At 59.5% G+C, this 115,003-nt stretch carries 110 protein-coding genes and 1 tRNA gene (2 of these 111 only partly in view); 49 read left to right on the top strand and 62 right to left on the bottom strand.

Annotated features, from left to right (window positions below; all coding sequences use genetic code 11):
* The 6 genes from AABB31_RS14465 to AABB31_RS14490 all read left to right on the top strand — a co-directional run.
* On the top strand, positions 1-177 hold the 3' end of the coding sequence (locus AABB31_RS14465; protein WP_342077469.1) for a CoA pyrophosphatase. Its footprint begins 408 nt before the window's first position; 177 of the gene's 585 nt are visible here — the last part of the coding sequence; its start codon lies beyond the left edge, outside the window; its stop codon occupies positions 175-177.
* Positions 174-1,313 (top strand): CCA tRNA nucleotidyltransferase, encoded by a 1,140-nt coding sequence (locus AABB31_RS14470; RefSeq protein WP_342077468.1) that lies wholly within the window; start codon positions 174-176, stop codon positions 1,311-1,313. The genes AABB31_RS14465 and AABB31_RS14470 overlap by 4 nt, the downstream gene beginning before the upstream one ends.
* A complete protein-coding gene (locus tag AABB31_RS14475) occupies positions 1,306-1,887 on the top strand; it encodes a LysE family translocator (protein ID WP_342077467.1) in 582 nt (193 codons plus the stop codon). Before AABB31_RS14470 ends, AABB31_RS14475 begins: the two co-directional genes overlap by 8 nt.
* A 166-nt stretch (positions 1,888-2,053) precedes the next feature.
* Entirely contained in the window at positions 2,054-3,886 is a 1,833-nt protein-coding gene (locus AABB31_RS14480) for an ABC transporter ATP-binding protein (RefSeq protein WP_342077466.1), read from the top strand.
* A complete protein-coding gene (locus AABB31_RS14485) occupies positions 3,887-5,089 on the top strand; it encodes a class I SAM-dependent RNA methyltransferase (protein WP_373634907.1) in 1,203 nt (400 codons plus the stop codon). It abuts the gene before it with no gap.
* Between the two features lie 86 nt (positions 5,090-5,175).
* Entirely contained in the window at positions 5,176-5,664 is a 489-nt protein-coding gene (locus AABB31_RS14490) for a L,D-transpeptidase family protein (protein WP_342077465.1), read from the top strand.
* Here AABB31_RS14490 and AABB31_RS14495 read toward each other — a convergent pair.
* A complete protein-coding gene (locus AABB31_RS14495; RefSeq protein ID WP_373634908.1) occupies positions 5,661-6,212 on the bottom strand; it encodes a CAP domain-containing protein in 552 nt (183 codons plus the stop codon). The two genes, AABB31_RS14490 and AABB31_RS14495, sit on opposite strands and share 4 nt — an antisense overlap.
* Before the next feature lie 167 nt (positions 6,213-6,379).
* On the opposite strand from AABB31_RS14495, the gene AABB31_RS14500 reads away from it, so the two are divergent.
* Positions 6,380-6,973: a L,D-transpeptidase gene (locus AABB31_RS14500; protein WP_342077463.1), complete on the top strand. Its 594-nt coding sequence runs from the start codon at positions 6,380-6,382 to the stop codon at positions 6,971-6,973.
* A 91-nt stretch (positions 6,974-7,064) separates the two neighbouring features.
* Here AABB31_RS14500 and AABB31_RS14505 read toward each other — a convergent pair whose 3' ends face one another.
* The 4 genes from AABB31_RS14505 to AABB31_RS14520 form a co-directional block, all read right to left on the bottom strand.
* Positions 7,065-8,531, bottom strand: coding sequence for a protein kinase (locus tag AABB31_RS14505; protein WP_342077462.1), 1,467 nt, complete (start codon positions 8,529-8,531; stop codon positions 7,065-7,067).
* A gap of 208 nt (positions 8,532-8,739) precedes the next feature.
* The gene (locus AABB31_RS14510; RefSeq protein WP_342077461.1) at positions 8,740-10,191 is read right to left on the bottom strand and encodes a methyl-accepting chemotaxis protein; all 1,452 of its coding nucleotides are present in this window, start codon (positions 10,189-10,191) and stop codon (positions 8,740-8,742) included.
* A 38-nt stretch (positions 10,192-10,229) separates the two neighbouring features.
* Positions 10,230-11,315, bottom strand: a complete 1,086-nt coding sequence (hemH, locus tag AABB31_RS14515) for a ferrochelatase (RefSeq protein ID WP_342077460.1) — start codon at positions 11,313-11,315, stop codon at positions 10,230-10,232.
* Between the two features lie 52 nt (positions 11,316-11,367).
* Positions 11,368-12,195, bottom strand: a complete 828-nt coding sequence (locus tag AABB31_RS14520; protein ID WP_342077459.1) for an SAM-dependent methyltransferase — start codon at positions 12,193-12,195, stop codon at positions 11,368-11,370.
* Positions 12,196-12,223: 28 nt separating this feature from the next.
* Between AABB31_RS14520 and AABB31_RS14525 the strand changes: the two genes are divergently transcribed.
* From AABB31_RS14525 to AABB31_RS14545, 5 genes are all read left to right on the top strand, one after another.
* The gene (locus tag AABB31_RS14525) at positions 12,224-12,940 is read left to right on the top strand and encodes a double zinc ribbon domain-containing protein (protein ID WP_373634909.1); all 717 of its coding nucleotides are present in this window, start codon (positions 12,224-12,226) and stop codon (positions 12,938-12,940) included.
* Positions 12,941-12,972: 32 nt separating this feature from the next.
* Positions 12,973-13,230, top strand: a complete 258-nt coding sequence (gene grxC, locus AABB31_RS14530; protein ID WP_342077458.1) for a glutaredoxin 3 — start codon at positions 12,973-12,975, stop codon at positions 13,228-13,230.
* Complete coding sequence (locus AABB31_RS14535; protein ID WP_373634910.1) at positions 13,227-14,057, top strand: carbon-nitrogen hydrolase family protein; 831 nt, start codon at positions 13,227-13,229, stop codon at positions 14,055-14,057. Before grxC ends, AABB31_RS14535 begins: the two co-directional genes overlap by 4 nt.
* Positions 14,057-14,500: a MarR family transcriptional regulator gene (locus AABB31_RS14540; protein ID WP_342077457.1), complete on the top strand. Its 444-nt coding sequence runs from the start codon at positions 14,057-14,059 to the stop codon at positions 14,498-14,500. Before AABB31_RS14535 ends, AABB31_RS14540 begins: the two co-directional genes overlap by 1 nt.
* 78 nt (positions 14,501-14,578) lie before the next feature.
* Positions 14,579-14,938, top strand: coding sequence for a hypothetical protein (locus tag AABB31_RS14545; RefSeq protein WP_342077456.1), 360 nt, complete (start codon positions 14,579-14,581; stop codon positions 14,936-14,938).
* Positions 14,939-15,040: 102 nt separating this feature from the next.
* Here the strand turns inward: AABB31_RS14545 and AABB31_RS14550 are convergent, their stop codons facing one another.
* From AABB31_RS14550 to AABB31_RS14565, 4 genes are all read right to left on the bottom strand, one after another.
* Positions 15,041-16,399: an HlyD family type I secretion periplasmic adaptor subunit gene (locus tag AABB31_RS14550; protein ID WP_373634911.1), complete on the bottom strand. Its 1,359-nt coding sequence runs from the start codon at positions 16,397-16,399 to the stop codon at positions 15,041-15,043.
* A complete protein-coding gene (locus AABB31_RS14555; RefSeq protein ID WP_373634912.1) occupies positions 16,399-18,639 on the bottom strand; it encodes a peptidase domain-containing ABC transporter in 2,241 nt (746 codons plus the stop codon). Before AABB31_RS14555 ends, AABB31_RS14550 begins: the two co-directional genes overlap by 1 nt.
* Positions 18,636-20,300: an ABC transporter transmembrane domain-containing protein gene (locus AABB31_RS14560; RefSeq protein WP_342077453.1), complete on the bottom strand. Its 1,665-nt coding sequence runs from the start codon at positions 20,298-20,300 to the stop codon at positions 18,636-18,638. Before AABB31_RS14560 ends, AABB31_RS14555 begins: the two co-directional genes overlap by 4 nt.
* A 138-nt stretch (positions 20,301-20,438) precedes the next feature.
* A complete protein-coding gene (locus AABB31_RS14565) occupies positions 20,439-33,191 on the bottom strand; it encodes a beta strand repeat-containing protein (RefSeq protein WP_373634913.1) in 12,753 nt (4,250 codons plus the stop codon).
* Positions 33,192-33,298: 107 nt separating this feature from the next.
* Here AABB31_RS14565 and AABB31_RS14570 point away from each other — a divergent pair, with 107 nt between their 5' ends.
* Positions 33,299-33,487, top strand: a complete 189-nt coding sequence (locus AABB31_RS14570; RefSeq protein ID WP_342077450.1) for a hypothetical protein — start codon at positions 33,299-33,301, stop codon at positions 33,485-33,487.
* Between the two features lie 29 nt (positions 33,488-33,516).
* On the opposite strand, the gene ubiG is transcribed toward AABB31_RS14570, so the two are convergent.
* Positions 33,517-34,257: a bifunctional 2-polyprenyl-6-hydroxyphenol methylase/3-demethylubiquinol 3-O-methyltransferase UbiG gene (gene ubiG / locus AABB31_RS14575; protein ID WP_342077449.1), complete on the bottom strand. Its 741-nt coding sequence runs from the start codon at positions 34,255-34,257 to the stop codon at positions 33,517-33,519.
* Positions 34,258-34,320: 63 nt separating this feature from the next.
* On the opposite strand from ubiG, the gene pip reads away from it, so the two are divergent.
* From pip to AABB31_RS14610, 7 genes are all read left to right on the top strand, one after another.
* Positions 34,321-35,316 (top strand): prolyl aminopeptidase, encoded by a 996-nt coding sequence (gene pip, locus AABB31_RS14580; RefSeq protein WP_373634914.1) that lies wholly within the window; start codon positions 34,321-34,323, stop codon positions 35,314-35,316.
* 58 nt (positions 35,317-35,374) lie between these two features.
* Positions 35,375-36,367, top strand: a complete 993-nt coding sequence (locus AABB31_RS14585) for an ABC transporter permease (protein WP_342077448.1) — start codon at positions 35,375-35,377, stop codon at positions 36,365-36,367.
* Positions 36,364-37,560 (top strand): ABC transporter permease, encoded by a 1,197-nt coding sequence (locus AABB31_RS14590; protein ID WP_373634915.1) that lies wholly within the window; start codon positions 36,364-36,366, stop codon positions 37,558-37,560. The genes AABB31_RS14585 and AABB31_RS14590 overlap by 4 nt, the downstream gene beginning before the upstream one ends.
* Positions 37,557-39,209, top strand: coding sequence for an ABC transporter ATP-binding protein (locus tag AABB31_RS14595; protein WP_342077446.1), 1,653 nt, complete (start codon positions 37,557-37,559; stop codon positions 39,207-39,209). The genes AABB31_RS14590 and AABB31_RS14595 overlap by 4 nt, the downstream gene beginning before the upstream one ends.
* Before the next feature lie 72 nt (positions 39,210-39,281).
* The gene (locus tag AABB31_RS14600) at positions 39,282-40,823 is read left to right on the top strand and encodes an ABC transporter substrate-binding protein (protein ID WP_373634916.1); all 1,542 of its coding nucleotides are present in this window, start codon (positions 39,282-39,284) and stop codon (positions 40,821-40,823) included.
* 196 nt (positions 40,824-41,019) lie between these two features.
* On the top strand, positions 41,020-41,631 hold the full coding sequence (locus AABB31_RS14605) for a hypothetical protein (RefSeq protein WP_342077445.1): 612 nt from the start codon (positions 41,020-41,022) through the stop codon (positions 41,629-41,631).
* Positions 41,632-41,786: 155 nt separating this feature from the next.
* The gene (locus AABB31_RS14610; RefSeq protein ID WP_342077444.1) at positions 41,787-42,809 is read left to right on the top strand and encodes a LacI family DNA-binding transcriptional regulator; all 1,023 of its coding nucleotides are present in this window, start codon (positions 41,787-41,789) and stop codon (positions 42,807-42,809) included.
* A gap of 16 nt (positions 42,810-42,825) precedes the next feature.
* On the opposite strand, the gene AABB31_RS14615 is transcribed toward AABB31_RS14610, so the two are convergent.
* Positions 42,826-43,533, bottom strand: a complete 708-nt coding sequence (locus AABB31_RS14615) for a hypothetical protein (protein ID WP_342078821.1) — start codon at positions 43,531-43,533, stop codon at positions 42,826-42,828.
* Positions 43,502-43,783, bottom strand: a complete 282-nt coding sequence (locus tag AABB31_RS14620; RefSeq protein WP_342077443.1) for a hypothetical protein — start codon at positions 43,781-43,783, stop codon at positions 43,502-43,504. The genes AABB31_RS14615 and AABB31_RS14620 overlap by 32 nt, the downstream gene beginning before the upstream one ends.
* 158 nt (positions 43,784-43,941) lie before the next feature.
* On the opposite strand from AABB31_RS14620, the gene AABB31_RS14625 reads away from it, so the two are divergent.
* The 3 genes from AABB31_RS14625 (at position 43,942) to AABB31_RS14635 (ending at position 46,448) form a co-directional block, all read left to right on the top strand.
* Positions 43,942-44,418 (top strand): hypothetical protein, encoded by a 477-nt coding sequence (locus tag AABB31_RS14625; RefSeq protein ID WP_342077442.1) that lies wholly within the window; start codon positions 43,942-43,944, stop codon positions 44,416-44,418.
* A 190-nt stretch (positions 44,419-44,608) separates the two neighbouring features.
* Complete coding sequence (locus AABB31_RS14630; RefSeq protein WP_342077441.1) at positions 44,609-45,247, top strand: ribonuclease HII; 639 nt, start codon at positions 44,609-44,611, stop codon at positions 45,245-45,247.
* Positions 45,248-45,338: 91 nt separating this feature from the next.
* Positions 45,339-46,448, top strand: coding sequence for a site-specific DNA-methyltransferase (locus AABB31_RS14635; protein WP_342077440.1), 1,110 nt, complete (start codon positions 45,339-45,341; stop codon positions 46,446-46,448).
* A 202-nt stretch (positions 46,449-46,650) separates the two neighbouring features.
* On the opposite strand, the gene AABB31_RS14640 is transcribed toward AABB31_RS14635, so the two are convergent.
* The 3 genes from AABB31_RS14640 to mutY form a co-directional block, all read right to left on the bottom strand.
* Positions 46,651-46,881, bottom strand: a complete 231-nt coding sequence (locus AABB31_RS14640) for a hypothetical protein (RefSeq protein ID WP_342077439.1) — start codon at positions 46,879-46,881, stop codon at positions 46,651-46,653.
* Between the two features lie 228 nt (positions 46,882-47,109).
* Positions 47,110-48,243, bottom strand: a complete 1,134-nt coding sequence (locus tag AABB31_RS14645; RefSeq protein ID WP_373634918.1) for an alkane 1-monooxygenase — start codon at positions 48,241-48,243, stop codon at positions 47,110-47,112.
* Positions 48,244-48,294: 51 nt separating this feature from the next.
* Complete coding sequence (gene mutY, locus AABB31_RS14650) at positions 48,295-49,347, bottom strand: A/G-specific adenine glycosylase (protein ID WP_342077437.1); 1,053 nt, start codon at positions 49,345-49,347, stop codon at positions 48,295-48,297.
* Positions 49,348-49,415: 68 nt separating this feature from the next.
* On the opposite strand from mutY, the gene AABB31_RS14655 reads away from it, so the two are divergent.
* Positions 49,416-49,925, top strand: a complete 510-nt coding sequence (locus AABB31_RS14655) for a DUF721 domain-containing protein (protein WP_342077436.1) — start codon at positions 49,416-49,418, stop codon at positions 49,923-49,925.
* A gap of 14 nt (positions 49,926-49,939) precedes the next feature.
* Entirely contained in the window at positions 49,940-50,605 is a 666-nt protein-coding gene (locus tag AABB31_RS14660) for a DsbA family protein (RefSeq protein ID WP_342077435.1), read from the top strand.
* Here the strand turns inward: AABB31_RS14660 and lpxK are convergent.
* From lpxK to AABB31_RS14690, 6 genes are all read right to left on the bottom strand, one after another.
* The gene (lpxK, locus tag AABB31_RS14665; protein WP_342077434.1) at positions 50,602-51,585 is read right to left on the bottom strand and encodes a tetraacyldisaccharide 4'-kinase; all 984 of its coding nucleotides are present in this window, start codon (positions 51,583-51,585) and stop codon (positions 50,602-50,604) included. The two genes, AABB31_RS14660 and lpxK, sit on opposite strands and share 4 nt — an antisense overlap.
* On the bottom strand, positions 51,585-52,781 hold the full coding sequence (locus AABB31_RS14670; RefSeq protein ID WP_342077433.1) for a glycosyltransferase N-terminal domain-containing protein: 1,197 nt from the start codon (positions 52,779-52,781) through the stop codon (positions 51,585-51,587). Before AABB31_RS14670 ends, lpxK begins: the two co-directional genes overlap by 1 nt.
* A gap of 9 nt (positions 52,782-52,790) precedes the next feature.
* Entirely contained in the window at positions 52,791-53,036 is a 246-nt protein-coding gene (locus AABB31_RS14675) for a DUF4170 domain-containing protein (protein ID WP_342077432.1), read from the bottom strand.
* A 37-nt stretch (positions 53,037-53,073) separates the two neighbouring features.
* Positions 53,074-53,862, bottom strand: a complete 789-nt coding sequence (locus AABB31_RS14680) for a 3'(2'),5'-bisphosphate nucleotidase CysQ (RefSeq protein WP_342077431.1) — start codon at positions 53,860-53,862, stop codon at positions 53,074-53,076.
* Positions 53,849-55,195, bottom strand: coding sequence for a TldD/PmbA family protein (locus AABB31_RS14685; RefSeq protein ID WP_342077430.1), 1,347 nt, complete (start codon positions 55,193-55,195; stop codon positions 53,849-53,851). The genes AABB31_RS14680 and AABB31_RS14685 overlap by 14 nt, the downstream gene beginning before the upstream one ends.
* Positions 55,196-55,322: 127 nt before the next feature.
* On the bottom strand, positions 55,323-56,825 hold the full coding sequence (locus AABB31_RS14690; protein ID WP_342077429.1) for a DUF2125 domain-containing protein: 1,503 nt from the start codon (positions 56,823-56,825) through the stop codon (positions 55,323-55,325).
* A 127-nt stretch (positions 56,826-56,952) separates the two neighbouring features.
* On the opposite strand from AABB31_RS14690, the gene AABB31_RS14695 reads away from it, so the two are divergent.
* From AABB31_RS14695 to AABB31_RS14705, 3 genes are read left to right on the top strand one after another with little or no spacing between them, the layout of a single operon-like run.
* Positions 56,953-57,702 (top strand): SDR family NAD(P)-dependent oxidoreductase, encoded by a 750-nt coding sequence (locus AABB31_RS14695; protein ID WP_342078820.1) that lies wholly within the window; start codon positions 56,953-56,955, stop codon positions 57,700-57,702.
* Positions 57,699-58,313 carry an enoyl-CoA hydratase/isomerase family protein gene (locus tag AABB31_RS14700; protein WP_342077428.1) on the top strand — a complete coding sequence of 205 codons (615 nt, stop codon included), beginning with the start codon at positions 57,699-57,701 and terminating at the stop codon, positions 58,311-58,313. The genes AABB31_RS14695 and AABB31_RS14700 overlap by 4 nt, the downstream gene beginning before the upstream one ends.
* A complete protein-coding gene (locus tag AABB31_RS14705) occupies positions 58,310-59,476 on the top strand; it encodes a TIGR03862 family flavoprotein (protein WP_342077427.1) in 1,167 nt (388 codons plus the stop codon). Before AABB31_RS14700 ends, AABB31_RS14705 begins: the two co-directional genes overlap by 4 nt.
* A gap of 10 nt (positions 59,477-59,486) precedes the next feature.
* Here AABB31_RS14705 and AABB31_RS14710 read toward each other — a convergent pair whose 3' ends face one another.
* A complete protein-coding gene (locus AABB31_RS14710; RefSeq protein ID WP_342077426.1) occupies positions 59,487-60,149 on the bottom strand; it encodes a hypothetical protein in 663 nt (220 codons plus the stop codon).
* A 160-nt stretch (positions 60,150-60,309) separates the two neighbouring features.
* Here AABB31_RS14710 and AABB31_RS14715 point away from each other — a divergent pair, with 160 nt between their 5' ends.
* From AABB31_RS14715 to AABB31_RS14730, 4 genes are all read left to right on the top strand, one after another.
* Positions 60,310-62,418 (top strand): YjbH domain-containing protein, encoded by a 2,109-nt coding sequence (locus AABB31_RS14715; RefSeq protein WP_342077425.1) that lies wholly within the window; start codon positions 60,310-60,312, stop codon positions 62,416-62,418.
* Between the two features lie 2 nt (positions 62,419-62,420).
* Positions 62,421-63,083, top strand: a complete 663-nt coding sequence (locus tag AABB31_RS14720) for a YjbF family lipoprotein (RefSeq protein ID WP_342077424.1) — start codon at positions 62,421-62,423, stop codon at positions 63,081-63,083.
* 104 nt (positions 63,084-63,187) lie between these two features.
* The gene (locus AABB31_RS14725; protein ID WP_342077423.1) at positions 63,188-63,409 is read left to right on the top strand and encodes a hypothetical protein; all 222 of its coding nucleotides are present in this window, start codon (positions 63,188-63,190) and stop codon (positions 63,407-63,409) included.
* 187 nt (positions 63,410-63,596) lie between these two features.
* Positions 63,597-63,791, top strand: a complete 195-nt coding sequence (locus AABB31_RS14730; RefSeq protein ID WP_342077422.1) for a hypothetical protein — start codon at positions 63,597-63,599, stop codon at positions 63,789-63,791.
* On the opposite strand, the gene holA is transcribed toward AABB31_RS14730, so the two are convergent.
* The 5 genes from holA to AABB31_RS14755 form a co-directional block, all read right to left on the bottom strand.
* On the bottom strand, positions 63,788-64,810 hold the full coding sequence (holA, locus tag AABB31_RS14735; protein ID WP_342077421.1) for a DNA polymerase III subunit delta: 1,023 nt from the start codon (positions 64,808-64,810) through the stop codon (positions 63,788-63,790). The genes AABB31_RS14730 and holA overlap by 4 nt on opposite strands.
* On the bottom strand, positions 64,807-65,289 hold the full coding sequence (lptE, locus tag AABB31_RS14740; RefSeq protein WP_342077420.1) for an LPS assembly lipoprotein LptE: 483 nt from the start codon (positions 65,287-65,289) through the stop codon (positions 64,807-64,809). Before lptE ends, holA begins: the two co-directional genes overlap by 4 nt.
* Complete coding sequence (leuS, locus tag AABB31_RS14745) at positions 65,282-67,816, bottom strand: leucine--tRNA ligase (protein ID WP_342077419.1); 2,535 nt, start codon at positions 67,814-67,816, stop codon at positions 65,282-65,284. The genes lptE and leuS overlap by 8 nt, the downstream gene beginning before the upstream one ends.
* A gap of 76 nt (positions 67,817-67,892) precedes the next feature.
* On the bottom strand, positions 67,893-68,246 hold the full coding sequence (locus AABB31_RS14750) for a DUF3576 domain-containing protein (protein ID WP_342078819.1): 354 nt from the start codon (positions 68,244-68,246) through the stop codon (positions 67,893-67,895).
* A 175-nt stretch (positions 68,247-68,421) separates the two neighbouring features.
* Positions 68,422-69,591, bottom strand: coding sequence for a porin (locus AABB31_RS14755; protein ID WP_342077418.1), 1,170 nt, complete (start codon positions 69,589-69,591; stop codon positions 68,422-68,424).
* Between the two features lie 227 nt (positions 69,592-69,818).
* Here AABB31_RS14755 and AABB31_RS14760 point away from each other — a divergent pair, with 227 nt between their 5' ends.
* Positions 69,819-70,472: a YggS family pyridoxal phosphate-dependent enzyme gene (locus AABB31_RS14760; protein WP_342077417.1), complete on the top strand. Its 654-nt coding sequence runs from the start codon at positions 69,819-69,821 to the stop codon at positions 70,470-70,472.
* On the top strand, positions 70,469-71,116 hold the full coding sequence (locus tag AABB31_RS14765; protein ID WP_342077416.1) for a pseudouridine synthase: 648 nt from the start codon (positions 70,469-70,471) through the stop codon (positions 71,114-71,116). The genes AABB31_RS14760 and AABB31_RS14765 overlap by 4 nt, the downstream gene beginning before the upstream one ends.
* A gap of 90 nt (positions 71,117-71,206) precedes the next feature.
* On the opposite strand, the gene AABB31_RS14770 is transcribed toward AABB31_RS14765, so the two are convergent.
* Together AABB31_RS14770 and AABB31_RS14775 are read right to left on the bottom strand one after the other, a co-directional pair.
* Positions 71,207-71,812: an alpha/beta hydrolase gene (locus AABB31_RS14770; protein WP_342078818.1), complete on the bottom strand. Its 606-nt coding sequence runs from the start codon at positions 71,810-71,812 to the stop codon at positions 71,207-71,209.
* Between the two features lies 1 nt (position 71,813).
* Positions 71,814-72,743, bottom strand: coding sequence for a VOC family protein (locus AABB31_RS14775; RefSeq protein ID WP_342077415.1), 930 nt, complete (start codon positions 72,741-72,743; stop codon positions 71,814-71,816).
* Between the two features lie 195 nt (positions 72,744-72,938).
* On the opposite strand from AABB31_RS14775, the gene AABB31_RS14780 reads away from it, so the two are divergent.
* The gene (locus AABB31_RS14780) at positions 72,939-73,592 is read left to right on the top strand and encodes a peroxiredoxin (protein WP_342077414.1); all 654 of its coding nucleotides are present in this window, start codon (positions 72,939-72,941) and stop codon (positions 73,590-73,592) included.
* Between the two features lie 126 nt (positions 73,593-73,718).
* Here AABB31_RS14780 and AABB31_RS14785 read toward each other — a convergent pair whose 3' ends face one another.
* The 4 genes from AABB31_RS14785 to AABB31_RS14800 form a co-directional block, all read right to left on the bottom strand.
* The gene (locus AABB31_RS14785) at positions 73,719-73,994 is read right to left on the bottom strand and encodes a class I SAM-dependent methyltransferase (protein ID WP_342077413.1); all 276 of its coding nucleotides are present in this window, start codon (positions 73,992-73,994) and stop codon (positions 73,719-73,721) included.
* A gap of 30 nt (positions 73,995-74,024) precedes the next feature.
* Positions 74,025-74,231, bottom strand: a complete 207-nt coding sequence (locus tag AABB31_RS14790; RefSeq protein WP_342077412.1) for a methyltransferase domain-containing protein — start codon at positions 74,229-74,231, stop codon at positions 74,025-74,027.
* Between the two features lie 68 nt (positions 74,232-74,299).
* Positions 74,300-74,803 carry a GNAT family N-acetyltransferase gene (locus AABB31_RS14795; protein WP_342077411.1) on the bottom strand — a complete coding sequence of 168 codons (504 nt, stop codon included), beginning with the start codon at positions 74,801-74,803 and terminating at the stop codon, positions 74,300-74,302.
* Complete coding sequence (locus tag AABB31_RS14800; protein ID WP_342077410.1) at positions 74,800-75,390, bottom strand: HD family hydrolase; 591 nt, start codon at positions 75,388-75,390, stop codon at positions 74,800-74,802. Before AABB31_RS14800 ends, AABB31_RS14795 begins: the two co-directional genes overlap by 4 nt.
* Before the next feature lie 124 nt (positions 75,391-75,514).
* On the opposite strand from AABB31_RS14800, the gene ahcY reads away from it, so the two are divergent.
* The 3 genes from ahcY (at position 75,515) to AABB31_RS14815 (ending at position 78,160) form a co-directional block, all read left to right on the top strand.
* Positions 75,515-76,903, top strand: a complete 1,389-nt coding sequence (ahcY, locus tag AABB31_RS14805; RefSeq protein WP_373634921.1) for an adenosylhomocysteinase — start codon at positions 75,515-75,517, stop codon at positions 76,901-76,903.
* 6 nt (positions 76,904-76,909) lie between these two features.
* Positions 76,910-77,692: an extensin family protein gene (locus AABB31_RS14810; RefSeq protein ID WP_342077409.1), complete on the top strand. Its 783-nt coding sequence runs from the start codon at positions 76,910-76,912 to the stop codon at positions 77,690-77,692.
* 126 nt (positions 77,693-77,818) lie between these two features.
* Positions 77,819-78,160, top strand: coding sequence for a DUF2853 family protein (locus tag AABB31_RS14815; protein ID WP_342077408.1), 342 nt, complete (start codon positions 77,819-77,821; stop codon positions 78,158-78,160).
* A 280-nt stretch (positions 78,161-78,440) separates the two neighbouring features.
* Here the strand turns inward: AABB31_RS14815 and AABB31_RS14820 are convergent, their stop codons facing one another.
* Genes AABB31_RS14820 through tsaD form a run of 5 tightly spaced genes read right to left on the bottom strand, consistent with a single transcriptional unit; the run spans position 78,441 to position 81,627 of the window.
* On the bottom strand, positions 78,441-78,836 hold the full coding sequence (locus tag AABB31_RS14820; RefSeq protein WP_342077407.1) for a DUF1761 domain-containing protein: 396 nt from the start codon (positions 78,834-78,836) through the stop codon (positions 78,441-78,443).
* Positions 78,837-78,893: 57 nt separating this feature from the next.
* Positions 78,894-79,313 carry an EVE domain-containing protein gene (locus AABB31_RS14825; protein ID WP_342077406.1) on the bottom strand — a complete coding sequence of 140 codons (420 nt, stop codon included), beginning with the start codon at positions 79,311-79,313 and terminating at the stop codon, positions 78,894-78,896.
* Entirely contained in the window at positions 79,313-79,585 is a 273-nt protein-coding gene (locus tag AABB31_RS14830; protein WP_342077405.1) for a YciI family protein, read from the bottom strand. Before AABB31_RS14830 ends, AABB31_RS14825 begins: the two co-directional genes overlap by 1 nt.
* Positions 79,586-80,548: an NAD(P)H-dependent glycerol-3-phosphate dehydrogenase gene (locus AABB31_RS14835; RefSeq protein WP_342077404.1), complete on the bottom strand. Its 963-nt coding sequence runs from the start codon at positions 80,546-80,548 to the stop codon at positions 79,586-79,588.
* Entirely contained in the window at positions 80,545-81,627 is a 1,083-nt protein-coding gene (gene tsaD / locus AABB31_RS14840; protein ID WP_342077403.1) for a tRNA (adenosine(37)-N6)-threonylcarbamoyltransferase complex transferase subunit TsaD, read from the bottom strand. Before tsaD ends, AABB31_RS14835 begins: the two co-directional genes overlap by 4 nt.
* Before the next feature lie 68 nt (positions 81,628-81,695).
* Here tsaD and AABB31_RS14845 point away from each other — a divergent pair, with 68 nt between their 5' ends.
* The 4 genes from AABB31_RS14845 (at position 81,696) to AABB31_RS14860 (ending at position 85,351) form a co-directional block, all read left to right on the top strand.
* Positions 81,696-82,397 (top strand): uroporphyrinogen-III synthase, encoded by a 702-nt coding sequence (locus AABB31_RS14845; protein ID WP_373634922.1) that lies wholly within the window; start codon positions 81,696-81,698, stop codon positions 82,395-82,397.
* A gap of 93 nt (positions 82,398-82,490) precedes the next feature.
* Positions 82,491-83,765: a hypothetical protein gene (locus AABB31_RS14850; protein WP_342077401.1), complete on the top strand. Its 1,275-nt coding sequence runs from the start codon at positions 82,491-82,493 to the stop codon at positions 83,763-83,765.
* 11 nt (positions 83,766-83,776) lie between these two features.
* Positions 83,777-85,231 (top strand): heme biosynthesis protein HemY, encoded by a 1,455-nt coding sequence (locus AABB31_RS14855; RefSeq protein WP_373634923.1) that lies wholly within the window; start codon positions 83,777-83,779, stop codon positions 85,229-85,231.
* Between the two features lie 44 nt (positions 85,232-85,275).
* Positions 85,276-85,351: transfer RNA gene (locus AABB31_RS14860), tRNA-Thr, on the top strand.
* Positions 85,352-85,425: 74 nt separating this feature from the next.
* On the opposite strand, the gene AABB31_RS14865 is transcribed toward AABB31_RS14860, so the two are convergent.
* The 11 genes from AABB31_RS14865 to AABB31_RS14915 form a co-directional block, all read right to left on the bottom strand.
* On the bottom strand, positions 85,426-86,187 hold the full coding sequence (locus tag AABB31_RS14865; RefSeq protein ID WP_342077399.1) for a TIM barrel protein: 762 nt from the start codon (positions 86,185-86,187) through the stop codon (positions 85,426-85,428).
* Complete coding sequence (locus tag AABB31_RS14870) at positions 86,187-86,831, bottom strand: aldolase (RefSeq protein ID WP_342077398.1); 645 nt, start codon at positions 86,829-86,831, stop codon at positions 86,187-86,189. The genes AABB31_RS14865 and AABB31_RS14870 overlap by 1 nt, the downstream gene beginning before the upstream one ends.
* Entirely contained in the window at positions 86,828-88,072 is a 1,245-nt protein-coding gene (gene otnK, locus AABB31_RS14875) for a 3-oxo-tetronate kinase (protein WP_342077397.1), read from the bottom strand. The genes AABB31_RS14870 and otnK overlap by 4 nt, the downstream gene beginning before the upstream one ends.
* Positions 88,069-88,971, bottom strand: a complete 903-nt coding sequence (gene ltnD / locus AABB31_RS14880) for an L-threonate dehydrogenase (RefSeq protein WP_373634924.1) — start codon at positions 88,969-88,971, stop codon at positions 88,069-88,071. The genes otnK and ltnD overlap by 4 nt, the downstream gene beginning before the upstream one ends.
* Positions 88,972-89,159: 188 nt before the next feature.
* Positions 89,160-89,450 (bottom strand): HU family DNA-binding protein, encoded by a 291-nt coding sequence (locus tag AABB31_RS14885; protein ID WP_342077396.1) that lies wholly within the window; start codon positions 89,448-89,450, stop codon positions 89,160-89,162.
* Positions 89,451-89,584: 134 nt separating this feature from the next.
* Positions 89,585-91,066, bottom strand: coding sequence for an AMP nucleosidase (locus AABB31_RS14890; RefSeq protein WP_342077395.1), 1,482 nt, complete (start codon positions 91,064-91,066; stop codon positions 89,585-89,587).
* Positions 91,063-92,856 (bottom strand): adenine deaminase, encoded by a 1,794-nt coding sequence (ade, locus tag AABB31_RS14895; RefSeq protein WP_342077394.1) that lies wholly within the window; start codon positions 92,854-92,856, stop codon positions 91,063-91,065. Before ade ends, AABB31_RS14890 begins: the two co-directional genes overlap by 4 nt.
* 260 nt (positions 92,857-93,116) lie before the next feature.
* The gene (locus AABB31_RS14900; protein ID WP_342077393.1) at positions 93,117-93,452 is read right to left on the bottom strand and encodes a hypothetical protein; all 336 of its coding nucleotides are present in this window, start codon (positions 93,450-93,452) and stop codon (positions 93,117-93,119) included.
* Between the two features lie 45 nt (positions 93,453-93,497).
* Positions 93,498-93,977, bottom strand: coding sequence for a TspO/MBR family protein (locus AABB31_RS14905; protein ID WP_342077392.1), 480 nt, complete (start codon positions 93,975-93,977; stop codon positions 93,498-93,500).
* A 30-nt stretch (positions 93,978-94,007) separates the two neighbouring features.
* Positions 94,008-95,030: a 15-cis-phytoene synthase gene (crtB, locus tag AABB31_RS14910; protein ID WP_342077391.1), complete on the bottom strand. Its 1,023-nt coding sequence runs from the start codon at positions 95,028-95,030 to the stop codon at positions 94,008-94,010.
* Positions 95,027-96,565 (bottom strand): phytoene desaturase, encoded by a 1,539-nt coding sequence (locus AABB31_RS14915; RefSeq protein WP_342077390.1) that lies wholly within the window; start codon positions 96,563-96,565, stop codon positions 95,027-95,029. The genes crtB and AABB31_RS14915 overlap by 4 nt, the downstream gene beginning before the upstream one ends.
* Before the next feature lie 111 nt (positions 96,566-96,676).
* Between AABB31_RS14915 and crtA the strand changes: the two genes are divergently transcribed.
* Genes crtA through bchO form a run of 4 tightly spaced genes read left to right on the top strand, consistent with a single transcriptional unit; the run spans position 96,677 to position 100,852 of the window.
* On the top strand, positions 96,677-97,381 hold the full coding sequence (gene crtA / locus AABB31_RS14920) for a spheroidene monooxygenase (RefSeq protein WP_342077389.1): 705 nt from the start codon (positions 96,677-96,679) through the stop codon (positions 97,379-97,381).
* Positions 97,378-98,379 (top strand): magnesium chelatase ATPase subunit I, encoded by a 1,002-nt coding sequence (gene bchI, locus AABB31_RS14925; RefSeq protein WP_342077388.1) that lies wholly within the window; start codon positions 97,378-97,380, stop codon positions 98,377-98,379. The genes crtA and bchI overlap by 4 nt, the downstream gene beginning before the upstream one ends.
* A gap of 13 nt (positions 98,380-98,392) precedes the next feature.
* A complete protein-coding gene (locus AABB31_RS14930) occupies positions 98,393-99,988 on the top strand; it encodes a magnesium chelatase subunit D (protein WP_373635810.1) in 1,596 nt (531 codons plus the stop codon).
* A gap of 3 nt (positions 99,989-99,991) precedes the next feature.
* Positions 99,992-100,852 carry an alpha/beta fold hydrolase BchO gene (bchO, locus tag AABB31_RS14935; RefSeq protein ID WP_342077387.1) on the top strand — a complete coding sequence of 287 codons (861 nt, stop codon included), beginning with the start codon at positions 99,992-99,994 and terminating at the stop codon, positions 100,850-100,852.
* A gap of 24 nt (positions 100,853-100,876) precedes the next feature.
* Here the strand turns inward: bchO and arfB are convergent, their stop codons facing one another.
* From arfB to AABB31_RS14965, 6 genes are all read right to left on the bottom strand, one after another.
* Positions 100,877-101,290: an alternative ribosome rescue aminoacyl-tRNA hydrolase ArfB gene (gene arfB, locus AABB31_RS14940; RefSeq protein WP_373634925.1), complete on the bottom strand. Its 414-nt coding sequence runs from the start codon at positions 101,288-101,290 to the stop codon at positions 100,877-100,879.
* Between the two features lie 384 nt (positions 101,291-101,674).
* A complete protein-coding gene (locus AABB31_RS14945; RefSeq protein WP_342077386.1) occupies positions 101,675-102,310 on the bottom strand; it encodes a queuosine precursor transporter in 636 nt (211 codons plus the stop codon).
* Between the two features lie 87 nt (positions 102,311-102,397).
* A complete protein-coding gene (locus AABB31_RS14950; RefSeq protein ID WP_342077385.1) occupies positions 102,398-103,252 on the bottom strand; it encodes an esterase-like activity of phytase family protein in 855 nt (284 codons plus the stop codon).
* A 129-nt stretch (positions 103,253-103,381) separates the two neighbouring features.
* Positions 103,382-104,284 (bottom strand): penicillin-insensitive murein endopeptidase, encoded by a 903-nt coding sequence (mepA, locus tag AABB31_RS14955; RefSeq protein ID WP_342077384.1) that lies wholly within the window; start codon positions 104,282-104,284, stop codon positions 103,382-103,384.
* Positions 104,269-105,648, bottom strand: a complete 1,380-nt coding sequence (locus AABB31_RS14960) for an MFS transporter (protein WP_342077383.1) — start codon at positions 105,646-105,648, stop codon at positions 104,269-104,271. The genes mepA and AABB31_RS14960 overlap by 16 nt, the downstream gene beginning before the upstream one ends.
* Before the next feature lie 63 nt (positions 105,649-105,711).
* Positions 105,712-106,254 carry an acyl-CoA thioesterase gene (locus AABB31_RS14965; protein ID WP_342077382.1) on the bottom strand — a complete coding sequence of 181 codons (543 nt, stop codon included), beginning with the start codon at positions 106,252-106,254 and terminating at the stop codon, positions 105,712-105,714.
* Positions 106,255-106,393: 139 nt separating this feature from the next.
* Between AABB31_RS14965 and AABB31_RS14970 the strand changes: the two genes are divergently transcribed.
* The 3 genes from AABB31_RS14970 to AABB31_RS14980 all read left to right on the top strand — a co-directional run bounded on the left by AABB31_RS14970 (position 106,394) and on the right by AABB31_RS14980 (position 108,027).
* Positions 106,394-106,660, top strand: a complete 267-nt coding sequence (locus AABB31_RS14970; protein WP_342077381.1) for a YggT family protein — start codon at positions 106,394-106,396, stop codon at positions 106,658-106,660.
* 138 nt (positions 106,661-106,798) lie between these two features.
* Complete coding sequence (locus AABB31_RS14975) at positions 106,799-107,200, top strand: PA2779 family protein (RefSeq protein ID WP_342077380.1); 402 nt, start codon at positions 106,799-106,801, stop codon at positions 107,198-107,200.
* The gene (locus AABB31_RS14980) at positions 107,188-108,027 is read left to right on the top strand and encodes a PA2778 family cysteine peptidase (protein ID WP_342077379.1); all 840 of its coding nucleotides are present in this window, start codon (positions 107,188-107,190) and stop codon (positions 108,025-108,027) included. Before AABB31_RS14975 ends, AABB31_RS14980 begins: the two co-directional genes overlap by 13 nt.
* A 14-nt stretch (positions 108,028-108,041) precedes the next feature.
* On the opposite strand, the gene AABB31_RS14985 is transcribed toward AABB31_RS14980, so the two are convergent.
* From AABB31_RS14985 to chlG, 7 genes are all read right to left on the bottom strand, one after another.
* The gene (locus tag AABB31_RS14985) at positions 108,042-109,760 is read right to left on the bottom strand and encodes a peptidoglycan -binding protein (RefSeq protein ID WP_342077378.1); all 1,719 of its coding nucleotides are present in this window, start codon (positions 109,758-109,760) and stop codon (positions 108,042-108,044) included.
* 3 nt (positions 109,761-109,763) lie between these two features.
* Entirely contained in the window at positions 109,764-110,849 is a 1,086-nt protein-coding gene (locus AABB31_RS14990; protein WP_342078815.1) for a biopolymer transporter ExbB, read from the bottom strand.
* Positions 110,850-111,000: 151 nt separating this feature from the next.
* Entirely contained in the window at positions 111,001-111,531 is a 531-nt protein-coding gene (locus AABB31_RS14995; RefSeq protein WP_342077377.1) for a gamma-glutamylcyclotransferase, read from the bottom strand.
* Between the two features lie 129 nt (positions 111,532-111,660).
* Positions 111,661-112,194, bottom strand: a complete 534-nt coding sequence (gene idi / locus AABB31_RS15000; protein ID WP_342077376.1) for an isopentenyl-diphosphate Delta-isomerase — start codon at positions 112,192-112,194, stop codon at positions 111,661-111,663.
* Complete coding sequence (locus AABB31_RS15005) at positions 112,191-113,372, bottom strand: geranylgeranyl diphosphate reductase (protein WP_342077375.1); 1,182 nt, start codon at positions 113,370-113,372, stop codon at positions 112,191-112,193. Before AABB31_RS15005 ends, idi begins: the two co-directional genes overlap by 4 nt.
* Before the next feature lie 3 nt (positions 113,373-113,375).
* Entirely contained in the window at positions 113,376-114,656 is a 1,281-nt protein-coding gene (locus AABB31_RS15010; protein WP_342077374.1) for a BCD family MFS transporter, read from the bottom strand.
* Between the two features lies 1 nt (position 114,657).
* Positions 114,658-115,003, bottom strand: partial view of a chlorophyll synthase ChlG gene (gene chlG / locus AABB31_RS15015; RefSeq protein WP_342077373.1) — the final stretch only. Its footprint extends 560 nt past the window's final position; 346 of the gene's 906 nt are visible here — the last part of the coding sequence; the start codon falls outside the window, past its right edge; it ends in the stop codon at positions 114,658-114,660.

The following is a 115,003-nucleotide window of genomic DNA, read 5'->3' on the forward strand; positions in this document are numbered from 1 at the left end:
GTCAGCGAAGTGTTCGAGGTGCCGCTGGCCCATATGCTTGACCTGCGTAACTACCGGGTTGAGGGGCGCAGGTGGCAGGGCCGCAAGCGGCTTTATTACGCCATACCGCACGGTCCCTATTACATTTGGGGTGCAACGGCGCGGATTTTGCGGGCCATGGCTGGCGCGATGCAATGACACGCCGCATCGCCCCTGATTGGCTGTTGGACAAGGCCGCGCAAAAGGTCTGTTCCGTGCTGACGACCGCTGGTCATCAGGCCCTGTTTGTCGGCGGTTGCGTTCGAAATACACTTCTGGACGCGGCTGTGTCTGATCTTGATCTGGCGACGGATGCGCATCCGCAGACTGTCATGTCCTTGGCCGAGGCCGCCGGACTAAAGGTAATTCCAACCGGAATTGACCATGGAACAGTCACTATCCTTGCCCAAAACACGCCTTTCGAGGTCACAACCTTCCGCAAGGATGTGGCAACCGATGGGCGCCGGGCCACTGTCGCCTTTGCGGATAACATTGCCGATGATGCCCGGCGGCGCGACTTTACCATGAACGCGCTTTATGCCGACCCGGGTGGTTTGATCCATGATCCGTTGGGCGGGCTGCCTGATCTGGAAAACAGACGGATCAGGTTCATTGAAGACCCGGAAACGCGCATTCGCGAGGATTATCTGCGCATTTTGCGGTTTTTCCGGTTCTATGCCTGGTACGGTTGTGCGGATGACGGGCCCGATCAAGCGGGGTTGGCCGCCTGTGCCGCGCACATTGATGGCTTGCAGGCGCTTTCAGCAGAACGGATCACGGCAGAGCTGCTGAAACTGTTGGCCGCTCCCAACCCCGGGCCAGCAGTGGCGTCATTCGCGTCGACAGGGGGCTTGCATCAGATCCTTCCCGGGACGTCGGCACGCGCCCTTCCCGTCCTGGTGCATGTTGAACAAACCGCAGGCATGAAACCAGACCCGATCCGCCGGCTTGCGGCGTTGGGTGGGGCGCCGGCGGACACGCTGCGCCTGTCCAAGGCGCAGAAGACACAGCTTGAGATGATCGGGGCTGATATGCCCCATGCGCAGGCTGCCTACCGTTTTGGTGCAACCGTGGCACATGATCGGCTTGCGATAGAGGCCGCCGCGCTTGGGCAGGAAATCGACCCTAACACAGCCCAACACGTTGATTTTTGCGCGGGACAGGTATTTCCGCTTAAGGCTGCGGATTTGATGCCAAACCTGTCGGGTGCAGGGCTGGGCAAGGCGTTGAAGGCAGCAGAGGCGCGATGGATCGCGTCCGGCTTTACCATGACGAAAGAGGACCTGCTTGGCTGAGTTTCTGCCGTTACTGGGGTTCATCTTTGTCGGGCTGTTCTCGCCCGGGCCGAATGTCATCCTTTTGGCGACTTCTGGCGCGCGCTTTGGCTACCGCGCAAGTCTGCCGCATATTTTCGGCGTCGCGATTGGGGTGGGCGTCACGGCGGGACTGACCGGGTTTGGCGTGGGCGCGTTGTTGAACGCGGTGCCAACGCTGACTTTTGTGCTGAAATGCGGCGCGGCGTTGTGGATTGGCTGGATGGCCTACCGGCTATGGACGGCAGATCCTGTTGCGGCAGATGCGCAAGGGCGGCCATTCACATTCCTCGAGGCCGTCTTGTTCCAGTGGATCAACCCCAAGGTCTGGGCCGTCGCCCTTAGTGCAATGGCTTATCTGCCCGACATGTCGCTGGGATCGCAGGCCATGACCCTGGCGGTGGCATTTTCGGTGATCAATCTTGGCGTCTGCAACTTCTGGACCTATGCGGGCGCGCTGTTGTCCTATCTTTTGGGCAACGCGGCGGCATGGCGCCTGTTCATGCGGATCATGGCCATCGCACTGGCCGGTTTTTCAGTGCTTGTCTTCCTTTAGGCGCAAAGGGCGCACAGCGGGTGGACGAAGCGTGCATCGCACTAGATAGTGACATCAAACACATCGGCGCATGACAACCACCGATTGATAACGATACGCATGGAAATGTCAGGACCCGAAAACCAGAGAGGTCTGGCCTTTTGGGCTGTGGGATGCAGGTTAAGACGTGAAACCGGAACGCTGGATAGATCCTTTCGAGCGGGCAGATGGACCGCCGCCAGATACGCTGACTGCGTTTTTGGGATGGTGTCTTGGCGGCAGCTTCAAAGTCGTCAGTTTGGCTGGAATAGTGTCTGGTCTGGCCGGAACGCTGGAAGTGCTGACAGCGCTGATGCTGGGCTGGGTTATTGATGCAGCGCTGGCATCCTCGCCAGATGCGTATTTCAGCGACAATGTCATCCTGCTTGCGGGGGTCACGGCGTTTTTTGTCATATTGCGGCCGATAATCCTTGGGGTTTCGGGGGTGCTGCAATCTGTTGTTGTTGGTCCGGCGCTGAGCAATTTGATCCTGTCCCGGCTTCATCGGCACACGCTGGGTCAGGCGGTGACGTATTTCGATAATGATTTTGCGGGGCGCATTTCGCAAAAGCAGATGCAGGCGGCGCGCGCTGCCACTGATCTGATGGTTGATATGATCCACACGGTTGCCTTTGCACTGGCGTCGGTTGTCGGGTCGGTCATTCTGCTGTTGACGATTGATACGCGCAGTGCGGCACTTTTGGCGCTTTGGGTCGTCGCCTATATCGGTTTGATCCGATATTTCATGCCGATGATCCGCGAACGATCCAAGCGGCGGGCATCCGCCCGGGCCATGGTGACCGGGCAGGTCGTCGATACGATCACCAATATCAAGACAGTCAAATTGTTCGCCCATGACGCGCACGAGGATCGGGCCGCGATTGATGCAATGGCCAAATACTGGGGTACGGCGGTCAGTTACGGGTGGCTATCCGCATCTTTCCGGTTCTGGTTGATGGCTTTGGGTGGGTTGCTGCCCATCCTGCTGGTCGGCGTCACGCTCTATTTCTGGTCGATCGGTACGGCAAGCCCGGGTGAGATTGTGGCCGCGGGCGCGATATCCCTGCGGCTGGCACAAATGACCGGCTGGGTCAGTTTCACGCTGATGGGCATGTATTCCAATGTGGGCGAGCTGGAAGATGCGATGCATACGCTTAGCCCGGCCCATAAACTGAAGGATGCGGACGACGCGGTTGACCTGGTCGCCGACGAGGGCGGCATTTCGCTGGCAGATGTCAGTTTCACCTATGGCGGCGGGCCGGGTGGCCTAAGCGGCGTCAGCCTTGATATTGCGCCGGGCGAAAAGCTGGGGCTGGTGGGCGCGTCGGGTGCGGGAAAATCGACTTTGGTGGCATTGCTGCTGCGGCTCTACGATACCGAGGCCGGCGCGGTGCGCATTGACGGGCAGGATGTGCGCGACGTCACGCAAGAAAGCCTGCGGCGGCAGATCGCGATGGTCACGCAGGAAACGGCGATGTTCAATCGGTCGGCCCGGGACAATATCGGCTACGGCAAGCCGGGTGCAGCCATGGATGAAATCGCAGCAGCCGCAGCCCAGGCCGAGGCGCACGCGTTTATCCAAACCTTGCAGGATCACATGGATCGCACGGGGTATGACGCGCATCTGGGCGAACGGGGTGTAAAGCTGTCAGGTGGGCAGCGGCAACGGATCGCGATTGCGCGGGCCATCCTGAAAGACGCGCCAATTCTTGTCTTGGACGAAGCCACCAGCGCCCTTGATTCCGAGGTCGAGGCCGCAATTCAAGGTGCGTTAGAGACGATTATGGATGGCAAGACCGTGATTGCCATTGCGCACCGCCTGTCGACGCTTGCACGCATGGATCGCATCGTTGTTCTTGACGCGGGCCAAATCGTCGAGCAAGGCACCCATGCTGATCTGCTGGCCAAGGGTGGGTTATACGCCCGATACTGGAACCGGCAGTCTGGCGGGTTCATCAACGTCAAGGATGCGGCGGAATAAATGCTGACAATTGAAAGCCTGACCCATCTTGGCATGGGGCGTGCCTCTGACGGCCGATCACTGATCCCGCGTGTCCTGCCGGGCGAAGAGGTCGCGGTCAGTCAGGACGGAACCGTTCGGATCGTGACACCGTCGGCTGACCGTGTCGCGGCACCTTGTCGGCATTTCAAGTCCTGTGGTGGATGCGCGATGCAGCACGCAAATGATGATTTCGTGCGGGATTGGAAACGGGACATCGTGCAAAAGGCGCTGCTTGCACATGGGTTGGATGTGGCGATGCGTGATGTTGTCACCTCGCCCCCGCGCAGCCGCAGGCGGGCCAAGTTTTCCGGGCGCCGCACCAAAAAGGGCGCGATGGTCGGGTTTCATGCAAAGGCATCCGACGTTCTGGTTGCCGTTCCCGATTGCACGCTTGTGACCCCGGCGCTTGCCGATAGTCTGCCCGCGCTAGAGGCGCTGACAGTGATGGCATGCTCGCGCAAAGGTGAAATTGACCTGACAGTCACCGACGCACCTGCCGGTCTGGATATACTGGTAGAGACTGACAAGCCGTTGACGCCGCCGCTACGGATTGAATTGGCGAATTTCGCACAAAGTCAGGGGCTGTCTCGTTTGGTCTGGAATGATGAGACGGTTGTGACCCTGAATGTACCTGTTCAGAATTTTGGCGCCACGGCTGTGGTTCCGCCCCCGGGCGCTTTCCTGCAGGCCACGAAACATGGCGAATTGGCGCTGTTGACAGCGGTCGAGGAGATCACAGAAAAGGCGACACAGATTGTCGACCTGTTTGCGGGTTGCGGTACATTCACCCTTCCCCTGGCCAAACGGGCCGAGGTTCATGCGGTCGAGGGTGAACCCGAGATGTTGACTGCATTGGATCGCGCTTGGCGCGAGGGGCATCAGCTGCGGCGTGTTTCCACGGAAGCGCGCGATCTGTTCCGGCGACCGCTGGAAACTGACGAGCTGCGGCGCTTTGATGCCGCCGTCATTGACCCGCCCCGTGCCGGTGCCGAGGCGCAGATTGCGACACTGGCGGATTCCACGATTCCGACTGTTGCAATGGTGTCCTGCAACCCGGTGACGTTCGCGCGTGACGCCAAAACACTGATCGCAGCGGGCTTTGCGCTGGGTTGGGTGCAGGTTGTTGACCAGTTTCGTTGGTCGCCGCATGTGGAAGTTGTGGCCTCTTTCACACGAAAGTGAGGCTATCCAGCAGGTTTAACTACCTTTTTAGCGTTTCTTGCTATATTCAATTCAAAACGGCGTAGACCGGTATGATGGGCAGAGACATGTTAACAAGACGATCGCTGATGTTGGGTGCGGCGCTTGGCGTTGCCGGGTGCTCGACTAAGTTCAAAGAGTATAACGGACCCGCGGTAACGCGCATTCAGGTCTTTAAAGGTCAGCGGCATATGCAGCTGCTGCATCATCAAACCCTTCTTAGATCGTACAAGTTCGAACTGGGCTTTGCACCGGACGGGCACAAGGTTCAGGAAGGTGACGGGCGGACGCCGGAAGGCGCCTACCTGATTGACCGCAAGAACCCTAATAGCAGCTTTCATTTGTCCATCGGGATTTCATATCCGAATTCGCGCGATGTGGCCAAGGCACGCGCAATGGGTGTCAGCCCCGGTGGCGATATATTCATTCATGGGACACCGTCGCGTGTCTTTGGTCAGCCCGACTGGACATGGGGCTGCATCGCGGTCACCAATGAGGAAATGGAAGAAATCTACGCCATGGTGGATACCGGGACGCAGATTTTCCTCTACGCTTAGAACGCAGCGCTTGGGATCGGGCGAATGACGGCTGGGTCACTGCCCATGTTCAATGTCCACCAGATTTTGCCGCCGGTTTCCTGAAACCAAGAGAAGCCCATTGACCGCGCCTCTGGGTCCAGGATGACCGCGCGCGTGTCCGGTTGCCCCATCCATGCGGCCAGTGTCTGTGTCTCACTTTCGAAGGATTCCGAGATATTCTCGCCCAGCAGCCGACCCAGAAAGCCTACTCGCCGCGCGCGATCCAAGGGGCTGGACCCATCAGAGCCAAAAAGCCACGGGCGGTTCTGGATCGACATATCGCGTGAATGCGTCGCAGCGGCGGCGTTCAGCTGTGCGTTCAGTTCCACAGGTGGCACCCCGGCATTCCCGCGCAGCGCGTTGACGCTGTCGAGCATCCGAAACTGGATTTCAGCCTCTTGGCCCGGCCGGATGCGATAGACCGTTGGCAAGGGCAGTCCATCAGGGCCAATACGCCCTGCAGGTACTTGGTTACATGCCGCAAGTCCGATGGCGGACAGCCCCAGAATCATTTCGCGTCGGTACATTTTTTGCCCTGCTTCACTAGATCGGCCTGTCATACCCAGATTGGTCTGACAGTTCAAACACACATCGGCAGTCCAATGCTTGCCTGACATTTGTGTGAGTTGCGATTCTGGCCAAAAACAGGTAGCTGGCGGGCTAAGATAACCGATTTGCATCAACGGAGATAACAATGTCCGACAAGATCAAACATCAGCTTTCGCGCCGGGGCTTTCTGGCGGCTTCTGCCGCAATGGTTGGCACGGGTGCGGCTGCGCAAACCGCGAACTCCACAGAAATCGAAAGCGATATCAATGCGGGCGTTCAGCGCAATATTTCAAGCTTCCGCTCGCTGGACTGGCAGCCATATTTCAGCAATTTGCGCAATGGGGCGATCCTTGTCGATCTGCAGTCCCGTGCGTTGCACTACTGGTCCGAGGATGAGTCGATTTACAAGCTCTACCCAACCAGCGTGCCACTGACCGAGGATTTGACCCGCAAGGGTCGGACAGAAATCACCCGCAAGGTTGAAGGGCCAAGCTGGGCGCCGACCCCATCAATGAAATTGCGCAATCCAGAATGGCCGGATTTTATCGGCCCCGGCCCGGACAATCCGCTTGGCACCCATGCGCTGCACCTGTCCTGGCAGTATTACCGGATCCACGGCACGCATGACACGCGCAAGATCGGGCGCCGGTCGTCGAACGGCTGCATCGGGCTTTACAACGAACAAATCGCTGAATTGTTCAGCTTTTCAAAAGTAGGGACGCAGGTGCTGTTGATCTGACGCGAACCCGCGCGTGAACCTTATGCAAGAAGGCGCACCTGATGGTGCGCCTTTTTCTTATTCATCGAAGTGATCGCTGGATAACCGGATTTTAGCGGAAAACATCTTTGACAGTGACCAACAGGTCAGGTTCGGCATGCGCCACAACGACGCTTGAGACGATCAGCAGCCCAGCGGCAATGATCCGGCTGGTGTTGATCTTGCGTTTGCGTGGTTCCGGCATCAGCGCCAGCGTCTCGGCGACGCGTTCTTCGACCGTTGGGATTGCTTGCTGCGGCTCTTTTTCGTCGACCGCGGGCTGCACCAGAACCAAAGGTTCTGACTTCATCTCGGGGCTTAATACCAGCGGCTCAGACACCACATGCTGTGCGTCCAGAACAAGTGGCTCGCTTGGCGTGGCGGGTTCATCTTCGTTGTTCAGGATTTCTGACGTTTCGGCGTTGAATTCCTTGATCCAGTCAGGCATGCGCCGCTTGGGTTTCTCGACAACGGCGGGTTCTGGCGCGCGGACAGGCGACGATGATGCGGTCAGTTGCTGGTTTGTTTCCGACACCAGACGGGTCAGGCTTCTGACCAGTTTCTCGTCCATTTTCGGTTTTTTCGTTTTGACAGCGGCAACCTGGGGTGCGTCGGGATCAATCATTGCAAGCCATTCATCGACCGTCTGCACCCGGTCCTTTGGCAGGACGCACATTGCCTTGTCGATTGCCTGCAAGAACGCCTTTGGATAGCCTTTAACGCGACCGACCAGCGGCACGCATGGGTCATCGCCGCCGCCCGCGACCTCTGCCATGCGGGTCTGGCTGTTGGGTGGGGCGTCGCCCGTGATCATATGGTAGAAGGTCGCGCCCAACGCATATAGGTCACTGCTGCAATTCTGCTTGCCGCCCGCGAAATAGAATTCCTGTGGCGAATAGCCGTCTTTGACAACCAGCACAGCAGATAATGCACGCGTTTCACGGCTGGCTTCCTCGCGTGCCGCGCCGAAATCGATCAGAACCGGGTTGTTCCACTTATCCAGCAGAATGTTATCGGGCGAGATATCACGGTGCAGTAGGTCCTGCGCGTGGACAAGTTTCACGGCATCAAGAAGCTTTGCCATAATGTCCATGACCACAGCGGGCGTAAAGCGGCGCGGGTCCTCGTACAGCAAATCCAATACGTTCTGGCCATCAATCAGATCCAGCGTGATATAGGCCGTGTCATTATCTTCAAAGACCCGGTGAACGCCAACGATATTGGGATGCCGCAGTTTTGCAATGCTGCGCGCCTCACGCATGAACATTTCAACGACCGAGCGATACTTTTCGTGATTGGTCACCGATCTGACCAAGACGCTGCTGCCATTGCGGTGGCAAAACACCTCGGGGAAACATTCTTTGATGACAACATTCCGGTCCAGATAATTGTCACGGGCCAGATAGGTGATGCCAAAACCACCGTTGCCAAGCTTGCTTTGGATCGTGAACTGGTCGCCCTGCAAAAGAGTGCCCGCAGGCAAAGCCTCGGTCATTGCGATATCGGTATCATCCGGCAAATTTTGTTGATTCGACATCATGAAGTACCACCATCAGCGAAAAATTCGCTACACGTTCCACCTTTTTCAAACGAGTCATTACTGTTCCACAAATGTGGTCGCTTTGAGACGGATTTTGGGAAGCCTGTGTCAATTTGCGGGCTAAGGGCCTCAATTTGAATGATTTACGCCCCAGTCTTGATGAATCGCACTGGGCGGTGATCTGGCGTACTGCCCTGCGCTGCCGCGCTTAATTGAATGTGTAGGCCATCCGCAGGCCACCCCAATGTCGCCCGTTGATCATGATCGGTGATGACAGATCCTTCATCATGGTGAAGTTGCCGCCGCCCATGTCCCGCCGGTAGACCTGCAACAGAAAAGGCTGGGTGTTGCGGCCTGCCTTTAATCCGACACGGTCGTCAAAAATGCGGCGATTTCGACAATTGGCGGCGTTCCAGACCGGGTCATGTGACTGCGGGTGCGAGAATTTCTTGTTATGGGTGGGAAGATAGCCGGACGTATCAACCGCCGCGCAAAAGACAACCTTGGGATCAAAACCCAACGCCGCCTCAAGTATCGGCGGCAGGGTGGCATCGGCGAAATTGGTGAAACGGGTCATGACCTGTTCCGGATCTGAACCGGGGATCGGTTCGTAGTTGCGATCAAACAAGTCGGCCATCGTGATCCGACCAGCGGCAAGCTGACTTTCCCACGCCTCGCGAATACGGTCGGCGGCGTCCTGAACATAATAGATATAACGAGAATCCTCTGACTTTCCGGTCAGGGACGCGGCCTGTTGCACGATCGCTTCGCTGCGTTCGATCAGCGCATTGCTGCGCGCATTGGCTTGCGTGACGCCATCTGCCGTTTGCCGGGCCAGTTGTGACATCTGATTGAATGCCGGTGCAAAGGCCGTGCTGGCCTTGTCCACATTGGCAGCCTGCTGGGCCATCGTTTCCACATCGGATGTCGTCTGTTTGATCGTCTGCGCAATTTCACCCAGCGCGCTGTCGGTCACGCTGGATTGTTCCAGGATATGCGTGGCGTCTTTGGCGATGCCCTGTGCCTCTGCCTTGAGGGTTTGCACCGTCGCTGACAGGCGTCCGACCTGCTCGGCTATGCCTTTTGCGGCTTTGGACGTATTGTCCGACAGCTCTTTGATCGCACTGGCGACAACCGCAAATCCGCGTCCGGCATCGCCGGCGCGGGCGGCCTCGATCCCCGCGTTGATTGCCAGAATATTCACCTGAACCGCGATGTTGGTGATCTTGGCATTGGCCGAGGTCACATCGCGCAGCGTTTGTTCTGCACCTACGATCCGTGTGTCAAATTCCGCAACCCAACCTGAGACGGTTTGCGATTTTTCGGCAGAAACCCGGACGGTTTCCACCGACTTTTCCACCGCATCCAGTGCTTTATGCGACGCCTCATTCACCCGATTGGCGGATTTCACCACGCAATCACTGGATTCGGCCAAGGCGGCCAGTTCGGTTTGCGCCCGGTTCAGCGTTGCAAGTTGTTCATCAGATGTTTGGTGCACGGCATCCAGAAATCCGGAAATATCAACAATTTCATAGCCAAGGCCCGAGATGAGGCTGCACAAGGCCGCATTGTCCCGCGGGGTTTCAGGTTCTGGCGATATTGCGTGGCTTTCACTGCCCATTGATGGCTTGCCCCCGACCAAGGAATTCTGATCGGGCATATATGCCAAACTAGTCTTACATCATGGTTAAGCGGTGCTCAGCCCAGCCAACCCTGCAGGTTCTTGTCAATAATGCCCGACAAGGCGTCGATATGGGCAGCATCGTCATTGAGGCAGGGAATATAGGTGAAGTGTTCGCCGCCTGCTTCCTCAAAGCTTTCCTTGATCTCTTCGTTGATCTCTTCAAGGGTTTCGATGCAATCGGACGAGAATGCGGGCGCGCAGACCGCGATATTCTTGACGCCGTCTTCTTCGGCAAGGCGCGCAACCTCTTCGACGGTATAGGGTTTCAGCCATTCCTCGGGGCCGAAACGCGACTGGAAGGTGGTCACGATATCCGTATCGGCCCAGCCGAGCCGTTCCTTAAGCAGCCGGGTCGTTTTCTGGCACTGGCAATGATAGGGGTCACCCTCGCGCAGATAGCGTTCCGGCACACCATGATAGGAACAGACCAGCTTTTCGGGTTTGGGGTCTGCGCTTGCATAGGCCTTTTCGATGGATTGGGCCAAAGCCTCGATATAGGCCGGTTCATCAAAATATGGATCAACAATGCGGGCGGTTGGCTGCCATTTTTCTTCCATCAGGGCCCGAAAGAACTGGTCATTGGCCGTGGCAGAGGTGGCGCCGGCGTAATGCGGATAAAGCGGGAAGAAGAGGATTTTGGTACACCCGGCCGCGACCATCTCGCGGACTTTGGATTTGGTGGACGGGTTCCCGTAGCGCATGCAGAAATCGACCCGTACATCATCACCATAGCGCTCGACCATCTGGGCCTTGATCGCGGCAGTCTGCTTTTTGGTAATTGTCAGAAGGGGGCTTTCGTCATCTTCTTCGTTCCAGATGGATTTATACGCGGCACCGGACGAAAAGGGGCGTTTGCTAAGAATGACCAGCTGCAAAAGGGGCTGCCAGATCCAGGCGGAATAATCGACAACCCGCTTGTCGGACAAAAACTCGTTCAGATAGCGGCGCATTGACCAATAGTCCGTGCCATCAGGCGTGCCCAGATTAGCCAAAAGAATACCTACGCGGGCCGGTTTGATCGCAGGGTGATCGGCGCCCGCATGCATAGGGCATGTCGCGGGGCGCTCGGTGGCTTGGCCTTGTGCGTCAAACATCGTCATGGTTCCTTGGATAGCCCGGATAACAGGTCAGATAAATGGAATACGGCCCAGGTCAATCGCCGGATCGGTCAAGAGGTGTTTCAATCGCGCCAAGTGCGTCAGCAAGGCGGGCTTTTGCACTGCCGGGTCGCAAGGGCTGCGGCTGATCCTCGGACGGGGCCCACCCGGTCAACATGATAATTTCAAATGTCGCATCAACCCGACCGGCATCGTTTCGAAAATTGTCGGCATAGATACAGGCCGCTTCAGTGAGCAGGTTGCGGCGGGTCGGGTGCTTGACCCGCTGGGCAAGCGCGTTGTTCTCGCCCATCTTTCGCAGATCATGCATCAGGTGAAACGCGTTGGCGTAACTTGCAGTCAGCGGAAGGCTGTCAGCAACAGGCAGCGCAAATCCGGCCCGTTGCAAAAGACCGCCAAGGTCGCGAATTTCGCCCATGGGTGCGATGCGGGGCGACAGGCCGCCGGTGATCGCCGCCTCGGCCTCTGCCAATGCAGCGCGCAATTCATGCAGCGTTTGTCCGCCCAGAAACGCGCAAAGAAGCAGGCCATCAGGTTCCAGACCATGACGACATTGCACCAATTGGCCAACAGGATCGTTGGCCCAATGAAGACACATGGCATGAATGATCAAATCATGTCGGGCGGGGGTCAGGGCCAGGGTCTCGTCATCGCTGACAATATGGGCGTCGGGAAAGTGCGGGCGCCAGAATTCCGGGAAACCGGTGATGATCGCGACAGATTTAAAGGCTCTGTTAACCTCAATCAGTCTCTCCTTAACTTCATCCAGAACGGCCTCTTGCAGAAAAAGGGCATCGGGTTGCGCGCGGGCGCGATTGCGCAACAGCGCGGCTCTGTCAGTTAATTGCGGCATCTCGGTCATGCCGATCACTTAGGGTGGATCCGTGGTGTTGCAAAGTCTCATTCGTGCGATTTATCCGGCCCAATGTGTGGCCTGCGAAGAACAGACCGAGGCCGAACACGGCCTGTGTGGGCCGTGCTGGCGCGAGACGCAGTTTATCGGTGGCACCATTTGCGACACATGTGGAACGCCGCTGCTGGGCGATGGGGGCGGCGAAAGCCTGCAATGTGATGATTGCATGACCATCGCACGACCGTGGGACAAGGGCAGGGCTGCGCTTGTCTATTCCGGGGTGGGCCGGCGGCTTGTGCTGCGGCTGAAACACGGCGACCGGACCGAGCTTGCACAGCCTGCCGGACAATGGATGGCACGGGCCGCGGCACCATTGGTCAGGGACAATACCATTGTGGTGCCGGTGCCGTTGCATTGGATGCGTCTGGTCAAGCGGCGGTATAATCAGGCCGGGCTGCTTGCCCACGCGCTGGGCAGGCAGATTGACCGTCCGGTCTGCGCCGATGCGTTGCTGCGCGTGACGGCGACCGCACCGCTGGAAGGGCATCGGCGCGACGCGCGTTTTGCGGCATTGACCGGGGCGATATCGGTTCATCCCAAACGTGCCAGCAGACTGGTGGGGAAATCAGTTTTGCTGGTCGATGATGTGATGACATCCGGGGCTACGCTGGCCGCCAGCGCCGAGGCAGCCTATGCTGCCGGTGCCGCAAATGTGTCAATTGTTACTCTGGCAAGGGTGGCAAAAGATGCCTAGATACGCGCGGGGCCGATCAAAGGATGACTGACATGCCTACCGTAGAAATCTATACAAAACCGACCTGTGGCTTTTGCTTTATGGCCAAGAGACTGCTGAAATCCAAAGGCGTCAGCTACGCAGAGGTCAATATCAGGGCGCAACCGGAACGTCGGGCCGAGATGATCCAGCGCGCCAATGGGGGCACCACCGTGCCGCAAATCTTTATCGACGGGAAACATGTCGGTGGATGCGATGATCTGATGGCGCTTGAACGGGGTGGCAAGTTGGATGGTATGCTTGCTGCATGAAAGCAGCCCTTGTTCAGCTTAACAGCAGCGACAACCCGGATACCAACCTTGACCAGACGCTTGCATTCATAAGCGAAGCGGCTGGTCAGGGCGCGGGCTTTGTGCTGACGCCCGAAGTGACGAATTGCGTCTCGCAGAACCGCGCCCATCAGGAACAGGTCTTGCAGCCTGAAGATGCGGACCGGACGCTTGCTGGTCTGCGGCAGGCGGCAGCGGCGCATCAGGTCTGGCTGTCGGTTGGGTCACTGGCGCTCAAGACGGGTGACGCGGACGGACGTTTCGCAAACCGGTCCTTCCTGATCAGCCCGCTGGGCGACATCGCGGCCCGGTATGACAAAATCCATATGTTCGATGTCACCGTGTCCGAAAATGAAAGTTATCGGGAGTCTGCCGGCTATCGCCCCGGGGGGCATGCGGTTGTTGCCGATGCGGGATTTGCCAGGATCGGGCTAAGCATCTGCTATGACATCCGGTTTGCGTATCTTTACCGTGCATTGGCGCAGGCCGGGGCGGATATGATCGTTGTGCCTTCGGCATTTTCGCCCGTCACCGGGGCCGCGCATTGGGAGGCGCTTTTGCGCGCGCGGGCCATTGAAACCGGCGCATATATATTGGCCGCAGCCCAAACCGGGACACATCAGGCGCAATCGGGAAAGGCACGCCAAACATTTGGGCATAGCATGGTCATATCGCCCTGGGGCGAGGTTTTGGTGGATATGGGAACAGCGCCGGGCGTGGCGCTGGTTGATCTTGACCCTAAGGAAGTGGCAGAAAGCCGCAGGCGCATTCCCGCGCTGAACCATGATCGTGATTTTGAGGGGCCTTAATGGCCGACGCGCCCAACTCGCTTGCTGTTTCGCTGTTTAGCGAAATACTGGTTGTGGACCAACTGGCCCGCGCCAGCGTGGCGCGTGTCTTACCCAAAGGGATGGAGCTATCCCATTTCACGGTGTTGAACCATCTGGCCCAATCGGGAACCGAAAAATCCCCCGCGCAGCTGGCAAAGACCTTTCATCTGACACGTGGGGCCATGACGAACACCCTGCAAAAGCTCGAATGGGCAGGTTGGGTCCACATCCGGCCGGACTGGGACGATGCCCGCCGCAAGATGGTCGCAATCAGTCCGTCGGGGCAGGCGGCCCGTGATGCGGCCCTCGCGGCCATCGCACCTGTCATTGTGGATGTCGTCGAGAAGGTTGGCGATGATAAGGTCCGCACGGCTTTGCCGGTTCTGCGTGCCCTGCGGCAAAAGCTGAGCAATCTGGAATAGTCGGCCACTGGCGGTCTGATTCCAAACATCATGGCGTTTCGCATGCAGCAATTCAACAATTGAGAGCTGGCTGCGGCTTTGGGCTATCTGCAGTTGGTGCTGGATCCGGATGCGTCTTCACTGCGGTCGTTTGCCGAAAGCCGGAACGATCAGAAACGGACGCTGGCGATCGGGAATAGCTTTGTTGTGGGTTTTGTGGCGGCGTTGATCGCAACCGTGCTTGGCACCGTTGTTGCTGTCGGACTTGCCTCGCCGTGGATGCCTTACAAGCAGTTGATTGCGGCGCTTCTGCTCGATTGTACCGGTTATCGTCAGCGCGGCGGGTACGTTCTTCTTTTAGGCGCCGTTCAACCTGGTCTGGACCTGTGCGGGCCTGATCATCGGGCATGCCGCCTTGGGGGTGCCATTCGTGATTATCACCGTTACGGCCACGCTTAGCGGTTTTCACTGGTCGTTGCTTGTCGTCTTGTCGGCAGCGCTGCTCTTTACACTAGAGGCGCTGCGCCGCCGATCTGAGCGGATGCGTGGGCCGGGGTAAGATCATGCCTCGGTCAGGGCGCCGTCAGCGATGACCCGAACAGGTTTCAGAAGATATGACAAAATCGTCCGTTTTTCAGATCTGATATCGGCTGAAATGGTCATCCCCGGGGTGATGCGCTGCACAGCCCCGGCCGTCGTCAGGTGATCTTGGGCAAAGGACAGCTGAACCCGGAAGACCACATCGCCATTATCCTTCACAAAGCTTGATGGCGATATGCGTTCGACAATGGCCGGAATGTCGCCAAAACGGGTGAAATCGTAGGTCAGCACCTTGACGCTGGCGACATGCCCAATTTCGACCCCACCGATACGATCAGCGGGGATTTCGATCTCTGCATATGATTTGGCACCTGCGGGGATGATCTCTGCAAGTATTTCGCCTGCCCCCAGCACCTCACCACTATTTTGGACGGTCAACCCGTTCACTGTTCCCGCGACAGGCGCGAGCAGAATGTTACGAGCGAGGCGATCCTCAATCTGCAGAATGGATTGTTGGGTAGCGATTTGTTCTTCCAGGTCATCCTGTAGCTGCAATCGTGCTTCGCGCCGAAACTGGGCGATCAATTCGGCCTGCGAAGATTGCATCTGCGCAATCGTAGCCACCTGGATCGCCATATCGCCTTCAAGTTGGGCAATGGTACTTTGCAGGCGGAGTATTTCGCGGTGCAATTCCTCGCGCCGGGCAAGTGTGACAACATTTGCGGCACTTGGCCGTTGATAGCGGTCAAGCTGCCCGCGCAGGATGACCAATTCCTCGTTCGCCGTACGGCGCTGGGTTGCCAGCGCCTGGCGATTTGCCTCGGCCACATTGCGTCGTGCGCGCATGGTTTCCAGTTGCGCCTTCCGATAGCTGATATCTTCGGTAAATGTTGGGGGTACTTCAAGGCCGGCGGGGTGCGGGCTGGCATCATTGGCAAGATCCAGTGACAACAACCATCTGTGGCGGGCCACGCGTGCGTCGATACCCGACAGACTGGCGCGGAGCTTTTCCAGTTCAGCATGCAGGTCTGCGACATCCAGCTGCGCAATGACATCGCCTGCGGCAACACGGTCACCTTCGGCAACCTTGATTTGAGCGACGATGCCGCCGTCGCGATGTTCAATACGGGTGGAAAGACCTTCGGGTCGAATGGTGCCTTCGCCGGTGACGATTTCATATACCGGCGTGATCGCAGCCCAATAGACAAAGGCGCCCAGCATGGCGACAATGCCCCAGATCAGGGCGCGGGCATATTTCCCGTCATGCCGCTCGCTCAGATGTTGGCTGGCAATCAGACCGGACATCACCTGAATGTCCCTTTTCTGGCTGTCTGCGCCCAGGATGCGTTTGGCCTGTTCTGGCTTTTTTCGTTGCTGCATCATCCACTCCTCGCATTTTGTTCTGTCGGTGCGCCGAAAAACTGAACCTGACCGTCGCGCAGGACCAGCGCGTTATCAGCCTGCCGCACAAGGCTGGGGCGATGGGTGACCATGATGGTGGTCATCCGCCCGCGGCGGTTTTTGATCACGGACATCAACCGTTTTTCGTCTTCATCGGACAATCCCGCCTCTGGTTCATCCAGCAACAGGACCTTTGGGTTTTTCAACAGCAGCTGGGCAATGGCAAATTTGGTTCGGAACGATGGCGGAAAGCGGTGGCGAAATTGATAATCCATGCGGGTGTCGAACCCTTGGGGCAATGACCGGATCGCATCAAGAATGCCCATTTCACTGCAAATTTCCTCAATCTCCTGCTCTGTCGCTTCGGGTTTTGTCAGGCGCAGATTTTGCGCCAACGTGCCGTGGATCTGAAGCGAGCGGTGCCCCAGATATCCGATAAGGTCCGCCTTTTGCGCAGGCTCAAACTGTTCGATATTGGCGGCACCGATCAGCACCCTGCCGCTTTGCGCCCGGTAATGCCCCATGATTGCGTTCAGTAGTGACGTTTTTCCCACCCCGGATGCGCCAGTCACGCAGGTGAAACTGCCGCCCGCGATAGTAAGGGTCAGCCCTTTCAGCGCGGCTGCGACTGATTTGGGATAACGCAGCACAAGCCCGTCAACCGTGATGGCAGGGGCCTTTTGGTCGCCATGCAAGAGTTCAGACATGTTCAAGGGGCGATCCGGGCTGCCGGACGGGATTTGCATCATGGCGTCCATTTGTCGAAACAGACTTGCAATTTCAGGCGCGCGAACGGCAAGAATCAGGGCTTGCTGAACGGGGCTGAGAAGCCGCGAAGACAGGATCATACAGGCGATCAATGCGCCGCCGGTCATGTTCCCGCTCATCACCTCGAGCGCGCCGATGGTAATCACCCCGCCAATGGCCAAAGGCGATACAACCGCAATCAGGCTATTGAGAAGAAGCCAGATCGAATCCTGCTTGTGCCGCGCAACGCCAAGGCGCCGAAAACGCGGCGCAAGTCGCGCAGCCCAAACCTGCCCCAACCCCCGGCGCACGATTTGATCGCGTTGGCTGATCGTCTCTTCCTGAAGACGCAGGCAATCGGCGCGCAAAGCCGCCATTTCTTTTGATGTGCGCTTTATTCGTGGATAAAGCGTGGCGCCAACAACCAGATAGACACCAGTGACGCCCAAAAGCAGCACCGCGACAGGCGGGCTAAGCCAGAAGATCGTTGCGAACAAAAGCGCCACGAACGGCATTTCAAACAGAATGGCGACGATCGGGCCGCAATAAAAATCCCGGACCGTTTCAAACTGTTTCAACCGATTGATCTGTTCACTGACCGAGCTGGCGCGCAGCATTTCCAACCGAAAGCTGATCAGTTTTTCATATAGTACACTGCTGACAATGTATTCTAGCCGCCCCGAGACACGGGCGATCAGCCGTGACTTTATTCGCCGAAGCCGCAAGTCGCAAAACAACAGCAACCCAACCCCCATCAAAAGGCTGATTAAGGTGTCATAGGCTTTTGCGGGCAGCACCTTGTCGAAGATGAAACCAACCGACAGCGATGCAAGAATGATAAGAGCATTTGACAGAAACGTCACGGTCAGGATCGTTCGGTTTTCCGATCCAAATCGAGCAAATGTCTTGGAAATCCAACCTGATCGCGCATTTTGCGACTGCGTTTGGTCAGATAATTCCTCAACAATCTGGCAGTCATAAATCCTGGATTTTCGAAGCTTGCTGAACCGCTCTGTTTGCGGATCATACAGCACTGGCTGCCGGCGGTTATCATAGGCCAGAAACAGGCATCGCCCATATTTCGTGACCACGAAGGACCCGGGCGGCAAGGTTGCCAAATTCCGGCCGCGCACCCGGTCAGAGGATGTCGAAAAACCAAGTATGCAAAGTGCAGTGCGCATTTCTGACACGCCGAAAGTTTCGGCGTAGTGCGGGATTGCGCCGGCGAACGTGCGATAGTTGACCGGCCAGGAAACGCGCTGCAGCACCTCTACCATGGCCAGTGCCGCCGACGATTTGGTTGACACCCCCCCAAACCGCCCTGTTTTCAGCCCATCACGCAAGAAGGCGTACGCGCGCGTATGATCACGTGTTGCGTCAATCCGGCGCTCAACCTCGGGATCAAGCCTGGGCGCGCCCGTCCTGTCGGGCGGCAACGGGTTTTCCAGTATCAGCGGTGTCAATGCCGTCATGATGCCACCCGCGCCTTGGGGGGTGATGCGGTCAGTGTCTTTTCACGCAAGACGCCATCATTCAGCGTAAACGTCCGATTGGCCAGCGCCATGTAAGACGGGCGGTGAGTGACCATCACCGTGATCGCGTCTGGTATGCGCTGCCGCAAAATCTCGATCATGCGCAGATCTGTCGCGCGGTCCAACCCGGCATTCGCCTCGTCAAAGAGAATGATGTCAGGCGACCTGACCAAGCCAGAGATCAGCAAAATGCCATCATGGATTGATTTCGGCAGGCTTGTTTCCGTGCGTGCCGCCACCCGCAGGCTGAGGCCGTCAGAATGCTGCAGAATAAACTCCCGAATACCCAGTTCACTTGCAAGCGCAAAGGCGGCATCACTGTACTTTGCCGGCTCGAACGCCGTCATATTTTCCAACAACGTCCCCTCAAGAAGCGTATGGTCAGCCGACAGCAACGCGATCCGGTCCGCGAGGATGGCGCTGTGGATATCGGGGAGCGGGATATCATTTATTCTGACGGTCCCGTCGGTTGGCGCGACATGTCCCGCCAGCAGCGCCAGTAGCAGCGAACGACCGGCCCCCTCATTACCGGCCAGCAAAACGCAATCGCCGCGCCGCAATCTGGCCGTGGCGTTCCTGAACACATACTTTCCGTCATTACCCGGCGCTAATGAGACGTCATCCAGCGCAATTTCGTCGACGCGCGGGATCACCATTTCGCCGGTATGCACCATCGGGGTGAGCAGCAGGTCATTCACATCTTGTTCCGACCGGCGCGTGTCACGTTCGCCCGCCAACAACGCCTCGATCCGCAATGTCGGCTGAATGACCCGCCCGGTAAGAAGAACGGTGGCAGCAAGGCCGCCAATGGACATTTGCCCCGAAATGACAAGGACCGAGCCGATGCCGGACATGAATACCGGCGCCATCAGTCCGATGGCGGCGGTCACACCCTGGGAAAAATTGATCCGACCACTGATCTGATGGGTCATGAAGGCACTGACCGACATCAGCTTTTCATAACGGCGCTGCATCAATGGCTCGATCCCGAGCCCCTTGATCATCTCGATCCCTTCCAGGGTCTCCATCAGGAAAGAGTGCCGCCGCCGATCCCGATCCTGCCGTTCCAGGCTGTCGCGTAAGATCTTGCGCCGTTGTATCCACACAATGCACAGCGATATCGCCGCAAAGGCGCAGATCGCAGCCCCCATCACGGGGGAAATCAGGGTCATGACGGTGACGAAAATGGCGATGAACGGAATATCCAGCAATGCGGTGGCCGCATCGCTTCCATGGTGCTGTCGGACCCGATTGATGCTTTCCATCCGGTCATGCTGCGTGCCTTGATCAATGCTGTCCTGCAGGCTGCCGAATTGCAGCAATCGTTGATATGCGGTTGTGTAAGCAAAGCTTTCGAACCGCACGCTGGCCAAGGCAACAAGATGTCCCCGGGCAACACGCAGGCAGAATTCGGCAAGGGCTGCCCCAAACAAGCCCAGCATCAAAACCGTCAAGGTCTCATACCCTTGCCGCGGGATGATGCGATCGTAAATCTGGATCATCATCAGCGGCAGCGCCAATCCAAGCAGATTGATGGCGAGTGACCCCGCCACGATATGCGGGTTACGACGCAATCGTCGCATATCTTCCTGTAGTTTCATGACCAACCCGCTTGCGTATTCCTACTCGCAGACCAGCCTACCAGTTTAGGTGTAAGTTTTGGTTAATTGGCGCAATTTTAGCCAATTGGCGCAGCCTCCGCGCCCGCCTGCATGACGAAGCGGAGGCCGAAAACCGGGCTACCAGGTGATACGGTCGATACCGATGAAATCGACCGATCCGCCCTGATCGAATGTGATCACCCCGGCCGCATCACTTGACAGATCGAGACTGTTGGTCGAGGACCCAACAACAGAGCTGCCATTGTCCAGTATCATCGTCCAGCCATCCCCATCGATCGTGTTGCCCGACACCCCTTGCACACCGCCAACATCTGTCAATGCGATGATATCAGTCCATCCCGATGCATCCTCGATGACATCATTTCCCTGCAGGGCTTCAACGACGTAAATGTCATCGCCATCACCGCCGTACATTGTATCGTCGCCCAGATGTCCGGTCAGCATGTCATTGCCGGTGCCGCCATATAAAGTGTCGTTGCCGGCACCACCGTCAAGAGTGTCGTTTCCGCCGTCACCATACAAGGTGTCATCGTCGTTTCCGCCAAAAAGCCTGTCCTCACCAGAGCCACCATAGACAGTATCATTGCCGTCCATTGACGCCACAGTATCATTTCCTGACCCGGCATAGATGATGTCATCGCCGGACATGGCATATACATTGTCATCGCCGCCACGTGCATAAACGACGTCAACCGAGGACGTGCCATAAATGCTATCGTTGCCTGATGTGCCCGTTCTTGTGGCTGTCTCAGCGAATCCGCTGTCGTAGTCGGGGTTATCGGCGGCAGGGGCTGCTCCGAGGCTTTCTATTTCTGCGGCGGTATATGTGGTGCCGTTGAAGTAGAAGACCTCGACGCCGGTTACGCTATCCGTACCTGAATTCAGCCCGTCGTTCGGATTAAGATCGGTGATGGTGAAAGTGTCACTGTCACCGTCATAACTGATATCATAGTCGCTGACATCGCCATGGAAATAGGCGGTATCGTCACCATCGCCACCATCAATGATATCGTCGCCTTGCGCACCAATGATTTGGTCGTCGCCAGCGCCGCCCGTAAGCGTGTCATTGCCGGTGCCACCTATAATGGTGTCCTCTTCGGATGTGCCGGTAACGACCTCGCCCGTGTTGGACGCGGTGTAGCTTCCTTCGAAGTCGTCAACCTGGATCGTCAGGGTTTGTTGGACGCTGGCGCCATGTTGGTCCGTGGACCTTATGACCAGATCGAACGCGCTATCGGTTTCATGGTCAATCGTCTGCCCGGACCGGACGCGGATGTCATTCCCGACAATCTCAAATTTGCCGGATGGATCATTCACCAGCGTGTAGCTGTGGGTGTCGCCGGCATCATCCGTTGTGCTCAAGGTGGCCACGGTTGTCCCGGATGGGTCATTGGCGCTACCGATAGAGCCGCCATCCGCGACTGTCTCATCAACCGTACCGCCGCTGGCAAAGGCGATGTCGGTCGGGGCGGTATTGGCCTGACGTTCGGCCTCGGCCACCAGATCCGCATGGGTATAGCTGGTGCGTCTGAAGCTGAAGTTTTCGACCCCCGTAACTGTGTCTGTCCCCTCATTCAGCCCGTCGGCCGTATTCTGGTCAGTGATTGTGAACGTGTCGGTGTCGCTATCATAGCTGATCGCGAAATCCTCTAGCCGGCCACCATAGCGCATCGTGTCGGTGCCAGCACCGCCATCAATCACGTCATCGCCTGCATTGGAATCGATCAGGTCCGCGCCATCGCCCGCATCAAGCGTTGTGTTGCCATCGCCGAGGTTAATATAATCGTCGCCGGCGCCGGCATTGATGATATCCGTTCCGCCATACTCGATAATGTAGTCATCACCATCGCCAGCATTGATCGTATCATTTCCAGTGCTTGAAATGATCTCGTCATTCCCGGCGCCAGTGTTGAAGATATTGTTGCCGCCGCCGCTATAGATATAGTCGGCGTTGTCGGACCCCGTGATGTTATCGTCACCTGCCCCCCCCTGAATGAAGTTTTCCGTCACACCGGTATCGGCAAAACTGACGCCTGTATCGGCCAGCACGATATCCTCGGCCACATCATTGATCGTCAGGGTGATCTGCTGCGGGGCGGATGTGGTAAAGGCATCTGCGGCAGTGACATAAAGCGTCTGGGTCTGGGCGGTCTCAAAATCGATCTCGGCCCCGGGGCGGAGCCGGATCTCATTGCCGCTGATCTGGAAATCGGGGTCGCTGACCGGCGTGCCGGCCGCATCGGTGATCTGATAGCTCAGCGTGTCGCCATCCGCATCCGTGGCGGCCAGCGTGGCGACCAGGGTGCCGGCGGCGGCGGTCTCGTCCACGGCGCCGCCACTGGCAATGGCGGGGCTGCCGGGGGCGGTATTGGCCTGGCGGGCGGCCTCGGTCTGCAGATCGGCAGCACTATAGGCGGTGCCGTTAAAGACAAAGCTTTCTGCACCTGTTATGGTGTCGGTCCCTTCATCGCCGTCAGTTGCGTTCATGTCGGTAATGGTGAACCGACTTGCGCCGGAATTGTAACTGATCGCGTAGTCGGCAAAGTTGCCGTCGTAAAAGACTCGATCGGTGCCGGATCCGGCAGCAATTTCATCGTCACCGGCCCCGCCGGTAATGTCGTCATTTCCGGCATTCCCAGTGATAAAGTCATCGCCGCCACCGGACCGAATAATGTCGTTTCCATCGCCGCCGTAGATGGTATCATCTCCGCCGCCCGTCGTGATCGTATCGTCGCCTTCCTGACCTTCGACAAAGCTGTCGCCACCGCTGATCGAGACGACGTCGTCACCAGCACCCATTATAAATGAACCGCCACCGGTGCCACCGATGACCGTGTCGTCGCCGCGGCCCGTTTCCACGGCAAGCCGATCGGTCATCGCGGATCCGTCGATGTAGTCGGTGCCTGCGCCGGTGATCGCCAAATTGACCCCGTCAAAATTCAACACGTTGACACCATCTGTCGCAGTGCCGGTATCATTGTCGGCGAACGTCATGTCCACATCGGTGGTCACGGCGCTCATATTGATGAAATCGCCACTGGTATCAGTTGCGTCCGCGATTGTGTCAGTGCCCCAGTTATCGGCAAATATGTATTCGTCAACGCCGTCCCCACCGATAAGCGTATCGGTTCCGGCACCGCCGGTCAGCTTGTCGTTTCCGTCGCCACCCCGCAGAATGTCGTCAGATATTGTTGTCAGGCTGATCTGATCAAGAAGTGGGCCAAGCCCGTTGTCTTCCGCAGCTAACTCTCTGAATTCAAGCCGCTCGGTGCCGCCCGCACCCGTTACATTAAGTGTGAAGACGTCCCAACCCTGGCCATCTGCGGCCGAGTAGGTACCAAGGAGATTTCCGCCGAAATATACTTCGATCCCGTCCGCTTCATGGCCGGGGGAGTCATGCAGACTGAAGCTAAGTTGATAGGTGTCGCCTGCGACTGTGGTGATGTCCTGATAGATGTTGCCTAATGTTCCGGCAGCGCCATCGATTTCCACGAAATTGCCATAGTCAGTGGCCTCGATGTTATTATATCCAGAGGCCCATACTTCGATCCCGCCCGAGTCGGTTGACCAGCCTGCTGGATTTCCATCAGCGGAATAGGCCCCCCATCCGATCCCCGCTTCCAGATCCCCGTTTGTAATAAGATCATGCTCTCCCTTAAGAATGTCCCGGCCGGCCCCGCCTGACAGGTCATCGCCGCCGGCATTGCCGATGATCGTATCGTTTCCGGCCCCGCCCAGGATGAAGTTTTCTTCCGAGGTTCCAGCAATTGTCTCGCCGGTATCCCCTGCCGTGTAGCGACCCTCATAGTCTGTGACGTCAATCGTTAGCGTTTTCTCGACGCTTTCGCCGAAATTATCGGTGCTGCGGATGACCAGATCGAACGCGCTATCGGTTTCATGGTCAATCGTCTGCCCGGACCGGACGCGGATGTCATTCCCGACAATCTCGAATTTGCCGGATGGATCATTCACCAGCGTGTAGCTGTGAGTGTCACCCGCATCATCCGTTGTGCTCAAGGTGGCCACGGTTGTCCCGGATGGGTCATTGGCGCTGCCGATAGAGCCACCATCCGCGACTGTCTCGTCAACGGAACCGCCGCTGGCAAAGGCGATGTCGGTTGGGGCGGTATTGGCCTGGCGGGCGGCCTCGGTCTGCAGATCGGCAGCACTATAGGCGGTGCCGTTAAAGACAAAGCTTTCGATCCCGGTCAGCTGGTCGGTGCCCTCATCCAGCCCATCGGCTGTGTTGGTATCGGTGATGGTAAAGGTGGCGCTGTCGCCATCATAGCTGATCGCGTAATCGGCCAGATCCCCGGCATAGCGGACACTATCCGTGCCGGCCCCGCCGGTCAGGGTATCATCCCCCGCCCCGCCGGACAGGGTATCGGCGCCGGCACTGCCGGTGATCGTATCATCGCCCGCGCCACCGGTGACGGTGTTTTCCGTCACGCCGGTATCGGCAAAACTGACGCCTGTATCGGCCAGCACGATATCCTCGGCCACGTCATTGATCGTCAGGGTGATCTGCTGCGGGGCGGATGTGGTAAAGGCATCTGCGGCCGTGACATAGAGCGTCTGGGTCTGGGCGGTCTCAAAATCGATCTCGGCCCCGGGGCGGAGCCGGATCTCATTGCCGCTGATCTGGAAATCGGGGTCGCTGACCGGCGTGCCGGCCGCATCGGTGATCTGATAGCTGAGCGTGTCGCCATCCGCATCCGTCGCGGCCAGCGTGGCGACCAGGGTGCCGGCGGCGGCGGTCTCGTCCACGGCGCCGCCACTGGCAATGGCGGGGCTGCCGGGGGCGGTATTGGCCTGGCGGGCGGCCTCGGTCTGCAGATCGGCAGCACTATAGGCGGTGCCGTTAAAGACAAAGCTTTCGATCCCGGTCAGCTGGTCGGTGCCCTCATCCAGCCCATCGGCTGTGTTGGTATCGGTGATGGTAAAGGTGGCGCTGTCGCCATCATAGCTGATCGCGTAATCGGCCAGATCCCCGGCATAGCGGACACTATCCGTGCCGGCCCCGCCGGTCAGGGTATCATCCCCCGCCCCGCCGGACAGGGTATCGGCGCCGGCACTGCCGGTGATCGTATCATCGCCCGCGCCACCGGTGACGGTGTTTTCCGTCACGCCGGTATCGGCAAAACTGATGCCTGTATCGGCCAGCACGATATCCTCGGCCACATCATTGATCGTCAGGGTGATCTGCTGCGGGGCGGATGTGGTAAAGGCATCTGCGGCCGTGACATAGAGCGTCTGGGTCTGGGCGGTCTCAAAGTCGATCTCGGCCCCGGGGCGGAGCCGGATCTCATTGCCGCTGATCTGGAAATCGGGGTCGCTGACCGGCGTGCCGGCCGCATCGGTGATCTGATAGCTGAGCGTGTCGCCATCCGCATCCGTGGCGGCCAGAGTGGCGACCAGGGTGCCGGCGGCGGCGGTCTCGTCCACGGCGCCGCCACTGGCAATGGCGGGGCTGCCGGGGGCGGTATTGGCCTGGCGGGCGGCCTCGGTCTGCAGATCGGCAGCACTATAGGCGGTGCCGTTAAAGACAAAGCTTTCGATCCCGGTCAGCTGGTCGGTGCCCTCATCCAGCCCATCGGCTGTGTTGGTATCGGTGATGGTAAAGGTGGCGCTGTCGCCATCATAGCTGATCGCGTAATCGGCCAGATCCCCGGCATAGCGGACACTATCCGTGCCGGCCCCGCCGGTCAGGGTATCATCCCCCGCCCCGCCGGACAGGGTATCAGCGCCGGCACTGCCGGTGATCGTATCATCGCCCGCGCCACCGGTGACGGTGTTTTCCGTCACGCCGGTATCGGCAAAACTGACGCCTGTATCGGCCAGCACGATATCCTCGGCCACGTCATTGATCGTCAGGGTGATCTGCTGCGGGGCGGATGTGGTAAAGGCATCTGCGGCCGTGACATAGAGCGTCTGGGTCTGGGCGGTCTCAAAATCGATCTCGGCCCCGGGGCGGAGCCGGATCTCATTGCCGCTGATCTGGAAATCGGGGTCGCTGACCGGCGTGCCGGCCGCATCGGTGATCTGATAGCTGAGCGTGTCGCCATCCGCATCCGTCGCGGCCAGCGTGGCGACCAGGGTGCCGGCGGCGGCGGTCTCGTCCACGGCGCCGCCACTGGCAATGGCGGGGCTGCCGGGGGCGGTATTGGCCTGGCGGGCGGCCTCGGTCTGCAGATCGGCAGCACTATAGGCGGTGCCGTTAAAGACAAAGCTTTCGATCCCGGTCAGCTGGTCGGTGCCCTCATCCAGCCCATCGGCTGTGTTGGTATCGGTGATGGTAAAGGTGGCGCTGTCGCCATCATAGCTGATCGCGTAATCGGCCAGATCCCCGGCATAGCGGACACTATCCGTGCCGGCCCCGCCGGTCAGGGTATCATCCCCCGCCCCGCCGGACAGGGTATCGGCGCCGGCACTGCCGGTGATCGTATCATCGCCCGCGCCACCGGTGACGGTGTTTTCCGTCACGCCGGTATCGGCAAAACTGATGCCTGTATCGGCCAGCACGATATCCTCGGCCACATCATTGATCGTCAGGGTGATCTGCTGCGGGGCGGATGTGGTAAAGGCATCTGCGGCCGTGACATAGAGCGTCTGGGTCTGGGCGGTCTCAAAGTCGATCTCGGCCCCGGGGCGGAGCCGGATCTCATTGCCGCTGATCTGGAAATCGGGGTCGCTGACCGGCGTGCCGGCCGCATCGGTGATCTGATAGCTCAGCGTGTCGCCATCCGCATCCGTCGCGGCCAGCGTGGCGACCAGGGTGCCGGCGGCGGCGGTCTCGTCCACGGCGCCGCCACTGGCAATGGCGGGGCTGCCGGGGGCGGTATTGGCCTGGCGGGCGGCCTCGGTCTGCAGATCGGCAGCACTATAGGCGGTGCCGTTAAAGACAAAGCTTTCGATCCCGGTCAGCTGGTCGGTGCCCTCATCCAGCCCATCGGCTGTGTTGGTATCGGTGATGGTAAAGGTGGCGCTGTCGCCATCATAGCTGATCGCGTAATCGGCCAGATCCCCGGCATAGCGGACACTATCCGTGCCGGCCCCGCCGGTCAGGGTATCATCCCCCGCCCCGCCGGACAGGGTATCGGCGCCGGCACTGCCGGTGATCGTATCATCGCCCGCGCCACCGGTGACGGTGTTTTCCGTCACGCCGGTATCGGCAAAACTGACGCCTGTATCGGCCAGCACGATATCCTCGGCCACGTCATTGATCGTCAGGGTGATCTGCTGCGGGGCGGATGTGGTAAAGGCATCTGCGGCCGTGACATAGAGCGTCTGGGTCTGGGCGGTCTCAAAATCGATCTCGGCCCCGGGGCGGAGCCGGATCTCATTGCCGCTGATCTGGAAATCGGGGTCGCTGACCGGCGTGCCGGCCGCATCGGTGATCTGATAGCTGAGCGTGTCGCCATCCGCATCCGTCGCGGCCAGCGTGGCGACCAGGGTGCCGGCGGCGGCGGTCTCGTCCACGGCGCCGCCACTGGCAATGGCGGGGCTGCCGGGGGCGGTATTGGCCTGGCGGGCGGCCTCGGTCTGCAGATCGGCAGCACTATAGGCGGTGCCGTTAAAGACAAAGCTTTCGATCCCGGTCAGCTGGTCGGTGCCCTCATCCAGCCCATCGGCTGTGTTGGTATCGGTGATGGTAAAGGTGGCGCTGTCGCCATCATAGCTGATCGCGTAATCGGCCAGATCCCCGGCATAGCGGACACTATCCGTGCCGGCCCCGCCGGTCAGGGTATCATCCCCCGCCCCGCCGGACAGGGTATCGGCGCCGGCACTGCCGGTGATCGTATCATCGCCCGCGCCACCGGTGACGGTGTTTTCCGTCACGCCGGTATCGGCAAAACTGACGCCTGTATCGGCCAGCACGATATCCTCGGCCACGTCATTGATCGTCAGGGTGATCTGCTGCGGGGCGGATGTGGTAAAGGCATCTGCGGCCGTGACATAGAGCGTCTGGGTCTGGGCGGTCTCAAAATCGATCTCGGCCCCGGGGCGGAGCCGGATCTCATTGCCGCTGATCTGGAAATCGGGGTCGCTGACCGGCGTGCCGGCCGCATCGGTGATCTGATAGCTGAGCGTGTCGCCATCCGCATCCGTCGCGGCCAGCGTGGCGACCAGGGTGCCGGCGGCGGCGGTCTCGTCCACGGCGCCGCCACTGGCAATGGCGGGGCTGCCGGGGGCGGTATTGGCCTGGCGGGCGGCCTCGGTCTGCAGATCGGCAGCACTATAGGCGGTGCCGTTAAAGACAAAGCTTTCGATCCCGGTCAGCTGGTCGGTGCCCTCATCCAGCCCATCGGCTGTGTTGGTATCGGTGATGGTAAAGGTGGCGCTGTCGCCATCATAGCTGATCGCGTAATCGGCCAGATCCCCGGCATAGCGGACACTATCCGTGCCGGCCCCGCCGGTCAGGGTATCATCCCCCGCCCCGCCGGACAGGGTATCGGCGCCGGCACTGCCGGTGATCGTATCATCGCCCGCGCCACCGGTGACGGTGTTTTCCGTCACGCCGGTATCGGCAAAACTGATGCCTGTATCGGCCAGCACGATATCCTCGGCCACATCATTGATCGTCAGGGTGATCTGCTGCGGGGCGGATGTGGTAAAGGCATCTGCGGCCGTGACATAGAGCGTCTGGGTCTGGGCGGTCTCAAAGTCGATCTCGGCCCCGGGGCGGAGCCGGATCTCATTGCCGCTGATCTGGAAATCGGGGTCGCTGACCGGCGTGCCGGCCGCATCGGTGATCTGATAGCTCAGCGTGTCGCCATCCGCATCCGTCGCGGCCAGCGTGGCGACCAGGGTGCCGGCGGCGGCGGTCTCGTCCACGGCGCCGCCACTGGCAATGGCGGGGCTGCCGGGGGCGGTATTGGCCTGGCGGGCGGCCTCGGTCTGCAGATCGGCAGCACTATAGGCGGTGCCGTTAAAGACAAAGCTTTCGATCCCGGTCAGCTGGTCGGTGCCCTCATCCAGCCCATCGGCTGTGTTGGTATCGGTGATGGTAAAGGTGGCGCTGTCGCCATCATAGCTGATCGCGTAATCGGCCAGATCCCCGGCATAGCGGACACTATCCGTGCCGGCCCCGCCGGTCAGGGTATCATCCCCCGCCCCGCCGGACAGGGTATCGGCGCCGGCACTGCCGGTGATCGTATCATCGCCCGCGCCACCGGTGACGGTGTTTTCCGTCACGCCGGTATCGGCAAAACTGACGCCTGTATCGGCCAGCACGATATCCTCGGCCACGTCATTGATCGTCAGGGTGATCTGCTGCGGGGCGGATGTGGTAAAGGCATCTGCGGCCGTGACATAGAGCGTCTGGGTCTGGGCGGTCTCAAAATCGATCTCGGCCCCGGGGCGGAGCCGGATCTCATTGCCGCTGATCTGGAAATCGGGGTCGCTGACCGGCGTGCCGGCCGCATCGGTGATCTGATAGCTGAGCGTGTCGCCATCCGCATCCGTCGCGGCCAGCGTGGCGACCAGGGTGCCGGCGGCGGCGGTCTCGTCCACGGCGCCGCCACTGGCAATGGCGGGGCTGCCGGGGGCGGTATTGGCCTGGCGGGCGGCCTCGGTCTGCAGATCGGCAGCACTATAGGCGGTGCCGTTAAAGACAAAGCTTTCGATCCCGGTCAGCTGGTCGGTGCCCTCATCCAGCCCATCGGCTGTGTTGGTATCGGTGATGGTAAAGGTGGCGCTGTCGCCATCATAGCTGATCGCGTAATCGGCCAGATCCCCGGCATAGCGGACACTATCCGTGCCGGCCCCGCCGGTCAGGGTATCATCCCCCGCCCCGCCGGACAGGGTATCGGCGCCGGCACTGCCGGTGATCGTATCATCGCCCGCGCCACCGGTGACGGTGTTTTCCGTCACGCCGGTATCGGCAAAACTGACGCCTGTATCGGCCAGCACGATATCCTCGGCCACGTCATTGATCGTCAGGGTGATCTGCTGCGGGGCGGATGTGGTAAAGGCATCTGCGGCCGTGACATAGAGCGTCTGGGTCTGGGCGGTCTCAAAATCGATCTCGGCCCCGGGGCGGAGCCGGATCTCATTGCCGCTGATCTGGAAATCGGGGTCGCTGACCGGCGTGCCGGCCGCATCGGTGATCTGATAGCTGAGCGTGTCGCCATCCGCATCCGTCGCGGCCAGCGTGGCGACCAGGGTGCCGGCGGCGGCGGTCTCGTCCACGGCGCCGCCACTGGCAATGGCGGGGCTGCCGGGGGCGGTATTGGCCTGGCGGGCGGCCTCGGTCTGCAGATCGGCAGCACTATAGGCGGTGCCGTTAAAGACAAAGCTTTCGATCCCGGTCAGCTGGTCTGTGCCTTCATCCAGCCCATCGGCTGTGTTGGTATCGGTGATGGTAAAGGTGGCGCTGTCGCCATCATAGCTGATCGCGTAATCGGCCAGATCCCCGGCATAGCGGACACTATCCGTGCCGGCCCCGCCGGTCAGGGTATCATCCCCCGCCCCGCCGGACAGGGTATCGGCGCCGGCACTGCCGGTGATCGTATCATCGCCCGCGCCACCGGTGACGGTGTTTTCCGTCACGCCGGTATCGGCAAAACTGACGCCTGTATCGGCCAGCACGATATCCTCGGCCACGTCATTGATCGTCAGGGTGATCTGCTGCGGGGCGGATGTGGTAAAGGCATCTGCGGCCGTGACATAGAGCGTCTGGGTCTGGGCGGTCTCAAAATCGATCTCGGCCCCGGGGCGGAGCCGGATCTCATTGCCGCTGATCTGGAAATCGGGGTCGCTGACCGGCGTGCCGGCCGCATCGGTGATCTGATAGCTCAGCGTGTCGCCATCCGCATCCGTCGCGGCCAGCGTGGCGACCAGGGTGCCGGCGGCGGCGGTCTCGTCCACGGCGCCGCCACTGGCAATGGCGGGGCTGCCGGGGGCGGTATTGGCCTGGCGGGCGGCCTCGGTCTGCAGATCGGCAGCACTATAGGCGGTGCCGTTAAAGACAAAGCTTTCGATCCCGGTCAGCTGGTCGGTGCCCTCATCCAGCCCATCGGCTGTGTTGGTATCGGTGATGGTAAAGGTGGCGCTGTCGCCATCATAGCTGATCGCGTAATCGGCCAGATCCCCGGCATAGCGGACACTATCCGTGCCGGCCCCGCCGGTCAGGGTATCATCCCCCGCCCCGCCGGACAGGGTATCGGCGCCGGCACTGCCGGTGATCGTATCATCGCCCGCGCCACCGGTGACGGTGTTTTCCGTCACGCCGGTATCGGCAAAACTGACGCCTGTATCGGCCAGCACGATATCCTCGGCCACGTCATTGATCGTCAGGGTGATCTGCTGCGGGGCGGATGTGGTAAAGGCATCTGCGGCCGTGACATAGAGCGTCTGGGTCTGGGCGGTCTCAAAATTGATCTCGGCCCCGGGGCGGAGCCGGATCTCATTGCCGCTGATCTGGAAATCGGGGTCGCTGACCGGCGTGCCGGCCGCATCGGTGATCTGATAGCTGAGCGTGTCGCCATCCGCATCCGTCGCGGCCAGCGTGGCGACCAGGGTGCCGGCGGCGGCGGTCTCGTCCACGGCGCCGCCACTGGCAATGGCGGGGCTGCCGGGGGCGGTATTGGCCTGGCGGGCGGCCTCGGTCTGCAGATCGGCAGCACTATAGGCGGTGCCGTTAAAGACAAAGCTTTCGATCCCGGTCAGCTGGTCTGTGCCTTCATCCAGCCCATCGGCTGTGTTGGTATCGGTGATGGTAAAGGTGGCGCTGTCGCCATCATAGCTGATCGCGTAATCGGCCAGATCCCCGGCATAGCGGACACTATCCGTGCCGGCCCCGCCGGTCAGGGTATCATCCCCCGCCCCGCCGGACAGGGTATCGGCGCCGGCACTGCCGGTGATCGTATCATCGCCCGCGCCACCGGTGACGGTGTTTTCCGTCACGCCGGTATCGGCAAAACTGACGCCTGTATCGGCCAGCACGATATCCTCGGCCACGTCATTGATCGTCAGGGTGATCTGCTGCGGGGCGGATGTGAGACCGTCATGGACGGCCACAATTGTGATGTCGAAACTTGGCAGTTGCTCGAAGTCCAGACTGACGCCTGGACGCACCCGAATATCGCTACCAACGATTTCGACAAGCGGGTGATCGACCGGTCGCCCTTGGGGATCAGCCAGAAAGTATGTGGTGCCGTCCGGGTCGGCGTCTGAACTTGTGATCGTGCCGATTGTCGGGTTCGTGTCGTCGGCTTCTCTGATGTCCGGTTCGATCGCTATCGTTGGCCGGGCGGGTGGGACCGGCTCGGGCAATTGGTAGGGCGTATCGGGAATGCTGGGGGGCGTCGGGCCCGCATCAGTGGCGTCGGACGGATTGCCGGCGCCATCAATCTGCGCGTCGTCGCTTGTTGGTGCGGGGTCTTCCGCGCGATTTTCAGGTGCGGGACCACCGGATACCGCATTGCTGTCGGCAGGTTCGGCGTTTTGTGGGGTGATATCAGGGAAAATAGCTGACTGTGATCGTTGGCCGGCCGGGTCCGGTGCATCGGTCGGCGCTTGAGTTTCCTCGTTCGGAGCGGCTTGCACAGTTGATCCACGGGCTGGCGAACCGGCTTGCTGTGGGGCCGTGGCCGTCGCTGGAGATGTGTTTGCATCTGGTTGCGACGGGCGATCTGGATTGGAGACGCGATCCGTATCCGAAACGATGTCAGCCTCAGCGCTGTTGGGCTTCAAAAGGCCAGATAAGACGGCCAGGGTCGCGGCGGCGCCGCTGACGGCTGCACCACTGCCGCTGATGTTGTTGGCGTCAATCTCTTCGGTGACATCATCGGGGCGGTCGGCGTTTTTCTGATGTGTCTTCGGACTAGCCCCGGACTTGCCGGTCTGTCCTTGATCAGACTTGCTCAAAGAGGTCTTAATTTGAGAGAAGAACGACTTCATTACTGAATCCCTACACGCCAGAATACCACACCCGACATGCGGCATCACAGGGATCCGTTAAAAAACGGTAACAGATGAAATTGAAGGAAATGAAGCGTTTTGATGCAGGTGAGTGGCGCGGTTTTGGGTTAACCACGATACTCTTTGTGAAAGCGAAAGATACTTTTCGTTATCAATGGCTTGCGGCACATATGGTGCTCGCTTGCGCGTTGCAAAAGCGGGTCGCTGTAAACCGGAATCGCGCCAAATTAGCTAAAAGATGATAGATATCGTGACGACTGATGTGTTTCGGTCAGCCCGGTTTCGTTGCGGCCGTGACATAGTTGACCGACAGATCGCGATCAGAAATGGACCAGGTGAACCGGGCAAAATTGAAAACAAAACCCTTGCGGTCCACCGGCGTCATGCCGGCCTTTTCGAGAAAGGCAAATAGCTCGTCCGGCGTGATGAATTTCGACCATTCATGAGTGCCCTTGGGCAACCAGCGCATGACCCATTCCGCGCCGACAATTGCCATTGCAAATGATTTGGGATTTCTGTTGATCGTCGAGCAGATGTGAATCCCGCCCGGCTTCATCAGATTGTGACAGGCATCCAGATAGGTTTGCGGGTCGGCCACATGTTCGACCACTTCCATGTTCAGCACGGCGTCAAATTGTTCGCCCGCTTCGGCCATCGCTTCGGCAGTGGTGTGGCGGTAGTCGATGGCTAACCCGGATTTCTCGGCGTGGATTTGTGCAACCGGAATATTGCGTGCGGCCGCGTCTGCGCCAACCACCTCGGCGCCCAGCCTTGCCATGGGTTCGCATAGCAGCCCGCCGCCACAACCGATATCAAGAATGCGCAAACCCGCAAATGGGGCAGTGTCCTGCAGGTCGCGCCCGAACTCTGCCGCGATCTGCTGCGTGATGTAGTCCAGTCGGACGGGGTTCATCATGTGCAGCGGTTTGAATTTGCCATTGAGATCCCACCACTCGGCCGCCATGGCTTCGAATTTTGCAATCTCGGCGGGATCAACAGTTGTGGTGGACATTTGATGGCTCCGTTGGCTGCGCTGGTCGTGGTCAGTGGTTTCGATATGCGATATAGGGTGAATATGGATAGAGTCGTAGGACAAAAGCGCCCAGGTGCGCATCTTTATCAGCCCATTGATCCGTTTGATCAGCGGATTATTGAGGTGGGCGATGGGCATCGTATCTATATGGAACAATGCGGAAATCCCGACGGGATACCGGTTGTGGTGCTGCATGGTGGTCCCGGTGGCGGGTGCAGCCCGGCAATGCGCCGTTATTTCGATCCGAACGCCTATCGGATTATCCTGTTCGATCAGCGTGGATGTGGCCGGTCGCGCCCCCATGCCAGTGTGCGGGCAAATACGACGTGGCATCTGGTTGCTGATATCGAACGGATCCGGATGACCCTTGGTATCGAGCGCTGGATTGCATTTGGCGGGTCCTGGGGGGCCACGCTTGCGTTGATTTACGCACAGGCGCATCCGGACCGGGTTGCCGCCCTTAGCCTGCGCGGCGTGTTCCTGATGACCAAACCAGAGCTGGACTGGTTCTATGGGGGCGGTGCGGGCAAATTCTGGCCCGATCTGTGGGAGCGTTTTGCGTCCCTGATCCCCGAAGACGAGCAGGACGACTTTATTGCGGCCTATCACCGGCGGCTGTTTTCGGGGGATCTGCCGCAAGAGACCCGCTATGCCCGCGCATGGGCCGCCTGGGAAAATGCGCTGGCGTCAATCGACAATGACGGGGTGACCGGCGACAGCCCGGCAGATTATGCCCGTGCCTTTGCGCGGCTGGAAAACCATTATTTTGTGAATGCTGGTTTTCTGGATGCAGATCAGCAGATATTGCACCCGGCGCAGATGGCGAAGATCGCCCATATACCGGGGGCGATCGTCCAGGGCCGCTACGATATGATCTGCCCGCCACATTCGGCCTATCGGCTGTCCAAAGCATGGCCGAAATCGCGGCTTGCGCTGATTGGGCGGGCCGGACATGCGCTGTCGGAACCCGGCATCAGTGCGGAATTGGTGCGCACGATGGACCTCATGGCGGCCCAACGGGGGAAATTGGGGCTTTAGGCTTTACAGCCGTGTCTCAGCCGTTAACCTTGCCCCAACTAACGGGGAACACCGAGTTTTGGGCAACGTCCTAACGATTATTCTGCAACGCCTGGCGCTGGGGTTGCTGACATTGCTGATCGTGTCGATCGTCATCTTTGTCGCTGTAAACCTCTTGCCGGGTGACTTTGCGCAGAACATTCTTGGTCAGGGTGCCACTGACGAGGCCGTGGCCTCGATCCGGCGGGATCTTGGGTTGGATCAGCCGATGGTGACCCGTTATTTCGATTGGCTAGGGGGCGTGTTGCGGGGTGATTTCGGCTCTAGCTTTGCGCAGGCAAACTTTGCCACATTCAGCGGAACAACGTCGGGGGCAACCACGGTTGCCCAGCAGATCGCACCCCGTTTTGCCAATACGATGTTTCTTGCAATGGTCACAGCCGTTATTGCGGTGCCGGTTGCGATCACATTGGGCGTTTTGGCAGCACTTTATCGCAACACGGTCTTTGACCGGGCAGCCAATATCGCGACATTGTCGTCTATTTCCAGCCCGGAATTCTTTCTGGCCTATATCCTGATCCTGTTTCTGGCCGTGCTGAACCCGATCTTCCCGTCGCTGTCCAATATCTTCGAAGGCATGGCCTTCAGTGAACGGCTTGAAAAATCCATGCTGCCTGCGCTGACCCTGACCCTTGTGGTGACGGCGCATATGATGCGGATGACCCGTGCCGCAATCATCAACCTGCTGGCCTCGCCTTATATCGAGATGGCACGGCTCAAGGGCCTGTCCCCGATCCGGGTGATCGTCAAACATGCGTTACCGAACGCGTTGGCGCCCATTATCAATGTGATTGCGTTGAACCTGGCCTATCTGATCACCGGCGTCGTCGTGGTCGAGGTTGTCTTTGTCTATCCGGGTATCGGGCAGTTGTTCGTAGATAGCGTAAAAATCCGGGACATCCCGGTGGTGCAGGCCTGCTGCCTGATCTTTGCGGCGGCCTATATCCTGCTGAACCTGACGGCTGATGTGATGTCGATCCTGTCCAACCCGCGCCTGAGGCATCCGAAATGATCTGGTTTATCGCAGCCCTCGTCGTCATGGGCGGTGTCGCCTGGGTGTTCCGTTTTGCGGGGCAGACCGCCACCGGCAACGCGCCAAAATTCCGCGATATGCCTTATGGGGTCGCCTATGGGTATGTCTTGGGTGCGGCGGTTCTGATCTGGCTGATCTGGGCTTATGTGCAAGGGCGCAGCGCTGATCCGGCCGTTGCCAACAAGTTCTTCTTTCTGCGCATCGCTATTGAAGGGTTCATTCTGTTTGCCATCGCCGCGTGGCTGTTTCGCATTCTTGGCCGAACCGTTGGGACGGCTGGCAGCAAAAAGCTGTTCCGTTCGATGCCGCTGACGGCCTCTTTCGGGGTGCTGACAATTCTGATCTATGCGATTTTCGCCATTTTTGCGGGGTTGATTGCGCCATTCGGACAGGAACAGATCATTCCGGGCGTGGCAGCCAATATCGTACCGGGCGGCGATCCCGCGCTTGGAGGCGACCCGGCATTCCCGCTTGGCACGGATCAGATCGGGCGCGATATCCTCAGCCGTCTGATCTATGGGGCGCAGAATACCGTTGGGATCGCGTTTGCGACGACCCTTCTTGCATTTTTTCTGGGTGGGACGTTTGGATTTCTGGCCGCAACCCTCGGCGGTTGGCTGGATCAGCTTTTGTCCCGGATGGTCGACGTGCTGATGGCGATCCCATCGCTGATTTTTGCATTGCTGCTGATGACCATCGCCAGTGTCTGGGCGCCGGAACTTGGCATTCCGCTGACTGTTTTCATGGTCATTATCATCGCGGTGATTGACAGCACCCGTGTCTACCGGCTGGCCCGTGCCGTCGGGCAGAATATCGTGGTGATGGACTATATCGAAGCCGCCAAGCTGCGCGGTGAGGGCCTGGGATATCTGGTCTTCAAGGAAATCCTGCCCAACGCAACCGCCCCGCTGCTGGCAGAGTTCGGGTTGCGCTTTTGCTTTGTCTTCCTGACCATTGCGGCATTGTCATTCCTTGGCGTGGGCATCCAGCCGCCGCTTGCCGATTGGGGAACCATGGTGCGCGATCTGGGCGGGTTCGTGAACTACGCGCAATTTGCGCCACTTGCAGCGACCGCGCCACTTCTGGCGGCAGGCGCGATTGCCCTGCTGACGGTGGCGGTGAATTTTGTGGTCGACTGGATGCTGCATAAATCCTCGGGGCTGAAAGAATGAGCGCAGACGAACCTCTGGTCAAAATTCGCGGCATCAAGCTTGAAGGCCGCAGCGATGAGACATGGAACCCGATCATCAATGGGGTCGATCTGACCCTGATGCGCGGCGAGGTTCTGGGCCTGATCGGCGAATCCGGGGCGGGCAAATCGACGCTGGGGCTGGCGGCCATGGGCTATACCCGCGACGGTGTGCGGATCAGCGAAGGCACCGTTGAATTTGACGGGATTGACCTGCTGACAGCCTCTGCCGCCGTCAAACGCGGCCTGCTTGGCAAACGGATCGCCTATGTCGCGCAATCTGCCGCTGCCAGCTTTAATCCGGCGCACAAGCTGATGGATCAGCATGTGGAAGGGCCGACACAGCACAATGTCATGGGGCGCGGGGAAAGCGAACAAGACGGGATGGAGCTGTACCACAAGCTGCGCCTGCCGAACCCGGATCAGATCGGGTTTCGCTATCCGCACCAGGTGTCCGGTGGACAATTGCAGCGCTGCATGACGGCTATGGCGATGTCATGCCGCCCCGATCTGATTATCTTTGACGAACCGACAACCGCACTTGATGTGACCACCCAGATCGAGGTTCTGGCCTCGATCCGCGACATCGTCGAGCAGTTCAACACGGCTGCGATCTATATCACGCATGATCTGGCCGTGGTTGCGCAAATGGCTGATCGGATCAAGGTGTTGCTTAAGGGGGATGAGGTCGAGACAGCGGATACGCGCACGATGCTGGCGGCCCCCACACAGGAATATACCAAGTCGCTTTGGGCGGTACGCAGTTTTGAACGGCCCTTGAAAGCGCCGGTCGTGGCCGGCGCCACGCCGGTGATTGCGGTGCAAAATGTTGATGCGTCTTATGGCAAGGTGCCGGTTCTCTATGATGTTAGCTTTGACATGCATGAAGGACGCACGGTTGCGGTTGTGGGCGAAAGCGGATCGGGCAAATCAACGACCGCGCGCTGCATCACCGGCCTGCTGCCGCCCAAGGCCGGGCAAATCATGCTTGATGGGGAACCGCTGCCGGCCGATTACCGCAAGCGAAACAAGGCGCAGCTGCGCCAGGTGCAGATGATTTATCAAATGGCGGATACGGCGCTGAACCCGCGCATGTCCATCGGCCAGATCATCGCGCGCCCGGTGGAGTTCTATCTGGGCCTGAAAGGGGCAGAAAAGCGCAAACGGGTTGATGCATTGCTCGAACAGATTGAGCTGGAGCCCAGCCAGTATTACCACCGTTTGCCATCCGAGCTTTCCGGCGGGCAAAAGCAGCGTATCGGCATTGCGCGCGCGCTGGCTGCGGAACCGAAATTCATTATTTGTGATGAGGTCACATCAGCGCTCGACCAATTGGTGGCCGAAGGAATCCTGCGACTTTTGGCGCGATTGCAGGACCAGCTGTCGCTTTCTTATATGTTTATCACCCATGATTTGGCGACCGTGAAGGCGATTGCAGATGAGGTTGTGGTAATGAAAGACGGGCGTGTCGTGGAACAGGGACCCAAAGACGACATGTTCACCCCGCCCCATCACGCCTATACTGATCTTCTCTTGTCGTCGGTCCCTGAAATGGACCCGGATTGGTTAACCAATCTGCTGGCAGAACGCGGCGTCGACAATATCGGCGATGCCGCTGTCAACAAGATGTAATAAACAACCACGAACGTGGGGACAAAATCGGGCCGGTAACGGCCTGGCAAACTAACTAGGGAGATACTTCTAATGAATGGAATTAGTAGACGCGGTCTATTGAAAACCGGTGCCGCCGCTGGTGTGCTTGGCCTGTCGGGCATGCCGTTGCGGGCGCAAACGCGCGGGGGCAAGTTAACCGCGGGCCTCAGTGGCGCGAACACTACAGATAGCTGGGATGGCCGGACGCATTCCGACATCTTCATGATCGCATCCGCACATGGCACGGTCTTTGACTGCCTGACAGAAGTGGCCGCAGATGGATCCCTCAAAGGGGAACTGGCCGAAAGCTGGGAAGCCACCGCAGATGCGAAAACCTGGACATTCAATCTGCGTCAGGGCGTGACCTTCCACAATGGCAAGGCGTTCGGTGCGGACGACGTGATTGAGTCCCTGAACATGCATATCGGGGAAGATTCCAAATCTGCCGCGAAACCTATCGTCGAAGCCATCACAGAGATGAAAAAGCTGGGCGAGCACCAGATCCAGTTCACGCTGGCCTCTGGCAATGCGGATTTCCCCTATCTGATGTCCGACTATCACATCCTGATGTTCCCGGCTGGCCAGATTGATGAAGCCATCGCGCAGGGTATCGGCACGGGCCTTTACAGCGTCGTGTCCTTTGATCCGGGCGTGCGTTTTGTGGGCAAGCGGGTCGATGACCACTACAAGGGCGACAGCGCGGGCTTCTTTGACGAGGTCGAGTATATCGCGATCAACGACAACACCGCCCGGATGAACGCGCTGATGACCGGTCAGGTGGATACGATCAACCGGATCGACTTCAAAACCGAAGCCTTGTTGAAAGCCAACCCCGCGCTGCGCATTCAGGAAGTGACCGGCAACCAGCATTACAGCTTCCCAATGCATACCAATGCTGCCCCGTTTGATGACGTGAATGTGCGTCGGGCGATCAAATACGGTGTGAACCGTCAGGAAATGGTCGACAAGATCCTTCTGGGTCACGGCCAGGTCGGCAACGACACCCCAATCGGCCCTGCAAACCAGTATTACGCGGGCGATATGGAGCAATTGTCCTATGATCCGGACAAGGCCAAGTTCTACCTCAAGGAAGCGGGCCTCGATAGTCTGGACATTGATTTGTCTGCATCCAATGCTGCCTTCGAAGGCGCTGTTGACGCAGCCCAACTGTTCCAGGCATCCGCATCTTCCGGCGGTATCAACATCAACGTGGTGCAAGAGCCTGCGGATGGCTACTGGTCCAATGTCTGGCTGAAAAAGCCATTCTGTGCCTGCTACTGGTCGGGTCGTGCAACCGAGGACTGGATGTTCTCGACCGCGTACGAGGCTGGTGTGCCGTGGAATGACAGCTTCTGGGACAATGCACGCTTCCAGGAACTGCTGCTCTCGGCACGTGCCGAATTGGACAGCGACACACGCCGTCAGCAATACGGCGAGATGCAGCAAATTCTGCGCGACGATGGCGGGGTGCTGATCCCGATGTTTGCCAACTATGTGCAGGCTGTGAACAACCGCATTTCATCGCCCGACACCATCGGCAACCTGTGGCAGATGGACAATGCGCGTATGGCCGAACGCTGGTCAGCGGCATAAGTCCGCATCACCCATCAAAAGATCAGAACGCCCCGCCAATTGGTGGGGCGTTTTGCGTTTGGTGCCCGCCGATGGCTTATACGGCCATCCGGGCAATACCCGCTGTCTATCTTGAGCAAGCAGATAACAAGCCATTCAACTAGCGTTCATGCCCCTACAGCTAGTGTGATCGCCGCAATATGAAGGATGCCCAAATATGAAATCCACGATGAAGGCAGTCGCGACGGCAAGCACGATGGCGCTTGTCCTGACGTTCTCTGCAGCAACGATAACCACGTTCACAACGACGGCTGCTTATGCTGAGCGCGGTAATGGTAATGGTAATGGAAACGGCAACCGCAACGGCAATCGCGGGAACGGTGGCAACGATCGCGCGGACAAGGCCAATAGGGCTGGCGGGAACGGCAATGGCAATGGCAGAGGGGCACTGGCCCGCGAACTGCGTAGTCTGAATGCGGCTCATGCCAATCAAAATGCGCTGCAGAACGCATCCCCGAACAGCATGCCAGGCAAGCTTTATACCTATCAACAAACGAGGCAGGAATTTATCGAGGTCGTTCGCGAACAAGACGCCGCCTACGAGGAATATAACCGCCTGATCGGTCTGAGCGAAGAGGAAGTCGCAGCTGAATATCCTGACGGCGGCTACGAGGACGCCGTTACCGCGGCAGCGGAGGAGTATGACGTTGCGCGTGATGCTGCCCTAGACGCGCAGTCAGATACGGAGGCGTCTCTTCTGGTGCTGACCGAAGGGCGCGCCTTGTCGGCAGAAGCAGCGGCAGAGCTTCATCGGTTACTGGGCTTTTGACGCGATACAACGATCCCTGACCTTTCCGAACGCTCCGTTTTCAACGGGGCGTTTTGGTTTTGCGACTGTGCCACGCCGCCTTGCCCGCCCATATGCTGGCCAACCGGCCAAAGGGGCGGTAACAGTGGGTATCGCAGCAATGCAGGATCACGCCAGTGCCCAGCCCGATTAAACGTCCCTTGACCCTTCGCGATGTATCCGAGGCATCCGGCGTCAGCGAGATGACCGTCAGCCGCGTTTTACGCAACAAGGGCGACGTCAGCACCGCCACCCGCCAAAAGGTGCAGGACGCGGCCAAACGGCTTGGCTACGTGCCGAACAAGATCGCCGGGGCGCTTGCGTCGCAGCGTGTCAATCTGGTTGCGGTGATCATTCCTTCACTGGGGAATATGGTCTTTCCCGAGGTACTGACCGGCATTTCCGAGACATTAGAAGATACAGAACTGCAGCCGGTGGTCGGTGTGACCGACTATCTGCCCGAGAAGGAAGAGAAGGTGCTGTTCGAGATGCTGTCCTGGCGCCCGTCGGGGGTGATCATCGCCGGGCTTGAGCACTCAGAGGCGTCCTCGGCAATGCTGCGGCAGGCGGGTATTCCCGTGGTCGAGATCATGGATGTGGATGGCGAACCGATTGATTCCTGCGTCGGTATTTCGCACCGCAAGGCCGGCCGGCAGATGGCCGAAGAGATCATTGATGCAGGCTACAAGCGCATCGGCTTCATGGGCACGAAAATGCCCTTGGACCACCGGGCGCGGAAACGGTTCGAGGGGTTCACCCGCACCCTTGCCAAGGCAGGGATCGAAATCGCGGATCAGGAATTCTATTCCGGCGGGTCGGCATTGGCCAAGGGCCGCGAGATGACGGCCAAGATGATCGACCGGACCCCGGACCTTGATTTTCTGTATTTTTCCAATGACATGATTGGCGCAGGTGGGCTGCTATATCTGCTAGAGCGGGGCATCGACGTGCCGGGCCAGATCGGGTTGGCGGCGTTTAACGGGGTTGAGCTTTTGGATGGTCTGCCGCGCAAGCTGGCCACGATGGACGCGTGCAGGCGGGAAATCGGGATCAAGGCGGCGCAGATTATTGCCGCCCGGAACGCGGGTGAAATCCCGCCCGAGGGCGAAATCGTCAATCTGGACCCCAAAATAACCCCCGGCGATACCTTGCGGCGCTAGGGTCCCGACCCGCGGGTCACACCATCCGGATGACATCCTTGTCGATCGCAAGAACGTACCCCTTGCGGGCGATGTTCTTGACCAGCAATTCGCTGATCATCTGATTGCCCAGCGTGTCGCGCAGACGCTTGATGCGCGTGGCACCTGCGGCCTCGTCACAATCGGCGGCATCACGGCCGGAAATGACCCCTTCGATCTCTGCCCCTGACAGGACTTCGTCATCCATGCGTGCCTCTGCCAGAACAGAAATGGTCTCAATCGCCGCATCGGTCAGCTTGAACGCAAAATCATTCAGATAAACCGCCTTTTCATCGCGGCTGATGGTGAGGGAGTTCACCTCGATCCCCTGCCGTTCGATCCGGCCCATGCGCCTGTTCATCGCGATCAGCATCACCAGAAAGGCGACCGCCGCAATCAGCAATGCAGTCGCAAAGATCAGTAGCACAAAGATCACAAACCGATACGAGGCAAGCGTGTCCGAAAAGGCCGTTCCGGATTGTGCAAGGATTTCCAGCAACTTGATTTCCGCGTTTCCGGTCAGCGTGTCATTTTCAACGAATAGCTGTTCAACCCGCATATTAAATGCGTTCGCATCAGGCAGATTGATGAACAGCAACACAGCAGCAATGGCCAGGATCAGCACAATCGCCGCGATCCCCGCAATCACGATCCGACTGCCGATCTCGCGCGCCTCAGTAGCGGAGGAAGTATTCACCCGCAGCATCCTTTCGTCCATCAAGCCCGGCCTCGTCAAAGACGCCAAGCACATTCAACAGCTGCCAACCATCACGGGCCAGTGCATCGCGCAGCTGGTCCGCCGCAGATCCGGCAGAACACTCGCCACGCACTTCGACAACCCCGTAATGCAGACGCAAGGGGCCGTCCTGCTTGGCCTTGTAGTCAGCATAGCAGGCTGCATTTGCAGTGCCTGCGGCCAACATGAAGACCATGAATGTGAACGAAAGATTTCTCATGTCGCCAATTCACACTTTGCCGTGATGATATTCAATAGCGTCCCATGTTATCGCGATGGCAATCGCATAACCATCCCCCGTTATTGTTTGGCTGCATCATTGGGCCGCACAGTCCTTTCATCGCCGCAAGCCGGCCAGTTTTTGAAAGGAACGCTGATATGTTCAAACACCTTGCTGCCGCTATCGCCGCCGCGTCCCTGGCGTTTTCAAGCCCGGCGCAGGCCGCCGGTCTGGACCGCGACGACGTTGGTAAGCTGATCATCGGGCTGGCCGCCATCGCCGCATTGAACGCCGCGATTGAGGGCAACAATGATCGCAGCCGCCCGCAGGCCGCGCCAGTCCATGATCAACCGCATCATCGGCAATGGGGCGACCAGAACCGCGGCAACCGTTGGTCCGAACTGAACCGTCAGACCAACCGCCGTGTGCTGCCCGCCAGCTGCCTGCGCCGGATCGAGACCCGTTTTGGGACCCAGCGCATGTTCGGGCAGCGCTGTCTGGAACGCAATTACCGTCATGCGGCCAGCCTGCCTGACCGATGCGCTGTGCGGGTCTATTCCAACGAAGGCCCGCGCCGTGGCTACGACCCGCTCTGCCTGCGCGAACAAGGATACGTATCTGATCGGCGTCACTAAGAGCGCGCGGCATTGGCACAAGACCTCAAACATCGCAGTTACGCGATCCGCCAAAGCCGCCAAACGCCAACGCGTCGAGCAGGCGTGCGATCACTGGCCCCGGTCATCGCGCGCAACCTGGGGCAGGGGATGATATGGCCTCTGCCCCTTTTTATCTTGCGGAATAGTCGGACTTCTGGTCACTGGCCGCATGAACAAACCGGCCCCCGATCTAAGTTTCGAAACCGCGGCCAAGGCCAATGGCCATACCTATATCGCCGGGGTCGATGAGGTCGGGCGCGGCCCCTGGGCCGGCCCTGTTTGCGCCGCTGCGGTCATCCTTGATGCACAAGACATCCCCGAGGGCCTGAACGACAGTAAGAAACTGACGGCAAAGCGGCGCGAGGCCCTTTTTTCGCAAATCATGCAAAAGGCCCAGGTTTCGATCGCGCAAGCCAGCGTCGCCGAAATAGACGCCCAGAATATCCTGCGCGCGTCCCATCTGGCGATGGTCCGCGCCATCGCTGGTCTGGGGCAGACACCCGACCATGTACTAATCGACGGCAACATGATCCCACGGGATCTGCGCCTCTCCGCCCAGTGCATCATCAAGGGCGACGGGCGCAGTCTGTCGATTGCGGCTGCCTCCATCGTCGCAAAGGTGTGGCGTGACCGACACATGGTGGATTTGGCGCAACAGTTTCCGGGCTATGGGTGGGAGACCAACGCAGGATACGGCACGGCCCAGCATATTAAGGGGCTCGGGACCCTTGGGGTCACCCCGCACCATAGGCATTCCTTCAAGCCCATACACAATATCTTGTATCAAGATAAAAACGTAACTGATTGATTCAATAAAGTTTTTGACAGCGAATCGTGTCTGACTCACATTAGGGCCAAGCAAATGAGCGGGACAACTCGCCGGGGCTACGAGGCAAGACATGACAACGAAGACCAAAGCAAAAGGGGCTGTCGCGCTCCCACTGAATACGATCCTGGATGGGGACTGCATCGACCAGATGAACAGCCTGCCGGAAAGCTCGGTCGATCTGATCTTTGCCGATCCGCCATATAACCTTCAGCTCAAAGGTGATTTGCACCGGCCCGACAATTCCAAGGTTGATGCGGTTGACGATGCCTGGGACCAGTTTGACAGCTTCAAGGTCTATGACCGGTTCACCCGCGACTGGTTGAAAGCGGCGCGCCGTCTTTTGAAGCCGAACGGCGCTATCTGGGTGATCGGCAGCTACCACAATGTGTTCCGCATGGGGGCCGAGCTGCAAAACCAGGGCTTTTGGATCCTGAATGATGTGGTCTGGCGCAAGTCCAACCCGATGCCCAATTTCCGCGGCAAGCGGTTGACCAATGCACATGAGACGCTGATCTGGGCGTCTAAGCAGGAGGCCAGCAAATATACGTTCAACTATGAGGCCCTGAAAGCGCTGAACGAGGGTGTTCAGATGCGGTCAGACTGGGTGCTGCCGATTTGTACAGGGCATGAACGGCTCAAGAACGATGCAGGCGACAAGGCCCACCCGACACAAAAACCCCAATCCCTGCTGCACCGTGTTCTGGTTGCCACCACCAACCCCGGTGACGTCGTTCTCGACCCTTTCTTCGGGACCGGCACCACCGGGGCCGTAGCCAAGATGCTTGGGCGCGACTTTATCGGGATCGAGCGCGAGGAAGAATACCGCAAGGTTGCCGAGAAGCGGATCAAGAATACCCGCAAGTTCGATAATGAAGCGTTAGAGGTTTCTGTATCCAAACGGGCCGAACCACGCGTCGCCTTTGGCGTTCTGGTCGAACGCGGCATGCTTCGCCCCGGCGAAGAATTATGGAGCATGAACGGCCGTCACAAGGCCAAGGTGCGCGCTGACGGCACGTTGATCGGCGACGACATCAAAGGATCAATCCATCAGGTCGGTGCGCATCTTGAGGGCGCCCCAAGCTGCAACGGCTGGACCTACTGGCAATTCAAACGCGACGGTCAAAAAGTGCCCATTGACCTGTTGCGCCAGCAAATTCGCGCAGAAATGGCGAAACACTAAAACACTCACCAATACCGCCGGTGCCTGTGGTCTGTTCGGAAAAACCGAAACGGTCCGTGCGCACTAACTTTACCCCGCTGTCATCGTACAGCGGGGTTTTTTTCGGCTGGGGCGGGGCCGTTGCAAATCAATACACCCAGAATCATAAAGACCACCCAATGGGTGGTCTTGTTGTTTTAAGCCTGGGAGCGAAGCTAGGGACTTAGCTTTCGGACGCTTTGTCCAGGATGCGCTGCAGATCGGCACTTTCGCTGGTGGTGAAAGAAACCTGAGTTGCGGCGATTTCGCGCAGTTTCTCGGCGTCTGCAAGGTCAACAGCGTGCAGTGCGATCAGTTGGTCAACCTGTTCGGCGGTCAAAGAACCGGTCTCACTTGCGAAAGATGCTGTTGCAAGAGTTGCGACGATTGTGGAAACGGCAAGGGTCTTGATCATGATATAACTCCAAAAAATAGACCAAAATGCGCGATCAGACGCGTCTTGGTAACGATTAACACGGTTAGCAAACTACTAAGATTTGATGAAAATAGGCCGCATCGGGGTCGGAACTGTGACAATTTGTGGCTGACAAGCTGGCATCGCAACCCTGAGGCGCCGCGCATCTGTATTCGCTAATCCCAAGGGATAGCGATGTGAAAAATTGGCGGCTTTATTTCAATGCCGTTAGGTAAGGTTGGATCCCGGGTAAACCGACCAATCCGTGATTTCCGGGTAATAATGCGCCCGCCAGGCCTTTACTCTGGGGTTCATGAGTCGCCGCCAGATCGTGGGCGAAAGCGCGGACATGGTCATCACCGGGTAGCCAAATGGCAATTGCGGGGCCTCATCCGGCCCATATGTCTGGAGCAACGGAAAGCGCCGGTCAGGTTTGTAGTGATGATCGGAATGGCGCTGCAGGTTGATCAACAGCCAGTTCGACGCGCGATGCGCCGCGTTCCACGAATGCCGGGGCAGCACATGTTCATATTTGCCGTCCCCCAGTTGTTTCCGGGTCAGCCCGTAATGTTCGACGTAGTTGACCAGTTCCAGCTGGAAAACGGCCCAGAAAGCCTGCACCGTAAACAGGAACACACCCCACCAGCCCCCGATCAGTGCGGCCAGCACCACAAACCCCGCTTGCAGCATCCAATAGCGCCAGAACGGGTTCGACAGATCATGCCAGGGGCGGCCCTTGCGGGCGAGCATTGCGGCCTCTGCCTTGAAGGACGAGATCAGGCATTCTTTCAGGACCCGTGGAAAGAAACGGTAAAAGCTCTCGCCATAGCGGGCTGTCACCGGATCACGCGGGGTTGCCACATGCCGGTGATGCACCAGCAGATGTTCCGACCGAAAATGCGAATAAAGCACCGATGCCAGCAGGATGTCAGCCAGCCAGCGTTCCGATTTCGGGCGCTGATGCATCAGCTCATGCGCATAGGTGATCCCGACAGTGCCGGAAATCACCCCGAATCCCGCAAACAGCGCCCATTCTTCGACCCAGTGCAGATGATCGGTCGCAACCACATACCAAAGCAGCCCGAAAATGGTCAGCAGCTGCACCGGTGTCCAGATCAGGGTGATCAGCTTGTGCCAGTAAAGGTCAGTTTCGGGCGTATCGAGATCTGGGTTCGCCGTGTTCAGCCCCGCAACATAATCAAGCCCTGTAAACAGATACCATGTCGACAGTGGCAACAGGATCAAAGTCCAACCGCCATATATCGCACTGACGATCGCAAGGGGAATCAAGCCAAGCGACATCCAGAATGGTGCTGCCGCAGTGATCCGCGCGATCTTTGGTGTGTCCGTCAGGCTGCTCATCATATCGCCTTGTTAACCCTGGGGGCAGACTAGCAACGGCGCTGCCATCGCTCAATCGTGGCGTAGCGTCACAGCTGCAAGGTCATAGACCTTGCGCATCGCAGTGGGCAGCGCCGATGGGCTGAACTCGCCTGCGGCGATGAACTGCCCGCGCGCGGGAACGCAGGTTTGCGCGACCCGGGCGGTCATGATTTGCAGGCGCAGATGAAAATGGGTGAAAGTGTGCCGTGCCTCGGCGTCCAGCATCGTCCAATCGGCGGCGATGGGCGGGGCGGGCGTGGGGGCATCGCCCCAATCCGTGCCGGGCCAACCAAGCATCCCGCCCAGCAATCCGGTTTCAGGCCGTGTTTCCAGCAACCACGCCCCGTCGGCGCGCCGGGCGACATAAGCAATGCCCCGCCGCGTTGGTGTTTTTTTCTTGGGTGTTTTCTTGGGCAGCTCTGCCGCTGTTCCCGCGCGCCGTGCCGCGCAGGGATCCCGCCAGGGGCAGATGCCGCATGCGGGATTGCGTGGTGTGCAGATCGTGGCCCCCAGATCCATCACCGCCTGCGCATAGTCACCGGGCCGCTTATCCGGGGTCAATGCGGATGCTTGTGCCGTCAGCGCCGGCTTGGCCGCCGGAAGCGGTGTGTGAATGTCATATAGCCGGGCCATCACCCGTTCGACATTTCCATCAACAACGGTTTCAGGCCTGTCAAACGCAATCGCAGCGATGGCTGCGGCGGTGTAGGGGCCAATGCCGGGCAGGGTCAGCAGCGCCTCGTAGGTGTCGGGGAATTGTCCATGATGATCCGCCACGACCTGACGCGCGCATTTCAACAGATTGCGGGCGCGGGCGTAATACCCAAGCCCCGCCCAGGCGGCCATGATGTCGGCATCCTCTGCCTGCGCCAGTGCGGTCACTGTTGGCCAAAGCTGCAGAAACTTGCGATGATACTCGCGCACCGCGGCGACCGTGGTTTGCTGCAACATAACCTCGGACAGCCAGACGGCGTAGGGATCGGGCAGCACACCCGCCTTTCGGTCTGCAGGCGCTGTGCGCCAGGGCATGATACGGGCGTGCTGATCGTACCATTCCAACAAGGATGCACTGAGTTCACGCAATTTTTATGTACTCTCTGTCGCAGTTACAGTGGCTTGGCGGCGGCTCTCACATAGATTAGGGCTTAGATATGAAACAGCCACGGCATACCAGCACGACGCGCGGATTTTCCAAGGCAGCAACCTTGTTGCAAACCCGTATCCGGACGGCAAGTGAGCAGCGTGGCTTTGCCGTCACCCGACTGCTGACCCATTGGGCCGATATCGTGGGTGAGGCGACCGCGCAAATCGCAACCCCGGTCAATGTCAGCTATGGCAAAGGTGGCATGGGCGCTACCCTGACTGTGCTGACCACTAGCGCGCAGGCCCCGATGCTGGAAATGCAAAAGGAACAAATCCGCGAAAAGGTGAATGCCTGCTACGGCTACCGGGCCATTGCCAGATTGCGGATTACCCAAAGTGCGCCGACCGGTTTTGCGGAAGGCCGCGTTGCCTTCAGCCCGGCGCCCAAAGCCAAGACCGGGCCCAGTGCAGCCGCGCAGAACGCGGCCAAGGCGTTGTCGGGGGACGTGAAAAGCGAGGCGCTTCGTGACGCGCTGACATCGCTTGGTGCCCAAGTATTAAGTAAACAGAAATCCTGATCAGAGGTTTATCAATGAAACGCAGAACACTTCTTGCCGCCGGTGGTGGCGCATTTCTTGCCGCTGGTGGCGGTCTTTTCGTCGCGCGGCCCGATCCGGTATCGGGGCTGTTGCCCGGCGCCGCCCACGCGCAGCAAGCCAGCGACACGCTTCCTGAAGTTGCCGAAATGGTGCTGGGCGACCCGGATGCGGCACTTGAAGTGATCGAATACGCATCCTTCACCTGCCCGCATTGCGCATCCTTCCACGCCAATCAGTACAAGGACCTCAAGGCCAACTATATCGACACCGGCAAGATCAAGTTTGTCTATCGCGAGGTTTACTTTGATCGCCCCGGTCTGTGGGCGTCAATGATCGCGCGCTGCCCGAATGATCCGGCGTTCTTTTTCAACATGGCGGACATTCTTTATGAAAAGCAGCGCGAATGGCTGGCAAGCGGTGATCCTGCGACAATCGTCCAGGAACTGCGCACCCTGGCCAAAACTGTCGGGCTGGATGATGCAACGCTTGATGCCTGCCTCAGCGATGGGGCAAAGGCCGAAAGCCTGTTTACCTGGTATCAGACAAATGCAGAGCAGGATGGCGTCAACTCGACCCCAAGCTTTATGATTGACGGGACCAAGTACAGCAACATGTCCTACGATGACTTTGCCGAGACACTGGACGGCAAGCTTAGCTAAAGCCCGACCCGGTCGAACTGGGCGCCCAAGGGCGCCCAATCATCCAGTTGCAGCCGGACTGGCAGGGTCAACACCTTGTGTTTATAGGACGCGGGCAGACGCACCGCGTCCTTTTCTGTTGTCACAAGCTGTGCGCCCTTTGCGGCAGCCTCGCGGGTCAATCGCTGCAACAGGCTGCGGCCCAGTGGTTGGTGATCGCTCAGCGCCTCTGTGCCGACAAGGTCCGCACCCATATCGCGCAGGGTCCGAAAGAACTTTTCCGGATGTCCGATGCCGGCAAAGGCCAAAAGACGCAGCTGCTGCCAGGGCATGCCGGTCGCAAGGGGCGCAAGCTGCCCCGTTATATGCGGGCATGTCACAGGCCAGTTTGCCGCAAATCCGGTTTGCGCTGCCGGCGCGCCGATGGACAGCACCAGATCCGCGCGCCTCAGCCCCGCTTCAACGGTTTCCCGTAGCGGACCAGCGGGCAGGACGCGCCCGTTTCCAAAACCCTGCGCGGCATCAACGACAACGATGCTGATATCCTTTGTGACGCTGGGGTTCTGAAACCCGTCATCCAGCAGCACTACATCCGCCCCCGCAGCGGTAGCCATCCGGACCCCCGCGGCTCTGTCCCTGGCCACCCAGGTCGGCGCAAAGGCTGCCAGCAATAGCGGCTCATCACCTGTTGCGTCGGCGTCATGAGATTGCGGATCAACCTGCACGGGGCCTGTCAGGGTGCCACCATAGCCGCGGCTGACCACATGGGGTTGATGCCCCCGCTGGCCCAGTCGTTCGACCAGCGCGATTGTGGTGGGTGTCTTGCCTGTCCCGCCCACGTTGATGTTGCCAACGCAGATTACCGGGATATCGGCCCGGTAGCCCGGTTGTTTCATCCGTTTTGCTGTTGCTGCGGCATAAACGGCCCCCAACGGCCCCAGCAGGCGGGCGCGCAGGCCGGGTGCGTGCGGTGAATTGAACCAGAACGCGGGCGCGCGCATCAATGTCCCAGTTCTTCCAGCCTGCGCTGAATGATGTGGACGATCCGGTTTGTCACATCGGCCCCCCGCGATGTCACATCCCACGCCGCATGTGCCAAGGTTGCGGCCTTGTCTGTCGACAAAAGTGTTTCCACAAGCGGTCCCAGATCGTCGCTGGAGCGGATCAGATGCGAGGCCCCAGCCGCATTCAGCCGTGCGGCGTGTTTCTGAAACGGTGCGACCTGCGGCCCGTAAAGCACGGCCGACCCAAGGGCTGCGGGTTCGAATGGGTCCCGGCAGCCGCCGCCAAATAGCGACCCACCCATGAATGTAATTGGCGCAATGCGATACCAAAGGCCCAGGCCCTCGTCAGTATCGATAACATAGATTTGGGTCGGATCGCTTGGCGTTTCGGTCTCGGACCGAAGGGCCACGTGAAACCCCCTGCCGCGCATATCCTCGGCCATGGCAGCGGCGTCGCTTTCGACCCGCGGGGTCACGATCAGCATCAGCCGGTGCGCACGGTGGCTGGCAACCTTGTGGGCGGCACACAGGTCGGCGCATTCCTGCATCGGGATCGCAGATGCAAACCAGACAGGCCGGGTGCCGATCTGCTCTGCCAGTTCCTGCCGCTCTGCATCGCTGCAGGGGAGCGCGGGATCACTGTCTTCCATCGGGCCCGTGACGCGAACAACCTCTTGCGGCGCTCCGGCGCGGATCAGGCCCTCGGCAGCGGTCTGGTCCAGGGCCAGCACCGCCTCGAACTGAGACAAGAGCGACCGCATGGCGCCTGGCACCCAGCTTCCGGCAACCTGTTCCAACCCGTCGGCAGTTGCGTCCACCAACATGCATGGAATGCGGTAGGATCGCCATTCATCCAGCAGCACCGGGTCAAGATCACCGCGCACCCAAATGGCCATGACGGGGCGCCAATGGGCCATGAACTTGCGGATATTCTCGCGGCCCTGCGGTTCCGGCAGGCCTTTGCTGGCCATGGATTTGTCCCAGTCCCGCATCGTTGCAATCACCTGGAACGGGTCCCCGTCTTCGGTGAGCTTGCGGTTCAGGGTCGCAATTGCTGTCAACTGGTCAGGGTGGCTGCACCGCGCCCAGATGATTGCACCATGCGGGCGCGGCGGCAAAGTTGCCAACCGTTGCATGCGATCACCCTTGGATCGCCCTGCCAGATAGGCCGCTATGGAGAGCGAACGGGCCATGGCCGTGTCCTAGCTGCCCAGTTCTTCGGTCGAGGACGCTTCGGTTTCTTCATCACGCAACCGGTGAATATGGGCGATGAAATAGCGCATATGGGCGTTGTCCACAGTACGCTGCGCTGCGTTTTTCCAGGCGTCATAGGCTGACTTGTAGTCGGGGAACATGCCCACGATATCAATCGCGTCGACATCCTTGAACGCATTCTTGGTCGGATCGACGAGTTCGCCGCCAAAGACGAGGTGCAGGCGTTGTGTCATGAAAAACCTTCTTTTTTTGTGTTAAGTCAGCGGCACATTAGGGCGTCGCCGTGTTTGGCTCAAGCTTCTGGACAAGATGTGCGTGTAATTCGGGACCTGCGGCAAGTACCCCCGCCACCTGCGGGTGCCGGTTGTTGAACAGCAGGGCCGTGTCGGACTGATCGGTGACCTTCGCGCCAGCCTCTGCCGCAATCAGGCTGCCTGCGGCGATGTCCCATTCCCAGCTGGGCCGCAGCGTGATCATCCCGTCATAGCGCCCCTGGGCCACAAGGCAGAGCCGATAGGCCAGCGAGGAGCGGAATTTCTGGATCACCGGCGGGGTGCCACCGCGCCAGTGATGCGGCGCGAAATTGGGTTTTGCCCCTAGCAAGGTCGCCCCGTCCAGGCCGGCCCGGGTCACAGTGACCGGCGCGTCGTTCAGCGTGGCACCGCCGCGAAAGCTGGCCGTGAACATCAGGTCACGAACAGGCAGGTAGACCGCAGCTGCCAAAACCCGCCCTTCTTCGACGATGGCCAGCGAATGCGCCCAATCCGGATTGCCCGCGATAAAGGCCCGCGTGCCGTCGATCGGGTCAATGACGAATTGTCGTTTTGTGCGCAGGCGGCCGCTGTCATCTTCGGTTTCTTCCGACAGCCAGCCGTAATCAGGGCGGGCGGCCCGCAGGTCGCGTTCCAGCATTGCGTTGACGGCCAGATCAGCCTCGGTCACGGGGCCTGCGCCGTCGGGTTTGTCGACAACCGACGGGTCGTTCTTGAAATAGGACAAGGCGATCTGGCCCGCCGCGCGGGCCGCATCCGCCAGCAACGCGCGGTCAGTCTCCGGCAAGGGTCAATCCTTCAACCAACAGCGATGGGACGACGCGGGACAGATGCGGACGGGCGTCATTGGCTGGCACAATGGTCATCAGCATGTCGCGCAGATTTCCTGCCACGGTGCATTCATTGACCGGGTAGCTGATTTCGCCGTTTTCCACCCAGAAACCCGCGGCCCCCCGCGAATAATCGCCTGTATTTGGGTTGATGGTGGACCCGATCATCGAGGTGATCAGCAAACCTGTCCCCATGTCGCGCAGCAATGCGTCACGGCTTTGGTCGCCTTGGGTCAAGGCGATATTCGTGATGCTGGGGGTGGGCGGTGCGCCGGTTCCCCGGGCTGCGTTGGCAGTGCTGGGCATGCCAAGCTTGCGCCCGGTGGCCAGATCAAGGGTCCAACCGGTCAAGACACCATCATCGACCAGTGCGCGTTTTGTCGTGGGCAGCCCTTCGGCATCAAACAATCGGGATCCGGGTACCCGGCGCCGGTGCGGGTCTTCGATCAGTGACAGGCCTTTCGGCAATACCTGTGCGCCCAACGCATCACGCAGCCAGCTTGACCCGCGTGCAATCATCATGCCGTTGGCAGCCTGTATCAGGTTCCCGATCAGCGTGTTTGCGACCCGTTCATCAAAAAGCACCGGAAAGGCGCCGGTCTTTGGTTTGCGCGCACCGGTCCGCGCAACCGCCCGGGCCGCCGCCGTCTCGCCGATCTCGTCTGCATCACGCATGTCAGCGCCGAATACCCGGCTGTCATGGTCGTAGTCGCGCTCCATCCCGGTGCCGGTGCCGCTGATGGCCACGCAGGACAGCCCGTGATCGGTTCGGGCGTAGCCTGCGGAAAAGCCGTTTGTGGCGGTCAACTGAACGCGCCGCTGACCATAACCGGCCGCCGCAGATTGAACCTGGCTGATGGCCGGGTTGCGCAGGGCGGCGGCCTCGGCCCGTAAAGCACGGTCTTGCAGGAAGGCCGGATCAGGCTCTGCCCCGGGATCACACAGCTCTAGCGTGGTTGTATCCGTGTCGGTCGCCAATTGATGCGCATCGGCCAGACCGATATGCGGATCTTCGGGTGCCTCTCTGGCCATCGCGACCGCCCGTTCGGCCATTTGAGCCAGCGTATCCGGCTTGGCGTCGGATGACGACACACAGGCCTGCCGCTGGCCGACAAGCACACGCAAGCCGATATCAATGCCCTCGGACCGTTCGGCCTGTTCAAGTGCGCCTGCGCGCACATTGATCGACACCGATGTGCCTTCAACCGCGATCGCATCTGCGGCATCAGCGCCGGCGCGGGTTGCAGCGGCCAAAAGCTGTTCGGTCAGGTCGGACAATGGGCGTGTCATGGGCGTTCCTTTGCTGCAACTGACCTAATGCGACCCGGGCAGGCCCGCAAGGAACACATCCGTACCGGGCAAAGAAAAACGGCGCGCAGGTGATCCTGCGCGCCGTCTATTGAAGATGTATCGCGATCTATCGGATGCGCTGACCATTGGCCAGAACTTGGCCGTCTGCGTTGACTTCAAGCTTGGTTTCCAACTGGTCATCGCCGGTAACCTGCGTGAACATGCCAAGCATCATGCGGCCACCCATGACCTGATCTTCCGGTAGAAGGCCCATGGCGACAAGATTGTCGATCAATCCGTTGATGCCGCTGCCTTGAATGACAACATCACCCTCGGGGCGGGGGAACCCGTCAAACGTGGTCAGATCCGAATTGTCGAAGGTAAAGGCCCCTTCGCCCGTGATCAACGCGCCAGCCAGCGCGATCTTGAGCGCGTCCAGATTGACCGCGTTCAACTCGAACGGCATGTCGGCGTCATTCATGGCATCGGCCTGTGCAGGGTCCATGACGTCGAATAGGGGGCGGGCCTGCCCGCTGAGGGCAAATTGCAACGTTGAAGGATCGCGGGGCAGCACGGTGCCTGGATCAAACATGTCCCAGACCATGTCATTGAGCACGATATCAATGAAATCAAAGCTGAACCGGAAGTCGGATGGCGCATCAGCCTTTGCAACGGGCATTTCCAGGCCAAATCCGTATTCGGCCATGCTGACCTCGACCGGGAAAGGCAGATCACCGCTGGCGATGTTGACGGCAACATCGGTGGTCGTGGCGTCATAGCCGATGATCTCGGCGCTCATTTGGGCGTTCAGGTTCGTGTTGCCAGTGCTGACAGACCCGGCCAGCTGGTCGCCATCTGCGTTGATATCAAAGACATAGTCGGCCCGGTCCACGGTGTATCCGCCGGAAAAGGCGAAACCGTTTGTGAACAGGTCGTCCGGGTTGTCGAAATCCGCATCAAGCGGCAGTGCCATGTCGCCTTCCATGGCCATCCCTGCGATCTTGCCGCTGGCCACGACATATTCGCCCTCTGCACCCGGAACCTGAATATCGACCAGGAAATCCACGGACGCCAATGTGGCGTCATAGGTGATCTCGCGCAGATCACCGGTTGCCGATGTATATGTCGCGTCCAGATCATTTGCAGTCAGCTGTGCATCGCCGGTAAAGGTGATGTCGCCATCGACAACGTCACGCAGGGCCACCTTATAGCTGTCTGCCGAGACGTCATAGCGCATCGCGTCAGGATCACCGCTGACGATCATCTCAAGGCCGGACTGGCTGACGTCAATTGTGACGACCGCGCCGGTGACCGGGGTGATCAGGATCGGGTAGCTTTCGGACATGGTGACCTTGACGCTGCCATCGCCCTGCTCTTCGAACGTGATGTCACCCAAGGCCGCATTCACGGTGACGTCGTCATCGGACATGTTGATCGCCAGATCCCGCACTGTCAGCGTGTCGCCTGACGCGTCTTCGGATCCGATGGTCAGGCTGTCTTCGCCGTAAAGGGCGATCTGCGACTTCCAGTCTTCCCAGACCTGGGCCGCGGTGACATCTGCATGTGCTGCCCCTCCCGCGAAAATTGCGGCGATGCAGACTGCGCTGCGCAACCCTTTTGAATTGGTCATGGTGCGTACCTTTCGTTATCTCTCTTTCGAACCGACCCGCGCCCACGTAGGATGGGTTTAAGGCCGAACTTGACTGTTCATAACTAGCCACCCGTGCTGGGGATCAAAAGGGATAAGCGTGAAAAAGATGGATATGGTGGGGAAAACCGTACTGATAACCGGGGCAAGCCGGGGGATTGGCGCCGCGGCAGCGCGGGCCTTTGCGGCGGCGGGCGCCAATGTGGCGCTGGTTGCGCGCAGTACCGATGCAATCGCCGATATTGCGGGCGAGATTGGCGAAAAGGCGCTGGCCATTCCATGTGATGTGTCCCGCTATGCCGAGGTGGAATCCGCCATTGCGGCCACGGCCCGTACCTTTGGCGGATTGGATGTGCTGATCAACAATGCCGGTATCATTGATCCTATCGGGCATCTGTCGCAGGCCGACCCCGATGCCTGGGCGCGCGCTATTGATATCAACCTCAAAGGGGTGATGCATGGTATGCGGGCCGCCATGCCGGGTATGATTGCCCAAGGCGGGGGGACGATCATCACGGTGTCGTCCGGGGCTGCACATGGCCCGGTTGAAGGGTGGACCGCCTATTGCAGCAGCAAGGCAGGCGCCTACATGCTGACCCGGGCTGCGGATAAAGAGGCCCGGACTGCCGGGCTGCGGATCATGGGGCTTTCGCCGGGGACGGTAGCGACCCAGATGCAGCGCGAGATCAAGGCATCCGGGATCAATCCGGTCAGTCAATTGGACTGGTCCGATCATATCCCGCCCGAATGGCCAGCCCAGGCGCTGTTGTGGATGTGCAGCCAGGACGCCGACCCCTATCTGGGGACGGATGTCAGCCTGCGCGACGACGATATCCGGCGCAAAGTCGGGCTGCTATGATCGAGCAGACCCAAGAGGGCGACCTGCGGATCGTGACGATCAACCGGCCTGACAAGGCCGGTGCGCTGACCCGCGACATGCTTGTGACCCTGGCCGAGATCGCCGAACAATCACAGGCGGTCAAAGCCTTGATCATCACGGGGACCGGGCCGGTTTTCAGTGCCGGGGCCGATCTTGCCGCGTCGCGGGCCGGTCTTGCGACCGATCCGGTGTGGGAACGTCTTTCATCCGCGATTGCGGGGCTTCCCGGCCTGACGATAGCCGCCTTGAACGGTACAGCCGCCGGTGGGGCCTTGGGAATGGTGTTGGCCTGTGATCTGCGGATCGCCGTTGCAAGCGCCAATATATTCTACCCGGTGATGAAGCTTGGATTTCTGCCGCAACCCTCCGATCCGCCGCGGATGCGCGCGCTGATCGGCCCGGCCCGCAGCAAGATGATCCTGATGGCGGGCAAAAAGATACCGGCGACCCAGGCGCAGGATTGGGGGCTGATTGACCAGATCAGTGAGCCTGCGACGTTGCTGACAGACGCGCGGGCCCTTTGCGCCGATGCGCTGCAGGCCGATCCCGCCCATATTGAAGGCATCAAGCGTCTGATTGCCGTCCGTTGACACATGCCTTGGTGATTGGGGCCGGTCCGGCAGGGCTTATGGCGGCAGAGGTCCTGGCGGATGCAGGGCATGCGGTCACCATTGCCGACGCCATGCCATCCTTTGGACGGAAATTCCTGATGGCGGGCAAATCGGGCCTGAACATCACCAAGGACGAACCGGCAGATAGGTTCCTTGCCGCATATGGCGATGTACCTTCGGCGTTGCGCGACGCGGTGGCCCGTTTCGGCCCTGACGACGTGATCAAATGGGTCGAAGGGTTGGGGCAGGCGCATTTTACCGGCTCTACCGGGCGGGTTTTCCCGCAAACCATGAAGGCGTCACCCTTGCTGCGCAGTTGGTTGCAGCGGTTGGGGCGCATGGGTGCTGTGCAACAGCGGCGCTGGCGCTGGGTCGGGTGGGACGGCACAGCCATTGCGTTTGAAACGCCCGACGGCCGGATGACCGTTGACCCGGATGTGACCATATTGGCGCTGGGCGGTGCAAGCTGGGCGAAATTGGGTGCCAATGGCGATTGGTCAAAGTTGCTGCCCGACGATGTCGTGCCATTTCAGCCTGCGAATTTCGGATTGGCGGTGCCTTGGTCCAGCTACGTGCAGCCGCATTTTGGCAGCCCGATCAAATCGGTCATGATGCAGGCAGCGACCCTGCGCACCCGTGGTGAGTGTGTCTTGACATCCCATGGGCTTGAGGGGGGCGGCATCTACATGCTGGGACCTGCCCTGCGAGAGGGCCACCCGTTGATCATCGACCTCAAACCGGACTGGTCGCTTGAAAAGCTGCGTGTCGCGCTGGCCAAACCGCGCGGCAAGAACAGCCTGTCGAACCACCTTCGCAAGACCGTTCGGCTTGAGCCTGCGCAAATCGCACTTTTGGCCGAGTTCGGTCGCCCCTATCCGGATGATCTGGGCGGGTTGATCAAGGGCCTGCCGATACCGCATGACGGCCCGCGGCCCATGGACGAGGCGATCTCAACAGCCGGCGGTGTTCGGTTTGACGCATTGACTGGTGATTTGATGCTGTCGGCCCGCCCAGGTGTCTTTTGTGCAGGCGAGATGCTGGATTGGGAGGCACCGACCGGCGGCTACCTGATCACCGCATGTCTGGCCACGGGACGGCATGCAGCGCTGGGCGCGTGCCGGTTTCTGGCTGGGCGAGATTAGGGTGCTGACCCTAGGCCACCAATCGCAAATCCGGTTGTCGCTTGTCATACAGCGCCAGATCGGGCGCGTAGCGATCGGCAACCAGATCCCTGGACGGGGCGTCGTATCGGCGCAGGTGCGTGCCGAGTGACTGATGCTGTTCGGCATGATCACCAAAAGCTGGCGCAAAGCCCATATCCCCGAAAATTGCGCCCAGTTCAGCATTGGCGAACTCTGCCCGGACTACATGCGTCACCCGATCAGCACACCATGCATCCAGCGACCACGCGCCGATCGACTGCCAGCATTGTCGCCGCCCCATCCGTTTGCGACAGGGCTTGTTGCTAAGCGTGCGTAGCCAGCGGTGAAAATCCGGATTGGAAAGGCCGATCCTGCGGCGCAGTCGCCACCCGTGACGGGCCTGTGCAATCCGGTCATACAGCTTTGTCAGTCGCGCATATGGGTTCTGGATGATTGCGATCCGCGTATAGTCTGCAAAGTCGCGTCCCATCAGGTCAAAGGCGATCTCTGCCTCGACCGGGGACATCCCGGAAAAGAGATTTGTACCCGCGCTTTTGCGCCAGTCGGATGCGACGGGCTGATCAAGCCAAGGCAGCAAGGCACCGGCGACCCATGGGCAGGCACCCAATGGTTCCGAAAATACAATAAACCGGCAGCTATGCGAGACCAACATGGGCGCAACTTCCGGCGTTATGGTTAACAAATAATGTACACGCATAACGTGTATTTGTGATTTTGCTGTTATCTGTGGCCGAGACGCCCGGACTTTCGGGATTCACAAAGACCGCTGCGCAGGATAGGTATATCTCTCAAAGGTGAGTGGGAGACATACAATGCCAAAGCGCATCCATCTTGCGCCGACGGTTGCGGTTGCGGCCAGTATGGTGGCTGGATCAGCCGGGGGGCAGGACGTTTCGGCGACCTATTCGCTTTACGGGACACCCGGGCTTCTGGAAACGCCAACAGCACAAAGCGCCCCCGAGAACGAGGTTGCGGCAACCTTTGCCTATACGGATACCTATCTGCGCTCGACCCTCACATTTCAGATTACCAAGCGCCTTTCCGGCAGCTTTCGCTATTCCAATGTCGATCTTTACGATGATCCGTTTGTCGGGTCGGTTGACCGGGATCTGGAACGTGGCTTTGACCTGCAATACCGGTTCAACAATGAGGGACAGTATCTGCCCGCCATGGCCATCGGGCTGCGGGACTTCCTGACGCCCGGCCGGTTTCAGTCGGAATATCTGGTTGCATCCAAATCCGTGGGTGATGCCCTGATCGTCAGTGCTGGCCTGGGCTGGGGGCAACTCGCGACGGCAGATGGTTTCGACAGCCCGTTTGGCAGCCGGTCAGTGGCCGAACCAAGTGGGCAGCTGGGGCCAGATGCGTGGTTCCGGGGCGATGCGGCGCTGTTCGGCGGTTTTGAATACCAGATCAATGATCGCTGGGGCGTGAAGGCCGAATACAGCACCATCGCCTATCCAGAAGTCGGCAATGGCGTGGCGATACCTGTCGAGTCGCCCTATAACTACGGTCTGACCTACCGCCCGCGCGAGGGTGTCCAGCTTGGGCTGTCCTATCTTTATGGCACACAGGTGGGCATTTCGGGCAGTTTCGCCCTGAACCCCAATCGCCGCCCCGGAAGCAGCGGCACAGAACGTGCGCCCGCCCCGATCAAGGTGCGGAGCGCCGACGCGCGCGCGGCCCAAAGCTGGGATCGGGCCGCGGTTCCTGAAAATGCGATTGCCACGGCGCTATCCGCCTTGTTGAAGACCGAAGGCATCACGCTTTCCGGCGTCGATATTTCCGATACAACGGCCCGCATTCGCTATACCAACGGGCGCTACAGGTCAGAGGCGCAGGCCGCCGGGCGAGTGGCGCGCATGGCCACGCAGGTCGTCCCCGATTCCGTCAAGACATTCGTGCTGGAACCGCAGCGCCGGGGTATCCCGCTTTCGGCTATCCGGATTGCGCGCAGCGATCTTGAACAGCTGGAAAACCGGGCTGGCGGCACTGATGCCATCCTGTCCCGGGCGGAATTCGACGATGCAGGTCCCACCGCCGATTTGCGCATGGTTGATCGGGAGGGTAGCAGCTTTGCCTGGGGGCTTGGCCCCTATTTCCGCCTGAACCCGTTCAGTGGCAATGGATCCGTTGATCTAGATATCGGCCTGTCGCTGCGCGGTGTCTATACGATCCGGCCGAATATGGTGTTGTCTGGTGCTATCGAACAAAGCCTGCTTGAGCCCGAGGATGATCCGGCCGGCGTTGACGCAACACCCGATGTGCAAAACGTGCGGTCCGATGGCAGCCGCTACGGCAATGACGGGGTGCCCGTGCTGAGCAGCCTGACATTCAGCCATTTCGCACGGCCGGGCACCGACCTTTATAGCCGGGTCAGTGTCGGTTATCTGGAACGCTTTTTTGGCGGGGTCTCGGGCGAGCTTTTGTGGAAGCCGGTCAATAGCAGTCTGGGTCTGGGTGTGGAAATCAACCAGGTCGCGCAGCGCGACTCGGACATGCGGTTTGGGTTCGAGGAATATGACTATGACGTCACAACCGGCCATGTGTCGGCCTATTATGACTTTGGCAACGGGTATCATGCGCAGGTCGATGCGGGGCGCTATCTGGCCGGCGATTGGGGCGCGACGATCTCGGTTGATCGGGAGTTCGACAATGGGTGGGTGATCGGGGCCTATGTCACGCAAACCGATCTCGCCTACGAGGACTTTGGCAGCGGGTCCTACAACAAGGGTGTGCAGGTGACGGTCCCGCAGGACTTCTTTACCGGCTCGCCAACGCGGGGCAGCTATGCAAACACCTTCCGGACCCGGGCCGGCGACGGGGGCGCACGCCTTCAGGTTGATGGACGGCTGTATGACGTGGTGCGCGATGGGCATCTGGCAGACCTGTCAGATACATGGGGGCGGTTCTGGCGATGAGCATGCGAAGATTGAAAACAGCGTCTATCGGACTTGTGGCGGCTGCCGTTCTTGGCGGCTGTGGCCCGCTGAACAAGGGCAGCACCGCATCGCAGGTGGCCGATCTGATCGTTGACTTGACAACAGGCAGCACACAGACGGCGCCAACCGCTGCCCCACCTCTGTCGCCCGAAGAAGTCCGGGCCAATCCGGGCAAGTTCATGCGGGTGAATATCCGAAACCGCAATCGGTGGGATACGATGATCCAGGCCGGTGAAAACGGCACCCGGACGACCTGGGTCGATAGTGAAAACAACAGCGTCACTGTCGATGGTGGGATCGTTGTCGCCAGTCGTGGCCTGATGGGGGATTTGATTGCCGCAGATGTGGCTGAAGTGCGCGCAGCACTGCGCAGAGGCGGCGGAAACGCGCTGAGACGGCATGATTTCCTGAAAGATCAGGACGGAATTTCGACGGAACTGTTGCAGTGCCGCATCGTTTCGCAGGGGTCAGAAACCATCGAAAGGCTGCAAACACGCCGCAAAACCGTCAAATTCGAAGAGAAATGCGCAGGCGACTCGCTGGAATTTACCAACGTTTATTGGCTAAATGACGCAGGGTCCGTTATTCGCAGCCTTCAGGCGGTCTCGCCCGACGCTGGCTATCTGCAAATCGACGTTTTTTAATCTGTGACATGACATCTTGGATTTTGCTTAATGTCCTGATTTAAGGAAGCAATGTGGAGCGGCAGATAGCCGCACTCCACCCGTGCATTAATTGGAGTACTGATATGCGCCTTACAACTACGCTCGCCGCAGCCGCCGCACTGGCTGTTTCTGGTTTCGCTGCAAACGCTGGTGGCCTGGCCCCAGAAGTTATGGAAGCACCCGTTGTTGTTGTTGAAGAGCCAGCACCTGCTGGTTCCTCTATCAACAGCACATACGTGATCGTTGGTGTTCTTGCCGCTCTGCTTATCGCAGCTGCTGTGAACGCTGAAGACGACGACGAATAAGACCTTCTTTTTCGAATGTCTGGGAAAGGCTGGCTTTGTGCCAGCCTTTTTCGTTTTTGCGGATGGTTGCATCGTTTCAACCCCCGGGTTCGCGCGACTTGGCCATTTGCGTTGCTGCCGCGTGCAAGCGCAGGTAATAGTTGTATGGCGAAGACGAGGAAGATGTTTGGTGATGGGGAATATCGGGATGCGATACTTGAAAGTTGCAGTGGTAGCTATGGTCGGTTTTACACCGGTTGCGCATGCAGGTGGTCTGGCGGAACCCATCGCAGAGACACCTGTCGCACCCCCGCCGCCAGTTGAAACGCCGCAGATCGGCGTGAACGGCGGCTATCTTCTTTTGGGTGCGTTTGCATTGATGGCGGCGGCATCCGCGCTTTAGCGCCGCCCGATCATCGCCAATCTGATCAACGTCCGTTCCATCAGTGCGGCCTGCGGCGCAGTGCTGGCAGATCGCAGTTGCAAATCGACATCCGTCAGGGCCGTGAGCGCCCGTTCCAACCGATCCCGCCCCCAATTGCCCGCTTGCCGGGCGATCTTGTCGCGACGCGGCCCAAAAACCGGCGGGCGCAGCCGCCCGACCCCGGCGGCCGGGCCACCCGGGTCAGATGCGACAACATGTAATCTGCGAAAATGCCGCATGGCACCAATGCACAATGTCACCGGCGTGACCCCTTGGGCATAGAGGCTGCGCAGCACCGGACCGATCTGATCGGCCTGCCCCTGGGAGACCACATCAAGGATGTCGTCCACATCCACCTCTGCCGATTGCGGGGCGCAGGCGGTGACGTCCGCCACGGTCAGCGGGCTGTCATCGCCACGCTTATAAAGGCCAAGCTTTTCGATGGTCTGCCGGAAATCACCCGGTTCCAACGTGCCTGCAAGTGCCATCAATGCGTCGCCCACATCCCGGTCGGGCGCCGGCAGACCGGCAGCCGCGAGCGCCTGTTCCATGTCGGCCACCGTCGGGGGATCATCATAGACACCGATGGCAACGGCATTGGGATGGGCCTCGAACGCCTTGCGCAGGGCTGATTTGGCGGTCAATTGGCCCGCTGTCACAACGATCTGCGCATCGCCTGCCTTCCAGTCACGCAAGGCGGCGTCAAACAGCTTGCCAAGCCCATCGGTCGCTTCTTCGACAAAGGCCACGCGGTGCCCGGGAAAGAACCCCTGTGCCTTGATCGCATCGTCAAGCAATGCGGGATCCTTGCGCAAATCTGCGCCGTTGATCCGGGTCAGGCGCATTTCTTCCTCGCCCGCGGGGCCAATCAATGCGCTGATCGCGTCCTGGCGTTTGCCCGCCACGCGCATCGGGTCTGCGCCAAAGATCAGCAGACCGGTATGATTTGGGTCCGGCTTGCGGCAATATGCAGTAGCGGCCTGACCGGACAGCTTCATCCGTCCAGATCCGCGGTCAGGACAAGCAGTCGGCTGACGATGGCATCCGCCAGCGCGACGGAAAGGCGCGCCTGCGCATCCGTCGCGGCGGCTTGTGTGGCCACTGTAGATCCGGTGGCGGCATAGCTGGTGAATGTCTGGATTGTGCCACGGTCAATGACCTGTCCATCGGACCCATTGCGCAGGACCCAATCGGCGTCGCCCACCACGTTAAAACGGACCGTATCACCTTCGGCAGTGATCGCGGCCGGACGTTGCGTGCTGCCAAGTTCGACCGACAAGGCATAGCGCGGCTGGGTCGCAACGCCCAGCCGTTGTTCAAGCCGGTCGCGCAGCCGGAAACCTGCCACGCTTTCGGGGCTGTCGATAGTGACCTGGCCCCGCAGTCCGCTTGTATCGCCGTAAACCGGCGCAAACCCGCACCCCGCAAGGCTCAGCAGGCCCAAAAGGGCCAGACGGCGGGGGACCGCACTAGACAACAATGTTCACGATCCGGCCGGGTACGATGATCAGCTTCTTGGGCTGCCCGCCATCCAAGGCGCGTTGCACCGGCTCAAGATCCATGACGATCTTTTCGATGGCGTCCTTGCTGGCATCGGCGGCCACCTGGATTTCCGCCCGCCGTTTCCCATTGATCTGGATCGGCATTGTCACGCTGTCTTCGACCAACATCGCCGCGTCAGCCACAGGCCAGGGGGCATTTGCAACCAGCCCATCTGCGCCCAGCATCGCCCAGATTTCTTCGGACAGGTGCGGTGTCATGGGTGACATCAGCTGTGCCAGTACCTTGGCTGCGGTGCGTTTCGCATTGCCGCCAGCCTTGGATTTGGCCAGCACATTGGTGAATGCATAAAGTTTGGCAATCGCTGCGTTGAAGCCGAAGGTTTCCACACCCATCGTCACATCGTGGATTGCCTTGTGCATGGCGCGCAGAAGGTCGGCATCATCGGGGCTTGTCTCATCTGGCATCTCGGCGATTTGCGTGCAGACGCGATGAACGCGGCCAAGATGCTTGAACGCGGCATCAGCGCCCGATGCCGTCCATTCAACATCCCGTTCCGGCGGGCTGTCGGACAGGACAAACCAGCGGGCCGTGTCGGCGCCGTATTTGGCCAGAATGTCATCGGGGTCGACCACATTCTTCTTTGATTTCGACATCTTGGCGGAGGGGATGACCTCGACCGTCGTTCCATCCGCCAATTTGCCGTTCGTCACGTCTTCGGGCAGGTGATAGACGGGGCGGCCATTTGCATCGCGGGTCTGATAGATCTCATGGGTGACCATGCCTTGGGTAAACAGGGCGTCAAACGGCTCTGCGGTGCCTTGGGGCAGGTGGCCGGTCATGTTCATCGCACGGGCAAAGAAACGGCTATAAAGCAGGTGTAGGATCGCATGTTCGATCCCGCCGATATACTGATCGACATTCATCCAATAGGCGGCGTCATCAATATCGGTCGGGGTGGTGGCATGCGGGGCGGTGAACCGGGCGAAATACCACGAGGAATCCACAAAAGTATCCATCGTATCGGTTTCGCGCTTGGCAGGTTTGCCACATGACGGACAGGCGCAATCGCGCCATGTTGGATGGCGGTCCAGCGGGTTTCCGGGGATGTCAAAGCTGACATCATAGGGCAATTCGATGGGCAGGTTTTCCTTTTTCTCGGGAACAACGCCGCAGGCATCGCAATGCACAACGGGGATGGGGCAACCCCAATAGCGTTGGCGGCTCAGCCCCCAGTCGCGCAGTCGATATTTGACCTGACCCTGCCCAAGGCCGTTGGCCTCGAAATAGTCAATGGTCGCATCAATGGCGTCCTGACTTGTGACCTCGGTGATGCCGGCAAAGTGGTCGATAAAGACAACCGGTTCGGTCTTGGCGGGCACAAGGGCCTGATCTTGAACCTCGGCCGGTTCACCCGGCATGTGGAATGCATTGCGCACGGGCAGATCGTATTTCCGGGCGAAATCCAGATCACGTTGATCATGGGCGGGGCAGCCAAAGACGGCACCGGTGCCGTAATCCATCAAGACAAAATTGCCGACCCAGACCGGCAGTTCCTGATCCGGATAGATCGGGTGCTTGACGCGGATACCGGTATCAATGCCCTTCTTTTCGGCCTTTTCCATCGCAGCCTCGGTCGTATCCATCTTGCGGGTCTCAGCGATGAAATCGGCCAGTTCGGGTGTGTCGGCGGACATGGCAACCGACAGGGGGTGTTCGGGGGATATGGCAATAAAACTTGCGCCACGCATCGTGTCGGGGCGGGTTGAATAGCACACAATCGGATCGCCGCCATTGGTGGGGTGAAAGGGAATTTCGATACCCCGGGATTTGCCGATCCAGTTGGCCTGCATCAGTTTGACCTTGGCGGGCCAGTTGTCCAGCCCGTCGATGGCGGTCAGCAGTTCTTCGGAATAGTCGCTGATCCTAAAGAACCACTGCACCAGTTCACGCCGCTCAACCTCGGCGCCCGAGCGCCAACCCTTGCCGTCGATCACCTGTTCGTTGGCCAGGACGGTCATATCAACCGGGTCCCAGTTCACGACAGCTTTCTTGCGGTAGATCAGACCCTTGGCCAGAAAGTCGATGAACAGCGCCTGTTGCTGGCCGTAATATTCGGGATCGCAGGTTGCAAACTCGCGGGACCAGTCGATGGACAGGCCCAGCGGTTTCATCTGGTCGCGCATGTCCGCGATATTCTGGTAAGTCCAGTCCTTTGGGTGGCCGCCCGAGGCCATGGCCGCGTTTTCGGCGGGCATTCCGAATGCGTCCCAGCCCATCGGGTGCAAAACAGCGTGGCCGGTGGCCAGTTTGTAGCGGGCGATCACGTCACCCATCGTGTAATTGCGCACATGGCCGATATGGATACGGCCAGACGGATAGGGGAACATTTCCAGCACATAATATTTGGGCTTGTCGGCGCTGCGAACGGCCTTGAACGTGTCGGCATCCGCCCAGGCGGCCTGCCATTTCGCCTCGATCGTTCCGGGTGTGTAAGTGTTCATGATGCGGGTCTTTCAAGAAATGCAAACGCCGGGCAAGGGGCCCGGCGGTAGTCATAATCGGGCTTGGTACCGATGGCTATAGGGCGCCGTCGGCAATACGAAGCTGGCGCGCGCGTGACAGGATCGCGTCCTCGATGGCGCGCTGGGTTTCAAGCGCGACCGGACCGCTGCGCGATTGCAGGGCGACATTCAATGACCTTGCATCCAGTGCGGGGTCTGTCACCTGAATATTGGCGCGATAGGCCCGGTTGGTACCGGGCGGGGTGCCAAAACCGGTTGAGATGACGCCTGTGAAAGGATCAGCGGTCTGGATTGGCAGAAAGCTAAGCACATCTAGCGATGCGGCCCAAAGATACCGGTTTACGGCGACATTTTCAGCGCCGCGCGGCGTCGGGGCCTGGCCACCACAGGCTGCCAAGGCGGACAGGATCAGTGCGATCAGAAAGGATTTGGCAGTCTTGGTCACAAGGAACACTCTCAACGTGGCTTCATCTATGCTGGCAAAGGTGTAGCGAAGGGCCTGCCCGGTCACAAGAGAGCCAGCGCACAAAAAGAAAGAGCGGCCCCGAAGGACCGCTCTGCCTTAGACTTAAGAGACGCTTCGCTTAGAATGCGAGAGACAGCTCAACAGTTGTACCGTGCAGGTACTCTGGATCACCGATTTCGTCGTCATCTTCGTTCGCTTCGTTTTCAGCATAGGAAACGAGAAGCTCTGCACCACCGCCGAGGTCATATGTACCTGCGGCATAGTACTGGTTGGTGTTGTCGCCACCTTCTACGTCGGTGTTGATCACACCAGCGAAGAGTGTCACGCCTTGGCCAACTTCGTAAGAGCCTTCCAATGTGAATTCGTTGGTGTTGTCGTCCACGTCAGCAACGCCACCGGTGACTTCGTAAGCGGCACTTACAGCCAGACCACCAGCAGAGTAGTCAGCAGTCACACCGAAGTTGTCATCTGCAACATCGTTGATTGTGTAATAACCACCAACTGTCACAGGACCAACTGGGTAGGATGCGCCGAGACCCAGAGAGTTCTCTGTGCCATCGTCGATGTAAGAACCTTTCAGTTCTGCGCCAGCAACAGTTGCTGTCGCTGCAACACCGTATACTTCGTCAGCGCCCAGGAAAGCGTCCTGGTAAGCGAATTGCAGTTCAACCGGACCAACGTCGCCCTGAACAAACAGCTGCATCGCGTCCAGATCATCGTCAGTGGAAGAACCGTTACCCACTGTGTCGTCATTGCCGTACTCAACACCGAAAGAGATCATCCCTTTCCAGCCAGCAGCAGATACTTCACCAGTCAGGATTGCGTCGAAGCCGGCGCCAAGGCCCGCATCTGGGTCATCGGCGACAGCTGCTACACCATCAGGGCTTGTCGCAGTTGGGTCAAAGTGAACGTCCTGGTCGTTGAAACCTGGAACTTCGCCGTCAACTGGGCTGAAGTTGTCTTCTGCAACCGGGTCCAGATCACCGAACTTCAGTGCGGCGTTGTCGGTGGACAAAGACAAAACATAGTCGCTAGTTGCAACAGCTTCGCCCAGATCGTTTTCAACAACGTTCAGACCAAATTCAGCAGCGGCAACAACACCGTTGTCCAGTGCAGCTGTCATTGTCGTGTCGATTTCGGCGTCCCAGTAGAAGCCGTCTTCGATGTCATCGTTGTAGCCCAGAGTTGCCTCACCGGCGAACGCGATGCCTGGCGTCGCGTGGCCGTCTGCAGCTGCGGCGCCTGCAAAGGCGACAATCGCAGTTGTTGTAAGAAGGATGCTTTTCATGGATATTTTCCCTCGTGTTTTTGCATTCCCAAGAATGCCAGATTTACTAGCATTGCCGACTTCCTGCGCCCATCAGCCTGCACACTCAAGCAAATTGGGGCCGTTTGTCGCGGGTCTGCACAAAATGATGCATCAAGGACACACAGTGTTTTCGGCCATGACATCATGGGCAAATCGCCCTATTTCAGGCCGAAATACCTCGTGATCCTTATTTTGCGGAGCCTGCCATGTCCCTTGCCGATATTCATGCACGTATTGGCGTCGCGTGTGAAAATGCAGGTCGTGATCCCGGTGAGGTTGAGTTGATCGCGGTGTCCAAAGTACAGCCCGAGGAGCGGGTCGTGGCGATTCTAGACGAAGGGCATCGGGTATTTGGTGAAAACAAGGTACAGGAGGCCGCCGGAAAGTGGCCGGCCCTGCGCGAACGCTATGCGAATGTGAAGCTTCACTTGATTGGCCCATTGCAGACCAACAAGGCCCGACAGGCGATGGCACTGGCTGATGCCATCCAAACCGTTGACCGGCCCAAGCTGGCCCGGACGCTTGCCCGCATTGCGCAGGAAACCGGGGCCTGCCCGGATGTGTTCATTCAGGTGAATACGGGCGAAGAGCCGCAAAAGGCCGGGATTCTCCCCGCCGAGGCTGACGCGTTCATTGCAGAGGTGCGTGCGCTTGATCTGCCCCTGAAAGGCCTGATGTGCATTCCGCCCGTCGACGAGGAGGCCTCATTGCACTTTGCGCTGCTTGCCAAGATTGCTGCCCGCAACGGTCTTGCCGGTCTTTCGATGGGCATGTCCAGCGACTTTGAAAAGGCCATCAGCTTTGGCGCGACCCATATTCGTGTGGGGTCGGCCATCTTCGGGGCGCGCGTGCCGGGGTGAATGACGCCTATACCCCCCCGACCGATCCGCTGGTCATTCTGCATGACGATCACGAGGTCATACTGGTCGACAAGCCCAGCGGCCTGTTATCCGTGCCCGGAAAGGGGCCGGACCTTGCCGATTGCCTCATGGCGCGTGTGGCCGCTGTATTTCCCACCGCCCTTTTGGTTCATCGGCTGGATCGCGATACGTCCGGGGTCATGATCTTTGCGCTGACCCCACATGCGCAGCGGCATCTGGGCCTGCAATTTGAAAAGCGGCAAACCAAGAAGACCTATGTCGCCCGCGTCTGGGGCGAGATGGCAGAAAAGACGGGGGCGGTTGATTTGCCGCTCATTGTCGATTGGCCCAATCGCCCGCGTCAGATGGTGGATCATCAGAATGGAAAAGCGGCCCTGACAGAATGGCGCGTGGTCCGGAAGGACGCAGGTGAAACGCGGGTCCGGCTGATGCCCCGCACCGGGCGTTCGCACCAATTGCGGGTCCATATGCAGGCAATCGGGCATCCGATCCTGGGCGACCCGTTCTATGCAACGGGCCCTGCGCGTGCCCATCCACGCCTGATGTTGCATTCGGAAACCTTGCAGTTCCGGCATCCTGACGGTGGGCAGGGCATGCGGATTACCGCGAAATGCCCCTTTTAAAGCGTTATGCGAAAAACCTGAATCACGTAACGCTGCCTGAAATCAAAGATTTCAACGCGTTACATGATGCTCGATGTATCAGGTATTTCGTCAAACGCTATAGTTGGCAAGAAAGGCCTGAACTGCCGCGATCTCTGATCTGGCGATCTGATGACCGCCCGGATGCCAGTTCAAGGTGACGTCCGCACCCTGGTCGGACAGATAGGTCGCAAACGCCTGGGTTTGGGGGACGGGGCAGATCGGGTCTGTTTGACCCGCCGTGATCAGAACCCGCCGGCCGGCAAGTCCCGGCTGGGGGTCTGGCTGCCATGGGATCAGCGGGTGCATCAAAATCAGGTCATCAACAAGGGCCGGATAGGCCAATGCGACAGCCGCCAGAATATTCGCGCCATTCGAATAGCCCAGACCGATGACACGGGCCGGGGCCGTGGCCGCGCGCTCTGCCTTGATAAACGCGGCCATCGCGTCCGTACGGATCGCAAGGTCATCCATATCGTAGACACCTTCGGCCTTGCGGGCAAAAAAGCGCAATGCGCCATGCTCTGACACATCGCCGCGGGGCGAGGTGACGGATGCGTCCGGCAGCAACTGCCCGGCCAATTCATGGAATTGGTTTTCCGATCCACCGGTGCCGTGAAAGGTCAGGAACAGCGGTGCGCCCGCTGTCCCTGTTTTGCGTAATGCCTGATAGGGCATGTCAGTCACCAAGGGGCATCAGCTTGCGTTCAAGCTTGGTGCGCAGATGTTCATGCTGGCTGGGCAGTTTCAGGCTCCGGCCCAGGTGTGCGGTATCCTCGTCGCGGTCAAAGCCGGGCTCGTTGGTGGCCACCTCAAACAGGACGCCGCCGGGCGCGCGGAAATAGATGGCGTAGAAATAGTCGCGGTCAATCACTGGTGTCACATTATATCCTGTATCCAGCAATGCCTCGCGGACCTCAAGCTGACGGGCGCGGTTTTCAACGGCAAAGGCAATGTGATGCACCGATCCGGCACCCTGCCGTGCCATGGGGGCATGGGGCACGGTCTGGATGTCGATGATATTGGCATCATTCCCATCGGGGATCGCAAATCTGGTCACATCACCCTGCGTGTCCAGTTTCTCGTACCCCATGAACTGGAGCAGTTCGGCGCTGGCACCGGCATCGTTCAGGCGCATATCCGCGCCAAGAAAACCGCGCACGGCCATATCTACGCTGACGCCGCCACCTGTCCAGGGCGTGCGATCATCGTCATGTTCGACCAAGGCAAAGGCATCGCCATCTGGTCCATCAAACAGGACCCGCTTTTGTCCAAACAGTGTCTGGGTGGATAGGCCTTCAACGTCGAAGGTTGCCAGCCGTGCTTGCCACGCCTGGGCTGAACCGGTCGGAATACTGAATGATGTGCGGCCAACCTCGCCTGTGCCGCGATGACCACGGGCAGCATTCGGGAAAGGGAAATAGGTCATCACGGTCCCGGGGGACCCAACCTCATCCCCATAATAGAGGTGATAGACATCGGGGGCGTCAAAGTTGACGGTCTTCTTGACCCTGCGCAGTCCCAGCACATTGGTGAAGAATGCGTTGTTTTCGCGGGCGTCACGGGCCAGGGATGTGACATGATGCAGGCCTTTGATCTGTCGTAGCATTGAATATCTCCTTCGTTGGCCCCAACATAGCCATCAGGAAATCGCACGAAACACCCACCGCCGCACTGACATCGTGCTTTTGCGCACATGATATTTCGGGCCGCCCACCATGACAGCCGCAGCGTCACAGCTGGTAGCTCTTTCACCGCGCCCCATCTATGTTACTGGCCATATTGAAACAAAAAGGAGCTGCCGATGTCGCTGCGTATTAATGACACTATTCCAAATTTGACGGTTGAAACGGATCAGGGCAGTTTTGCCCTGCATGATTGGATCGGCGACAGCTGGGCAATCCTGTTTTCACACCCCAAAGACTTTACACCTGTCTGCACGACAGAGTTCGGGGCCGTCGCCCAGCTTGCGGCAGAGTGGGAAAAGCGCGGCACCAAGGTCATCGGGGTCAGCGTTGACGGGGTGGAAGACCACAAGAAATGGAAAGGCGATATCGAAATCGTGGGCGGCGCAAAGGCCGGGTTCCCGATTATCGCCGATGCCGGGCTGGAAGTGTCGAAAGCGTTCGACATGCTCCCGGCCGAGGCCTATCTGCCCGATGGCCGTACCCCCGCCGATAGTGCGACGGTTCGGTCTGTCTTTATCATCGGGCCGGACAAGCAGTTGAAACTGTCAATGACTTACCCAATGACGGTCGGACGCAACTTTGCCGAGGTTCTTCGCGCCCTGGACGGGCTGCAAACCTCGGTCGGGCGTGGCGTAGCGACGCCCGCCAACTGGAATGTGGGCGATGATGTGATCATCCCGGCCACCGTCAGCAACGAGGATGCACAGGCGAAATTCGGGGATTTCACAACCGTGCTGCCATATCTGCGCACCACCAAGTTGAAAAACTGATTGATTCCGGCCGTGACACCTGTTTCGGTGGCGCGGCCTTGCACCTTCTCGATGCTGGTAAAGTGCGTCCCATCCATTCGGTACGGATGCCGGACCACTCGCTTGCAGCCGAAACGAAATTGGCCGTCACAAACGCTGCAGGAAAAGGTAGCCCCGCTGCGACACTTCCGTTGCCCAGTTGGCGGTATGCGCCGCAATGATGGTCCGAAACGCTGCCATATTCGCCGTTTCATCGGCGATCAGCAGCCAGCCATTCTGATCCACATGATCAAGCATCGTCTTGAGGACCGCCAACCGCGCTGGGCGGGGCAGCATATGTAATGTCCGGTCAATCAACACGACGTCAAATACGCCATCCGGATCATATGTCGTGATATCAGCGACAACGCCTGTGATCGGCAAACCTTCCGGCGCGGCAACTGCTGTAAGGTCTCAGATCCCATTGGCCGAGATATCGACGCCGACCACTTGATGGCCTTTTCTGGCGATGAAAATCGCATCCCGCCCTTGTCCGCACCCGACATCCAGAACACGCATCTGTTTGCGGTCAATCTTGTCAAAGAAGTCGACAAAAATCGCCGTTGGTTGCCCCAACGCGTCGCGTTCCTGCGCGTAGAGTTTATCGTAGTCATAGGCCATGACGCCGATGGTAGTAGATGGGCCACCTGATGCCTAAGTGAATTTGGCTGCGGTCCGGTCAACGCGCATCATGCAGACATTGAAAGGTCAAAACGCTTTCTGATCCGATCAACAACCGTGCCATCGCGCAGCGGGATAGCAACAAGCCGATCATAGTCGGCAAATCCAAGCCCAGTATAATAGCGCAGCCCGGCAACATTATCCGCCCGAATAGTGGCATCAATTGTCGTCACGCCAGCCGCCGCCGCCGCCTGCCTTGTTGCGGCGAAAAGCTTTTGCCCAACACCTTTCCCGGCCGCCTGACTCGCCACGAAACTCGCGATGGTCGCCCAGCCCGCAGGCAGAGGATCACTGTCGTTGCGCGGCCAAAGCAGTGACTGAAAGCCGATAACCCGCCCATTATCTTCTGCCACCTGACATGAAATCCCGCTGGGCGGCGCAACATAGTGATCTTGCATCCGCTTTTGATCAAAGGGGCGCTGATGGGCGGTTGACCCGCCCAGCGCGATAATCTCATTGATGACGTGGGTAAGGTCGGCCAGATCGGTGGCCGTTGCGGGGCGAATAATCATAAACGTTCCATCAGTTGCTTGTGCAAGTCCAGAAAATCGGCGCGGACGTCTGTTGGCGGGCGCAGGCGGATCAATAGTCTGCCTGTCAGCGCGGGGTCCTGTTTGCCGAAAAAGCGGTCAGCCTCGGCTTTTGTGAACCCGGCGATTTGTACCGCTTCAAGCCAGGCAGACAGCTTGTCTGCCTTCTTGATCTGCTTCTTTACGCTGGCCGGTACCTGCGCAGGCAGGCCAAAGCGTAAATGAATGGCAGTGGCCAGCCTGTCATCAAGCGCGCCATATCCGGGGCCAACGGCCGCTTTGACCGGGCTGATCATGTCGCCGATGACATATTCGGGGGCATCATGCAGTAATGCGGCCAATTGCCACTTTGCGGGCGCCTTTGGTTGCTGGATGCGGAAAATCTCGGTGACCAGCAGGGAATGCTCAGCCACGGAATAGGCATAGTCGCCCTTGGTCTGCCCGTTCCAGCGGGCCACAAATGCCAGACCATGGGCGATATCGTCGATTTCGATATCCACAGGGGTCGGATCAAGCAGGTCAAGCCTGCGCCCGGACAGCATCCGCTGCCATGCCCGCGGTTGTTTCATCGTGCCACCGTCTTTTTGCCTGCATTTACCTTTTGTAGAGCATCCCAATTAATACGAGGCACTGGATTGTGGCAAGCGGTCCGCGGTGCTATGGCACGGCCAACCCACTCAGGAGATTGCAGACATGTCGCAAGACTACGTTGTTAAGGATATTGCTCTGGCGGAATATGGCCGCAAAGAGCTGGACATCGCCGAAACCGAAATGCCCGGCCTGATGGCGCTGCGCGAGGAATACGGGCAGAGCAAGCCGCTTTCGGGCGCCCGCATCGTGGGCTCGCTGCATATGACAATTCAGACGGCTGTGCTGATCGAAACACTGGTGGAACTTGGCGCAGATGTCCGTTGGGCATCCTGCAATATCTTTTCGACGCAGGATCATGCGGCGGCGGCGATCGCGGCGGGCGGTACACCGGTTTTTGCAATCAAGGGGCAATCGCTGGAAGAGCATTGGGACTATCTGGACAAGTCCTTTATGTTCCCTGACGGCCCGAACATGATCCTTGATGATGGCGGTGATGCGACCCTTTACGTCTTGCTGGGCGCACGCATGGAAGCCGGCGAAGACGTGCTGGCAGTGCCGACATCCGACGAAGAAGAAGTCATCAAGAACCAGATCAAAAAGCGGATGGCCGCAAGCCCGGGTTGGTTCACCAAGACCAAAGAGGCCATCAAGGGCGTCTCGGAAGAGACGACAACCGGTGTCCACCGCCTTTATGATCTGCACAAGAATGGCCAACTGCCCTTCCCGGCGATCAATGTGAATGACAGTGTGACCAAGTCGAAATTCGACAACAAATACGGCTGCAAGGAATCGCTGGTTGACGGGATCCGGCGCGCAACCGACACGATGATGGCCGGCAAGGTTGCCGTTGTGTGTGGCTATGGGGATGTCGGCAAAGGATCCGCAGCCTCGCTCGCGGGTGCGGGCGCGCGGGTCAAAGTGACCGAGGTCGATCCGATCTGCGCGCTGCAGGCTGCGATGGACGGTTTCGAAGTTGTGCTGCTTGAGGACGTGCTGGCCAGTGCGGATGTTTTCATCACCACCACCGGCAACAAGGATGTCATCCGGATCGAGCATATGCGCGAGATGAAGGATATGGCCATCGTCGGCAATATCGGCCATTTCGACAACGAAATTCAGGTTGCCGCCCTGAAAAACCACAAATGGACCAACATCAAGGAACAGGTGGACATGATCGAGATGCCGTCAGGCAATCGCTTGATCCTGCTCTCCGAAGGGCGCCTGCTGAACCTTGGCAATGCCACGGGCCATCCATCCTTTGTGATGTCCGCGTCTTTTACCAATCAGGTCCTGGCCCAGATTGAATTGTGGACGAAGGGTGATGAATACGCCCCGGGTGTCTTCATTCTGCCCAAGCATCTGGATGAAAAGGTCGCCCGGCTGCACCTGAAACGGATTGGTGTCAAACTGACCGAGCTGAAAAAAGAGCAGGCCGATTATATCGGTGTCACCGTCGACGGGCCGTTCAAACCAGAACATTATCGGTACTGATCCTGCATGCGGCATGCCAAACGTCAGGCGATGGCGCAGGATGCCGCAGACAAGGACGATAAGGTCCAAAAACGTGGCCGCCCCATTTTGCGTGGGGCGGTCACGCTGCTTTTTCTGGCCGCACTTGGCTATGGGGGCCATCTTGCGCTGACCCATCCAGACACGCCCTTGCCGCAGCAGTGGAACCCGCTTGAACCGCTGCGCATCGCTGATCCTGTCACCCCCTTGACGGGCTGGAAACTGAACCGCGCGGCAGCCGATGGGATGCGCTGTATCGCAGCCTTGCAGGGCAGCGCCACGATCCGGCCTTTGGAGGATCTGAACCAGTCTGCCAGCTGTCACATCCGTGATCGGGTCAGTCTGGATGGGGTAGGTGCCGCGGGTCTGACAAATGTCGACACGCGTTGCGCCATCGCCTTGCGTATGGCGATGTGGGAAGAACACAGCCTGCAACCTTCGGCACAGGCGATCCTTGGCACAACTGTTACAAGGATAGATCATATCGGCAGCTTTAGTTGTCGGCAGATGCGGACCCCTGGCGGGCCAACCGGACGGATGAGCACACATGCAACAGCCAATGCCATCGACATCGCAGGCTTTCGGTTTGCCGACGGCACATCTGCGCAGTTGCTGCGCGATTGGGACAGCGGTGATGCCAGGGCCGCGTTTCTGACGGCCGCCCGGGATGGGGCCTGTGACTGGTTCAACCTGACGCTGTCGCCGGACTATAACAGCCTGCATGCGGACCACTTTCACCTGCAATCGACGGGCTGGGGCCTCTGCCGGTAAGGCGGATCATCGCCGAAAGCCTGTTTTTCCTTTACCAATTGTCACAAGTGCCAGTAACGTGCGCCCTGTGGGGCGTCAGGGGCGTCTCGAAAATACGAAAAACAGAATGAACTGGGGACAATACCAATGGGAAAAAGAGACGAATTGATCGCAAAGTACGCCGACGATCTGAAAAACAAATGCGGCATGACGCCCGATATGGACCTTCTGACAAAGGTCACGATTGGTTGCGGACCGGCGATCTACAATGCTGACGCCTCTACAGTGGCCGCTGGCCAACCTGCGGAACTTGAAACCGTTAAAAACAACTTTCTTATCAAGAAACTTGCGCTGAAAGACGGCCCCGAGCTGGACAGCGCAATCGAGTCTGTGATCGAGACCTATGGCAAGTCAGAGCGCAATAAGTACCGCGCCGTCATCTATTACATGCTGACAAAGCATTTCGGGAAAGAAGCCGTATACGGCTAATTGCAATCCCAATTGCAAAACCTGACGCCTGCCAATTCGGCGGGCGTTTTGTATTTCTTAAAAGACAATTAAGAAATTCCGTAAACTTGTTCGTTCAATTCATTTGATTTTTGATACCCAATTGCCCTAAATCCCCGCACGGCCAGGACGGCCCGGACCTATTTTAAATCGCATGTGGTGGATGAGGAGCATGCGGGGTGAGTTGAGGGGCCGGATTCTGTCTGCGCCCCTCTCCTTTTTTGCAGAAACCTATGCCGGTGCTGCGCTTAGGGGCCTTGCCCTAGAACAATGTGAGTATCAGACCGATAATCGCGCCCGCCGCTGTCGCATATCCCCCATCAATGACCGCAAGCTTCCACGGCCTGTTCGAATATCCGGTATTGATGAAAATCCACGGCGTGATGAAGAACAAGCCGACCCCAAGCCCGGATATCAACCCCTTGGCGGCGGTGTCGATCCCGGACAACACAAAGCTGTGCCGCATCATGCCTGCCACCAGCAAGATGCAGACAAACGACACGATGTAAGGCGTTGGATCGCTGCTGTTCAGCGGCTTTCCGTCTTCGTCCACTGGCACGCCTGACGCCGCGAGCCACGGTTTTGACAGCAACCCGTAATACAGTGCGCCAAAGGCAAATGTCGCAACCGCCGCGACAATGACTGACAGATATTCCATGATCCTACTCCCTGACCTGCAGAATGCGGCCAGTATGTCCGGTCATGATGCTGCAGGCTAGGGCTGGGTTTCGCCCATTTCGCAGACGATTTGCCATTCCTCTGGTGTGACAGGCTGTACCGACAGGCGCGAGTTGCGCACCAATGCCATTTCCGCCAAACGGGGTTCGGCCTTGATCTCGGCCATGGTGACGGGCCGCTTGAATGGCCGTACCGCCCGGATATCAACGCATTCCCAACGCGCATCATCCGTGGTGCTGTCGGGATGTGCTTCGGCGCAGACCTCGACGATGCCGACGACCTCCAGCCCGGTGCGGGAATGATAGAAGAAACCCAGATCACCGGTTTTCATCGCGCGCATGTTGTTGCGGGCCTGATAATTGCGCACGCCGTCCCATTCCTCGCCAACGGCACCTTTGGCAACCTGCGCATCCCAGCCCCAGACATCGGGTTCGGATTTGAACAACCAATATGCCATCAGCCGATGACCTGCTTCCACTGCCGGATTGTGACATCCGCGAAAAGCTGCGCCTTGGCATATGGATCATCGTCCGCCCAGGCCTGTGCCGCAGCCAGGTCAGGCACATCAAGCACAAGCAGCGAGCCGCACATTTGCCCGGCGCTGTCCAGCATCGGCCCGCCAAATGCAACCACATCGGTGTCCGCAACATAGGCCAGATGCGCATCGCGATTGGCCTTGCGCACCTCCAAAGCCCCCGGTTTATCCATCGCCATCAATACAAACTGCATTCATTCCTCCCTTAACGGACGCGATAAAAGCGCATTCAGCGCGGCGGCCACGTCTGTTTTCTCTTCAATCAGATCAGCCACAACGGCGCAAATGGGCAGATCAATGTCCAGTTCCTGCGCAAGCTGCCGCACGGCCCGCGCGGTGGCAGCGCCTTCGACGGTCGTCGCCTGATCAAACCCTGCCGCTTGTCCCAGCGCGACCCCGCAGCGGTAGTTGCGCGACTGGGGTGAGGTACAGGTCAGCACCAGATCTCCGAAACCGGACAGCCCGCCCAACGTATCAGGCATCGCACCCAACGCCGCTGCCAATCGCTGCATTTCGGGAAAGCCCCGCGTGATCAACGCGGCCCGCGCGCTTTCACCCAGACCCGCACCAATCGCCACGCCTGATGCGATGGCCATCACATTCTTAAGCGCCCCGCCAAGTTCCGCGCCGATGATGTCGGTTGTTCGATAAAGGCGAAGCGCGGTTGTGGACAGCGCGGTCTGCAGGATCGCGCCATGCGCATCATCCGCGCAGGCAAGCGTCAAGGCTGTCGGCAGCCCACATGCGATATCTGCGGCGAAACTTGGCCCTGTCAGAACGGCGGCGGTCGCTGTCGGGACCAGTTCGGTGATACTTGTACCGGGGCCGGTCATGCGGGTCAGGTCGATACCCTTGCAGCAGGCCACCAGATATTTTCCGTCCAGGCGTCCGGCCAACGGTTCCAGGAATGGTCGCAGGGTCTGGGCCGGTACTGCAAGCAAAAGAATGTCGCAGCCGAGCAAATCATCAATTGCTGCGGTAAAATCCATCTTCGGTGGCAGCGGCACATCCGGCAATTTCGGGTTCAGGCGAGTGGTCTGCATTGTGGCCACAGCATCGGGGTTTCGCGCCCAAAGCGTGATGGCATTCCCGTCGAGCGCCAGTGCGACGCCCAAAGCGGTGCCAAATGCACCGCCACCGGCGACGCCGATCTTCACGCTTTGGCGCCTTTCTTGCCTGACCCAAGCATGGGGGCTGCGTCTTCATCCAGCGGCCAACGCGGCCGGGCAGATAATTGCATGTCGTCGGTCTGACCCGCCGCAAGCCGTTGCTGACCGGCATAGGCAATCATCGCCGCATTGTCGGTACATAGCGCGGCCGGGGGTGCCGTGAACTGCGTTTTCATCTCTTTGCACAATGCCTGCAAACTATCGCGGATCGGCCCATTCGCGGCGACGCCACCCGCAACCGCGAAGGCCGGTCGTTTCGGCGCGCTTTCCAGATACACCGTCAGCGCCCGGCGCGTTTTTTCGGTCAGGATGGCCGTGACCGCATCCTGAAAGCCTGCAGCCAGATCGGCCTGATCTTGCGGTGTCAAACCGCCCTTTTCGGCGACAACGGCATCACGCGCCCGCAAGATTGCGGTTTTCAGGCCGGAAAAGGACATATCGCACCCCTCCTGCCCCAGTAGCGGCCGGGGCATCGGGAACCGACCGGGGTCGCCTGTTGCGGCGACCTCTTCAATCGCCGGTCCACCGGGTTGGGGCAAGCCAAGAATACGGGCCGTTTTATCGAATGCCTCGCCCGGCGCGTCGTCGATTGTCCCGCCGATCCGCTTGTAGCTGTCATGTGCCTCGACAATCAGAAACTGGCAATGCCCGCCGGAGACCAGCAACATCAAATAGGGAAATGCGATCCGACCGGTCAATCGTGGGGTCAATGCATGACCGGCAAGGTGGTTCACACCGATCAATGGCAGCCCTGTCGCGGCCGCGATGCCCTTGGCATACATCACCCCTGAAACAACGCCGCCGATCAGACCGGGTCCAGCCGTGACGGCGATGCCGTCCAGCCCACTCAGCTTGACCTTGGCGATTTTCAACGCCTCTTCGATGCACAGGTCCAGTTTCTCGGCATGGGCCCGTGCCGCAATTTCCGGAACGACCCCGCCAAAATCCGCGTGAAGCGATGTTTGCCCATACACCACGGATGAGAGAATTTTCTTGCCACGGACAATTGCCGCTGCCGTATCGTCACAACTGCTTTCTATTCCCAGCAGTGTCAGTGTCTTCGCCATTGTCGTTCCTGTTGCGCAACCTTGCATAGCAGGTAACATTGCGCGGACATGCAAACAATGGCGCGCCGATGATACCCATTTTGATTGTGACCCGGCCTGCGCCGGGTGACACGGCGTTTATGTCTGCCATCACGGCCCGTTGGACCGGGGCGCTGCGCGTCATCCCAAGCCCCTTGCTGAAGATCGCCCCCTTGGATGCCACGCTGCCCGATGCAGGGGCGCTGGTCTTTACGTCGGTTCACGGTGTCGCACAGGCGCCCCGGTTGGGGGCAAGACCCGGAACCCCGGCCTATTGCGTGGGCACACGGACCGGGCATGCAGCCAGTGATGCGGGCTTTGCTGTCAGGATCGGGCAAGGTACGGCCCGCGAACTGACCGATCTGATTATTGCCACAAAACCAGCGCAGCCCTTGGCGCATATTCGCGGTGTCCATACCCGCGGCGATATCAGCGAAACGCTGCGGCAGGCAGGCCTCACTTGCCATGACGTCCCTGCCTATAGCCAAACCGCGTGCCCGCTGAACGCCGAAGCCCAGCAGGCCCTGGCCGGCGACACCCCGGTGGTTGTTCCTCTTTTCTCTCCCCGCTCGACGACTATATTCGAAGCAGAGGGGCCATTTCGCGCGCCCGTTCACGTGATCGCCATCAGCGATGCCGCACGCACCCGCAGCTTGATGAAAAGCTGTCAGGTCGCTGCCGCACCAACGCTTGATGCAATGGTTGATGCAACTTTGACGTGCCTTGGCGCGTTGGACGGTGCCGACCAGTGATTGGGTGGGGCGCTTGAGGGTTGTCAGCTTGCAAGGTAACGTGCGCTATCACCTGTTCGTTTTTCAGGTGGGGGCGCTGAAAGGGTGAATAACTTGGCAAATCAGCCAGATAGCGGTGATCAAACACCGCTGACATTGGAAAATCCGACGGCGCCCGAGGCGCCAATGGACGAATCGGCTGCCGCGCAGCCTTTGATTGACGCGATCCCGCCAGAGGTCCATGCAGAACCGCTGCGCGCAACTGACGCCGCTACAGTGTCGGATGAAGACGTTGTTGTCGTCGACCCGCCAGCACCGGAAGAGACGATTGCACCCGAGCTGGAAAAGGCCGCCGCCGCTGCACCCGAACCAGCCGCGGCCCCCGCGCCACCCCCACCTGCACAGAAATCGGGTTTCCTGCCGCTTCTACTGGGCGGGGTTGTTGCGGGCGGCATCGGATATGTTGCGGGCTCCATGGGGTTGGTACAAACGGATACAACGCTGGCCGATCAGGTCGCCAGCCAGAGCGAGACATTGGCCGCCATCGAAGCCAGCATCGCAGAACCACCATCTGTCGACCTTAGCGGTATCGAGACTGCCCAGGCAGCATTGTCTGACAATATTACGACCTTGCAGGACCAGCTTGATACCGGGCTGAATGGCCTGCGGGCAGAGCTGGATGACGCGGTTGCGGCACTGGATACCCGGGTTGCGGATCTGGAATCCCTGCCGGTGGGTGATGGTACCGTCTCGGAACGCGCAATCTCAGCTTATGAAGCCGAACTTGAAGAACTGCGCAGCCGTCTTGAAGCCATGAGCGATACCGCTACCGTGCAGCTTGAAGAGGCCCGCGCAGAAGCCGCATCAATCGAGGCAAATGCCGAAGCCGCCGCACGGGCAGCGGCGGGACGGGCGGCCCTTGCGCGGGTTCAGACCGCACTTGATGACGGTGCGCCGCTTGGTGCGGCCCTGACCGACCTGCAGGACGCCTTGGACGGACCCGTTCCCGATGCGCTGATGGCCGCGCAGGATGGTGTGCCCACGCTGGCATCACTGCAGGAAAGCTTTCCCGAGGTGGCCCGCACCGCATTGGTCGCCGCCCGATCCGCTGATGTCGCGGGCGAAGAGACATCCGGCATCGGGGCGTTCTTTCGCAACCAGTTTGATGTGCGGTCCGTCGCGCCCCGCGAAGGCGATGATGTTGATGCAATACTCTCGCGGGCCGAAGCGGCCGTAAAGGCAGGCCGCCTGTCCGACGCATTGGCAGAAACCGCCGCCCTTCCCGAAGAAGCGCGCGTGGAAATGACCGAATGGCTGGGCCTGGCTGAAAGCCGCGCTGACGCGATAGCCGCCGTCGATGTTCTGACGACAACTCTTAACGATAACTAAAGGCGAAACCCATGCTCTGGTCCTTGATTAAAATCCTGGTTTTCGTCGCAGCGGTTACCGCGCTGACTTATGGCGGTACGATGTTGATGGAAGTGGAAGGTGGCGCGACCATCGGTGTTGCAGGCATCGAATTCACGCTTAGCCCGCTTGAGATTGTATTTGCGCTTGTCGCGCTTGTCGTTGCGGTCTGGCTTGGGCTAAAGATCCTGGCCTTCCTGGTGGCGACCTTCAAATTCCTGAACGGTGATGAGACCGCGATTTCGCGTTATTTTGATCGCAACCGCGAGCGTAAGGGCTATGAGGCCCTGTCGGACGGGATGATGGCCCTCGCCTCGGGTGAAGGGCACCTTGCCATGACCAAGGCCGCACGGGCCGAAAAGTATCTCAAACAACCGCAACTGACCAACCTGTTGACCGCGCAGGCGGCGGAACTGACGGGCGACCGGCGCAAGGCGGAATCAACTTACAAACAGTTGCTGACGAATGAAAAGACCCGCTTTGTCGGCGTGCGCGGTATCATGAAACAAAAGCTGTCTGATGGGGACACCGACACAGCGCTGGCGCTTGCCAAAAAGGCATTTGCGCTGAAACCCAGCCATGAAGAAACGCAAGATGTGCTTTTGCAGCTGCAGGCGGCCAAGGCCGATTGGACCGGCGCACGTGAAACGCTGGGTGCCAAGCTGAAATCCGGAAATCTGCCACGCGACGTGCACAAGCGCCGCGATGCCGTCTTGGCCCTGTCTGCGGCCCGTGACGTGATGGAAGACGGCAAGTCCATCGAGGCCCGCGAGGCCGCGATTGAGGCAAACCGCCTGTCGCCCGATCTGATCCCCGCTGCGGTTATGGCCGCCAATGGCTATATCGCCAGCGGCAACGCCCGATACGCGACCCGCGTTCTGACCAAGGCCTGGTCGGTCCAGCCGCATCCTGATCTGGCCGCCGCCTTTGCGGAAATCGAACCGGGTGAGAACCCCGACGCGCGGCTCAAGCGGTTCCGCACGCTTATCAAGACAACGCCGGATCACCCCGAAACCAAGATGTTGTTGGCCGAACTACATATCTCGGCCGAGGATTTCCCGGGGGCAAAACGCGCATTGGGCGATCTTGTCACGACAGACCCGACCACGCGAAACCTGACCCTGATGGCCGCGATCGAGCGTGGCGAAGGGGCCGAGGATTCAGTTGTGCGCGGCTGGCTGACCAAGGCCCTTACCGCATCGCGGGGTCCACAATGGGTTTGCGAAAACTGCCACCATATCCACCCGCAATGGGCGGCGACCTGCAGCAATTGCCAATCCTTTGACACGCTCAGCTGGAAGACACCGCCGACCGGCGATATCAGCATGCCCGCAGGCACCGAAATGCTGCCGCTGATTGTTGGGCAGGACAAGCCGGAAGAGACGCTTCCGGAAGTGGTAGAGCTTGACGTTTCTGAACCGGTAACCGAGGCGACATCGGAAAAATAGGGCTTTCCGCCCTACATGCAGAATGCTAATAGCACGCTTGGTTAGCCGCTGTAGCTCAGCTGGTAGAGCACGTCATTCGTAATGATGGGGTCGTAGGTTCGAGTCCTATCAGCGGCACCAGATAGCTGGAAATATCGCCCTGTTTCGCCGACCTGGCTGGCGGTTTTCCTGTCCTGACCCAACCTTGGGTGCCTTCAGCGCCAATGCGTCAGCCAGTTCAGCGTTTGAACCGTCGGCCCGTTTGGTTTGTACTCTGCACCCAGCGGTTGGTCATAGCCCAGTGATCTGATCACCTCAAAAACATGCGCATAGTTCACTTCGCCGTGGTCCGGCGCGCCACGGTCCGGGACACTGGCGAATTGGATATGACCGATACGGTCCTTCAGCGCGGCAAGCCTGTGGCTCAGGTCGCCCTCCATCATCTGAACATGGTAGCAATCAAACATCAGCTTGATATTGGGCATTGCAACCGCATCAAGAATACGGACCGCCTGATCAGCGGTTTGCAGAAAATAGCCCGGCGCATCATGTCTGTTCAGCGGCTCGATCAGGATCGTGGCGCCCTGTGACGCTGCGGCTGTGCAGGCATAGCGCAGGTTCTCGACAAAGACCTGATGCGCATCCGGACCGCTGGCAAAACCCGCCATCACATGGATATTTTGCGCATCAATCGCCCGCGCATAGGCAAGTGCTGCGTCGATAGCCGCCCGCGCATCATCTATGCGTTCCGGCAGCGCCGATAACCCGTTTTCGCCTGCATCCACGTCGCCGCGCGCAGTATTCAGCCCCAGCATTGTCAACCCCGTCGCCGTCAACGCCGCCCGGACGTCGCCGGGATCAAATGCATAGGGCCAATGACACTCCACGGCATCAAACCCATGATCCTTTGCTGCATGGATTGCGTCGGGCAGGGGCAGATCAGCCCAGAGAAACCCAAGATTGGCAGAAAACCGCATCAGTCGTCCCACGCAATGTCGAAATGGGTTACAAGATCGGTGACTTGGGCATCTGTCAGCATCCGGGCGGGAATGCCGCGCATCATCATCGCCAGACGCGCCGTGTCCTCCAGCTCTTCGATTGCGTTGCAGGCGGCCTCTACATCCTTGCCCGCGACCACAGGCCCGTGATTGGCCAGCATGACAGCAGTGCGTTTCCCCGCCAGGCCGCGCACCGCATCCCCCATCGCCGGATCACCGGGGCGGAAGAATGGCAGCAGCTTCACCCGGCCCAGCTTCATGATTGCATAAGGGGTCAGGGGCGGCAGGAAATTATCGGGGTCCACGTCGGGCATCATCGACCAGGCGACAGAGTGACACGAATGCAGATGAACAACTGCCCCGGCCGTGCTGCGGGTGTCGTAGAAGGCAGAATGCAGCGGCATCTCTTTGGTGGGCGGGTCACCATCAACCAGCCTTCCGGACGCGTCAAAATGGCTCAACCGTCCCGGATCAAGCTGGCCAAAGCTGGTCCCTGTGGGTGAGACGAGCAAGCCGCCATCCGGCATGCGCGCCGAAATATTGCCTGTGCTGCCGCCCGTCAGGCCCCGATCAAACAGTGATTTCGCCGACAGGCAGATTTGTTCGCGTAATGCGGTCGTCATTGGTGTTGTCCTGCCAAGATATCAGCGGCCTTCTCAAAATAATCCGGGGCCCCGAAATTCCCGGATTTCAACGCCAATACCAGCGTATCCGACGCGCGCAGGGCTGGCACGCCGGGGTCAATCTCGGGCCCGATTTGCAACTGTGACAGCGACAGCCCCTCTACAATGGCGCCTGATGTCTCGCCGCCTGCCGTCAAAAGCTTGGTGATCCCCGCAGCCGTACAAAGCCGTGCGATTTCCGCAAAGAACTGCTCAAACGCGTCTGCACTGCGCGAACGCCCATATTCCGCCTGTGCGGCGGCCACGATTTCAGGCTCTGCCGAACTGTAAATCAGCGGCACCCCTTCTGTCGCCAATGCCCAGTCGGTTGCAGTTTGCGCCGTGACGGTGCCATCGAATAACGCCTTGGCGGATACTTCCAGCGTGCTGTGCCGCAACTTGTGCTGGGCGATCTGCGCGCGGGTCGCGACCGAACAAGAGCCGGACAAGGCCACGCATTTCCCCGCCTCGCCGGTCCAGATACTTGTGCTTTGCGGGCTGATCCCAAAATTGGCCGGCAACCCCAGCGCCGCACCCGATCCGCCAGTTACCAGCGCCAGGCCTTTACAGGCGGCGCCAAGTTGCAAAAGGTCCTCATCCCGCAACGCATCAACAACGATCAGGCGGCGACCTGCCGTAGCCTCGGCCGCCAGCGCCGTGCTGATCGCATCCGCACCGGCCAGAACGGTGCCTGCCGGGACATGCCCGACCGCCCCCTTGGACTGGGCGGCCAGTACACGGCGGATGTCAGGGTCTTTCATCGGGGTCAGGGGATGATTTTCCATGCCGCTTTCATTCAGCAATGTATCATTCACAAACAAGTGGCCTTGATAAATGGACCTGCCCGTGCCCGGAAATGCGGGACAAACCACCACCGCTGTTGCGTCCAGCGCATCGGCAAGCGCTTCGGCCACGGGGCCGATATTGCCATCTGCCGTACTGTCGAAGGTCGAACAATATTTGAAATAGAACTGTTCGCACCCTTGCGCGCGCAGCCATTCAAGTGCTGCAAGAGACTGCGCAATTGCGTCGGCCGCCGGGATCGAACGGGTTTTGAGCGCGACAATTCCGGCCTCGACATCCGGCGGGGCTGGGCGCGTGGGGATACCTGTATATTGCACGCTGCGCATGCCCTGCTTGGCCAATGTGTTCGCCAGATCGCTGGATCCGGTGAAATCGTCACCGATACATCCCAGTTTCATGCGTCCTCTCCCGGCAGGACCAGACCGGCATTGCGTGCATAGACCTTGGCCACCGCCGCATCGTCTTCGGCGCCAAGCCCAGAGCCGGACGCAGCCAGGAATTGCTGCAACGCCGCAGCTGTCAGCGGCGCGCTGAACCGCGCGGATTTTGCGATATCAAGGACAATTCCAAGGTCCTTGGGCCAGATATCTACAGAGGATCGGGGCGTATAATCGCCCGCCACAATATGCGGTGCGCGGTTTTCAAGCATCCAGCTATTGCCCGCGCATTGACTGATCACCTCTACGAATTTTTCCGGGGCGACGCCTTGGGTCATCCCGAATGTCAGCGCCTCGGCCATGGCCGCGATATGCACACCGGCCAAAAGCTGGTTCACCGCCTTCATGGCAGACCCGGCACCCGCCGCATCGCCCAAGCGAAAAACAGTTTCTGCCATCGCATCCAGCGCCGGCGCGGCCCCGACAAACGCATCCGGCGTTCCCGATGCCATAATGCTGAGCTTGCCCAGCGCTGCCTTAGCCGCCCCGCCCGAGATCGGCGCATCCAGATAATGTAGGCCGTGATCAGCGCAGCGTGTCGCCATATCCCTCGCAAATTCCGGCGGCACCGTGGCGCATCCGACCACGGTCGCGCCCTCCTTGAGGTCTGCGGCCCAGCCGTTTTCGCCAAACAGGACATTTTCCGTCTGTGCGGCGTTCAGAACCACAATTATCAGGATGTCCGAGCGGGCTGCCGCATCACGCAAAGACCCGGTTAAACCGCCTTCTGCTTCAAACCGGCGGGCGGTATCGGGGTTGATGTCGAAACCCTGCACCGCATGCCCGGCCTTCAGCAGCGATTGCGCCATCCCGTAACCCATGGACCCAAGGCCAACGACCGCGATATTGTGTTGTGACATAGGCTGCATGGCTCCCCGGAATTGATCGGCAATCTGCGCAAGTCTATCCACGGGCTCGTGTGTTGGAAAGCGGCCTTGACGCGGGGCGTGATCCAACCGCTGACCAGCATGGACGCACAAAAAAAGAAAGGGCCCGCGCGATGGGCCGACCCCTTCAATGCAATCTTGTGGCCGTGGCCACGGGCGACTTAGCCGTTCACGCTATCCTTCAGCGCTTTGGCGATTGTCATTTTGACAACCTTGTCGGCCTCTTTCTTGATCTGCTCGCCAGTGGCCGGGTTACGGACCATACGCTCGGGGCGCTCACGGCAGTAGATTTTGCCAACACCTGGCAGTGTCACGGCGCCGCCGCCGGATACTTCTTTGGTGATGATGCCGGTCACGGCGTCCAGTGCGGAACCCGCTGCTTTCTTATCCATGCCTGTTTCATCGGCAAGTGCAGTGACAAGCTGCGCCTTTGTCATTGGTTTTGTTGCCATCTTACTGGTCTCCCTCGTTTACCCAAGCAGTTGGGCCTATTACCCGCACATATAACGGGATGTTGTGGGACACCACAACGATTAGTACGTCATTTCAAGTGAAAATAACGGGTTTTGGGTGGTTTTTTGCAGTTTTAGAGGAACGCTGTCTCTTCAAAGCTACGTAATTTGCGGCTGTGGATGCGTTCCAGCGGCATTTCACGCAGTCGTTCCATCGCTCTTATACCAATCATCAGATGCGCGGCCACCTGTGTTTTATAGAAATTTGACGCCATTCCGGGCAATTTCAGCTCGCCATGCAGGGGCTTGTCACTGACGCAAAGAAGAGTTCCGTAAGGCACCCGAAACCGGAAACCGTTGGCCGCAATTGTCGCACTTTCCATATCAAGCGCAATCGCCCGTGATTGCGACAAACGCTGCACCGGGCCCGTGTGTTCGCGCAGTTCCCAGTTGCGGTTGTCAATTGTCGCAACCGTGCCTGTCCGCATGATGCGCTTCAGCTCGTACCCTTCCAGCTTGGTCACATCCGCCACCGCGGTTTCCAGCGCAATCTGGATTTCTGCAAGGGCCGGGATCGGGATCCAGACAGGCAAGTCATCGTCCAGCACATGGTCTTCGCGCAGATATGCATGGGCCAGCACAAAATCCCCAAGCCGTTGGGAGTTTCGCAGCCCTGCGCAATGCCCCACCATCAGCCAGGCATGCGGGCGCAGCACAGCGATATGATCGGTTGCTGTTTTTGCATTGGACGGTCCGACACCAATATTGACCAGCGTGATGCCGCCGCCGCCGTCCCGTTTCAGGTGGTAGGTCGGCATCTGCGGAAGCTTTTCGGGAACCGGTATCGGTGTGTCCGCGTCGCGGATTTCCACATTTCCGGTGCTGACAAAGCTGGTGTAGCCGCTACCCGGATCATCTAGCATCTGGCGCGCATAGGCTTCGAATTCCTCGACATAGAACTGATAGTTGGTGAAAAGCACATGGTTCTGGAAATGCTCTGCCGCGGTGGCGGTGTAGTGCTGGAGCCGGGCGAGCGAATAGTCGACCCGTTGTGCCGTAAACGGGGCCAAAGGGCGCGCGCCGTCGGGGTAGGTGAATTCCTCACCATTCACGATGTCATCATGGGTCGTGCTAAGGTCGGGCACGTCGAAATTGTCGCGCAGGTTGAAATCCATCGACCCTTCCTGCGGCACGGTCAGGTTGGGGTTGTTGGCGGCTGCGAAATGAACCGGCATGGGCGTGTCCGACGCCCCGATCACAACCGGCATGCCATGGCTTTTGATCAAAAGCCCGATCTGCTGTTTGAGGTAATCGGTAAACAGATCAGGTCGGGTGACGGTGGTGGCGTAGGTCCCGGGTTCGGCCACATGCCCGAAAGACAGGCGGGTGTCGGTTTTTGCATAGGTTGTCGTGGTCAGCCGGATTTCTGGGTAAAAGGCCCGCACCCGTGACAGGGGGCGCCCGTCAGTCGCGGCGGCTGCAAAATTGTCCGACAGGAACCTGACAGCCGCCTGATAGAGCATGATCAGCCGATCTACAGCCTTGCCTGCGTCGTCAAAGGCTTCGGGGGCTGGAATGTCGGGCGTCTTGATTGCCGCCTCTTGCGGGATGTTCATGTGTTTTCCTCGAATAAATCGGTCAGCGCGAATTTGGTGACATCAACCAAACCCAGATCAGAGATCCGCAACGCCGGAATGACAACCAGTGCCAAAAGCGAGTGCTGCATATAGGCATTGTTCAGTTTGCACCCACAGGCTGCCATGGCCGCAACCAGCGCCTCGGCCTTTGCTGCAACCTCTGCCGCGGGGCGGTCGGACATCAGCCCGGCGATGGGAAGCTCTACCAGCGCAAGTTCGGCCCCATCTTTCCAGATTGTGACGCCACCGCCCACCTCGGCCAGCCGATTGGCCGCCTTGGCCATCATGTCACGATCCGTGCCAACAACGATCATATGATGGCTGTCATGGGCCACGGTCGATGCCATTGCCATCTGCCCGGTATACCCAAAGCCCGACACAAACCCGTTCGTCACACCACCTGTTCCCCGGTGACGTTCGACCAGGGCAATTTGATATGTGTCACCCTGCCCGGTGACCCGCCCGTCAATGACCGGCAGTTCGGCTGACAGCGCCTCTGTCGGGGCCTGGTTTTCCACAACGCCGATTACCTTGGCCCGGACGGTATTTGCCCCATCCGGGGCCGCGATAGCAAAACGGTCAGCGGTCAGCGGTTTCATGTGAACGGTTTGGCGTGCCGCATCGGGCCAGTCGTAATGCGGGCAATCCACCGTGATTTTGCCGTCCATCGCCACAGTCTGACCGCGCGCGATCACATGCTCGATCGGAAGTGTTTTTAGATCCGACGTCAGGATCAGGTCCGCCCGCCGGCCCGGTGTGATAGAGCCCAGCTCGCGTTCGAGGCCGAAATGGGTTGCCGTATTAATCGTGGCCATTTGCAATGCCACCAGCGGGTCACAGCCGCAGGCAATCGCATGGCGCACGACCCGGTTCATATGACCATCATTGACCAGTGTGCCGGAATGGCAATCATCAGTGCAGAGGATGAAGTTGCGCGGATCCAGCCCCTTTTCCGTGACCGCGGTGATCTGGCTTTCCACATCGTACCAGGCTGATCCCAGCCGCATCATGGATTTCATGCCATTGCGGACGCGGGCGATGGCATCGGCCTCGGCGGTGCCTTCATGATCATCCGCAGCCCCGCCTGCCACATAGGCGCTGAAATCCCGACCCTTGTCCGGGCTGGCATAATGGCCCCCGACGGTTTTGCCCGCATTCATCGTGGCGGCCATCTCAGCCAGCATTTGTGGGTCGCCATTGATCACGCCGGGAAAGTTCATCATCTCGCCCAGCCCGATGATGCCGGGCCAGGCCATCGCCTCGGCCACATCTTCGGCTGAAATCTCGAACCCTGTGGTCTCCAGACCGGGGGCGGAGGGCGCGCAGGACGGCATTTGCGTATAGATATTGATGGGCTGCATCAGCGCCTCATCATGCATCATCCGGACCCCGCGCAAACCAAGCACATTGGCGATCTCATGCGGGTCGGTGAACATGGTGGTCGTGCCATGCGGGATGACAGCGGCGGCGAATTCAGCAGGGGTCAGCATGCCGCTTTCGATGTGCATATGCCCGTCGCACAGGCCGGGGATCAGATAGCGGCCCTCTGCCGCGATCACCCGCGTGTCCGGGCCGACGCAGTGTGATGCATCCGGACCGATATAGGCAAAACGACCGTCAGCGACAGCGACCTGCCAGTCAAGCACTTCGCGGGTTTGTACATTCACAAGCCTGCCGCCGCTGATCACCAGATCAGCCGGCGCCCGCCCTGCGGCGACAGCAACCAAACGGGGGGCCACATCAGCCCATGATTTGAAGTGAAGTTCCATCCCCAATGGTTTCACCGATTTGGAACAGGTTCAAGGGGCACGGCTTCGGCCAGGGTATAAAGCCAAATCAATGCGCAAACATCAGCGAATGTCCCACCCGGCGGGCACCACTGGGCATCGCCCGACCTCCCCCCCGGAGGGCGATTTTGCAAGGTTGCAAGAAGTGCCAGGTCGCGTGTTTGGCGAAGAACCGATCAACGCCAAGCAATCAAACGCCCTCCAGGTCGGGCGATGCCCTCAGCGCTTAACGACAGGTTCCTTTAGTCCTGCCAGTCTCCAAACTCATTGAGGAGTTGATCAATCTCGGTAGGGGTCAAAGTGGGCTTGCCGATACCCCAATCACTGTTGCGGTTTTCCACAAAACGTCTGCCCGCAGCTCTCCCATTTCCAGCAGCGTGCATGCGCGCAAGTTTGGACCGAAAAAAGGTCATCCAGAAACGACTGGAGGTCAGACTGAGCGTTTTTGCGTCGCCATGTTTGTATCCAAATTCAGACTGCAAGACGGCCATCATCTTAATCTTGGCGCCATCCCACCCGCCAACGCGCTCTATGTAGCTCTTCGCATCTTCTCCTGGCAACGGCTTCCAGTCAGACATAATCCCTTCCACAAGGTTCGTCTTGTTCAAGGGCGATCGACCCCATCAAACCGTCCCCAAATCCAAGGGGCGCACATCCGGGTTCAACCGCACCATGGCCAAGTTCAGCGCCCCCGCGACCGTCACCCACGCCAGATAGGGCAAAAACGCAAGCCCGGCCCAGAAGTCCAGTTGCCAATGGGTGATCGTGCAGCCCAGCACCGACACCCACAGCGCCGCCATCACGGGCAACGCCCCTTTCAGCCGCCGCAACCCAAAGAATACCGGCGTCCATAACGCGTTGAACGCGATCTGCATGGCCCAGAAACCCAGCGCATAGGCGCTGCCTTCCAGCACGGCGACCCGTGCGCCGGCAAATGACATCAGCAGGTAAATTGTGGTCCATGCGACCGGAAACAGCCAGTTGGGTGGCACCCATGACGGTTTGTTCAGCTGTTCATACCACGGCCCCGGCGGAAAGGCGGCACCTGTGGCACCAGCCCCGCAACACGCAGCCAGAAACATCAAGAACAACAGCATATCCATAGAGCGGACCTTTCATAGCGCCCTGAACAACTATGCCAGTGGGCGGTCAGTTCCAATGCCTTGTTCGCGCGCTTTCAGCTGCGCCAGAATATCCAGAACAGATGCGGATCGCCCCGGATCGGGTTTCGACTGGCTGGCGGCATCAACGAGAAAGGCGACTTCGTCCAATGGGCGGGCATAGACCACGGCCGATTTCGGCATGATGACCGACCCCGCCGTGCGAACCGCCGATTGAGCCAACCAGCCCAGTTTTTGCGGTGTCGAGGTGTGGGCCCGCATCGAAATGCTGTCATAGCCCTGCCTGCGCAGCTGCTTTCCGATGCCCGCATAGATCAGCCGGGCCGCCCAGATACCGGTGCGGGCCTTCAGGGGCAGCACATTGATGCCTGCCTCTGATCTGCGATACAGCCGGTCTGCCTCGGCCAGAAGCCGTTTGACCATTCTGCGTATCTCATCCGTGGGCAGCGGCTCGCGGATGAAGTTGAGCGGGTCGATCCCGGCCTCATCCAGCCAGTCAAGCGGCAGGTAAATCCGGCCCATCCGGGCATCTTCGCCCACATCGCGGGCGATATTGGTCAGTTGCATTGCGACGCCAAGATCGCAGGCCCGCGCCAGCGCATCAGGGTCGCGGACACGCATCAGCACACACATCATCGCACCCACGGCACTGGCCACCCGGGCCGCGTAGTCGCGCACGCCGCTCAGCGTGTCATACCGATGCTCTGCGGCGTCCCAGGCAAGGCCTTCCAGCAAAGCCTCGGGCAGGGCGCGCGGCATCTCGAAATCCTCGACAATGGCGGCGAATGCCCGATCTTCGGGGGCGTTGCGCGGCTTGCCGGCATAGGCCTGATCAAGCCGCTCATGCAGCCGCAAAACAGCACCTGCCTGATATTCGCCCTCATCCACCTCATCATCGGCCAATCGGCAAAACGCATAAAGGGCCAGTGCCGGATCGCGGACCGCCCCCGGCAGCAATCGAGAGGCCGCATGGAAGGACAACGATCCGTGGCGGATCGCTTCGCGACAATGATCAAGGTCACCGGGTCGGATCATTCTGCAGCAACTTTCATTTCAGGGATATGTGGGGCGTCGGGCACCAGCTTGGACAGAACCTCGGCACTGGAAATCACGCCGGGCACACCGGCCCCCGGATGGGTGCCGGCCCCGACCAGAAACAGACCCTTGGCCTCTTCACTGATATTGTGTGGCCGGAACCAGGCTGATTGCAGGATGCGCGGCTCTATCGAGAAACCGGATCCGTTGGGGGACAGATACCTGTCGCGAAAATCTGCGGGTGTCAGGGTCATCTCGGTGCTGATCCGCTCTGCAAAGCCGGGCAGGTATTTCTGCAACTCCGCCTGCACTTTGGCCTTGTACACATCCCTTTCAGTGGTCCAATCAACAGCGTCGTCAAACCCCAGATGCGGGACCGGCGACAGAACGTAAAAGGTATCATCCCCGGCAGGCGCGACGCTGGGGTCGGTGCGTGCGGGGCGATGGATATAGAGGCTCATATCATCCGCTAGCTTGCCCTTGATAAAGATATCCTTCAGCAAGCCTTCGTATCGGGGGGCGTTGGTAATGGTGTGATGGCCGATATCGGGCCACATGTCGGCGGTTCCCTTGGTGCCGAAATACCAGACAAACAGACCCATCGACCACCGGCGAGACGCCAGCTTGCGATCAGTCCAGCGCTTGCGCGGGGCCTTGCGCAACAGGTTGCGATAGGTGTGGCCTGCATCGGCATTGCTGATGACCAGAGGGGCGGCAAGGACCTCGTCACTTGTCAAACGCACGCCGCGGGCGGCCCCGTCTGCCACAAGGATTTCGTCAACCTCGGCCTGCTGACGAACCTGCCCGCCCTGCGACCGGATCACAGCCACCATGGCATCTGCAATCGCCTGCACCCCGCCCATCGCGTAATGGACGCCAAATTCCTTCTCCAGATGTGCCACCAGCGCATACATCGAGGTCACATGCATCGGGTCGCCCCCGATAAACAGCGGATGGAACGATAGCGCCATGCGCAAACGCGGGTCTTTCACCCGGCGCTTGGCCAGCCCAAGGATCGACTGATCAGCGCGTAACATTGCAAAAGTCGGCAGAACCTTGATGGTCTCCCACAGCTTGTGCATCGGCTTGGCGACCATCCCCTCAAAGCCGACGACATAGCGCCGCTCACTGTCTTTGAGAAACTTCAGGTAGCCTTTGACGTCATGGGGCGAAAGGCGCGCGACCTCTGCCAGCATGGCGTCGGTCTTTTGCCGGGCCTTGAAGGTTGATCCATCCTGCCAGCGGACTTCGTAGAATGGATCCATCGGGCGCAGATCAACATCCTTGTGAAAGTCGCGTCCGCAGGCTGCCCAAAGCTTTTCATAGACTTGCGGCACCGTGATGATCGTCGGGCCAAGGTCGAATCGGTGTCCATCCTGCGTGACAGAAGAGCCCCGCCCACCGGGTCGGTCCAGCCGGTCGAGCACGGTGACGGCGTAACCCTTTGCCCCCAGCCGCATGGCTGCCGCAAGGCCACCAAGCCCCGCACCGATAACAATTGCAGCGTTTGAGTCGCTATCTACAGGCGTCAACATAAGGCAACACTAGCTATGTAAACTAAAGTTGACAAATATTATCCGGCGATCTTCCCAAATGACCATTGATATGTCAGGATTAATTGACACTCCTCGCCAAGGTGCCCTTTTGTGACCCAGATCGTCACCCTCTCATTCTTCCGCTTTTCCGGGTTCTCCGCCCGGGCCTGGGCGTTGATGATGATGGGCGCCGGGCGGCTGCCATTGTCCCGCACGCCGGATATCGGTTTCTGGAAACTCTGCGGGTCGGGGACCGGTTATGGGTTCTCGCCTACACTTAATCCATCGGTGATCGCGATCCTTGCTGTCTGGCCTGATGCCAGCACAGCGCAGGACCGGATCGAAAACGCACCGATCTTTGCCAGATATCGCAAGCGCGCAGTCGAAACCTGGTCTGTGCTGCTGACCCCGACCTCGGTCAGGGGTGAATGGGACGGGCAAGTGCCGTTTACCCAACAGGCCGATCAGGCGACCGGCCCCATGGCCGCGCTGACGCGCGCCGCGATCCGCCGCAAGATCATCCCCCGTTTCTGGCGGCAGGTCCCCGATATCTCACGCATGATTGGCACCGATGCTGATGTCGCGTTCAAGATCGGCATTGGCGAATTGCCATTAATTGACCAGATCACCTTTTCCATCTGGCCCACGAAATCCGCAATGGATGCGTTTGCGCGCACCGGCCCCCATGGCGATGCGATCAAGGCAGTGCGGGCGGGCGATTGGTTCAAGGAAGAATTGTTTGCCCGGTTTGCCGTACATTCCGACAGCGGCACGTGGAACGGCACTTCGCCCCTGAAAAACCTGGAGGCCGCATGACCCCTTTTCCCTTTTCCGCCATCGTCGGTCAGGACGAAATGAAGCAGGCCATGATCCTGACCGCGATTGATGGATCCATCGGTGGCGTTCTGGTCTTTGGGGATCGGGGCACTGGCAAATCGACCGCTGTACGTGCGTTGGCCGCCCTCCTGCCGCCGATTAAGGCGATCAAGGGTTGCCCGGTGAATAGCGAAAAGGCAGCGCTGGTCCCCGACTGGGCGGGTTTAACGACCAAACGCGGCCATACGCGCCCCACCCCGGTGGTCGATCTGCCCCTTGGGGCAACCGAAGATCGCGTGACAGGCGCGCTGGATATCGAAAAGGCCCTGACCAAGGGCGAAAAGGCTTTTCAGCCGGGTCTGCTGGCGCAAGCCAACCGCGGCTATCTTTATATTGACGAGGTTAACCTGCTGGAAGATCACATTGTTGATCTGCTGTTGGATGTTGCCCAATCCGGTGAAAACGTGGTCGAGCGTGAGGGCCTGTCAATCCGACATCCAGCCCGTTTCGTGCTTGTCGGCTCGGGCAATCCGGAGGAGGGCGAGCTAAGACCGCAGCTGCTGGACCGGTTCGGATTGTCGGTCGAGGTGACCTCGCCCAAGGATATCGACACACGGGTCGAGGTTGTGAAACGCCGCGATGCGTTCGAAAATGACAATGCGGCGTTTATGCTGCGCTGGCAGGCCGAGGATGCCGCGATCCGGGACCGGATCCTGACTGCGCGCAAGACGCTCGGCAAATTGAAGACGCCGGAAAAGACAATGCGCGATGTCGCCGAATTGTGCCTGGCATTGGGGTCGGATGGGTTGCGTGGGGAACTGACCCTTCTCAAGGCCGCCCGCGCCTATGCTGCATGGCGTAATGATACCGCGTTGACCCGCGCACATGTGCGCAGCGTGGCCCCCATGGCCCTGCGGCACCGATTGCGCCGCGATCCACTGGACGAGGCAGGTAGCGGAACACGGGTCGCCCGAACCGTGGAAGAGATACTTGGATAGCTGGACCCGTGCCATGCTGGCGCTGGAACTGCTGGCGATTGACCCCGGATTGGGCGGGATAGCCATCCGCGCCCGTGCCGGACCTGTGCGTGATCGGCTGATGGCCCATATCGACCCTACCGCGCGCAGGCTTCATCCCGCGATCAGTGATGAGGCCCTGTTTGGCGGCCTTGACCTGTCTGCCACGCTGGAGGCGCAACAACTGATTATGCAGCGCGGGCTGCTGGCCGATCCCGGCCCCCTGATCCTGGGCATGGCCGAACGCGCCGGCCCGGCCTTGGCCGCGCGGCTTGCCCTGACGCTGGACCGGGCTGTCGGGCATACCCTGATTGCACTCGACGAAGGTGCCGAGCCCGATGAGCGGCTCAACCCGAAACTGGCAGAACGGCTGGCCTTTGGGGTGGATTTGTCCGACGTCACCATCCACGACACCGACCGGTTGCCGCCATTGGGGCCAAAAACACCATTGGCACTGGTGCAGTACGATCCGCAAATGATTGATCAGATCGTGACAGTCGCATCCCACTTGGGGATCGACAGTTTGCGTGCGCCTGTTTTCGCCCTGCGGGCGGCACGCGCACTTGCGGCCCGGTCGGATCGCAAGATGATCATTGACGATGATCTGGAAATGGCCTGCGCGCTGACATTGGCGCATCGGGCAACCCGCCTGCCGGAACCTGCCCCGGCCGCGCCCGAAGCCCCCCCGCCAGACCCGACCGATCAGGCCTCGCAGGACAGTCTGGATCTTCCGCAAGAGCTGCTGTTGGACGCGGTGCGCGCGCTTCTGCCCGATAACCTTCTCGACCGGCTGACGGCTGCAAAGGCGCGGCAGGGGCGCGGCAGCGGGACCGGTGCGGCACGCAAGGGAAACCGGCGCGGTCGCCCTTTGCCATCACGGGCTGGCAGGCTGAACGACGGGGCACGGATTGACCTTATCGCGACGCTTCGCGCTGCGGCCCCGTGGCAAACCATCCGGCGGCGTAGCAGCGCAAGTGACGGATTGCAGATCCGGCCTGCAGATATTCGCATCAAAAGGTTCGAAGAAAAGTCTGACCGGCTGTTGATCTTTACCGTCGACGCGTCTGGATCATCGGCGGTGACCCGGCTGGCCGAGGCCAAGGGCGCGATTGAGCTGCTGCTGGCGCAGGCATATGCGCGACGCGATCACGTGGCACTGGTGTCGTTCCGCGGCACAACCTCCGAGCTTTTGTTGCCGCCGACCCGGTCACTTGTTCAGACCAAACGCCGCTTGGCCGCATTACCAGGCGGCGGGGGAACCCCGCTGGCCGCAGGTATGATGACGGCGTTCGAACAGGCCAATCAGGCCGGGCGCCGTGGGCTGACACCCACATTGATCATTCTTACCGATGGGCGGGCCAATATAGCGCTGGATGGCAATGCGGATCGCAAGCAGGCCGCTACCGATGCGCAACAAGTGGCCCGCCGGGTCCGGGCGCATCACTGCGATGCCCTTGTGATTGACACCGGCAACAGGCCGGAACCTGCCTTGCGCAATCTGGCGCAGACGCTTGATGCGGCCTATCTGCCATTGCCGCGCGCTGATGCGCATCGGTTGTCCCAATCCGTTGCCGCATCGCTGGGGGACTGACGCATGCGCTGGCCCGACGATGCGCGGGACTGGCCATTACGGCAGCATTCCAGACAGATTTTGCACAGGCCTCATCGCTGGCATGTGCAATCACATGGCAGTGGCGAAACCATTCTGCTGATCCATGGCGCGGGCGGCGCGACGCAAAGTTTTCGGCACCTGTTTCCGCTGCTGTGCCCGCAATATCAGGTCATCGCCGTTGACCTGCCCGGACAGGGGTTCACCCAATTGGGCGCGCAACAACGCTGTGGGCTTGATCCGATGGCCAAGGACCTGCTGGGCCTGTGCCAGGCCGAAGCGTGGATGCCGGATCTGATCGTGGGGCATTCCGCCGGTGTCCCCCTTGCGTTGCGCATGTGTGAAATGGGGATGCGGCCGCAATACGGGATTGTCGGGATCAACGCGGCCTTGGGCAATTTCAAAGGGGTGGCCGGGTGGCTGTTTCCGCTGATGGCCAAGGCCCTTGCGGTCACCCCGTTCAGCGCCTCACTTTTTGCCAGCACCACAACGCGGAACAGCGTGCGGAACCTTGTGGCTGGCACCGGGTCGACCCTCGCCCCCGAGGGGCTGGAGCTGTATTACCGGCTTGCAACCGACCGTGCCCATGTGGATGCGACCCTGTCGATGATGGCCCAATGGTCACTTGACGAGCTGCTTGCCCGGTTGCCGCAGATCGAGACGCATGTGCATTTGATTGCCGGGCTGAACGACAAGGCCGTCCCACCGTCAATCAGCCGGGATGCCGCCGCCAGGTTGCCCATGGCCACATTGACCGAATTGGCGGGGCTTGGGCATCTGGCACATGAGGAAGACGCGCCCGCAATCGCCCGGATCATCAATACGCAGATGGGTACACGGGTCTAGGGGCCGGGCCCGAGGGTCCTGACCCTAGTCCTCCACTTTCCCGCGCAGGGCCTTGACCTCGCCCCGTGCTTTCTTGGCCGCCAGCCGGCGTTTGACGGATCCGTAAGTGGGCTTTGTGGCCAGTCGACGTTTGGGACGCTCGCAGGCTTTGCGGATCAGTTCGGTCAGCCTGTCACGCGCGATTTCGCGGTTGCGGGCCTGGCTTCGTGTTTCCTGCAGGAAGATCACAATCGCACCGTCTGTCGTCCAACGGCGCCCGGCCAATCGGCGCAGCCGGTTCTTGACCGGGTCGGGCAAATTGGGCGACCGGGCTGCCTCGAACCGCAACTCGACCGCAGTGGACACCTTGTTCACATTCTGCCCGCCGGGGCCCGAGGATCGGGTGAAGCTTTCTGTCAGCTCCCAATCGGCGATCTCGATGTGATCATTGATGCGCATGATGTCCGCTCCGGCGCGTATAAGGTGGTGTGTAATCTGTCTGTACAGGTTTTCTACGGCAAGCATACAGCATTGATGTCAAACTTGTGTGGCTGCATTTGGTTGCGTCAAAACGCATCCTCGCGCCGCATTCGGCTTAGAAAAAGGGCCACCCCGGCGATGGGATGGCCCTTTCCTGAATTTCGGAGGCGGGTCGGTTAGGTTGCCCACCTTATGGTCTTCTCAGCCAAGGGCTGCCTCAGCTTTGACCCCCATAAGTTGTCCCGACACACTTCTCCAATACCTCATGATGCACTGGATCACCTCCTTTCAAACTGTTTCGCCTGCTTGGAGGTTGGCACAGATTTGGTATATTTCAAGTAAAAATATCGTACATATTGCTGTTTATGCCGTGCGTGCGACCATCCGCCCAACAATGATGCGGAACGGGATCAGGGCGAGCAGCGCGATGGCAACTTTGACACACCAGTCCACGCCTGCTGTACCGACCCAGCGGGTCAGGTCCGCACCAAAGGGGGTCGGCACGACCTCGTTGAAGAATTCCGTATTGTGATCAACACCCAAGAGGCCGCCAGCCGCGGCGGAAAACGCGATAAAGAAAAACAGGGCGGTATCCACTGTCGATCCAACCAGCGTCGATGCCAAGGGGGCCCGCCACCATGATCCGTCACGCAACCGGTCAAAGATGGCAACGTCGATCAGCTGGGCCACGAGGAATGCGGTTGCCGACCCGATGGCGACTCGCAGCGTGACCGCCGGTACGACGAAATCGGGGGCCAGTTCGACCATGACCCGGGTGCCGATGAACGAACAGATGATGCCAACGATAAACCCGAAGAACACAACCTTGCGGGCCGCCTCTTTGCCATGCACCCGGTTCATCAGATCGGTCACCAGAAAGGCAAACGGATAGGTGAATGCCCCCCAGGTCAGCCAGTCACCGACGAAGAATTGGACAAGAATATTGGACGCCACAACGATGGTGGCCATGGCGATAACGCCGGGAAGGATACGTGTCATGTTATTGTTCCGTTTTGGCAAGGGTGCGGCACTTGGTCCGCCGGTTGGTCCGGGGACGCGCCGCCTTACCGCCACAGACGCGATCCGTCAATCGTTGATCCGATATTCCACGATTTCGGTGCGCTGGAAAAATTTGAAATTGTCATCCGACACCAATGTCATCCGCAAGCCATCCGCATCCTGCCAGACGCTGATACCTTCCAGGTTGTCATGCGTGCCGACCCGCGTTTGCAAGACCAGCTCTTCAGTGCCTTCGACAAGGTCAAAGCGGCGCACCCGGCTGCGAAATCCAATCCCCAGAAAATCTCGTTCAAGCACGTAAAGCAGCCCGTCCGGCCCGAAATCCGCACCCGCCACAAGGAACGCGCCTTGCCGGGATATCTGATACGGGGCGTCCCATTTGCCGTCCTTGAACCGGAATACCGGAAATGGCCGGGTTGCGCGCCCGGATCGTTCCGGCAGGGCATAAAGCGCCCCGTCATCGCCAATCGCCAGCGCCTCGAGCGACGAATTCGCCTGCAGTACAAGAAACCGCTCGCTCGTATTCAGGGGTGATCCGATTTCGCCGACATCCGGAAACGACCGGACCCCGTCAAAGCGGCCTTCGAAGGACACATGGATCGTCCCGTCCTGCCCGATGGCCACGCCTTCGCTGTCGGTCTTTTCATCGCCCAGTGGGGTGCCATCGCTATCAAGCAGCAATTCAATCGGCCCCAGCGCGATACCGGTTATTTCGCCGTCTTCCCGCGCAAAGCTGCCCTTGGCCATCGCCCCCCGGTCACTGACGGTGACAAAGCTGAGCCCATCTGCGCCCACTTCGATCGCGGACAAGCCGCCGAAAAGCGGATCGTCCCGCTCCCACAGATAGGCGCCGATCAGGCTTGCATCCGCAAGGGCGGGTGCCGCTTTCAACATGACAAGCAAACAAAGGGAACGAAACATGGCAGGATTTTCTATATGCGTGTTGGACTGTGCCGCCGGGTTTAGCGGCACAGCTGTGCAGTTTCTTACGAGAAGATGTTCAGAGCATTACGAGAATACCAACAGACGCCAGATTTCCCATCAAACGCGCTAGTTTGCGTTCAGCACACCCAGACATTGCCCCGGAAGATTTGCCATGGTCAGTTCGGCCCGTGGCCGGGCAGGTGCTGCATTCGGGTCAGGCGGGGGCGGATTGAGGATACGATCAACCCAGCCTTGAGCCTCTGAGCAGCCATCGCCGGGTGGTGGCGGTGCCTGATTGGTACACCCTGCTGCACCTGCGGGGCAATTCAACCGCACATGGAAATGATAGTGGTGGCCCCACCATGGTCTGATCTTGCTGAGCCACGCCCGGTCGCCCGTTGCGCTGTTGCACATCGCAACCTTTGCACCGGGAAACACAAAGATGCGGGCAACACGCGGGTCAGAGGCTGCTGCCTTCAGCACCGCCTCGTGCTGCGGTGACCAACTACTGTTGGTAAACGCCCCGGCGCTGCGCCGCATCGAGATCGACGAGATATTCTCGCGCTCGGCAACGCTCAGGTTCAGGCGTTGTGGCGGCAGCATCCATATGTCGACATCAAGCCCGGTCTGGTGGCTGCGATGCCCGGTCAACATCGGCCCGCCACGCGGCTGGCTCATATCGCCGACATATAGCCCGGCCCATCCGGGCTGAGTGGCCGCAAAGCGGCTGAGGTCCTGCACAAAGTCGACAGTCTCCGGCTGCGCCCAGTTGCGGTTGCGCGACAGGCGCATGGCCTGCCATGTCGGGCCGGTTTCGGGCAGTTGCACTGCCCCCGCCTGACATCCGCGCGCATATCCGCCGACGGGCTGTGATCGCTGGGCGGACCCACGCGGCGCGGCGCCAAACAGGTTCTTGGCCACGCGCGTGTCATTCGCGTTTTGGGATACGGTTTCAACCGATGGTGGCGCGTCGGGCTGACATGCGGCCAACCCAAGTGCCATGATAACTGCTGCTAGATGTCGGACCATTCTGCGCGATCTCCATTCTTGTTGACCCATCGTAACAAGAAAAGGCCCGCCAGGAAAAGGAAGATCACAGGCAGAAACCCTAACTGCGTATTTCCGGTCAAAACAGTAAACAAAGTGATAAAGGCTGGCGCCAAAAATGCGGTTGCCTTGCCGGAAAGCGCGAACAGGCCAAAAGCCTCGGCAGGGCGTTCGGGGTGGGTATGCCGCACCATCATGGATCGGCTTGCCGTATAGACAGCACCGCCCGCACCACCGATGCAGACCCCGCAGACATAAAAGATGATGTCCGGCAGCGATGACCCTTCGGCCAACGGGATCCCAAAGAGCTGTTCGCGCGACATGCCCACGATGGTCGCGGAGACCGCAATCAGCACCCAGACCATCACGATGATCACCGGTTTTGGCCCATAGCGCTGATCGGCAAGCCCGGACGCCCAGGTGGTCACCGCGGCCGCAATCGCGGCAACAATTCCGAAAACGCCGATCTGGATCGTGCTCCAATCAAGCACCAGGCGCGCGTAAATCCCGCCAAATGCATAAAGCGCATTCAGCGCGTCGCGGTAAAACATCGACCCCACGAGGAAGTTCAGCAGGCTCTTGCGGATGTAGACGCCTTTCAGCGTGGCCCAAAGATCACCTGCGACCGCGCTTATTTTTGTCGATTTCCCCTGAACTTTCGGATCATCGCGGACCCATAGAAAGAACGGGATGATAAAGATCGCGTACCAGATCCCGATGAATGGCCCGACAGATCGGGTGCCCTCGCGCATTTCTGGATCCAGCCCGAAAAGCGGCGGATTGCCCAGCAAAGTCACGCCTTGATCGTTTTCCGCCATCAGGAGCAGCATAAAGAACAGGGCCGTCACCCCGCCCCAATATCCAAATGCAGCCCCTGATCCGGAAATGCGGCCCACGTCATCATCATCGCCCAGTGATGGCAGGATCGCATTGACGAAGTTCAATGCGCTCTCTGCGGCAAAGAAACCAACATAGAAGATGATCAGCATCAGCAGGATCCGGCTGCCGTCAGGGGTGAGGCCCCATAGCAGACATGCGGCAATCACATAGATGATCGAGAAGAACGCGATCCATGGGATCTTGCGCCCGGAATTGTCCGCAAAAGCGCCCAGAAATGGCGCGGTGAATGCGATGAACAGCCCGGCCACCGTTTGGCCCGCCGTCCAGATGGATTGGGCCTGCGCCTTGGCGGCGCCGCTATCCATGCCTGTGCTCAGATAATGTTCGGCCGCGACGGCCGCAAAGTAGGGCCCGAAGATGAATGTCAGCCCAAGTGTATAGAAAGGCTGCGACGCCCAATCAAAGGACATCCATCCCCAGATGCGTTTCTTGCTGACCGCCATCATTCTGCCCCTGTTTTTCTTTGCGCTGATAAGACACCGCAAAATGGTGCAGAGGCAAGCAAAGGTTTACGACAACCCGTTATCGGTGGGTGGCCATGGCCGTGTCGCATCAGCATCAATCCAGGCCTTTACCCAATCTGGCAGTGCAGGTTGCGTTTCTGTAAACCCCATCGCGGCAAACAACCTGTCGGGCGCGACAATCCCGTTCTTGTCCGTCGCCGCCGACCGGTAGAGGGCCTGGACCGCACATTCGTCGCCGATCCAGATCGACTGATCGAGATACATGAACCGGTGGTCCCAGCCCACCGGCTTGCTGACGACCCGGAATTTGACGAATGGCCGGATCCGCTTGCGATAGCGCACCGACACCCCGGCCATCGTCAGGCCCCACTTGTTGCGCTGCAACGCGCGCAACAGACCAACGCGATGCGCCAGTGTCGTGCGCCCCAGATCAAGAATGGTTAAAATCCGCCCGTTATTCATTTCCATGAACAGATCAATGTCCTGCGGCCAGCAGCGATGATGCGATACATGGGTTCCCAGCGGGGGCAGCGGCCCTTTCTGACGTGCCAGAATATATTCTTTTGCAAGACGGACGAGCGGATACATTGGCAATTCCCAAGCTGATCAACCAAGGGATGTTGTAGCTTGACGTAAACGTCAATCTTGACCTTGGGTCATGTCGGGGGCTTGCTTGCGGGGACGCAAATGCCTAGGTCAGGAAAAACCGCATAAGGGCTTTCATATTATGGCATCCATCATCCAAATTCTGCTGCTGCTGATCGGCGTGGTCAGGTTTTTCGTGATCGCACATTTCATCATGAGCTGGTTGATCCGGTTTGAGGTTCTCAACGTCCGGCAGGAATTTGTGGGCCAGGTCTGGTACACGCTCGAGCGTCTTCTGGACCCGCTTTATAGCCGTGTGCGCCGTTTCATGCCTGATCTGGGTGGGATTGACCTATCGCCGATTGTGGTTCTGGTGGGCTTGGAAATCCTGCGCATCCTGTTGCTGTAAAACGCCATGGCTTTCACCTAGGCTGTTCTTGCCGATCTGCGGCAGCTGTCCTTGCGTAAGTCGCCAAATTCCCCGAAACTACGGGAAGGCAAGACAATTGGTGGGGCAATCCCCTGCCGCTGAGAGGGGCATAGACGAATGGCAATCGCAAACTTCATGAAAAGCGGGATCGCGCTGGGTCTTTGTGCGCAGCTCTTGATCGCCACAACAACAGCCAGCGTGGCGCAGGCGCAGATGCTTGGCACTGATGCGATGATCTCGAAATATGCGCAGCACAGTGATCGCGCCTTCCTGATGGACGAGCTGCAACGGGCCGAGGTGCAGTCGGAATTGATCGGGCTTGGCGTCGACCCGACAGAGGCCGAGGCCCGCCTTGCCGCCTTGTCGGATGCAGAAGTGGCATCAATCATGGTGCAAATGGAAAATGACAGTGCTGGCGGTGATATTGTCGGGACATTGTTCACCGTATTTGTGATCCTGCTGGTGACCGACATCCTTTGCCTGACCCGGATCTTCAGCTTTACCCGGTGCGCCCGCTGATCAGACGGTTTTGCGCGGTCCTGACACTGTGCTGGCTGGCGGCCTGTGCCGCCCCGTTTGACCCAGCCGAGGAACTCACGGCGGATATCCCGACCCGGGCCGTGGTCGCCGGGGTTCCACTGATCCAGCAGGCTGATTTCTATTGCGGCCCTGCCTCTATCGCGATGGTGATGCAATGGGCAGGCGCGGATGTCACACAGGCGGACATCGCGGCCCTGTCGTTCAGCCCCGGGGCGCGGGGGACTTATCTGGCCGACATGATCGGCGCCGCCCGCAGGCAGGGACAATTTGCCGTCGAACTATCGACGTTTGATGCGTTGCTGGCAGAGGTGTCGGCAGGACACCCCGTCATCGTGTTCCAGAACCTCGGGCTGGGGGTTGCACCGGTGTGGCATTACGGCGTGGTGACAGGCTACGACCTGCAAAGCGATCAGATCTTCCTCAATTCCGGCGAGCGGGATCAGATGGTGATGCCATTTGATCTGTTTGCGCGCACCTGGCGGCGTGGCAATCAATGGGGCTTGGTCATCCTGCCACCCGATCAACTGCCGGCGACGGCAACCGAGGCGGCGGCCCTTTCAGCGGCTGCGGCGCTAGAGCGGGTCAAGGTCTATGATGCTGCCGAAACAGCCTATCAGACCGGCGCAGGTAGATGGCCGGAAAGTTGGCTTTGGCAGTTTGGGTTGGGCAATGTGCGCTATGCAATGGGTGATATGCGCGGCGCAGAGCGTGCCTTGCTGGCGGCAGGCAGATTGGCGCCGGATATCCCGGAAATCGGGGCCAATCTCGCAACGGTTCGGGCCGCATTGGCTGGCAAAGGCAGCTGACGTCACCACCACGATCAGCGTTCGGTCAGCTTTAGCTCGATCCGGCGGTTTTGTGCGCGCGCCTCAGCTGTATCCGCCGGGTCCAGCGGCTGGAACTCGCCAAATCCATTCGCGGCAAGCCTGCGGGGCGGGATGCCCAGATCACCTGACATGAAGCGGACGACAGATAGGGCGCGGGCCTGGCTCAGTTCCCAATTGTCCTGATACCGGCTGCCGCGGCTGACCGGAATGTTATCAGTATGCCCGTCAACCCGGATCACCCAATCAATGCCTTCCGGGATCTCACTTGCGATATTGCGCAGAATACCGGCGATATTGGCAATTTCGGCCTGCCCTTCGGCGGACAGCTCGGCACGGCCGGGCTGGAACAGCACCTCGGAAGAAAAGACAAAGCGATCCCCTTCGACGCGGACCCGGTCCTGCCCTTCAAGCACTTCGCGAAGTTGCCCGAAAAAGTCCGACTTGAAACGGGCAAGATCCTGTGCCTCTGCGGCGAGACGTTCGGCCTCTTCCGCCAGCCGCGCGGTTTCTTCTTCCAGACGTTGCCTTTCGGCCTCTTCCAATGCGCGGCGCTGCCGTTCTTCCGACGCAACCCGTGCCAGCGCCGTATTCAGTTGCGCGCCCAGCGTTTCGATCTGGACCTGCGCCTGACGGTCATCCTGTTCAGCCAAATTCAGCAAGGACTGAAGATTGCCGACCTGGGCACGCAGCTCGCCCACCTGTTCGTTCAAAAGCGCAACCTGACGCTGGCTCTCTGCTGACAACGCCTCTTCCTGGGCCAAGGCATCATTGGCCTGCGCAAGCAAGGCCGCCTGCCGTTCCGCATCGGTCAGCTGGCTGTCCTGCGCATTTTGCATCTGCGCAAGGGCGTCGAGCGCATTGGCAAGCTGGTCGTTCAGATCGGCGGTCTGGGTCATGCTTTCAGAAAGTAATGCGGCAAATTCGTCTTCCAATGCCGCCTGCGCGGCGCGGGCGGCGGCCAGCAAGGTCAACGTATCCTCGGCCTCGCGGCGCTGGGCCTCGAGGTTCAGGGTCATCGCGGTCAGTTCGGTATCCGCATTCTCGAGCCGGTCGCGGAGCGCTTGGGCCGCGGCGGCATCAGCAAGCCGGGCGGCTTCCAGTTCGTCGATTTCGGCAGCACTATCGGCGTTTTGGGCCTCAAGATCGGCGAGCATACCTTCCAGTGCTTCGCGGCGGGCAGCGGCAAGACGGGCAGCTTCGACGCCTGCGTCGATCTCATCACGGGCCTGCGCCAGCGCGAGGTTCAGCGCCTCCTGCTCGGACAACAGATCCTGCCGGTTCGTTTCAAGATCGGCAATCGTTGCCCGGTCCGCCTGCTGATCTGCCAGCAGTCCGGCAACCTGTGCCTCAAACGCAGTGATCTGTTCCCGCGCATCCCCCAGCAGCCTTTCCTGCTGTGCCCGCTCGGCGGTCAGCGTTGCAATCCGGCCAGCCTGCGACTGGGCCTGCGCGGTGAGCAGATCAAGATCGGCATTCAGGCTGGCGCTGCGATTGCGTTCGATACCCAGCGTGTCCGTCAACGCAGCCACTTGCCCCTTGAGCGCATCAAGCTCGGTTTCCTGACCGGTGATCTGCTCGCGCAGAACGAACTGAACCACCATGAAGATGGTCAGCACAAACATCAGCACCAGAAGAAGCCCGGTCATGGCATCCACAAAGCCGGGCCAGATGGCGTTCTGGAAACGGTTTGATGATCTGCGGCTTAGCGCCATGGATCAGCCCCGCTCTTTGATCGCGTCAGCAAGAACTGCAAGGTCGCCCCGAAGATCACCGACGGTTTCCTGCCGGCCAGCGGTCAGTTCCTCAAGAATGCGCAGCAATTGTACGTCGATAGACCGCAGCCGCATGCGGCTTTCGGCATCCATACCATCCATGCCATTCTCGCCAATCTTCTCGACCAGCGTTTCCTGCCCTTCGGCGACGCGCTGCAGCATGGCCTTGGTGGGATCCTCGCGCGAAAGATCAGTCAGTTGTTCGACAGATGTGGCCAGATTGGCCAGCCGTTTATCAGTCTGTTCACGGTCTTCGTCGATCTGACCCATCATCATCTGGATCGTGTCCATCAACTCGCCCAGTTGCTCGACAAAGGCGCCCATCACCCCGCTATCGGCCCCGACGGTGCCTTCATCACCCTCCAGCCCGACACGGGTGATCGTGGACATCCATTCTTCAAGTTCGCGATAGAACCGGTTTTGCCCATGCCCCGCGAAAAGTTCCAGCAGCCCCACAACCAGCGAACCGGCCAGCCCGAGGAGCGAGCTGGAAAACGCCGTTCCCATACCGCCCAGCTGGCTTTCCAGACCGGTTTGCAGACGGGCAAAGATGCTTGCGCCGTCCTCGCCCTCGCCGGGGTTCAGGGACCGAATGGTTTCCACAAGGGCAGGGACAGTTGTCGCCAAGCCGTAAAAGGTGCCCAGCAGGCCAAGGAAGATCAGCACATTGCCGATATACCGGGTGATTTCGCGATCTTCGTCGATCCGCTGCGCCACTGAATCGAGGATGGACCGGCCAGATGAGGCGGAAATCTGTGTTCTCGCCCCCCGCGAGCTAAGCAATGTGGCCAGCGGTGCCAATAGGGACGGGGCTGCACTATAGGAATGCCCGCCTGCGTCACGGGCGAAACGCTCGATCCAGCGGACTGACTTGATCAGCAGAAAGACCTGATTGAAGCATGACAGGACGCCCAGCAGGAACACACCCAGAATAACGCCATTCAGATAGGGATTGGATTGATAGATCGCGATGATCTGCCGTTGCCCCAGATAGAATCCGGCCGCGACCAGCCCGATCACGACAAGCATGAACAGAATTTGGCGGATCGGTTGAGAGAACTGCGGTTGCGCCTTGGTTGCTCTGGTGTTCGCCACGAGATGCCTTATCTTTGTTGCCTGCTTAGCCCAGATAGGACCATAGGCGCTCTGCCCGCAAATCCAAAATGAAAACGGTCCCGGCCTATGTTGCTGTCAGGGCACGTACGCGGGTTGCCAGCCAATCCATATCCGGGTCATCAATCCCGAGGTCGCGGATATGCGCCGCCGTGTTGAACAGGTATTCGGTATTTGGCCCCCGCCCGCCGATTGCCTTGGCGATGATCAGGGCCTGTTTTTCAAGGTCGTACTGGCAATATTGCCGGTGATCGCGATTAATGATGTAGGTCAGGGCCGTCAGCGTCTTGCCATCATCGGTGGTCAGGTCGACCGCCTGCTCGAAATAGGCAGATGATATCAGCTCGCGCTCTCGGATATCGGCGATGATCTGCGCCTCATCCGCCTGCGGGATTTCGAATGCCATGCCCGTACACTGCGCCTGCGGGTCCGCATCAAGCGCCAGAACCAGCCCGGGATCATCCTCTGACCCGCGGTGATGAATGGACAACATGCAAAAGCTGCGGTGATACCCGTGCAGATGCGCCTTGACCGCGCGGGTTGGCGTAAAGCCCGGGTTCCACAGAAGCGACCCATAGGCAAAGACCCAAGTTGTCATGACCACATTCCTCAATCCGATGGCTGCAGTTACCACCCGACGCACCGAACTGTAAGAGAGGGGATGCGACAAGATACCCGACAGCCGCCGGACCGCCCCGATGACCGGGTTCAGGCATCAGTGCCGTGGTCAGCCAGCCCGTACCAGATCGCCAAAGATCACGGTTTGATAGTCGCGCAGATAGATCTGAAGCCACGGGGTGTATTGCGCCGGATGGCGGGCAACCTCGGCGGACAGGTCATAAAAATCAACCCAGCGGGTGTTCATGACCTCGTCAGGGTTGGGATCAATGACAAGGTCATTGGGGGCGTCGGCCACGAAGACCTTGACCACTTCATGCTCGATCAACCCGCCGCCCACGTCGGCGCGGTACTCGATCTGATCGCGGTAGGACGGGTAAAGACCCTTGATGCCCAATTCTTCGTTCAGGCGACGCACGGCGCAATCGGTTGCATCCTCGTCCCATGCGGGATGGGTGCAGCAGGTATTCGCCCAAAGGCCCGGCGTATGGTATTTATGCATGGCCCGCTGCTGGATCAGCACGCGCCCCCGGTTCATCACAAAGACGCTGACGGCCTTGTGTTTCAACCCACGCTGATGCGCATCAAGCTTTTCGACGGGCGTCAGTTTGCCGTTTACCCAGGCCGGGATCATGATGGTCATGTGCGCAGCGGCGAGACAAGCCGCGTCAGATGGGCAAGGTTCTTGATGCCAATTTTCAGATGCGCCATGGGCCGCGCCTTTACCAGTTTCTTGTTCATATAAGCCTCGAATGTCAGCTTTTGCACGTCGACATCGTGACACAGGGAAACGAACCGCTCGCGCCGCTCGTCGCTGCGGTAGTAGGCGTTTTGCATCGCGCCTAAAACCCGAAATACCTGCTTGTGCTCGCGCATGAACAGTTTTCGGGCCAATTGCAGATCCCGTGCGCGGCCGCTTGCCAGACATGCCGCCGCCGCGGTGGCGGCAACCCGGCCCCCAACCATCGCGTAATAGATACCTTCCCCCGATGACGGGGCGACAACACCTGCGGCATCACCGGCCAACACCACGTCTTGCCCGTTATCCCATCGGTCCAGCGGTTTAAGCGGTATTGGCGCCCCCTCCTTGCGGATGGTTTTGCAATCGGTCAGGCCTGATGCCGCACGCAGATCCGCCGTCGCCTGCTTTACATCAACCGACTTGATCATGGATCCCATGCCAACGCTTGCTTGCCCGCCATGCGGAAAGACCCATCCGTAAAAGTCCGGCGAAATCCGGCCGTCATAGACCACATCGCAGCGCATTGGATCGTATTGCGGCGTACCCTTCGGGGCCTCGATGATCTCGTGATACGCAATCACGTAAGGGATCTTGTCCCCATCCTTGACCTCGGCGCGGGCCACATTGGACCGGGCGCCATCGGCACCGATGACCAGTTTCGTGGTCAGTTTCATTTCGTTCCCGCTGACCTTGTCGCGGTAGATCACCTGTGTGCCGTCACCGTCGCGGTCGATCCGAACAAAGGTGCCACTATAGCGGTGCGCGCCGGCCTTTTTCGCCCGATCCCGCAGGAATTCGTCAAAATGCTCGCGATCCACCATCCCCACAAAACCGTTTTCGATCGGGATATCGACCTGCCGACCGGTGGGCGAGATCATGCGGGCCGTGTTCACCTTGGCCACGATCTGTTCATCAGGGATGAAGAAATCAGCGATCAGACGCGGCGGGATCGCCCCGCCGCAAGGCTTGATCCGACCCTCCCGGTCGATGAAAGCCACCTTATGCCCTGACCGGGCCAGATCTTCTGCGGCAGTGGCCCCTGATGGGCCCCCGCCCACAACAATCACATCATAATGCATCGGCTATTCCCCCGGAACGAGCGTGGCTGATGGCAGTTTTCTGTCCATGATCCGCGCCGCCATGGCTGCGGCGGCAATGAACAGGCCTGCCTCGAAAATGAATACGGACCCAAAGGCCTGCGTGTCGGTGAATGTCAGGCGCAGCAGGTCAACCATACCGGCCCCAACCAGCCCGCCAAAGCCCGCCGCTATCGCCTGCGCCGCGCCCCAAAGACCCATCCGGGTGCCTTCGCGCCGTTCGCGGCCTTGCCCGGCCAGCGCCATCATCGACCCGATGGCTGCAACTGCAAACATTCCGTTGAAGAAACCAAGCCCGACGACCGCTGGCATCAATGGCGCACCCGGTCCCATTGGCCCCAGAAACGTGATCAGTGCCAGCGCGGCTGCAGATCCAAGACAACCCGCCATGACCCAGTTGCGCAACGCGCCGATCTTCAGCCCCGTGGCCATGATCCCAACGGTGAGCATGCCAATAAAGACCCCGCCGTTTTGCGCGCCCGACAGCGAGGTTGATTGCCCCGGCGTGAACGCAAAGACCAGCCCGGCATAGGGTTCCAGGATCAGTTCTTGCATGAAATACGCGGTCATCGACAGAAAGACGAACAAGGTAAAGTTACGTGCCTTGCGTTCCTGCCACACCTCGCGCAACCCCTCCCGAAAGGGTGTCGGATCGGGCTCGCGAACCGCGATCAGCTTGCGCTCCACCCGCCAGACGGCCAGGCAGGTCAGCAGCACCGCAGCCGTGACAACGATTGCCACGATCCGGATCAAAAGCTGCGGGGTGTAGGGGTCAATCAGGGACCCGACGATGCCCGCAGTCATCGCGATGCCGAAAATCATCATCAACCAGGTGATCGTCGCCGCAGCTGCCCGTCTGTGCGGCGCTGTCGTCGTTGCAAGCAGCGCCAAAAGGGACGTCCCCGAAGCGCCGACACCCAGACCGATCAGCGCATAGGCCACGACCGAAATCACCATTCCGCCCGCAAATGAGGACCCCAGCACCAGCACGCCAACAGCGGCGAGCAATGCCCCCAAGGCCAGCACAATCATGCCGCCGATGATCCATTTGGTCCGGTGCCCCCCGGCATCGGATGCGAACCCCCAATGTGGCCGGGTCATCTGAATGCCATAGTGAAGGGCAACAAGCATGCCTGGCAAAATCGCCGGCAAGGCCAGTTCGACCACCATCAGCCGGTTCAGGGTTGATGTGGTCAGCACCACAATGGCCCCCAGCGCCATCTGCACAAGGCCAAGCCGGAAAATCTGGAACCAGGATAGTGTCATCTTAGCCTCCGATTGCGGTGGCGGCGATCATCATGCCGCTGATGTAGAAAAGAATGCCCATGCCCTGATACCAGGGTGTCTTGCCTTCGGGGTCGCGCAGAAGAACCCGCATAGCCCCTAACTGAACGGCCAGCATTGCCATCACGCCCAGCGCGTAGCCCGGATGTCCCCAATAGGTCAGCAGCCCGATCACAACCGCCTGCGGAACCGCCATGATCCAGCAGGCCAGCCGCGCCGCCCGCGCAGGCCCAAGCGTCACAGGCAGTGAACGCAGGCCCATGGCCCGATCACCTGCGACCGCCTTAAAATCATTCAGCGTCATGATCCCGTGCGCCCCTATGCCATAG

It is taken from the genome of Yoonia sp. SS1-5 (assembly GCF_038443705.2).
Lineage (GTDB): Bacteria > Pseudomonadota > Alphaproteobacteria > Rhodobacterales > Rhodobacteraceae > Yoonia > Yoonia rhodophyticola.

Excerpts from the sequence above, each read along its gene's own strand:
- AABB31_RS14755 (WP_342077418.1), bottom strand. The coding sequence starts at position 69,591 with ATGAAAAGCATCCTTCTTACAACAACTGCGATTGTCGCCTTTGCAGGC.
- mepA (WP_342077384.1), bottom strand. The coding sequence starts at position 104,284 with ATGGTCCGACATCTAGCAGCAGTTATCATGGCACTTGGGTTGGCCGCA.
- AABB31_RS14715 (WP_342077425.1), top strand. The coding sequence starts at position 60,310 with ATGCCAAAGCGCATCCATCTTGCGCCGACGGTTGCGGTTGCGGCCAGT.
- AABB31_RS14950 (WP_342077385.1), bottom strand. The coding sequence starts at position 103,252 with ATGTTTCGTTCCCTTTGTTTGCTTGTCATGTTGAAAGCGGCACCCGCC.
- AABB31_RS14810 (WP_342077409.1), top strand. The coding sequence starts at position 76,910 with ATGCGGCATGCCAAACGTCAGGCGATGGCGCAGGATGCCGCAGACAAG.
- AABB31_RS14985 (WP_342077378.1), bottom strand. The coding sequence starts at position 109,760 with ATGGCGCTAAGCCGCAGATCATCAAACCGTTTCCAGAACGCCATCTGG.
- AABB31_RS14770 (WP_342078818.1), bottom strand. The coding sequence starts at position 71,812 with ATGCCCTATCAGGCATTACGCAAAACAGGGACAGCGGGCGCACCGCTG.
- ltnD (WP_373634924.1), bottom strand. The coding sequence starts at position 88,971 with ATGTCACAACACAATATCGCGGTCGTTGGCCTTGGGTCCATGGGTTAC.
- AABB31_RS14995 (WP_342077377.1), bottom strand. The coding sequence starts at position 111,531 with ATGACAACTTGGGTCTTTGCCTATGGGTCGCTTCTGTGGAACCCGGGC.
- AABB31_RS14470 (WP_342077468.1), top strand. The coding sequence starts at position 174 with ATGACACGCCGCATCGCCCCTGATTGGCTGTTGGACAAGGCCGCGCAA.
- AABB31_RS14510 (WP_342077461.1), bottom strand. The coding sequence starts at position 10,191 with ATGCCCGATCAGAATTCCTTGGTCGGGGGCAAGCCATCAATGGGCAGT.
- AABB31_RS14620 (WP_342077443.1), bottom strand. The coding sequence starts at position 43,783 with ATGAGAAATCTTTCGTTCACATTCATGGTCTTCATGTTGGCCGCAGGC.
- tsaD (WP_342077403.1), bottom strand. The coding sequence starts at position 81,627 with ATGGCGAAGACACTGACACTGCTGGGAATAGAAAGCAGTTGTGACGAT.
- AABB31_RS14790 (WP_342077412.1), bottom strand. The coding sequence starts at position 74,231 with ATGGCCTATGACTACGATAAACTCTACGCGCAGGAACGCGACGCGTTG.
- AABB31_RS14570 (WP_342077450.1), top strand. The coding sequence starts at position 33,299 with ATGAAATTGAAGGAAATGAAGCGTTTTGATGCAGGTGAGTGGCGCGGT.
- AABB31_RS14500 (WP_342077463.1), top strand. The coding sequence starts at position 6,380 with ATGTCCGACAAGATCAAACATCAGCTTTCGCGCCGGGGCTTTCTGGCG.
- AABB31_RS14690 (WP_342077429.1), bottom strand. The coding sequence starts at position 56,825 with ATGACCAATTCAAAAGGGTTGCGCAGCGCAGTCTGCATCGCCGCAATT.
- AABB31_RS14795 (WP_342077411.1), bottom strand. The coding sequence starts at position 74,803 with ATGATTATTCGCCCCGCAACGGCCACCGATCTGGCCGACCTTACCCAC.
- AABB31_RS14590 (WP_373634915.1), top strand. The coding sequence starts at position 36,364 with ATGATCTGGTTTATCGCAGCCCTCGTCGTCATGGGCGGTGTCGCCTGG.
- idi (WP_342077376.1), bottom strand. The coding sequence starts at position 112,194 with ATGACCATCATGATCCCGGCCTGGGTAAACGGCAAACTGACGCCCGTC.
- AABB31_RS14855 (WP_373634923.1), top strand. The coding sequence starts at position 83,777 with ATGCTCTGGTCCTTGATTAAAATCCTGGTTTTCGTCGCAGCGGTTACC.
- AABB31_RS14630 (WP_342077441.1), top strand. The coding sequence starts at position 44,609 with ATGAACAAACCGGCCCCCGATCTAAGTTTCGAAACCGCGGCCAAGGCC.
- AABB31_RS14600 (WP_373634916.1), top strand. The coding sequence starts at position 39,282 with ATGAATGGAATTAGTAGACGCGGTCTATTGAAAACCGGTGCCGCCGCT.
- AABB31_RS14725 (WP_342077423.1), top strand. The coding sequence starts at position 63,188 with ATGCGCCTTACAACTACGCTCGCCGCAGCCGCCGCACTGGCTGTTTCT.
- AABB31_RS14675 (WP_342077432.1), bottom strand. The coding sequence starts at position 53,036 with ATGACACAACGCCTGCACCTCGTCTTTGGCGGCGAACTCGTCGATCCG.
- AABB31_RS14625 (WP_342077442.1), top strand. The coding sequence starts at position 43,942 with ATGTTCAAACACCTTGCTGCCGCTATCGCCGCCGCGTCCCTGGCGTTT.
- AABB31_RS14660 (WP_342077435.1), top strand. The coding sequence starts at position 49,940 with ATGAAACGCAGAACACTTCTTGCCGCCGGTGGTGGCGCATTTCTTGCC.
- AABB31_RS14540 (WP_342077457.1), top strand. The coding sequence starts at position 14,057 with ATGGCCGACGCGCCCAACTCGCTTGCTGTTTCGCTGTTTAGCGAAATA.
- AABB31_RS14945 (WP_342077386.1), bottom strand. The coding sequence starts at position 102,310 with ATGACACGTATCCTTCCCGGCGTTATCGCCATGGCCACCATCGTTGTG.
- leuS (WP_342077419.1), bottom strand. The coding sequence starts at position 67,816 with ATGAACACTTACACACCCGGAACGATCGAGGCGAAATGGCAGGCCGCC.
- crtB (WP_342077391.1), bottom strand. The coding sequence starts at position 95,030 with ATGATCCGACCCGGTGACCTTGATCATTGTCGCGAAGCGATCCGCCAC.
- AABB31_RS14730 (WP_342077422.1), top strand. The coding sequence starts at position 63,597 with ATGCGATACTTGAAAGTTGCAGTGGTAGCTATGGTCGGTTTTACACCG.
- AABB31_RS14825 (WP_342077406.1), bottom strand. The coding sequence starts at position 79,313 with ATGGCATATTGGTTGTTCAAATCCGAACCCGATGTCTGGGGCTGGGAT.
- AABB31_RS14900 (WP_342077393.1), bottom strand. The coding sequence starts at position 93,452 with ATGTCTGACTGGAAGCCGTTGCCAGGAGAAGATGCGAAGAGCTACATA.
- AABB31_RS14645 (WP_373634918.1), bottom strand. The coding sequence starts at position 48,243 with ATGAGCAGCCTGACGGACACACCAAAGATCGCGCGGATCACTGCGGCA.
- AABB31_RS14890 (WP_342077395.1), bottom strand. The coding sequence starts at position 91,066 with ATGAACATCCCGCAAGAGGCGGCAATCAAGACGCCCGACATTCCAGCC.
- AABB31_RS14780 (WP_342077414.1), top strand. The coding sequence starts at position 72,939 with ATGTCGCTGCGTATTAATGACACTATTCCAAATTTGACGGTTGAAACG.
- AABB31_RS14830 (WP_342077405.1), bottom strand. The coding sequence starts at position 79,585 with ATGCAGTTTGTATTGATGGCGATGGATAAACCGGGGGCTTTGGAGGTG.
- AABB31_RS15005 (WP_342077375.1), bottom strand. The coding sequence starts at position 113,372 with ATGCATTATGATGTGATTGTTGTGGGCGGGGGCCCATCAGGGGCCACT.
- AABB31_RS14655 (WP_342077436.1), top strand. The coding sequence starts at position 49,416 with ATGAAACAGCCACGGCATACCAGCACGACGCGCGGATTTTCCAAGGCA.
- AABB31_RS14700 (WP_342077428.1), top strand. The coding sequence starts at position 57,699 with ATGATCGAGCAGACCCAAGAGGGCGACCTGCGGATCGTGACGATCAAC.
- AABB31_RS14800 (WP_342077410.1), bottom strand. The coding sequence starts at position 75,390 with ATGAAACAACCGCGGGCATGGCAGCGGATGCTGTCCGGGCGCAGGCTT.
- AABB31_RS14960 (WP_342077383.1), bottom strand. The coding sequence starts at position 105,648 with ATGATGGCGGTCAGCAAGAAACGCATCTGGGGATGGATGTCCTTTGAT.
- AABB31_RS14915 (WP_342077390.1), bottom strand. The coding sequence starts at position 96,565 with ATGTTGACGCCTGTAGATAGCGACTCAAACGCTGCAATTGTTATCGGT.
- AABB31_RS14670 (WP_342077433.1), bottom strand. The coding sequence starts at position 52,781 with ATGGCCCGTTCGCTCTCCATAGCGGCCTATCTGGCAGGGCGATCCAAG.
- AABB31_RS14815 (WP_342077408.1), top strand. The coding sequence starts at position 77,819 with ATGGGAAAAAGAGACGAATTGATCGCAAAGTACGCCGACGATCTGAAA.
- otnK (WP_342077397.1), bottom strand. The coding sequence starts at position 88,072 with ATGAAACTGGGATGTATCGGTGACGATTTCACCGGATCCAGCGATCTG.
- AABB31_RS14555 (WP_373634912.1), bottom strand. The coding sequence starts at position 18,639 with ATGACGGCATTGACACCGCTGATACTGGAAAACCCGTTGCCGCCCGAC.
- AABB31_RS14605 (WP_342077445.1), top strand. The coding sequence starts at position 41,020 with ATGAAATCCACGATGAAGGCAGTCGCGACGGCAAGCACGATGGCGCTT.
- AABB31_RS14870 (WP_342077398.1), bottom strand. The coding sequence starts at position 86,831 with ATGACGACCGCATTACGCGAACAAATCTGCCTGTCGGCGAAATCACTG.
- AABB31_RS14885 (WP_342077396.1), bottom strand. The coding sequence starts at position 89,450 with ATGGCAACAAAACCAATGACAAAGGCGCAGCTTGTCACTGCACTTGCC.
- ubiG (WP_342077449.1), bottom strand. The coding sequence starts at position 34,257 with ATGTCCACCACAACTGTTGATCCCGCCGAGATTGCAAAATTCGAAGCC.
- AABB31_RS14930 (WP_373635810.1), top strand. The coding sequence starts at position 98,393 with ATGCTGGCGCTGGAACTGCTGGCGATTGACCCCGGATTGGGCGGGATA.
- holA (WP_342077421.1), bottom strand. The coding sequence starts at position 64,810 with ATGAAGCTGTCCGGTCAGGCCGCTACTGCATATTGCCGCAAGCCGGAC.
- AABB31_RS14550 (WP_373634911.1), bottom strand. The coding sequence starts at position 16,399 with ATGCAGCAACGAAAAAAGCCAGAACAGGCCAAACGCATCCTGGGCGCA.
- AABB31_RS14495 (WP_373634908.1), bottom strand. The coding sequence starts at position 6,212 with ATGTACCGACGCGAAATGATTCTGGGGCTGTCCGCCATCGGACTTGCG.
- AABB31_RS14535 (WP_373634910.1), top strand. The coding sequence starts at position 13,227 with ATGAAAGCAGCCCTTGTTCAGCTTAACAGCAGCGACAACCCGGATACC.
- AABB31_RS14505 (WP_342077462.1), bottom strand. The coding sequence starts at position 8,531 with ATGATGTCGAATCAACAAAATTTGCCGGATGATACCGATATCGCAATG.
- bchO (WP_342077387.1), top strand. The coding sequence starts at position 99,992 with ATGCGCTGGCCCGACGATGCGCGGGACTGGCCATTACGGCAGCATTCC.
- arfB (WP_373634925.1), bottom strand. The coding sequence starts at position 101,290 with ATGCGCATCAATGATCACATCGAGATCGCCGATTGGGAGCTGACAGAA.
- AABB31_RS14820 (WP_342077407.1), bottom strand. The coding sequence starts at position 78,836 with ATGGAATATCTGTCAGTCATTGTCGCGGCGGTTGCGACATTTGCCTTT.
- hemH (WP_342077460.1), bottom strand. The coding sequence starts at position 11,315 with ATGACGATGTTTGACGCACAAGGCCAAGCCACCGAGCGCCCCGCGACA.
- AABB31_RS14595 (WP_342077446.1), top strand. The coding sequence starts at position 37,557 with ATGAGCGCAGACGAACCTCTGGTCAAAATTCGCGGCATCAAGCTTGAA.
- AABB31_RS14975 (WP_342077380.1), top strand. The coding sequence starts at position 106,799 with ATGGCAATCGCAAACTTCATGAAAAGCGGGATCGCGCTGGGTCTTTGT.
- AABB31_RS14845 (WP_373634922.1), top strand. The coding sequence starts at position 81,696 with ATGATACCCATTTTGATTGTGACCCGGCCTGCGCCGGGTGACACGGCG.
- AABB31_RS14775 (WP_342077415.1), bottom strand. The coding sequence starts at position 72,743 with ATGCTACGACAGATCAAAGGCCTGCATCATGTCACATCCCTGGCCCGT.
- AABB31_RS14970 (WP_342077381.1), top strand. The coding sequence starts at position 106,394 with ATGGCATCCATCATCCAAATTCTGCTGCTGCTGATCGGCGTGGTCAGG.
- AABB31_RS14710 (WP_342077426.1), bottom strand. The coding sequence starts at position 60,149 with ATGTTGGTCTCGCATAGCTGCCGGTTTATTGTATTTTCGGAACCATTG.
- ahcY (WP_373634921.1), top strand. The coding sequence starts at position 75,515 with ATGTCGCAAGACTACGTTGTTAAGGATATTGCTCTGGCGGAATATGGC.
- AABB31_RS14990 (WP_342078815.1), bottom strand. The coding sequence starts at position 110,849 with ATGCTTGTCGTGATCGGGCTGGTCGCGGCCGGATTCTATCTGGGGCAA.
- grxC (WP_342077458.1), top strand. The coding sequence starts at position 12,973 with ATGCCTACCGTAGAAATCTATACAAAACCGACCTGTGGCTTTTGCTTT.
- bchI (WP_342077388.1), top strand. The coding sequence starts at position 97,378 with ATGACCCCTTTTCCCTTTTCCGCCATCGTCGGTCAGGACGAAATGAAG.
- pip (WP_373634914.1), top strand. The coding sequence starts at position 34,321 with ATGGATAGAGTCGTAGGACAAAAGCGCCCAGGTGCGCATCTTTATCAG.
- AABB31_RS14760 (WP_342077417.1), top strand. The coding sequence starts at position 69,819 with ATGTCCCTTGCCGATATTCATGCACGTATTGGCGTCGCGTGTGAAAAT.
- AABB31_RS14965 (WP_342077382.1), bottom strand. The coding sequence starts at position 106,254 with ATGTATCCGCTCGTCCGTCTTGCAAAAGAATATATTCTGGCACGTCAG.
- AABB31_RS15010 (WP_342077374.1), bottom strand. The coding sequence starts at position 114,656 with ATGACACTATCCTGGTTCCAGATTTTCCGGCTTGGCCTTGTGCAGATG.
- AABB31_RS14615 (WP_342078821.1), bottom strand. The coding sequence starts at position 43,533 with ATGCTGCGGGTGAATACTTCCTCCGCTACTGAGGCGCGCGAGATCGGC.
- ade (WP_342077394.1), bottom strand. The coding sequence starts at position 92,856 with ATGGAACTTCACTTCAAATCATGGGCTGATGTGGCCCCCCGTTTGGTT.
- AABB31_RS14490 (WP_342077465.1), top strand. The coding sequence starts at position 5,176 with ATGTTAACAAGACGATCGCTGATGTTGGGTGCGGCGCTTGGCGTTGCC.
- AABB31_RS14685 (WP_342077430.1), bottom strand. The coding sequence starts at position 55,195 with ATGACACGCCCATTGTCCGACCTGACCGAACAGCTTTTGGCCGCTGCA.
- AABB31_RS14635 (WP_342077440.1), top strand. The coding sequence starts at position 45,339 with ATGACAACGAAGACCAAAGCAAAAGGGGCTGTCGCGCTCCCACTGAAT.
- lpxK (WP_342077434.1), bottom strand. The coding sequence starts at position 51,585 with ATGCGCGCGCCCGCGTTCTGGTTCAATTCACCGCACGCACCCGGCCTG.
- AABB31_RS14720 (WP_342077424.1), top strand. The coding sequence starts at position 62,421 with ATGCGAAGATTGAAAACAGCGTCTATCGGACTTGTGGCGGCTGCCGTT.
- AABB31_RS14485 (WP_373634907.1), top strand. The coding sequence starts at position 3,887 with ATGCTGACAATTGAAAGCCTGACCCATCTTGGCATGGGGCGTGCCTCT.
- AABB31_RS14905 (WP_342077392.1), bottom strand. The coding sequence starts at position 93,977 with ATGGATATGCTGTTGTTCTTGATGTTTCTGGCTGCGTGTTGCGGGGCT.
- AABB31_RS14640 (WP_342077439.1), bottom strand. The coding sequence starts at position 46,881 with ATGATCAAGACCCTTGCCGTTTCCACAATCGTCGCAACTCTTGCAACA.
- AABB31_RS14520 (WP_342077459.1), bottom strand. The coding sequence starts at position 12,195 with ATGACCGAGATGCCGCAATTAACTGACAGAGCCGCGCTGTTGCGCAAT.
- AABB31_RS14695 (WP_342078820.1), top strand. The coding sequence starts at position 56,953 with ATGGATATGGTGGGGAAAACCGTACTGATAACCGGGGCAAGCCGGGGG.
- AABB31_RS14865 (WP_342077399.1), bottom strand. The coding sequence starts at position 86,187 with ATGCGGTTTTCTGCCAATCTTGGGTTTCTCTGGGCTGATCTGCCCCTG.
- AABB31_RS14560 (WP_342077453.1), bottom strand. The coding sequence starts at position 20,300 with ATGAAACTACAGGAAGATATGCGACGATTGCGTCGTAACCCGCATATC.